The organism is Haloplanus salinarum, assembly GCF_009762275.1.
Taxonomy (GTDB): Archaea; Halobacteriota; Halobacteria; order Halobacteriales; family Haloferacaceae; genus Haloplanus; species Haloplanus salinarum.
Map to the genome: position 1 here is coordinate 1,174,193 of NZ_CP034345.1, position 108,878 is coordinate 1,283,070.

Annotated in this window: 117 protein-coding genes, 1 tRNA gene and 1 pseudogene (2 of these 119 running past the window's edge); 59 read left to right on the top strand and 60 right to left on the bottom strand. The window is 70.1% G+C overall.

Annotated features, from left to right (window positions below):
* The 11 genes from pdhA to EI982_RS07395 all read right to left on the bottom strand — a co-directional run.
* Positions 1 to 474, bottom strand: the start of a protein-coding gene (gene pdhA, locus EI982_RS07345; protein ID WP_394352063.1) for a pyruvate dehydrogenase (acetyl-transferring) E1 component subunit alpha. 627 nt of this gene lie to the left of the window's left edge; the window shows 474 of its 1,101 coding nt (coding positions 1-474); it begins with the start codon at positions 472 to 474; its stop codon lies off the left edge, out of view.
* Positions 475 to 597: 123 nt separating this feature from the next.
* On the bottom strand, positions 598 to 1,293 hold the full coding sequence (locus EI982_RS07350) for a metallophosphoesterase (protein ID WP_157688936.1): 696 nt from the start codon (positions 1,291 to 1,293) through the stop codon (positions 598 to 600).
* Positions 1,294 to 1,330: 37 nt separating this feature from the next.
* Positions 1,331 to 1,876 (bottom strand): J domain-containing protein, encoded by a 546-nt coding sequence (locus tag EI982_RS07355; protein ID WP_394352071.1) that lies wholly within the window; start codon positions 1,874 to 1,876, stop codon positions 1,331 to 1,333.
* 106 nt (positions 1,877 to 1,982) lie between these two features.
* Positions 1,983 to 2,741, bottom strand: a complete 759-nt coding sequence (locus EI982_RS07360; RefSeq protein ID WP_157688939.1) for a proteasome assembly chaperone family protein — start codon at positions 2,739 to 2,741, stop codon at positions 1,983 to 1,985.
* A gap of 5 nt (positions 2,742 to 2,746) precedes the next feature.
* On the bottom strand, positions 2,747 to 2,929 hold the full coding sequence (locus EI982_RS07365; RefSeq protein WP_157688942.1) for an RNA-protein complex protein Nop10: 183 nt from the start codon (positions 2,927 to 2,929) through the stop codon (positions 2,747 to 2,749).
* 67 nt (positions 2,930 to 2,996) lie between these two features.
* Complete coding sequence (locus EI982_RS07370; protein WP_157688944.1) at positions 2,997 to 3,797, bottom strand: translation initiation factor IF-2 subunit alpha; 801 nt, start codon at positions 3,795 to 3,797, stop codon at positions 2,997 to 2,999.
* A gap of 4 nt (positions 3,798 to 3,801) precedes the next feature.
* Positions 3,802 to 3,975 carry a 30S ribosomal protein S27e gene (locus tag EI982_RS07375; protein WP_157688946.1) on the bottom strand — a complete coding sequence of 58 codons (174 nt, stop codon included), beginning with the start codon at positions 3,973 to 3,975 and terminating at the stop codon, positions 3,802 to 3,804.
* On the bottom strand, positions 3,972 to 4,253 hold the full coding sequence (locus EI982_RS07380; RefSeq protein ID WP_092631957.1) for a 50S ribosomal protein L44e: 282 nt from the start codon (positions 4,251 to 4,253) through the stop codon (positions 3,972 to 3,974). Before EI982_RS07380 ends, EI982_RS07375 begins: the two co-directional genes overlap by 4 nt.
* A gap of 123 nt (positions 4,254 to 4,376) precedes the next feature.
* A complete protein-coding gene (locus EI982_RS07385; protein WP_157688948.1) occupies positions 4,377 to 5,162 on the bottom strand; it encodes a VOC family protein in 786 nt (261 codons plus the stop codon).
* A gap of 54 nt (positions 5,163 to 5,216) precedes the next feature.
* Positions 5,217 to 5,663 carry a TIGR04206 family protein gene (locus tag EI982_RS07390; protein WP_157688950.1) on the bottom strand — a complete coding sequence of 149 codons (447 nt, stop codon included), beginning with the start codon at positions 5,661 to 5,663 and terminating at the stop codon, positions 5,217 to 5,219.
* Entirely contained in the window at positions 5,663 to 6,775 is a 1,113-nt protein-coding gene (locus EI982_RS07395) for an OBG GTPase family GTP-binding protein (RefSeq protein WP_157688952.1), read from the bottom strand. The genes EI982_RS07390 and EI982_RS07395 overlap by 1 nt, the downstream gene beginning before the upstream one ends.
* 115 nt (positions 6,776 to 6,890) lie before the next feature.
* Here EI982_RS07395 and EI982_RS07400 point away from each other — a divergent pair, with 115 nt between their 5' ends.
* The 6 genes from EI982_RS07400 (at position 6,891) to EI982_RS07425 (ending at position 10,625) form a co-directional block, all read left to right on the top strand.
* Entirely contained in the window at positions 6,891 to 7,094 is a 204-nt protein-coding gene (locus EI982_RS07400; RefSeq protein ID WP_157688954.1) for a VNG_1110C family protein, read from the top strand.
* Positions 7,095 to 7,174: 80 nt separating this feature from the next.
* Positions 7,175 to 7,537 carry a DUF7541 family protein gene (locus EI982_RS07405; RefSeq protein ID WP_157688956.1) on the top strand — a complete coding sequence of 121 codons (363 nt, stop codon included), beginning with the start codon at positions 7,175 to 7,177 and terminating at the stop codon, positions 7,535 to 7,537.
* A gap of 77 nt (positions 7,538 to 7,614) precedes the next feature.
* Positions 7,615 to 7,911, top strand: a complete 297-nt coding sequence (locus tag EI982_RS07410) for a DUF6684 family protein (protein WP_157688958.1) — start codon at positions 7,615 to 7,617, stop codon at positions 7,909 to 7,911.
* A gap of 121 nt (positions 7,912 to 8,032) precedes the next feature.
* Positions 8,033 to 9,748, top strand: coding sequence for a cbb3-type cytochrome c oxidase subunit I (locus EI982_RS07415; protein WP_157691089.1), 1,716 nt, complete (start codon positions 8,033 to 8,035; stop codon positions 9,746 to 9,748).
* A gap of 184 nt (positions 9,749 to 9,932) precedes the next feature.
* Positions 9,933 to 10,202 carry a DUF7520 family protein gene (locus EI982_RS07420; RefSeq protein WP_157688960.1) on the top strand — a complete coding sequence of 90 codons (270 nt, stop codon included), beginning with the start codon at positions 9,933 to 9,935 and terminating at the stop codon, positions 10,200 to 10,202.
* A gap of 24 nt (positions 10,203 to 10,226) precedes the next feature.
* Entirely contained in the window at positions 10,227 to 10,625 is a 399-nt protein-coding gene (locus tag EI982_RS07425; RefSeq protein ID WP_157688962.1) for a universal stress protein, read from the top strand.
* Between the two features lie 159 nt (positions 10,626 to 10,784).
* Here EI982_RS07425 and EI982_RS18675 read toward each other — a convergent pair whose 3' ends face one another.
* Together EI982_RS18675 and EI982_RS18680 are read right to left on the bottom strand one after the other, a co-directional pair.
* Positions 10,785 to 12,104: a substrate-binding protein gene (locus EI982_RS18675; RefSeq protein WP_233255345.1), complete on the bottom strand. Its 1,320-nt coding sequence runs from the start codon at positions 12,102 to 12,104 to the stop codon at positions 10,785 to 10,787.
* A gap of 390 nt (positions 12,105 to 12,494) precedes the next feature.
* Positions 12,495 to 13,259, bottom strand: a pseudogene (locus EI982_RS18680) (serine/threonine-protein kinase); the annotation flags it as partial.
* A gap of 186 nt (positions 13,260 to 13,445) precedes the next feature.
* Here EI982_RS18680 and EI982_RS07435 point away from each other — a divergent pair.
* From EI982_RS07435 to EI982_RS07445, 3 genes are all read left to right on the top strand, one after another.
* Complete coding sequence (locus EI982_RS07435) at positions 13,446 to 14,123, top strand: haloacid dehalogenase type II (protein ID WP_157688966.1); 678 nt, start codon at positions 13,446 to 13,448, stop codon at positions 14,121 to 14,123.
* Between the two features lie 114 nt (positions 14,124 to 14,237).
* Positions 14,238 to 14,993, top strand: a complete 756-nt coding sequence (locus tag EI982_RS07440; RefSeq protein ID WP_157688968.1) for a GNAT family N-acetyltransferase — start codon at positions 14,238 to 14,240, stop codon at positions 14,991 to 14,993.
* Between the two features lie 89 nt (positions 14,994 to 15,082).
* Complete coding sequence (locus tag EI982_RS07445; protein WP_157688970.1) at positions 15,083 to 16,582, top strand: sodium:solute symporter family transporter; 1,500 nt, start codon at positions 15,083 to 15,085, stop codon at positions 16,580 to 16,582.
* A gap of 157 nt (positions 16,583 to 16,739) precedes the next feature.
* On the opposite strand, the gene acs is transcribed toward EI982_RS07445, so the two are convergent.
* The gene (gene acs / locus EI982_RS07450; protein ID WP_157688972.1) at positions 16,740 to 18,734 is read right to left on the bottom strand and encodes an acetate--CoA ligase; all 1,995 of its coding nucleotides are present in this window, start codon (positions 18,732 to 18,734) and stop codon (positions 16,740 to 16,742) included.
* 191 nt (positions 18,735 to 18,925) lie between these two features.
* On the opposite strand from acs, the gene EI982_RS07455 reads away from it, so the two are divergent.
* The 4 genes from EI982_RS07455 to EI982_RS07470 all read left to right on the top strand — a co-directional run bounded on the left by EI982_RS07455 (position 18,926) and on the right by EI982_RS07470 (position 23,968).
* Positions 18,926 to 20,698 carry a 2-oxoacid:acceptor oxidoreductase subunit alpha gene (locus EI982_RS07455; RefSeq protein WP_157688974.1) on the top strand — a complete coding sequence of 591 codons (1,773 nt, stop codon included), beginning with the start codon at positions 18,926 to 18,928 and terminating at the stop codon, positions 20,696 to 20,698.
* Positions 20,695 to 21,558, top strand: coding sequence for a 2-oxoacid:ferredoxin oxidoreductase subunit beta (locus EI982_RS07460; RefSeq protein WP_157688976.1), 864 nt, complete (start codon positions 20,695 to 20,697; stop codon positions 21,556 to 21,558). Before EI982_RS07455 ends, EI982_RS07460 begins: the two co-directional genes overlap by 4 nt.
* A 237-nt stretch (positions 21,559 to 21,795) precedes the next feature.
* Positions 21,796 to 23,034, top strand: coding sequence for a digeranylgeranylglycerophospholipid reductase (locus tag EI982_RS07465; protein ID WP_157688977.1), 1,239 nt, complete (start codon positions 21,796 to 21,798; stop codon positions 23,032 to 23,034).
* Between the two features lie 112 nt (positions 23,035 to 23,146).
* Positions 23,147 to 23,968 (top strand): aldo/keto reductase, encoded by an 822-nt coding sequence (locus tag EI982_RS07470; RefSeq protein ID WP_157688979.1) that lies wholly within the window; start codon positions 23,147 to 23,149, stop codon positions 23,966 to 23,968.
* Between the two features lie 15 nt (positions 23,969 to 23,983).
* Here the strand turns inward: EI982_RS07470 and EI982_RS07475 are convergent, their stop codons facing one another.
* The 3 genes from EI982_RS07475 to EI982_RS07485 all read right to left on the bottom strand — a co-directional run bounded on the left by EI982_RS07475 (position 23,984) and on the right by EI982_RS07485 (position 27,140).
* Positions 23,984 to 25,102 carry a DUF373 family protein gene (locus EI982_RS07475; protein ID WP_157688981.1) on the bottom strand — a complete coding sequence of 373 codons (1,119 nt, stop codon included), beginning with the start codon at positions 25,100 to 25,102 and terminating at the stop codon, positions 23,984 to 23,986.
* Positions 25,103 to 25,150: 48 nt separating this feature from the next.
* Entirely contained in the window at positions 25,151 to 26,149 is a 999-nt protein-coding gene (gene sppA, locus EI982_RS07480) for a signal peptide peptidase SppA (RefSeq protein ID WP_157688983.1), read from the bottom strand.
* 67 nt (positions 26,150 to 26,216) lie between these two features.
* On the bottom strand, positions 26,217 to 27,140 hold the full coding sequence (locus EI982_RS07485; protein ID WP_157688985.1) for a coiled-coil protein: 924 nt from the start codon (positions 27,138 to 27,140) through the stop codon (positions 26,217 to 26,219).
* A 328-nt stretch (positions 27,141 to 27,468) separates the two neighbouring features.
* Between EI982_RS07485 and EI982_RS18320 the strand changes: the two genes are divergently transcribed.
* Genes EI982_RS18320 through EI982_RS07495 form a run of 3 tightly spaced genes read left to right on the top strand, consistent with a single transcriptional unit; the run spans position 27,469 to position 28,914 of the window.
* A complete protein-coding gene (locus EI982_RS18320; protein WP_199243759.1) occupies positions 27,469 to 27,624 on the top strand; it encodes a hypothetical protein in 156 nt (51 codons plus the stop codon).
* Between the two features lie 38 nt (positions 27,625 to 27,662).
* Complete coding sequence (locus EI982_RS07490; RefSeq protein WP_157688987.1) at positions 27,663 to 28,076, top strand: DUF371 domain-containing protein; 414 nt, start codon at positions 27,663 to 27,665, stop codon at positions 28,074 to 28,076.
* Between the two features lie 37 nt (positions 28,077 to 28,113).
* Entirely contained in the window at positions 28,114 to 28,914 is an 801-nt protein-coding gene (locus EI982_RS07495) for an endonuclease III domain-containing protein (RefSeq protein WP_157688989.1), read from the top strand.
* A gap of 3 nt (positions 28,915 to 28,917) precedes the next feature.
* On the opposite strand, the gene EI982_RS07500 is transcribed toward EI982_RS07495, so the two are convergent.
* Positions 28,918 to 29,328 carry a dual specificity protein phosphatase family protein gene (locus EI982_RS07500; RefSeq protein ID WP_157688991.1) on the bottom strand — a complete coding sequence of 137 codons (411 nt, stop codon included), beginning with the start codon at positions 29,326 to 29,328 and terminating at the stop codon, positions 28,918 to 28,920.
* A 12-nt stretch (positions 29,329 to 29,340) separates the two neighbouring features.
* Positions 29,341 to 31,260 (bottom strand): beta-CASP ribonuclease aCPSF1, encoded by a 1,920-nt coding sequence (locus EI982_RS07505; RefSeq protein WP_157688993.1) that lies wholly within the window; start codon positions 31,258 to 31,260, stop codon positions 29,341 to 29,343.
* A 238-nt stretch (positions 31,261 to 31,498) separates the two neighbouring features.
* On the opposite strand from EI982_RS07505, the gene EI982_RS07510 reads away from it, so the two are divergent.
* Together EI982_RS07510 and EI982_RS07515 are read left to right on the top strand one after the other, a co-directional pair.
* Positions 31,499 to 31,978 carry a DUF7984 family protein gene (locus tag EI982_RS07510; protein WP_157688995.1) on the top strand — a complete coding sequence of 160 codons (480 nt, stop codon included), beginning with the start codon at positions 31,499 to 31,501 and terminating at the stop codon, positions 31,976 to 31,978.
* Between the two features lie 30 nt (positions 31,979 to 32,008).
* The gene (locus tag EI982_RS07515; protein ID WP_157688997.1) at positions 32,009 to 32,833 is read left to right on the top strand and encodes an SDR family oxidoreductase; all 825 of its coding nucleotides are present in this window, start codon (positions 32,009 to 32,011) and stop codon (positions 32,831 to 32,833) included.
* Here EI982_RS07515 and EI982_RS07520 read toward each other — a convergent pair.
* Positions 32,825 to 33,940, bottom strand: a complete 1,116-nt coding sequence (locus EI982_RS07520; RefSeq protein WP_157688999.1) for an ArsA family ATPase — start codon at positions 33,938 to 33,940, stop codon at positions 32,825 to 32,827. The genes EI982_RS07515 and EI982_RS07520 overlap by 9 nt on opposite strands.
* A gap of 80 nt (positions 33,941 to 34,020) precedes the next feature.
* Between EI982_RS07520 and EI982_RS07525 the strand changes: the two genes are divergently transcribed.
* Entirely contained in the window at positions 34,021 to 34,386 is a 366-nt protein-coding gene (locus EI982_RS07525; protein ID WP_157689001.1) for a DUF7979 domain-containing protein, read from the top strand.
* A gap of 8 nt (positions 34,387 to 34,394) precedes the next feature.
* On the opposite strand, the gene EI982_RS07530 is transcribed toward EI982_RS07525, so the two are convergent.
* Positions 34,395 to 35,495, bottom strand: coding sequence for a pyridoxal phosphate-dependent aminotransferase (locus EI982_RS07530; RefSeq protein WP_157689003.1), 1,101 nt, complete (start codon positions 35,493 to 35,495; stop codon positions 34,395 to 34,397).
* An 84-nt stretch (positions 35,496 to 35,579) separates the two neighbouring features.
* Here EI982_RS07530 and EI982_RS07535 point away from each other — a divergent pair, with 84 nt between their 5' ends.
* Positions 35,580 to 36,086: a metal-dependent hydrolase gene (locus tag EI982_RS07535; RefSeq protein ID WP_157689005.1), complete on the top strand. Its 507-nt coding sequence runs from the start codon at positions 35,580 to 35,582 to the stop codon at positions 36,084 to 36,086.
* Positions 36,087 to 36,090: 4 nt separating this feature from the next.
* On the opposite strand, the gene EI982_RS07540 is transcribed toward EI982_RS07535, so the two are convergent.
* The 8 genes from EI982_RS07540 to EI982_RS07575 all read right to left on the bottom strand — a co-directional run bounded on the left by EI982_RS07540 (position 36,091) and on the right by EI982_RS07575 (position 43,018).
* Positions 36,091 to 36,825: a PHP-associated domain-containing protein gene (locus EI982_RS07540; RefSeq protein ID WP_157691091.1), complete on the bottom strand. Its 735-nt coding sequence runs from the start codon at positions 36,823 to 36,825 to the stop codon at positions 36,091 to 36,093.
* A gap of 106 nt (positions 36,826 to 36,931) precedes the next feature.
* The gene (locus EI982_RS07545) at positions 36,932 to 37,369 is read right to left on the bottom strand and encodes a transcription elongation factor Spt5 (RefSeq protein WP_049936914.1); all 438 of its coding nucleotides are present in this window, start codon (positions 37,367 to 37,369) and stop codon (positions 36,932 to 36,934) included.
* Position 37,370: 1 nt separating this feature from the next.
* On the bottom strand, positions 37,371 to 37,544 hold the full coding sequence (locus EI982_RS07550; RefSeq protein WP_157689007.1) for a protein translocase SEC61 complex subunit gamma: 174 nt from the start codon (positions 37,542 to 37,544) through the stop codon (positions 37,371 to 37,373).
* Positions 37,545 to 37,603: 59 nt separating this feature from the next.
* Positions 37,604 to 38,773, bottom strand: a complete 1,170-nt coding sequence (gene ftsZ / locus EI982_RS07555) for a cell division protein FtsZ (RefSeq protein WP_157689010.1) — start codon at positions 38,771 to 38,773, stop codon at positions 37,604 to 37,606.
* Positions 38,774 to 38,901: 128 nt separating this feature from the next.
* A complete protein-coding gene (locus tag EI982_RS07560; RefSeq protein WP_157689012.1) occupies positions 38,902 to 40,263 on the bottom strand; it encodes a D-aminoacyl-tRNA deacylase in 1,362 nt (453 codons plus the stop codon).
* A 112-nt stretch (positions 40,264 to 40,375) separates the two neighbouring features.
* Entirely contained in the window at positions 40,376 to 41,209 is an 834-nt protein-coding gene (locus EI982_RS07565; RefSeq protein ID WP_157689015.1) for a universal stress protein, read from the bottom strand.
* Position 41,210: 1 nt separating this feature from the next.
* A complete protein-coding gene (locus EI982_RS07570; protein WP_157689017.1) occupies positions 41,211 to 42,539 on the bottom strand; it encodes a calcium:cation antiporter family protein in 1,329 nt (442 codons plus the stop codon).
* A 284-nt stretch (positions 42,540 to 42,823) separates the two neighbouring features.
* Entirely contained in the window at positions 42,824 to 43,018 is a 195-nt protein-coding gene (locus EI982_RS07575) for an HVO_2922 family protein (RefSeq protein ID WP_157689019.1), read from the bottom strand.
* A 98-nt stretch (positions 43,019 to 43,116) separates the two neighbouring features.
* On the opposite strand from EI982_RS07575, the gene EI982_RS07580 reads away from it, so the two are divergent.
* The 6 genes from EI982_RS07580 to EI982_RS07605 all read left to right on the top strand — a co-directional run bounded on the left by EI982_RS07580 (position 43,117) and on the right by EI982_RS07605 (position 47,693).
* Positions 43,117 to 43,935, top strand: coding sequence for a shikimate dehydrogenase (locus EI982_RS07580; RefSeq protein ID WP_157689021.1), 819 nt, complete (start codon positions 43,117 to 43,119; stop codon positions 43,933 to 43,935).
* A gap of 45 nt (positions 43,936 to 43,980) precedes the next feature.
* The gene (locus EI982_RS18900) at positions 43,981 to 44,490 is read left to right on the top strand and encodes a helix-hairpin-helix domain-containing protein (protein ID WP_157689023.1); all 510 of its coding nucleotides are present in this window, start codon (positions 43,981 to 43,983) and stop codon (positions 44,488 to 44,490) included.
* A gap of 6 nt (positions 44,491 to 44,496) precedes the next feature.
* Positions 44,497 to 45,438, top strand: coding sequence for an aminotransferase class IV (locus EI982_RS07590; protein ID WP_157689025.1), 942 nt, complete (start codon positions 44,497 to 44,499; stop codon positions 45,436 to 45,438).
* A gap of 52 nt (positions 45,439 to 45,490) precedes the next feature.
* Positions 45,491 to 45,907: a Rieske (2Fe-2S) protein gene (locus tag EI982_RS07595; protein WP_157689027.1), complete on the top strand. Its 417-nt coding sequence runs from the start codon at positions 45,491 to 45,493 to the stop codon at positions 45,905 to 45,907.
* Positions 45,908 to 45,956: 49 nt separating this feature from the next.
* Positions 45,957 to 46,403, top strand: coding sequence for a hypothetical protein (locus tag EI982_RS07600; RefSeq protein ID WP_157689029.1), 447 nt, complete (start codon positions 45,957 to 45,959; stop codon positions 46,401 to 46,403).
* A 63-nt stretch (positions 46,404 to 46,466) separates the two neighbouring features.
* Positions 46,467 to 47,693 carry a BamB-related PQQ repeat family beta-propellar protein gene (locus tag EI982_RS07605; RefSeq protein ID WP_157689032.1) on the top strand — a complete coding sequence of 409 codons (1,227 nt, stop codon included), beginning with the start codon at positions 46,467 to 46,469 and terminating at the stop codon, positions 47,691 to 47,693.
* A gap of 387 nt (positions 47,694 to 48,080) precedes the next feature.
* Here EI982_RS07605 and EI982_RS07610 read toward each other — a convergent pair.
* The 3 genes from EI982_RS07610 to EI982_RS07620 form a co-directional block, all read right to left on the bottom strand.
* Positions 48,081 to 48,155: transfer RNA gene (locus EI982_RS07610), tRNA-Met, on the bottom strand.
* 145 nt (positions 48,156 to 48,300) lie between these two features.
* Positions 48,301 to 48,759 carry a GtrA family protein gene (locus EI982_RS07615; protein WP_157689034.1) on the bottom strand — a complete coding sequence of 153 codons (459 nt, stop codon included), beginning with the start codon at positions 48,757 to 48,759 and terminating at the stop codon, positions 48,301 to 48,303.
* Positions 48,756 to 49,526, bottom strand: coding sequence for a glycosyltransferase (locus EI982_RS07620; RefSeq protein ID WP_157689036.1), 771 nt, complete (start codon positions 49,524 to 49,526; stop codon positions 48,756 to 48,758). The genes EI982_RS07615 and EI982_RS07620 overlap by 4 nt, the downstream gene beginning before the upstream one ends.
* A 96-nt stretch (positions 49,527 to 49,622) precedes the next feature.
* On the opposite strand from EI982_RS07620, the gene EI982_RS07625 reads away from it, so the two are divergent.
* A complete protein-coding gene (locus tag EI982_RS07625) occupies positions 49,623 to 51,938 on the top strand; it encodes a DUF2298 domain-containing protein (protein ID WP_157689038.1) in 2,316 nt (771 codons plus the stop codon).
* Here EI982_RS07625 and EI982_RS07630 read toward each other — a convergent pair whose 3' ends face one another.
* Positions 51,939 to 52,196 (bottom strand): HAH_0734 family protein, encoded by a 258-nt coding sequence (locus tag EI982_RS07630; protein ID WP_157689040.1) that lies wholly within the window; start codon positions 52,194 to 52,196, stop codon positions 51,939 to 51,941.
* 95 nt (positions 52,197 to 52,291) lie between these two features.
* On the opposite strand from EI982_RS07630, the gene EI982_RS07635 reads away from it, so the two are divergent.
* Complete coding sequence (locus EI982_RS07635; protein WP_157689042.1) at positions 52,292 to 53,437, top strand: SPFH domain-containing protein; 1,146 nt, start codon at positions 52,292 to 52,294, stop codon at positions 53,435 to 53,437.
* A gap of 56 nt (positions 53,438 to 53,493) precedes the next feature.
* On the top strand, positions 53,494 to 54,153 hold the full coding sequence (locus tag EI982_RS07640) for a winged helix-turn-helix transcriptional regulator (protein WP_157689044.1): 660 nt from the start codon (positions 53,494 to 53,496) through the stop codon (positions 54,151 to 54,153).
* On the opposite strand, the gene EI982_RS07645 is transcribed toward EI982_RS07640, so the two are convergent.
* The gene (locus tag EI982_RS07645) at positions 54,150 to 54,386 is read right to left on the bottom strand and encodes a DUF7123 family protein (RefSeq protein ID WP_157689046.1); all 237 of its coding nucleotides are present in this window, start codon (positions 54,384 to 54,386) and stop codon (positions 54,150 to 54,152) included. The two genes, EI982_RS07640 and EI982_RS07645, sit on opposite strands and share 4 nt — an antisense overlap.
* 230 nt (positions 54,387 to 54,616) lie before the next feature.
* Here EI982_RS07645 and EI982_RS07650 point away from each other — a divergent pair, with 230 nt between their 5' ends.
* Positions 54,617 to 55,969, top strand: a complete 1,353-nt coding sequence (locus EI982_RS07650; RefSeq protein ID WP_157689048.1) for an alkaline phosphatase family protein — start codon at positions 54,617 to 54,619, stop codon at positions 55,967 to 55,969.
* Position 55,970: 1 nt separating this feature from the next.
* Here the strand turns inward: EI982_RS07650 and EI982_RS07655 are convergent, their stop codons facing one another.
* Positions 55,971 to 57,053, bottom strand: a complete 1,083-nt coding sequence (locus tag EI982_RS07655) for a tubulin/FtsZ family protein (protein WP_157689050.1) — start codon at positions 57,051 to 57,053, stop codon at positions 55,971 to 55,973.
* Between the two features lie 158 nt (positions 57,054 to 57,211).
* On the opposite strand from EI982_RS07655, the gene EI982_RS07660 reads away from it, so the two are divergent.
* The 12 genes from EI982_RS07660 (at position 57,212) to EI982_RS07715 (ending at position 70,515) form a co-directional block, all read left to right on the top strand.
* Positions 57,212 to 57,913, top strand: a complete 702-nt coding sequence (locus EI982_RS07660; RefSeq protein ID WP_157689053.1) for a DUF7310 family coiled-coil domain-containing protein — start codon at positions 57,212 to 57,214, stop codon at positions 57,911 to 57,913.
* The gene (locus EI982_RS07665; protein ID WP_157689055.1) at positions 57,910 to 58,344 is read left to right on the top strand and encodes a DUF7311 family protein; all 435 of its coding nucleotides are present in this window, start codon (positions 57,910 to 57,912) and stop codon (positions 58,342 to 58,344) included. Before EI982_RS07660 ends, EI982_RS07665 begins: the two co-directional genes overlap by 4 nt.
* A 39-nt stretch (positions 58,345 to 58,383) precedes the next feature.
* Positions 58,384 to 60,291 carry an ATPase, T2SS/T4P/T4SS family gene (locus EI982_RS07670; RefSeq protein ID WP_157689057.1) on the top strand — a complete coding sequence of 636 codons (1,908 nt, stop codon included), beginning with the start codon at positions 58,384 to 58,386 and terminating at the stop codon, positions 60,289 to 60,291.
* Positions 60,288 to 62,015: a type II secretion system protein gene (locus tag EI982_RS07675; RefSeq protein ID WP_157689059.1), complete on the top strand. Its 1,728-nt coding sequence runs from the start codon at positions 60,288 to 60,290 to the stop codon at positions 62,013 to 62,015. Before EI982_RS07670 ends, EI982_RS07675 begins: the two co-directional genes overlap by 4 nt.
* A 34-nt stretch (positions 62,016 to 62,049) precedes the next feature.
* Positions 62,050 to 62,517 carry a DUF7283 family protein gene (locus EI982_RS07680; RefSeq protein ID WP_157689061.1) on the top strand — a complete coding sequence of 156 codons (468 nt, stop codon included), beginning with the start codon at positions 62,050 to 62,052 and terminating at the stop codon, positions 62,515 to 62,517.
* A complete protein-coding gene (locus tag EI982_RS07685; RefSeq protein ID WP_157689063.1) occupies positions 62,498 to 62,896 on the top strand; it encodes a DUF7285 family protein in 399 nt (132 codons plus the stop codon). Before EI982_RS07680 ends, EI982_RS07685 begins: the two co-directional genes overlap by 20 nt.
* Positions 62,887 to 63,744 carry a DUF7284 family protein gene (locus tag EI982_RS07690; protein WP_157689065.1) on the top strand — a complete coding sequence of 286 codons (858 nt, stop codon included), beginning with the start codon at positions 62,887 to 62,889 and terminating at the stop codon, positions 63,742 to 63,744. Before EI982_RS07685 ends, EI982_RS07690 begins: the two co-directional genes overlap by 10 nt.
* A complete protein-coding gene (locus EI982_RS07695; protein ID WP_157689067.1) occupies positions 63,741 to 66,800 on the top strand; it encodes a DUF7286 family protein in 3,060 nt (1,019 codons plus the stop codon). The genes EI982_RS07690 and EI982_RS07695 overlap by 4 nt, the downstream gene beginning before the upstream one ends.
* 32 nt (positions 66,801 to 66,832) lie before the next feature.
* Positions 66,833 to 67,264, top strand: a complete 432-nt coding sequence (locus EI982_RS07700; RefSeq protein ID WP_157689069.1) for a DUF5791 family protein — start codon at positions 66,833 to 66,835, stop codon at positions 67,262 to 67,264.
* Positions 67,265 to 67,269: 5 nt separating this feature from the next.
* A complete protein-coding gene (locus EI982_RS07705; RefSeq protein ID WP_157689071.1) occupies positions 67,270 to 68,151 on the top strand; it encodes an SDR family oxidoreductase in 882 nt (293 codons plus the stop codon).
* Positions 68,152 to 68,229: 78 nt separating this feature from the next.
* Positions 68,230 to 69,387 (top strand): DHH family phosphoesterase, encoded by a 1,158-nt coding sequence (locus EI982_RS07710; protein WP_157689073.1) that lies wholly within the window; start codon positions 68,230 to 68,232, stop codon positions 69,385 to 69,387.
* A 39-nt stretch (positions 69,388 to 69,426) separates the two neighbouring features.
* Complete coding sequence (locus EI982_RS07715; RefSeq protein WP_157689075.1) at positions 69,427 to 70,515, top strand: aldo/keto reductase; 1,089 nt, start codon at positions 69,427 to 69,429, stop codon at positions 70,513 to 70,515.
* Positions 70,516 to 70,563: 48 nt separating this feature from the next.
* On the opposite strand, the gene EI982_RS18325 is transcribed toward EI982_RS07715, so the two are convergent.
* Entirely contained in the window at positions 70,564 to 70,734 is a 171-nt protein-coding gene (locus tag EI982_RS18325; protein WP_199243761.1) for an HVO_0758 family zinc finger protein, read from the bottom strand.
* 100 nt (positions 70,735 to 70,834) lie between these two features.
* Here EI982_RS18325 and EI982_RS07720 point away from each other — a divergent pair, with 100 nt between their 5' ends.
* From EI982_RS07720 to EI982_RS07730, 3 genes are all read left to right on the top strand, one after another.
* Complete coding sequence (locus EI982_RS07720) at positions 70,835 to 71,923, top strand: glycosyltransferase family protein (RefSeq protein WP_157689078.1); 1,089 nt, start codon at positions 70,835 to 70,837, stop codon at positions 71,921 to 71,923.
* Between the two features lie 2 nt (positions 71,924 to 71,925).
* A complete protein-coding gene (locus tag EI982_RS07725; protein ID WP_199243800.1) occupies positions 71,926 to 72,408 on the top strand; it encodes a DUF7109 family protein in 483 nt (160 codons plus the stop codon).
* Between the two features lie 80 nt (positions 72,409 to 72,488).
* Positions 72,489 to 73,088 (top strand): NUDIX hydrolase, encoded by a 600-nt coding sequence (locus EI982_RS07730; protein ID WP_157689082.1) that lies wholly within the window; start codon positions 72,489 to 72,491, stop codon positions 73,086 to 73,088.
* 10 nt (positions 73,089 to 73,098) lie between these two features.
* Here EI982_RS07730 and EI982_RS07735 read toward each other — a convergent pair whose 3' ends face one another.
* The 3 genes from EI982_RS07735 to EI982_RS07740 are packed head-to-tail and all read right to left on the bottom strand — an operon-like array spanning position 73,099 to position 75,669.
* On the bottom strand, positions 73,099 to 73,581 hold the full coding sequence (locus EI982_RS07735) for an Hsp20/alpha crystallin family protein (protein ID WP_157689084.1): 483 nt from the start codon (positions 73,579 to 73,581) through the stop codon (positions 73,099 to 73,101).
* Positions 73,578 to 73,736 (bottom strand): DUF7559 family protein, encoded by a 159-nt coding sequence (locus EI982_RS18330; protein ID WP_199243762.1) that lies wholly within the window; start codon positions 73,734 to 73,736, stop codon positions 73,578 to 73,580. The genes EI982_RS07735 and EI982_RS18330 overlap by 4 nt, the downstream gene beginning before the upstream one ends.
* A gap of 58 nt (positions 73,737 to 73,794) precedes the next feature.
* Positions 73,795 to 75,669, bottom strand: a complete 1,875-nt coding sequence (locus EI982_RS07740; RefSeq protein WP_157689086.1) for a protein kinase domain-containing protein — start codon at positions 75,667 to 75,669, stop codon at positions 73,795 to 73,797.
* Between the two features lie 83 nt (positions 75,670 to 75,752).
* Here EI982_RS07740 and EI982_RS07745 point away from each other — a divergent pair, with 83 nt between their 5' ends.
* Positions 75,753 to 77,474: a radical SAM protein gene (locus EI982_RS07745; RefSeq protein WP_157689088.1), complete on the top strand. Its 1,722-nt coding sequence runs from the start codon at positions 75,753 to 75,755 to the stop codon at positions 77,472 to 77,474.
* Here the strand turns inward: EI982_RS07745 and EI982_RS07750 are convergent.
* Genes EI982_RS07750 through trpC form a run of 9 tightly spaced genes read right to left on the bottom strand, consistent with a single transcriptional unit; the run spans position 77,471 to position 85,282 of the window.
* Positions 77,471 to 78,439, bottom strand: coding sequence for a hypothetical protein (locus EI982_RS07750; protein WP_157689090.1), 969 nt, complete (start codon positions 78,437 to 78,439; stop codon positions 77,471 to 77,473). The two genes, EI982_RS07745 and EI982_RS07750, sit on opposite strands and share 4 nt — an antisense overlap.
* A gap of 42 nt (positions 78,440 to 78,481) precedes the next feature.
* On the bottom strand, positions 78,482 to 78,886 hold the full coding sequence (locus EI982_RS07755) for a TRAM domain-containing protein (protein ID WP_157689092.1): 405 nt from the start codon (positions 78,884 to 78,886) through the stop codon (positions 78,482 to 78,484).
* Between the two features lie 52 nt (positions 78,887 to 78,938).
* Positions 78,939 to 79,589: a YkgJ family cysteine cluster protein gene (locus EI982_RS07760; RefSeq protein WP_157689094.1), complete on the bottom strand. Its 651-nt coding sequence runs from the start codon at positions 79,587 to 79,589 to the stop codon at positions 78,939 to 78,941.
* 36 nt (positions 79,590 to 79,625) lie between these two features.
* Complete coding sequence (locus EI982_RS07765) at positions 79,626 to 80,399, bottom strand: MBL fold metallo-hydrolase (protein ID WP_157689096.1); 774 nt, start codon at positions 80,397 to 80,399, stop codon at positions 79,626 to 79,628.
* 4 nt (positions 80,400 to 80,403) lie between these two features.
* Complete coding sequence (locus EI982_RS07770) at positions 80,404 to 81,579, bottom strand: 3-dehydroquinate synthase II (protein WP_157689098.1); 1,176 nt, start codon at positions 81,577 to 81,579, stop codon at positions 80,404 to 80,406.
* 45 nt (positions 81,580 to 81,624) lie between these two features.
* Positions 81,625 to 82,416: a 2-amino-3,7-dideoxy-D-threo-hept-6-ulosonate synthase gene (locus EI982_RS07775; protein ID WP_157689100.1), complete on the bottom strand. Its 792-nt coding sequence runs from the start codon at positions 82,414 to 82,416 to the stop codon at positions 81,625 to 81,627.
* Positions 82,417 to 82,443: 27 nt separating this feature from the next.
* Positions 82,444 to 83,283 (bottom strand): tryptophan synthase subunit alpha, encoded by an 840-nt coding sequence (gene trpA, locus EI982_RS07780; RefSeq protein WP_157689102.1) that lies wholly within the window; start codon positions 83,281 to 83,283, stop codon positions 82,444 to 82,446.
* Complete coding sequence (trpB, locus tag EI982_RS07785) at positions 83,283 to 84,530, bottom strand: tryptophan synthase subunit beta (protein ID WP_157689104.1); 1,248 nt, start codon at positions 84,528 to 84,530, stop codon at positions 83,283 to 83,285. The genes trpA and trpB overlap by 1 nt, the downstream gene beginning before the upstream one ends.
* Complete coding sequence (gene trpC, locus EI982_RS07790; RefSeq protein WP_157691093.1) at positions 84,527 to 85,282, bottom strand: indole-3-glycerol phosphate synthase; 756 nt, start codon at positions 85,280 to 85,282, stop codon at positions 84,527 to 84,529. Before trpC ends, trpB begins: the two co-directional genes overlap by 4 nt.
* A gap of 105 nt (positions 85,283 to 85,387) precedes the next feature.
* On the opposite strand from trpC, the gene EI982_RS07795 reads away from it, so the two are divergent.
* Positions 85,388 to 85,831: an MGMT family protein gene (locus EI982_RS07795; protein WP_157689106.1), complete on the top strand. Its 444-nt coding sequence runs from the start codon at positions 85,388 to 85,390 to the stop codon at positions 85,829 to 85,831.
* 15 nt (positions 85,832 to 85,846) lie between these two features.
* On the opposite strand, the gene EI982_RS07800 is transcribed toward EI982_RS07795, so the two are convergent.
* Both EI982_RS07800 and lonB read right to left on the bottom strand, forming a co-directional pair.
* Positions 85,847 to 86,596 carry a CPBP family intramembrane glutamic endopeptidase gene (locus EI982_RS07800; protein ID WP_157689108.1) on the bottom strand — a complete coding sequence of 250 codons (750 nt, stop codon included), beginning with the start codon at positions 86,594 to 86,596 and terminating at the stop codon, positions 85,847 to 85,849.
* Between the two features lie 2 nt (positions 86,597 to 86,598).
* The gene (lonB, locus tag EI982_RS07805) at positions 86,599 to 88,866 is read right to left on the bottom strand and encodes an ATP-dependent protease LonB (RefSeq protein ID WP_157689110.1); all 2,268 of its coding nucleotides are present in this window, start codon (positions 88,864 to 88,866) and stop codon (positions 86,599 to 86,601) included.
* A gap of 166 nt (positions 88,867 to 89,032) precedes the next feature.
* Here lonB and EI982_RS07810 point away from each other — a divergent pair, with 166 nt between their 5' ends.
* Together EI982_RS07810 and EI982_RS07815 are read left to right on the top strand one after the other, a co-directional pair.
* Positions 89,033 to 89,548: a nicotinamide-nucleotide adenylyltransferase gene (locus EI982_RS07810; protein WP_157689112.1), complete on the top strand. Its 516-nt coding sequence runs from the start codon at positions 89,033 to 89,035 to the stop codon at positions 89,546 to 89,548.
* Positions 89,545 to 90,306 (top strand): SAM hydrolase/SAM-dependent halogenase family protein, encoded by a 762-nt coding sequence (locus tag EI982_RS07815; RefSeq protein ID WP_157689114.1) that lies wholly within the window; start codon positions 89,545 to 89,547, stop codon positions 90,304 to 90,306. Before EI982_RS07810 ends, EI982_RS07815 begins: the two co-directional genes overlap by 4 nt.
* A gap of 16 nt (positions 90,307 to 90,322) precedes the next feature.
* Here the strand turns inward: EI982_RS07815 and EI982_RS07820 are convergent, their stop codons facing one another.
* On the bottom strand, positions 90,323 to 91,225 hold the full coding sequence (locus tag EI982_RS07820; protein WP_157689116.1) for a glycosyltransferase family 2 protein: 903 nt from the start codon (positions 91,223 to 91,225) through the stop codon (positions 90,323 to 90,325).
* Positions 91,226 to 91,352: 127 nt separating this feature from the next.
* Entirely contained in the window at positions 91,353 to 92,057 is a 705-nt protein-coding gene (locus tag EI982_RS07825) for a class I SAM-dependent methyltransferase (protein ID WP_157689118.1), read from the bottom strand.
* 146 nt (positions 92,058 to 92,203) lie between these two features.
* Here EI982_RS07825 and EI982_RS07830 point away from each other — a divergent pair, with 146 nt between their 5' ends.
* Complete coding sequence (locus tag EI982_RS07830) at positions 92,204 to 92,476, top strand: winged helix-turn-helix domain-containing protein (protein ID WP_121920910.1); 273 nt, start codon at positions 92,204 to 92,206, stop codon at positions 92,474 to 92,476.
* Here EI982_RS07830 and EI982_RS07835 read toward each other — a convergent pair whose 3' ends face one another.
* The 3 genes from EI982_RS07835 to EI982_RS07845 are packed head-to-tail and all read right to left on the bottom strand — an operon-like array spanning position 92,477 to position 94,670.
* Complete coding sequence (locus EI982_RS07835; protein WP_157689120.1) at positions 92,477 to 92,875, bottom strand: DUF7575 domain-containing protein; 399 nt, start codon at positions 92,873 to 92,875, stop codon at positions 92,477 to 92,479.
* 46 nt (positions 92,876 to 92,921) lie between these two features.
* Positions 92,922 to 93,602 (bottom strand): type I 3-dehydroquinate dehydratase, encoded by a 681-nt coding sequence (locus EI982_RS07840; protein WP_157689122.1) that lies wholly within the window; start codon positions 93,600 to 93,602, stop codon positions 92,922 to 92,924.
* A 3-nt stretch (positions 93,603 to 93,605) separates the two neighbouring features.
* Entirely contained in the window at positions 93,606 to 94,670 is a 1,065-nt protein-coding gene (locus EI982_RS07845; protein WP_157691095.1) for a DNA-methyltransferase, read from the bottom strand.
* Positions 94,671 to 94,727: 57 nt separating this feature from the next.
* Between EI982_RS07845 and EI982_RS07850 the strand changes: the two genes are divergently transcribed.
* The gene (locus tag EI982_RS07850; protein WP_157689124.1) at positions 94,728 to 95,495 is read left to right on the top strand and encodes a helical backbone metal receptor; all 768 of its coding nucleotides are present in this window, start codon (positions 94,728 to 94,730) and stop codon (positions 95,493 to 95,495) included.
* A gap of 4 nt (positions 95,496 to 95,499) precedes the next feature.
* On the opposite strand, the gene EI982_RS07855 is transcribed toward EI982_RS07850, so the two are convergent.
* Positions 95,500 to 97,335 (bottom strand): flippase-like domain-containing protein, encoded by a 1,836-nt coding sequence (locus EI982_RS07855; protein WP_157689126.1) that lies wholly within the window; start codon positions 97,333 to 97,335, stop codon positions 95,500 to 95,502.
* Positions 97,336 to 97,418: 83 nt separating this feature from the next.
* On the opposite strand from EI982_RS07855, the gene EI982_RS07860 reads away from it, so the two are divergent.
* From EI982_RS07860 to EI982_RS07875, 4 genes are read left to right on the top strand one after another with little or no spacing between them, the layout of a single operon-like run.
* Positions 97,419 to 97,949, top strand: a complete 531-nt coding sequence (locus EI982_RS07860; RefSeq protein ID WP_157689128.1) for a CNNM domain-containing protein — start codon at positions 97,419 to 97,421, stop codon at positions 97,947 to 97,949.
* 21 nt (positions 97,950 to 97,970) lie between these two features.
* Complete coding sequence (locus tag EI982_RS07865; RefSeq protein WP_157689130.1) at positions 97,971 to 98,414, top strand: DUF5788 family protein; 444 nt, start codon at positions 97,971 to 97,973, stop codon at positions 98,412 to 98,414.
* On the top strand, positions 98,411 to 100,162 hold the full coding sequence (polX, locus tag EI982_RS07870; RefSeq protein ID WP_157689132.1) for a DNA polymerase/3'-5' exonuclease PolX: 1,752 nt from the start codon (positions 98,411 to 98,413) through the stop codon (positions 100,160 to 100,162). The genes EI982_RS07865 and polX overlap by 4 nt, the downstream gene beginning before the upstream one ends.
* 2 nt (positions 100,163 to 100,164) lie before the next feature.
* Positions 100,165 to 100,614 (top strand): Mut7-C RNAse domain-containing protein, encoded by a 450-nt coding sequence (locus tag EI982_RS07875; protein ID WP_157689134.1) that lies wholly within the window; start codon positions 100,165 to 100,167, stop codon positions 100,612 to 100,614.
* A 10-nt stretch (positions 100,615 to 100,624) separates the two neighbouring features.
* Here EI982_RS07875 and EI982_RS07880 read toward each other — a convergent pair whose 3' ends face one another.
* A complete protein-coding gene (locus EI982_RS07880) occupies positions 100,625 to 101,530 on the bottom strand; it encodes a cell division protein CdpA domain-containing protein (protein ID WP_157689136.1) in 906 nt (301 codons plus the stop codon).
* Positions 101,531 to 101,654: 124 nt separating this feature from the next.
* Between EI982_RS07880 and EI982_RS07885 the strand changes: the two genes are divergently transcribed.
* Together EI982_RS07885 and EI982_RS07890 are read left to right on the top strand one after the other, a co-directional pair.
* Positions 101,655 to 101,942 carry a DUF5789 family protein gene (locus tag EI982_RS07885; RefSeq protein ID WP_157689138.1) on the top strand — a complete coding sequence of 96 codons (288 nt, stop codon included), beginning with the start codon at positions 101,655 to 101,657 and terminating at the stop codon, positions 101,940 to 101,942.
* Between the two features lies 1 nt (position 101,943).
* Positions 101,944 to 102,606, top strand: a complete 663-nt coding sequence (locus tag EI982_RS07890) for a CPBP family intramembrane glutamic endopeptidase (protein ID WP_157689140.1) — start codon at positions 101,944 to 101,946, stop codon at positions 102,604 to 102,606.
* Here EI982_RS07890 and EI982_RS07895 read toward each other — a convergent pair whose 3' ends face one another.
* On the bottom strand, positions 102,607 to 104,364 hold the full coding sequence (locus EI982_RS07895) for a PAS domain-containing protein (protein WP_199243763.1): 1,758 nt from the start codon (positions 104,362 to 104,364) through the stop codon (positions 102,607 to 102,609). It lies immediately after the preceding gene.
* A gap of 139 nt (positions 104,365 to 104,503) precedes the next feature.
* Between EI982_RS07895 and EI982_RS07900 the strand changes: the two genes are divergently transcribed.
* Both EI982_RS07900 and EI982_RS07905 read left to right on the top strand, forming a co-directional pair.
* The gene (locus EI982_RS07900) at positions 104,504 to 104,944 is read left to right on the top strand and encodes a DUF302 domain-containing protein (protein WP_157689144.1); all 441 of its coding nucleotides are present in this window, start codon (positions 104,504 to 104,506) and stop codon (positions 104,942 to 104,944) included.
* A gap of 123 nt (positions 104,945 to 105,067) precedes the next feature.
* The gene (locus tag EI982_RS07905; protein WP_157689146.1) at positions 105,068 to 106,615 is read left to right on the top strand and encodes a TrkH family potassium uptake protein; all 1,548 of its coding nucleotides are present in this window, start codon (positions 105,068 to 105,070) and stop codon (positions 106,613 to 106,615) included.
* A 7-nt stretch (positions 106,616 to 106,622) separates the two neighbouring features.
* Here EI982_RS07905 and nreA read toward each other — a convergent pair whose 3' ends face one another.
* Together nreA and EI982_RS07915 are read right to left on the bottom strand one after the other, a co-directional pair.
* Positions 106,623 to 107,873, bottom strand: coding sequence for a DNA repair protein NreA (gene nreA, locus EI982_RS07910; RefSeq protein WP_157689148.1), 1,251 nt, complete (start codon positions 107,871 to 107,873; stop codon positions 106,623 to 106,625).
* 81 nt (positions 107,874 to 107,954) lie between these two features.
* On the bottom strand, positions 107,955 to 108,878 hold the 3' portion of the coding sequence (locus tag EI982_RS07915; RefSeq protein ID WP_157689150.1) for a transcription initiation factor IIB. 45 nt of this gene lie beyond the right edge of the window; only the last 924 of its 969 coding nucleotides appear in the window; its start codon lies off the right edge, out of view; it ends in the stop codon at positions 107,955 to 107,957.

Below are 108,878 nucleotides of genomic sequence, written 5' to 3' on the forward strand. Positions count from 1 at the left end.
GAAGTGGACGACCGCCGCACGGTCGTCGCCTTTCAGCTTCGACGCCCACGACATCCCGACCGCGTGGGGCAGGTGGTCGGCGATGGTGATGTTCAGCGGGAAGACGTGTTTGTCCGCGAGGGTCGCGTTGCCCGACTCGTGGCCCATCCAGTACGACAGGTAGCCGGCGTCCAGGTCGCGGACGACCACCGCGCCGTGTTCGCGGTACTGATAGAGGATCCAGTCGTCGTCGGCGAGGGCGTACGTCGAGCCCACCTGCGCGCCCTCCTGCCCCGCACACGAGGCGAAGGTGCCGAGTCGGCCCTGCCGCTGGATGTTGATCGCCCGCTCGTCGAAGTGACGGGTCAGGCGCATGTCGCGGTACATGTCGAGGAGCGTCCCGTCGTCCAGATCCGGAATCGCGTCCTCGTCGACCGGGACGCCGTCCTCGTCCAGCACCCGGACGAAGTCGGCGTCCTCGTAGTCCACGGTCAATCACCCCACCCCCGCCCACGTCCTCGTTCCCCGGGGCGCCGTCGGGCGACGCGGGGGGCGGCTCTTCGCCGTGGCCGTGACCGTCCTTGCATACCTCGGCCGAGAACCTCCGCCGAGTAAATCCTATCGCCGCCGGAGGTGGGGGCGCAGGTCGGAAAGTGGGGGAAACCACAGCGTCTCCCCGTCGGCGACCACGCCGGGACGGGCCGCGTCGAGGGTCGACACCAGCGGCGAGTCGACGTCGTCACGTCGCTCGACCCGGACGCCGGCGGCGACCGCCGAGAACGCCGGGAGCACGAGCGTCGGCCGGTCGCGGTACCCCGACTCGGTCCAGAGAAAGCAGTCGCGCTTGTCGCCCTCGACCGTCAGCGCCGGGTGGACGTGCCCGCAGACGTACCGCGCGGCGTCGGTCGCGGGCGCCTCGTGACCGTGACAGACGACGGTCCCGTCGGCGAGTCGGTAGGCGTCGTGGACCGGCCCCGGCCACGCGTCGTCGAGGCCGCCGTCGTGGTTGCCCGCGACGGCGACGGGGCGGGCACCGGCCGCCCGGATCCGCCCCGCGAGCGTCCGGAGCGTCCCGACCGCCCGCGCCCGCGGCGTCCCGAACCGGTGGAGCAGGTCGCCCGCGAGAACGACCGTCTCCGGATCGGTCGCCGCGACGACCGCGGCGAGGCGCTCCCGGAGGTCCGCGCGCTCGTCGAGCAGGGGACCGGCGTTCGACGCCGCGGCCCGGCCGACGTGGAGGTCGGCAACGACGAGCGCCGCGGCCGACGGGAGGTGGACCGCACGGCCCTGCGTCGGCGGAGTCGAGGGGGGCACGCTCGCCCGGTGGGACCCGACGGCCAAAGCGGTGACGCTAGTCAGCGTGCTCTTTGGCCGTCGCGTAGGCCTCGCGGAGGCGACGGAAGGACTCGCTGTCCCCGCCCTGATCGGGGTGGACGTCCTTCACGCGCCGTCGATACGCCGCTCGGACCTCCTCGGCGTCGGCCGTCGGCTGGAGGCCGAGCCGCGAGAACGCGGCGCCGACCGACTCGCCTCCCGCCGTCGACCGCCGGCGTCCGGCCTCGGGCACGTCGAAGGGGAGTCGCCGACCGAGCGCCGACGCGGGCATCTCGTGCTCACAGAGGACGGCGTGTGTGTCCGTCCCGTCGATGGCGAAGTACGCCTGCGGATCGAAGGTGATGGCGACCGCCCGTTCGGGCAGGTAGAAAGCGACCGTCTCCGCGTGGACCGACGCATCCTCGACGTACCGCTCGCCGACGGTCTCGAGGTAGGTCCGGATCTCCGCGCGACGGCGGTCGGTCCCGTCGATCCGGCGGCGCCGATCCGGCGACGGGGTGGGGAAGAGCCGATCCCCGGCGACGAAGATGCCCGCGATCAGGAGGGCGACGGCGACGCCCATGGCGACCCCGGCGACCAGCCACGTCGGCAGCAGGGACACCCACTCCAGAGGCACGCCCCCCTGTTGGAGTCGCGCGGTAAAGAGTTTCCCGACGGCGGCGACCCGCTCAGCCGATATACCGGAGGTCGTCGTCGGTCGGCACCTGGGCGCTCTGGTTTTGCATCTCCTGGATCTTGCCGACGACCTCCTCCATCTCCTCGGCCCGGTCCTCCAGGGACTCGTAGTCGAGTTCGAACCCGAGGACCGACTCCAGCACTTCGAGGACGGCCCGGGCACTCTTGGGATCGACCAAGTAGCCGCTGGTCTCGCCCATCAGGCAGGCGGCGTCGAGGCCGCGACGGCGGCCGAGCCCCAGCAACAGGCCGCTGACGCCGACGATGCCGCCGGCGGGCTCGTCGTCGCGGAACTCGACGCCCGCGTCCGTCAGGTCCCCCTTCAGGTCGGCGTCGGTCACCGCGCCGAGGACGTGGTACTCCTCGATGAGTTCGCCGGTGGGGACGCCGCCGAGGGCGAAGAGCCGGTCGGTCCCGAGCTCCGTGGCGACGTCGAGGAACGCCTCGGTGAGGTGGTAGTGGCCGGCGTTGCTCCCGGCCTGGTGGTCGCCGGTGAGGACGAGCAGGTCGCGGCCCTCGGTCTCGACGGCGTGGAACTCGGCACAGACCAGTTCGGCGACACCCTCGTCGTCGATGCTCACCTGCGGCGGGAACTCGTCGGCGTAGACGCGGCGGACGAGTTCGCTCTCGAACTCCTCCAGCAGGTACTCCGCGGCGAGTTTGCCAACGTGGCCGACGCCGGGGAGCCCCTCGATCAACACCGGGTCCGACGGCGTCGCCTCCGCGACCGTCTCGATCTCGATGGCGTCCATACCGCCTATTCGCGTTCGCGGCGCTTAAGAGCGCGTCGGTACTCCCCGTACGGGTCCGCAGGATCGAACGGCGCGGGCGCGCTGTTGACCGCCTCGGCGCCGCACTCCGGACAGGTCTCGTCGAGCGTGTACACCGGGCGGTCGTGGGCACGCTCCCACGAGCCACACACCCGGATGTCCGCCTTCATGCTCCCGTTCGCGTCCGGGCACCGGCATCGGTGAGCGTGTGCCGGCTCCGGCACGCGATCGGAGCGGTCATTCGTCGTCGGTCTCGCGCTCGCGGTGGTACCGTGCCGTGCCGCCCGCCGTCGTGATTGCCTCGCGGGCGCGCTCGGCGCTGGCTTCGAGTTCCGACTCCGCCCGCTTGTAGTCGGGGGCCTGCACCTGGATACGGTACTCCGGCGACCCGACGTAGGAGACCGACAGTTCGATCTCGTCGCTCACGTCGCCGTTGCCTTCCGCGGCCTGCAGCGCCTCCTTGATGTGGTCGACGCCGTCCCCGTTCGGACACTCCAGGTCGACGTAGCCCGTGACGTTGACGTAGGGGACCGAGACGTTCTCGCGGGCCGTGGAGACGACCGTCTCGACGTCGTCGTCGTCGAGGTCGACGTCGTCGAGGGCCTCGGTGCCGTGGATGGCCGCCGACTCGAAGGCGTCGTAGAGGCTCTCGAACTCCGCGAGGAGCGCGTCGGCGACCCGCCGGTACTCCTCGTCGGCGACGTCCTCGCCGAGGGCGAGTGTCATCCACTTGTCGGCCTTCTGCTCGTTTTTCCACTCCTGAATCTTCTCCTTGTGCTGGTGCTCGTTGACGTCCTTGATCGAGAGGTCGATCTGCTGGGACCCCTCGTCGACGTCGAGCACCTTCGCGACGACCGTCTGTCCCTCGCGGACGTGGTCGCGGACGTTCTTGATCCAGCCGCTGGCGACCTCGCTGATGTGTGCGAGCCCGCGCTTGTCCTCGTACTCCTCGAGGTCGACGAACACGCCGAAGTCGGTTATCTCGTCGACCTTGCCGACGACGAGTTCACCCGGTTCGGGCCAGCCACTGTACTTCATGGTGTCAGCGTGCCTCGACGGTGCCGGTGACCTCGCCCTCGAAGGCGGCGTGGCCGCCCGTCGGGCGGGCGAGCGTGCTCCCGCAGACCGCGCAGTTCACCGTCGTCGACACCTTGTCGAAGACGGTCTGTTCGTTGCCACAGTCGGCGCACTCGACGGTGACGAAGTTCCCCGTCATTCCTGGAACTCCAGTCGACCCGCGCGCCATCCCTCGCGCATGTGAGCCTTGCCACACTCGGAACAGCGGTACTTCAGGTTGGTCTTCTTGGTGGGCTTGTCGCCACCCGGCACCTTCGAGAACTTCCCGGCGTTGCCGATGGTGGACGTGTTGCGCTCGCGCTGGCGGTCGATCCACTTCATCCCCGTCTCGCGACCGCGACGCACTTTCTCGACCTCGTGCTCGAAGTGCCCGTTGCAGTGCGGGCAGTACGTGTTGAATCGGCGTGGCATCTGCATAGATAATCTACCTTACCGAGGATTTCGCGTCGGGCGTTAAAACCCGTTCGGTGTCCGCTCGCCGCGACGGCGGGCAGCCGGCCCCTGGGGGCCCTCGGCCCGGGTTCCGGGACCGGCCGCCGATCACTCGGGGAACAGCGGCGGCGACAGGCTCTCGCGCTCGATGAGTTCGATCTCGTGACCGTCCTGGTCCGTCGTGAACGCGTACATGTCGTCACAGGAGGCGGGGTCGCGATAGTCAGCCGCCTCGCGTTCCATCAGTTGCTCCCAGTCCTCGTGCAGGTCGTCGACGCGGACACAGAGATGTCCCCAGGCGTCGCCCATGTCGTAGCTCCGCCCGTCGTAGTTGTAGGTGAGCTCGACCGCCATCGCCTCCGGCGCCGCGCCCGCGGGCTTGGTGAAGTAGTTGGCGAAGGTACCGGCCTCCCAGCGACCCGTCGGGACGTGTTCGAACTTCCGGGTCCAGAAGCCCAGAGCCTCGTCGGCGTCCTCGACGCGGATCATGGTGTGATCCAGGCTCCACCGGGCGCCCTGGTCCCGTTCGACCAGCTCCACCTCGTGGCCGTCGGGATCCGTCACGAACGCGTAACTCCCGCCACAGGAGTCGGGGTCGCGGTAATCCTCGACGCCGGCGTCCATCAGTTCCTCGTAGGCGTCGTAGACGTCCTCGACGCGAACGGCGATGTGCCCCCACGCGTCGCCCATCTCCGCGGGCCCGCCGTCGTGGTTGTGCGTGAGCTCCAGCATCGCCCCCTCCTCGTGCATGTCCTCGGGACCGAGGTAGACGATGGTGAAGTCATCGGCCTCCCAGCGGTCCTTCTCCTCGTAGTCGAGGGTGGACTGATACCACTCCAGCGAGTCGTCGAGATCCGCGACTCGCATCATGACGTGATCGAGCGTTCCGTCCATATCCGACGGGTGGACCGGCGGGGCGAAAAGCGTACCGCAACCGGCGGGTCGCGATCAGCCGTTCCCGCCGGACGCGAGGAACGGCCGTGCGTAGTACCACCAGGCGACCGCCCAGCAGGCGACGGTTCCGAGCGGCCAGGCGACCCGTCCGGGCTGGACCGAGAAGCCGCGGGCGAGGGTCAACTGCGCCACGCCGGCGGCGACGAGGAGGCCGGCAGTCACCCGGCGATCCTCGCGGCCGCGGCAGCCCGCGGCGGCGCTCGTGAGCGCGAGGAGGTAACACGCGACCGAGAGCGGCCAGGCGGTGATGTACGGTGGCAGACCGCGCGTGTAACGGAGGAGGAAGTCCCAGAGGAAAGTGACGCCGACGGGATCGACGTTGGCCAGTCCCCACGGGAACACGAACGTCGGCGGACGCCCGCCGGCGAAGGTCTGGACCGACCACGGCACCGCGAGGAGCGCGAGGATGGCGCCGAGTCGGCGGGTCGGGGACGCGGGCACTATCGTCGGGCGACGACGCGCATCACGTCCTCGTCCTGAAGTTCGTGGTCGCGGCCGACCTGCTGTTCGTCGTGTTGCGCGCTGGGGCCGGTGACGCGGGCGAAGCGGAACCGCTCGTCGAGGGTCCCGCCGAGTTTCGAGAGCGCGTCGTCGACGGTGTGTTCCCCGTCGCGCAGGACGAGCGGTTCCTCGTAGTCGACGCCGCGGCCCGGCTTGTCCATGTACACGCGGATCAGGCCCAGCGCGTCCCAGATCTCCTCTTTGAGCGCGTCGAGACCGCGTCCGTCCTCGGCGCTGATGAAGACCACGTCGTCGGGGTCGAGGCCGTGGTCGCGGAGTGCTTCCTCCACGGTCGGGAGGTAGTCCTTGTCGATCAGGTCGGCCTTGTTGACCGCGACGATGGAGGGGAGGTAGACCCGGTTGTCCTGGATGCCGTCGATGAGTTCGTCGATGGAGCAGTCACCCCGGATCGTCACGTCGGCGTTGACGTAGCCGTGTTCCCGCAGGACGCTCTTGATCGTCCCCTCGTCGAGGCTCACGTCGTCCGTAGTGGTGACCCGGAGGCCACCCTTGCCGGTCTTGTTGATCGAGAGGTTCGGCGGCGACGTGTCGAGGCGGACCTTGTTGGCGTACAGTTCCTCGCGGAGGCGGTCGTAGTGCTGAATCTCGAACACCGAGAGGAGGAAGACGACGAGGTCGGTCGTCCGCACGACCGACAACACCTCCTGTCCGCCACCGCGGCCGCCGGCGGCTCCCTCGATCAGCCCCGGCACGTCGAGGATCTGGATGTTGGCGCCGTTGTGTTTGAGCATCCCCGGGTTCACGTCGAGGGTGGTGAACTCGTACTCGCCGACCTCGCTTTCGGCGTTGGTGAGGGCGTTGAGCAGGGTGGACTTGCCGACGCTGGGGAAACCGACGAGGCCGACGGTGGCGTCGCCGGTCTTCTCGACGGCGTAGCCGCCGCCGCCACCCGAGGAGGCCTGCCGTTCGAGTTTCTCCTTTTTCTCCGCCAGTTTCGCCTTCAGCCGACCGATGTGCTGCTCGGTGGATTTGTTGTACGGCGTCTCGGCGATCTCCTCGCGGAGGTCCTCGATCTCCTCCTCCAGACCCATTACCCGCCACTCGGCCGGCGGCGTCGAAAAACCTGTTCCTTCGACGTCCCCACGCCAAGTGATAGAACTTCGACACGGTTATACTGGGGTACGGAGACGTGTCGGGTAGCTACCGATGCCGGATCCCGAGCGGCTGCGAGACAGCACACAGATCGTCCTCCCCTGCGAGGAGCTCTCCGGACTCAGGGAGACGCTAGAGTCCGAGTTCGCCGTCACCGTCTTCGCGACGGACGACGCCGTGTGTCGGATCGTCGGCAGTCCGGTCGAGATCAAGGCTGTCGGGCGATTTCTCGCCCGGCACGGGATCAACCTCGCGTGACGCGGGCGAACGCCGACGTCCGAGATAGCGGACGGCGACGGGTCGAAGCGTTTTCTACGCTCGACCGCAAACGGGCGGGCATGGACGAGCAACCGGGGCTGAGTGACCAGTACCGGATGGCGAGCCCCTGGCCGCCCTTCGTCGCGCTCGGCATCCCCATCGCGGAACTCGGCATCCTGTTCGACGTGTTCGTCGTCGCCGTGGCGGGACTGCTCCTGTTCTGTGGGAGCCTCACCGGAATGATCCGCGAGGCGGGCTACGCCGAGACGGCCTGGCGGCCGCTTGCGGTCTTCGCCGTCCTCCTGTTCGCCGTGGGCGGGGTCCTCGCCTTCACCGACGTCGCACTCGTGACCCGCGGCTACGCCGTCATCGCCGCGGGCGCCATCCTCGCCGCCGCCGGCGTGGCCGGGGAACTGTTCGTCCCCGAGCGGGAACCGATCTGAGCGACCGTCGGCCACCGCGTCGACGCCGTTCCCAGCGGATGGAAACCTATTTGTTCGGCCGGTATTTTTGATGAGCCATGTCGACGAAAGTGTTCGATCGGGACACGATGCTCGATCTGACGGTGAATTTCATCCCACTGTTCATCCTCTTCTTTTTCATCGTCGGCTACAGCCTATACAACCCATTCACCCTGGGGTCGACCGAGCGCATTCTCCAGTACGTGCTACTGGGCGCACCCTTCGCCCTGCTCGCGATTCTGACCTACCTCTCGGGGAAGGCGATCGCGTCGACGGAGAAGACCAGCCCGGTGTACATGCCCGGGGCGGCGACGGTCGACGGGGCGGAGCCGATCGAGGACGAACACGAGGAGTAGGCGGGCCGGAATCATACCCACGGCGGCGGATCCGTCGAGAACCGCACCCGAATATTTCTTAACCCTGCGTTCCTGAGCAACTTCCATGCAGATCACCGGACAGTTAACGTTGACGGTGCTCATGGGGTTCTTCCTCGTGATCATCGCCGCGTGGCTCGCGCGGATCGAAGACTGGCGGTCGTACACGCCGCTCGGGAGCGGCGGTGCGGCCGGCGAGTCGGGATACGTCTCACGGGAGAAACCGACGGGACTCAGTCGCTGGCTGACAACCGTCGACCACAAGGACATCGGGCTCCTCTACGGCGCCTACGGCGTCCTCGCCTTCGTCGTCGGCGGCCTGATGATCATGGTCATGCGGATCGAGTTGCTCGACCCCGGGATGACGCTCATCTCGAACTCGTTTTACAACTCCCTGCTGACCAGTCACGGCATCACCATGCTGTTCCTGTTCGGAACGCCCATCATCGCGGCGTTCGCGAACTACCTCGTGCCGCTCCTGATCGGGGCGGACGACATGGCGTTCCCGCGGATCAACGCCATCGCGTTCTGGCTGCTCCCGCCGGGCGCCCTGCTCATCTGGGCCGGGTTCTTCCCGCTCGGTGACGTGATCCCCGCCCAGACCGCCTGGACGCTCTACACGCCGCTTTCGGCCGGCGTCGGCGGCGGGAATCAGGCCAACGCGGGCGTCGACCTGATGATCCTCGGCCTCCACCTCACCGGCGTCTCGGCGACGATGGGGTCGATCAACTTCATCGCGACCATCATCACCGAACGCGCCGAGGAGGTGACCTGGGCCAACCTCGACATCTTCTCGTGGACCATCCTCACCCAATCGGGGCTCATCCTCTTTGCCTTCCCGCTGCTCGGGAGCGCGCTCGTGATGCTCCTGCTGGATCGTAACCTCGGCACGAGCTTCTTCGCCATCGAGGCCGGCGGCACGATGCTCTGGCAACACCTGTTCTGGTTCTTCGGACACCCCGAAGTCTACATCCTCGTCCTCCCGCCCATGGGCATCGTCAGCTACGTCCTCCCGCGCTTCGCGGGGCGGCGGCTGTTCGGGTTCAAGTTCGTCGTCTACTCCACGCTCGCCATCGGCGTGCTCTCGTTCGGTGTCTGGGCACACCACATGTTCGCGACGGGGATGGACCCCCGCCTGCGTGCCTCGTTCATGGCGGTGTCGATGGCTATCGCCATCCCCTCGGCGGTCAAGACGTTCAACTGGATCACCACGATGTGGAACGGGAAGGTCCGGCTGACGACTCCGATGCTGTTCTGTGTCGGGTTCGTCTCGAACTTCATCCTCGGGGGCGTCACGGGCGTCTTCCTCGCTTCCATCCCCGTCGACCTGGTGCTTCACGACACCTACTACGTCGTCGGTCACTTCCACTACGTCGTCATGGGCGCCATCGCCTTCGCCGGCTTCGCCGGGCTCTACTACTGGTTCCCGATGTTCACCGGTCGGATGTACCAGCGCCGGCTCGGGAAGATCCACTTCTGGACGTGGATGATCGGCTCGAACATCACCTTCCTCGCCATGATCGTGCTGGGCTACGGCGGAATGCCGCGCCGGTACGCCACGTACCTCCCCCAGTTCGCCACCTTCCACCAACTCGCCACGCTCGGGGCGGTGCTGATGTTCGTCGGCGGCCTCGTCTGGACGTACAACTTCGTCGTCTCGTGGCTCGAGGGTCCCAAGGTGCAGGACGGCGACCCGTGGAACCTCCGCGACGACGGCATGTACACCAACGAGTGGCAGTGGTTCGAGGACAAACAGGAGACGGCCATCGCGGACGGCGGCGACGAGGAGGTCGTCGCCGACGGCGGCACCGAGGAGTAAGGACGGCGCCGTTCTCCGTCAGGTCGCAAGCAGGATTCCGGTGACGAACATCAGGAGTGCGACCGAACCGAGGACGATCCCGAGGAGGTCCGTGTTGCTCATACGGGGTCCAACGGTGCGTGCGGGCAAATGACCATCGGTCCGAAGGGAAAGCGCTAATCGGCCGGTTCCCTTAGCCTGGATCGTGTCCGCGACGCAGACGCCCCTGAACGGCCGCCGGTTCGTGTTGTACCTCTATGTCGTCATCGTGGCGATAGCCGGCGCCCTCGGGGTCGTCCTCGGCGAGGTCGTCGACATGGGCGAACCGCCCCGACTCTTCTTTCTCGTTCCGCTCCCGCCGAACGGCGCCGGCTTCGCGGTGTACGGCGTCGTGACCGTGGCGGTCGCACTCGGCCTCCCGCTCGCGCTCGTCGCCTACGTTTCCCGGCAGGCGGATTCGAGGGAAGACACTTAGGGCCTGGCCGCTCCAAGGCCGAATATGTACCACGCCGTTATGGGTGTCGACGACAACGAGGAGCGGGCCATCGCGTGTGCGCAGGCCGTCGCCGACCTGCCGGGTGCCGGCTCGGACGCCCGGGTCACCATCATCCACAGCTTCACGGACAATCCGACCGGGGCCTCGGCCCCCCAGATCGGGTCCGTCCGCGAGGCGACCGAGTATCTCGAAGGGGAAGGAGTCGAGGTGACGGTGACCGAGTCCAGCGGCGACCCCGCCGAGCAGATCCTCGACGTGGCGGAAAGCGAGGACGCGAACCTGATCGTCGTCGCCGGACGGAAGCGGTCGCCGACGGGCAAGGCGCTGTTCGGGAGCGTCACGCAGTCGGTGATTCTGAACGCCGACCGGCCGGTGATGGTGGCCGGCGACACCGACGACTAGACGCATCTGGCGGCGACTCCCCGCCGGTCACGACCGTCACGCGGCGTCCTAGATTCGATGTGAAACTCCAGGATTCCCCGGCGTCGGGCCCGACCCGTCTAGTGACCGGCGTTGTGTTGCGTATCGGTCGGTCGTGTTCGACGGGGGACAGCGCGACGACTACTCGTCGCCGTACTCGCCGAGTTCGCACTCCGCGGCCGGGCCTTCGTCACAGCCGTAGCCGAGTTCGTCGCGGCTGGTCAGGTCGATGAGCTCGTAGTACTGCCCCGTCCGCTGTTCGGACTCCGGGAGGCCGCGGACGACCGGTACGGCACGCTGGGCCTGGTGGTCGCACGCACGCATCGTCTCGGAGCCCATGCCGATGTTGTCGTACTCGTAGTCCTCGAGTTGGCGGATGACCTCGGGCGGGTAGAAGGTGCCGGCGCGCTCGACGGCCGCCGCGTACTGGAGCGTCTGGGCGTAGGCGAGGTGTGCCACGCCGGAGGGGACGCGGTCGTACTCGTCCTGGAACGCTTGGAGGAACTCCTGGGACGGCGTGTTGTCGATCTGGGCGTCCCACGCGACGGTGCCGAAGACGCCCTCGATGGCGGCACCCGCGGCCTCGGCCATCGGCCGGTTGTATAACGGGACGACGAGTTCCATGTCCTCGGCGAGACCGGCGTCGACCGCCTGACTGACCGACGTCGCGCCGTCCAGTCCGTAGTGGTTGAGCACGAGGACGTCCGCCCCGGAGTTCGCTGCCTCCGAGAGGTACGAGGAGTAGTCGCTGGTGCCGAGCGGCGTCGCCACCGAGTCGACCTGCTTCCACCCGGCCGTCTCGGAGAGGAACTGGTTCATCGACTCCTGCTGGGTCCGTCCCCAGCTGTAGTCGGCGTAGAGCTGGTAGAACTGCAGCCCCTCGCCGTACTCGTCACGGAGGACCGGCGCCAGCGCCTGTCCCGTCATGTGCACGTTGAACATCTCGCGGAAGCCGTAACGCAAGCAGTCCCGTCCAGTCGTGTAGTTCGAGTGGGTCAGACACCCCATGAACACGGTCCGTTCCTGCTGGCACAGGTCCTGGACCGCGATGGTCACCGCCGAGGACGAGCCACCGCTCACCATGATCGCGTCGTCACGCCGGATCATCCGCGCCGCCCACTGGCGCGCGGTGTCGGCGTCCGTCTCCGTGTCTCCGCTCACCGAATCGATCCGATAGTCGAGGACGCCGTCACCGGAGAGGTCGTCGAACCGGGAGTCGACCCAGCCGCCGCCGTTGTTGAGGTGATCGACCGCGAGCTCGTACCCCCGGAGTTCGTCCTCCCCCTCAGCGGCGTAGGGGCCGGACTGGGGCACGGTGAACCCGAACGTCGCTGTGTCGCCTTCGATGGGGTAGTTGCCGAGTTCGGAATACTCCGATCCGCCGCCACCGTCACCGCTACCCCCGAGTGGGGCCGACCCCGACGAAGAGGGTTCGTCGTCGCCGGTGATTCGGGTGACCATCACGCCACCCCCTCCCAGCACGCCCACACTCAGGAGGCCGAGTACGGATCGGCGCGACACCAGCGGAGCGCCGTCCGACCCCGTCCCGTGTCGTGTAGCGGAGGCCGGCGAACCCTCGTCCTGGTCGACTGCTGACCGCGACCCAGTCCGGGAGCCGGTGGCAACCGTTCCGGTGCTGTCTGCCACCGTTTCGGCGTCCCTCTCGGTCGTCCGATCCGTCGGTTCGGGTGCCGGGGACGCTGTCGGGGGGTTCCCGCCGACCACGTCGTCCGAGACGTGTTCCGCAAAGAGCCGATCCAGTTCCTTCCTGAAAGTGAGGACCCCGTCGTACCGATCGGCTTTGTCCTTTGCCAGCGCCTTCAGCACGGCCTCGTCGACGGCCGCCGGTACCTCGGGATTGACCGTCGACGGCGGGTCCGGGTCCTCCCGTAGAACACCCTGCATGACGGCCGTCGACGATCCGGAAAACGGCGGCTCACCCGCCACCAACGCGTACACTAGCGTCCCCAGTTGGTAGATGTCGGTGATATCGTCGGGGCTTCCGTACTCCTCGGCGTCGAACTGTTCCGGCGCGGCATACGTCGGTGAGATTCCCTCGATGCTATTGGAGTGGTCCAGTAGCATCTTGGCCAGCCCCCAATCGCTGACCTTCGGATAGTCCCACTTGCCCTCCGGCGTATCCCGCAACAGCACGTTCGTGGGTTTGATGTCGAGGTGGGCGACACCGTGACGATGGCCGTATCGAATCCCCTCGGCGATACGGCCGGAGAGCCACAGTGCCTCGGCGACGTCGATCGATCCGAGCTGTGCTTCGAGCGTCCCACCGTCCATGAACTCCAGGGCGAGCCACGGGAGTGGTTCCGCACCCCACGTGTAGACGGAGACGACGTTTTCGTGGTGGTTTAGGCTTTCCCACGTCTCTGCTTCCGTTTCGAACCTCTGGAAGACGCGCTTCCGAATCGTACCTTCGAATCGCGGTTCCTTGACTGCGATCGGGTACGTATAGCCGTCCTGGTCGAGGGTCGCACGGTACGCGTCCGCGTCGCCCCCCGTGCCAATCCGCTTCCCTTTCTCCAGGTCGCCATACCCGAAGTCCGACAACGTGTGCGGGGCGACCGCCTCCGGGATCCGGTCGTCGTCGGCTGGCCCTGGCATCACTGTCCGATACAATCATACAATCGTCATAAAATGTCGGGCTCGGGGACGGTATGGATTCGAATCGGCCACGAAGAGGCAACTACCGTCGTCGACGACGCGGCACTGATCGACGCCGATCCGTTCGTCTTCGTGCACCATCGAGCGGGGGAACGAATACAAGGGAATCGCCCCTATCCACCGGACATGGCCGGCATCTGCTTCGACATGTACGGAACCCTGTGTGATACGAGTAGCGTGCGCGCCCGCCTGGGCGAGGAACTCGACGTCGCGGACCGGCTGGTGGCGGCGGTCGACGAGGTGTGGCGCCGCAAACAGCTCCAGTACTCCTACCAGAGCGCACAGATGGACGACTACGAGCCGTTCTGGGAGATCACCGGCCACGCGCTCGAGTACGCGCTGGCCCAGTTCGACCTCGATCCCGACGCGTCGACCCGCGAACGCATCCGCGAGACGTACGACCATCTGGAGCCGTTCCCGGGAGCGGCGGAGACCCTCGACCGCCTGTCGACGGCCGGCCACGAGGTGGTGGTTCTCTCGAACGGCAACCCCGCGATGCTGGAACGGCTCGCGGAGAACGCTGGGCTTCGGTCTCACCTCGACGGAATCGTCAGCGCCCACGGGGTACGGACCTTCAAGCCCGACCCTTCGGTGTACGAACACGCCGCCGAGACCCTCGACCGACCGCTCGACGACTGTCGACTCGTCTCCTCGAACGCCTGGGACGTCGCCGGCGCCGGCAACGCGGGCATGGCGACGACGTGGGTGAACCGTCGGCGCAACCCGCCGGAGGCCATCGGCGCACACCCCGACCGCGAGGTGACGACGCTGCCGGACGTCGCCGACGACCCGTGCTCGAACTGAGCGTGATCGTTCCGAGCCATCATCAAAAGGGCGACAGGACGGGCCGGCGTTCCTCGACACTCCCGTCACGCTCACCGAGACACTTTAAGGAGCGTCACCGTACACAGTTTCAACATGGACATTCGCGAGGCACGGGCTGAGGACATCGAAGGGATCAGAACCGTCGCACACCACTCCCTCGCCGCGTCGTACGGCCACGCACTGGAGGACGAAATCATCGCACAGGCCGTCGAGCGGTGGTACGACGAGGGGACGCTCACCGACGACCTCGACGATCCGGACACCGAGTTCCTCGTCGCGGACGACGACGGTCGGCTCGTCGGGTTCGCCCAGAGTTACGTCGTCGAACGGCGCGAGACCGTCGGCGAGATCGACTGGCTCCACGTCGAACCCGACAGCCGCGGCGTCGGGATCGGCGACCGGCTGCTGGAGACGCTCGAACAGCGCCTGCTCGAACACGGCGTCGGCCGCATCGAGGGGCGCGTGCTGTCCGCCAACGAGGCGGGGACCGACTTCTACGAGAACGAGGACTTCGAGCGGATCGGCGAACGGACCGTCGAGATCGGCGGCGAGCCGTTCGTCGAGATGCTCTACTCCAAGTTCCCGGGTGCCGGCGGCCGACAGGTACTCTCCGAGGCGGCGACGCTCCCCGACGGCCGGCAGGTGTACGTCGCCCTCGAGGAGAGCGTCCGCGGTGCCGACGGCCCGTTCTACTCGGTGTACCTCGACCGGGACCGCTCGGAGCGGTACGGCTACCTCTGTGGCAACTGCGATAGCTTCGCCGTCTCGATGGACACGATGGGCCGTGTCGTCTGTAACGACTGCGAGAACCGACGCAAGCCGACCCGGTGGGACGCCAGCTACCTCTAGCGGCGATTACCCGGTTATATCACAAAGTATTATTTCGTCGGCCGTCCAGCCGGGAGTATGGCACGACCGACGCGAACGGAGGAATCACCGTGGTGACCACGACGGCGCTGCTCGGACTGCTGACCGTCGTCCTGCTCGCCTTCGCGGCGTTCGGCGCGTGGTACGCCCGGGGGCGCATCGAGACCGTCGAGGACTACCTCACCGCCCGGAACTCGGCCGGCGGCGGGACGCTGACCGCGACGCTCGTCGCCTCGAGCATGGGGGCGTGGATCCTGTTCAGTCCCGCGGAGGCCGGCGCGGCCTTCGGCGGAATCACGGCCGTCGCCGGCTACGCGGCCGGGTCGGCGCTCGCGCTCGCCGCCTTCGCCGTCGTCGGCCCCCGCATCCGGCAACTCCTCCCCCGCGGCCACAGCCTCACCGAGTACGCCTACGCCCGCTACGGGACGGCGATGTACGCGTACGTCCTCGTCGTCAGCGTCGCCTACATGTTCGTCTTCCTCGCCGCGGAGTTCACCGGCATCGCGAGCGCGCTCTCGCTCGTCGCGGGGGTGCCCGGCTGGCAGACCGCGACCGTCGTCGGCGTCACCGTCCTCGCGTACACCGGCTACGGCGGCCTCCGTGCGAGCATCGTCACCGACACCGTCCAGACCGTGCTCATCCTCCCGCTCCTGATGGTGAGCGTCGTCGTCACGGTGCTCGCGCTGGGTGGGACCGACGCCGCCCACGCCGCCGTCGTCGATAGCGCGCCCGAACTCCTGACCGTCGGATCGGCCACCGGCCTGGAGTTCGGGGCCTACGTCGTCGTCGCCGTCGTCGGCGCCGAGATGCTGAACCAGGCGTGGTGGCAGCGGGTCTACGCCGCGAGCGACGAGGGGACGCTCCGTCGGTCCTTCCTCGTCGCCGCCGTCGCCGTCGTCCCGATGGTCCTCCTGGCGGGCGTGTTCGGCCCCATCGCCGTCGGCCTCGGCCTCGTCGAGGCGCCAGGGGACGCCAGCGTCTCCTTTTTCCTCGTCGTGACCGAGGTGCTCCCCGACGCGGCCGTCGTCGCCGTCGCCGTCCTGGCCGTCCTGCTCGTGGTCTCCAGCGCCGACACGCTGTTCAACGCCATCGCGAGCGTCGTCACCGCGGATCTTCCGCGGCTCCTCGACCTCTCGGGGGACCGCCTCACCGCGACCGCCCGCGGCGTGACCGTCGTCGTCGCCGCGGCCGCGACGGTCGTCGGCGCGCAGGGCTACTCCGTGCTCACGCTCTTTCTCCTCGCCGACCTGCTCGCGGCGGCCACCTTCATCCCGCTCCTGCACGGCCTCTTCTCGCGGCGTGCAACGTCCGCCGGCGCCCTGACGGCGAGTCTGGTTGCCCTCGTCGTCGGACTGGCCCTCTTCCCGCCCGCCCGCGGTGTCCTGCCGCTCTCCGGGCTGCCGGCGGCCACCTACTTCCGCTCCTTTATCGGCGCCGCCGCCCTTTCGACGGCCCTGACCGTCGTGGCCGCTCGCGTCGGCGACGAGCGGTTCGACCTCGACCGGCTCGACCGGACGATCCGACGCCTCGACGACGAGGCGACCGACGGCTCGGGGGGTGAGCGACGGTGACCCTCTCCGCGCTCGGCTTCGCGGTCCTGATCTGGGGATCGCTGGCGCTGGTCGCCGGGGTCTTCGTGTACGAACTGGCGACGATCTGGCGGGAGTCGCGACGAAACGCGGGGTAAGCGGGGGCCTCGGAGCGGGATCGACCGGTCGCGACGACCGATCAGTCGCCGCTGATCTTGCCTTGGATGTCCTCGACGATGTCGGGGTTACGGAGCGTCGAGGTGTCGCCCAGTTCGGCCTCGTTGGCGATATCCTCCAGCAGACGGCGCATGATCTTGCCCGACCGGGTTTTGGGCAGGTCCGGCGAGAAGACCACGCGCTCGGGGCGGGCGATGGGGCCGATGGCGTCCTCGACGGCCTGGACGATGCGGTCGCGGAGCGCGTCGTCCTCCTCGTACCCGTCCTCGGTGATGACGTAGGCGTAGACGGCCTCGCCTTTCACCTCGTGGTCGCCGCCGACGACCGCGGCCTCGGCGACGCCCTCGACGCCGACGATGGCGGACTCGATCTCCATGGTCCCGAGGCGATGGCCCGAGACGTTGAGCACGTCGTCGACGCGACCGAGGACGGTGATGTAGCCGTCCTCGTCGAGTTTGGCGCCGTCCTCCGGGAAGTACACCCAGTCCTCGGGGTCCGAGCTGTCGGTGTCGGAGTACTCGGCCCAGTACTCCTCGATGTACCGCTCGTCGTTCTTGTACAGCGTTCGGAGCATCCCGGGCCACGGCTTCCGAACGGTGAGGTAGCCGGCGCGCCCGGCTTCGACCGGATCGCCGTTCGTGTCGACGACCTGGGCGTCGACGCCCGGGAGGGGCGGCCCGGCGGAGCCGGGCTTCATCGTCTTGACGCCCGGGAGGGTGGTGACCATCATGCCGCCCGTCTCGGTCTGCCACCAGGTGTCCACGATGGGACACTCCTCGTTCCCGATGTGTTTGTAGTACCACTTCCAGGCCCGCGGGTTGATGGGCTCGCCGACGGTGCCCAGCAGCCGGAGGCTGGAGAGGTCGTGTCGGTCGGGGTACTCCCCGCCCCACTTCATGAACGCGCGGATGGCGGTGGGTGCGGTGTAGAGCTGGGTGGCCTCGTACTCCTCGACGATCTCCCAGAGGCGGTCCCGATCGGGGTGGTCCGGCGTCCCCTCGTACATCATCGTCGTCGTCCCGAGCGCGAGCGGGCCGTAGACGATGTAGGAGTGGCCGGTGATCCAGCCGATGTCGGCCGAACAGAAGTAGGTGTCCTCGGGCTTGATGTCGAGCACCGCCTGCGAAGTCCAGGCGGTCCACGCGAGGTAGCCACCGGTGGTGTGTTTGACCCCCTTCGGCTGGCCCGTCGTCCCCGAAGTGTACATCAGGAACAGCATGTCCTCGGCGTCCCGCTTGACGGGGTCGACGGTCGCCCCCTCGTGGTCGGCGACGAGGCCGTCGTAGGTGTGCTGGTTGGCCGCCAGGCCGTGGCCGAAGCCGTCGCCGTCGCGGAGCCGCTCGGCCACGACCACGTCGGACACTTCGTGGTCGACGCCCGCGAGGCCCTCGTTGGCCTTCGAGAGGTGATCGAGGGGGTCGCCACGGCGATAGTACCCGTCGCAGGTGATCAAGTACTCCGAGTCCGCGGCGTTCATCCGGGTCGCCAGCGCATCCGCCGAGAAGCCCGCGAACACCACACTGTGGGGCGCGCCGATCCGCGCACACGCCAGCATGGCGATGGGGAGCTCGGGGATCATCGGCATGTACATCGTCACGACGTCGTCCTCGCCGACGCCGAGGTCCCGAAGCGCCGCCGCACACTCGTTGACCTCGCGGTGGAGCTCCGCGTAGGTGAACGTCCGGTCGTCCTCGTCGACGGGTTCGCCGACCCACTCGATGGCCGGTTCGTCGCCGCGCTCGTCGAGGTGGCGGTCGAGACAGTTGGCCGACGCGTTCAGCGTGCCGTCGGTGAACCACTCGTAGAAGGGCGGGTTCGAGTCGTCGAGCACCTGATCGTACTCCTCGTCCCAGTCGAGGAGTTCGGCCGCCGCCTGCCAACAGTTCGGCCAGTTCTCGTCGAACTCCTCGTATACACTGGGATCCGATACGTTCGCCTGCTCGACGAACGAATCCGAGGGCTCGAACGTCGCCTGCTCTTCGAGCCTCGCCTCCAGTTCGATGTCTTCCTCGGACATATGTCAGAATAGACTTTCCAATCATTCGTGATAAACCTACGCCATAGCGTCCGGCGTCAGTGTGGACGCCGGCCCCGGCGGTCGGTTCGGCGCCGAGAACGCGGACGCATCGGCCCGCGCGCGGCTGGTATTGCGGGAACCCGAACCATTCAGAAGGCTTTTGACCGATCCGGGGATACGTCCCACACAGCATGCCTGCGGACTTCAACTGGGCGATCGGTGGAGAAGCGGGTGACGGCATCGACTCCACCGGGAAAATCTTCGCCCAGGCGCTCTCGAGGGCCGGTCGGCACGTGTTCACCTCCAAGGACTTCGCGTCCCGCATCCGGGGCGGGTACACGGCGTACAAGGTCCGCACGTCCGTAGACCAGGTTCAGAGCGTCGTCGACCGTCTGGACGTACTCATCGCGCTCACCCAGCGGACGATCGACGAGAACCTCGACGAACTCCACGAGGGCAGCGTCATCATCTACGACGGGGACCGGACGACGATGGAGGACGTCGAGATCCCCGAGGGGATGATCGGCCTGGACGTGCCGCTGCAGGCCCTCGCCGAGGAGGCCGGCGGCGCGATCATGCGGAACGTCGTCGCGCTCGGGGCCGCGTGCGCAGTGAGTGAGTTCCCGATCGAGAACCTCGACAGCGCCCTCGAGAAGCGGTTCGGCGACAAGGGAGCCGCCATCGTCGAGAACAACAAGGCCGCCGCCCGAAAGGGCCGGGAGTACGTCCTCGAGAACTACGACGAGGCGTTCGGGTTCGAACTGGAGTGCACCGACGAGAACTACGTCCTCCTGAACGGCGACGAGGCCATCGGGATGGGTGCCATCGCCGCCGGCTGTCGGTTCTACGCCGGCTATCCGATCACCCCCGCGACGGACGTGATGGAGTACCTCACCGGACGGATCGAACAGTACGGCGGCCACGTCGTCCAGGCCGAGGACGAACTCTCGGCCATCAACATGGCCCTCGGCGCCGCGCGCGCCGGCGCCCGTTCGATGACTGCCACCTCCGGGCCCGGAATCGACCTCATGGCCGAGACGTTCGGCCTGGTCGCCACCAGCGAGACGCCGCTGGTCATCTGTAACGTGATGCGCTCGGGACCCTCGACCGGGATGCCGACCAAACAGGAGCAGGGCGACCTGAACGCGATGCTCTACGGCGGCCACGGCGAAGTGCCGCGGTTCGTCCTCGCGCCGACGACCATCGCCGAGTGTTTCCACAAGACCGTCGAGGCGTTCAACCTCGCGGAGAAGTACCAGCTTCCCGTCTACCTGACCGCCGACCTCTCGCTTGCGGTCACCGAACAGACCTACCCGCCCGAGGAGTTCGACATGGACGCCGTCGAAATCGAGCGCGGCAAGGTCGTCGACGAGGGGACGGTCGGCGAGTGGCAAGACGAGTCGGGACGGTTCAAACCCCACGCCCTCACCGAGGACGGGATCAGTCCTCGCGCCTTCCCGGGGACCGAGGGCGGCGTCCACATGTCCACCGGCCTCGAACACGACGAACTCGGTCGCCGGACCGAGGACACCGACATGCGCGTCCGCCAGGTCGACAAGCGGACCCGGAAAGTCGAGACGGCCCGGGAGCGCGAACCGTTCGAGCCACGCGAGTTCGGCGACCCCGACGCCGACACGCTCGTGCTCTCGTGGGGATCGAACGAGGGGGCGCTGATCGAGGCCAAGTCCTTCCTCGACGAGGAGGGGATCGAGGCCCGCTATCTCTCGGTGCCCTACGTCTTCCCGCGGCCGGACCTGACGGACGCCGTCGACGCCGCCGAGGAGACCATCGTCGTCGAGTGTAACGCGACCGGGCAGTTCGCGGACCTGATCGAACACGACACGCTGACGCGGGTCACCCGCATCAACAAGTACGACGGCGTCCGATTCAAGGCGGACGAACTCGCCGAGCGGATCGCGGACGTGTTAGCGACCGACGAAGGAGCCGAGGAGGCCACCGCATGAGTTCCAACGTTCGATTCACCGACTTCAAGTCCGACGCACAGCCGACCTGGTGTCCCGGATGCGGCGACTTCGGGACGATGAACGGGATGATGAAAGCGCTCGCCGAAACCGGCAACAGCCCCGACGAGACGTTCGTCGTCGCCGGCATCGGCTGTTCCGGCAAGATCGGGACGTACATGCGTTCCTACGCCCTCCACGGCGTCCACGGCCGGGCGCTCCCGGTCGGCGCCGGGGTCAAACTCGCCAACCCCGACGTCGAGGTGATGGTCGCGGGCGGCGACGGCGACGGCTACTCCATCGGCGCCGGGCACTTCATCCACGCCGTCCGCCGCAACATCGACATGACCTACGTGGTCATGGACAACCGCATCTACGGGCTCACCAAGGGGCAGGCCTCGCCGACCAGTCGCGAGGACTTCGAGACGTCGACCACGCCCGAGGGGCCCCAGCAACCGCCGGTCAACCCGCTGGCGCTCGCGCTCGCCGCCAGCGGTACCTTCATCGCGCAGTCGTTCTCGACGGACGCCCAGCGCCACGCCGAAATCGTCAAACAGGCCGTCGAACACGACGGCTTCGGCTTCGTCAACGTGTTCTCCCCCTGCGTGACGTTCAACGACGTGGACACCTACGACTACTTCCGCGATCACATCGTCGACCTCGCGGACACCGACCACGATCCGACGAGCTACGACGACGCCCGCTCGCGCATCCTCGATCCGGGCAAGGAGTACCAGGGCGTCCTCTACCGGGACGAGGAGTCGGTGCCCTACGAGCGGAGCCACGGCGTCGATGCGGACATGTCCGACATCCCCGACGGCGCGCCCGAGGACGCGATGGACCTCGTCCGCGAGTTCTACTGAGGCGGCCGGCGCCACACAAGAGTTAACACGACCGACCCCCCTTCTGACCGTGCCACCGTCCCTGCAGGGCAGTGTCGTCGGACTCGATTTCGGCACGACGACGACCCGCTGTGCCGTCTACGGCGGCGGCGTCCGACCGACCGGCACCGGGAAGCGAGAACGGTCGGCGAGAGCACCCGACGTATCGCTCTCGTCCGGTTCAGCAAGACTGATTACGCTCTCCCGGTAGGGAAACATATGTCCGACCGTTTCGACGTGATCGTCGCCGGCGCGGGGCCTGCCGGGGCCCAGTGTGCGCGCGACCTCGCTCAGCGGGACTACGACGTTCTCGTCCTCGAAGCCGAACCCGAGGACACCTTCCCCCGCCAGAGCAACAAGTCGACCGCCGGGACCTTCCCCTCGATGATGGCCTCCTTCGGCGTGCCCGACGAGGTGGTGATGAACTACACCGACGACGTGGTGTTGGAGTCGCCGAACCACCACTACGTCCAGCACCAGCCCGGTGCAGTCCTGGAGTTCGCGGAGTTCAAGCAGTGGCTGGTCCGGGAGGGCCGATCGGAGGGGGCGACCTACCGGTTCGACGCCCGCGCGAACGGAGCGATCATGGAGGACGGCGACATCGCCGGGGTCCGGTACGCGGGCGGCGAGGTGGCGTACGCCGACATCGTCGTCGACGCGACGGGGCCGGCCGCGCCCCTCGCCAAGGAACTCGGGGTGAGCGACCTGCGGCGGGAACAGCAGGCCATCGGGATCGAGTGGGAGATGTCCGGCGTGGACGTCGACCACCCGAACTACGCCGACCTGACCGACACGATGATGCTCCGCCTGGACCACGAGTACGCCCCCGGTGGCTACTCCTGGATCTTCCACACCGGCGGCGACACCGCGAAGGTCGGCCTCTGTTACATCCAAAACGAGAGCCACGAGCGCTACGGCCGCGACGGGGCGAGCATCGACGACTACTTCAACCACTGGCTCGATACCGACCCGCGCTTTGCCGACGCCGAACGCATCTCCGAGAAACAGCAACACCGCGGCTCGGCTCACATCCAGATGCCCGGACAGCTCTGTACGGACGGCTTCATGGCCATCGGCGACGCCGTGCCGACGATCGATCCGCTCTGGGGCGAGGGCATCCACAAGGGGATGAAGTCGGGGCGGATGGCCGCCATCACCGCCGACCGCTGTTTCACCGAGGCCGACCCCGACACCTCGGCGGAGGCGATGTCCGTCTACAGCAAGCTGTGGCACAGCGAGGTCGCCCCCCGGATGCGCGAACGGCTGCTGATGACCGAACTCCTCTATCTCGCGTCCAACGAACGGTACGACACGCTGATGACGGACCTCAAGGGCACCGGGAGCGACACGCTGGCGAAGGCCAACGCGGGCAACGTCCGCGCGATGCTGAAGCTCCTCCATCTCGGCGACATCCCCCTGCTCGGCAAGTTCGCCCGCGAACGTCTGGCCGGACCGTAGCCTCCGACACCCGAACGGCCACACGGGAAGCGTTCGACGACGCGGGACGACGGTACCGGCACGAACCGGCCCTTCCACAACTCCTTTCGGCGTCTCCACCCTCCGTTCGCGTATGTCTCGATCCTCCAGCGACGTGCAACGGTCGAACGGAATGCCAGTCCTCGGCCTCGGAACGTGGCAGAACACCGATCCCGAGGAGTGTGCGGGGACGGTGGCGACGGCCCTGGAGATGGGCTACCGCCACGTCGACACCGCACAGGCCTACGACAACGAGGCGGAGGTCGGGGACGGAATCGCACGGGCGTCGGTCCCCCGCGAGGACGTGTTCCTGGCGACGAAAGTGTGGATCGACAACCTCGCGCCGGCGGACGTCCGGGAGACGACCGAACGGAGTTTGGAGAAACTCGGCGTGGACGCCGTCGACCTGCTCTACGTCCACTGGCCGGCCCGGGCGTACGACCCCGCCGAGACCCTCGGCGCCTTCGACGACCTGTACGACGACGGCCTGATCGACCGGATCGGGATCAGCAACTTCGAGCCGGCGCAGGTGACCGAGGCCGTCGAGACTGCCGACGCCCCCATCTTCGCCAACCAGATCGAGTGTCACCCGCTGCTCCCACAGGAGGAACTGCGCGCCCACTGTGCCGACCACGGGATCGAGGTGGTCGCCTACTCGCCGCTGGCCCGCGGCGAGGTGTTCGACGTCCCGGAGATCCAGGCGGTCGCGGAGAAACACGGCGTCAGCGAGGCGCAGGTGTCGCTCGCCTGGCTCCGCGAGAAGGACGTGACCGCCATCCCGAAGGCGACCGGCGAGGAGCACGTCCGCGACAACTGGGCGTCGCGGACGCTCGACCTCGACGACGAGGACGTGGCGCGGATCGACGGCATCGACCGCCGGGAGCGGATGGTCGATCCCGACTTCGCCCCCTGGTAGACGCGACGACCGCCGTTACGAGCGCTCGGCCGCGTCGACGTCGGCCTCCTCCTCGGGATGATCGGCGACGTTCGCGGCCACCCGCACGCCGACGAGCGAGACGACGATGGCCGAGACGACGAAGAGCGCGAGCCGTTCGGTGGCCGGGACCGTGAGTCCGAACAGCCGCAGGTTCCCGAGGACGCCCTCGCGTTCGAGGAAGTACCCCGCGAATCCACGGACGACGAGGCCGAGGGCGACGACGCCGAAGGGGAGGTTCAGATACGGTCGCGGCACGCGGTCCGAGTCGATGAGTTCGTCGAGGAGACGGCCGGCGCTGGCCGTGAGCGCCGCCAGCGCCAGCCACGGGATGGCGCTGTACGCGAACTGCATGACTGGAACGACGACGCCCTCCGCCGTCGTCTCGACGGCCAGCGCGCCGAGGAAGGCGCCGACGAGAGCGAGGCCGCCGGCGACGGCGTAGGTGACGACCGACACCTGTCCGGAGTAGAGCGCGTCCCGGGTCCGATCCGGGAGCCGCGCGATGTACGTGTCGATGGCGAGCCCCTTGTACAGCACCGCGGCGCCGAGCAGGGAGGCGAGCCCCGCGAGCGCCACGGGCAACGAGAACCGCACGAGCAACACCGGCAGGAGGAGCAAGCCGACGCCGAGCGGGACCAACACGGTCGATCGGAGTTCCTCGTCGGCGAGGAACTGCTTGAGGAGGTAGTACGTGGATTCGATGTCGCGGGCCTGCCTGACGACGACCCGGTCGACGGAGTCGACCGGCAGGCGGCTCTCCACGATGGGAACGAGACGTTCGTCGTCGGCGCTGTCGGTGACGATGATCGCCGAGTCCGGGTCGTGGCGGTCGAGGAGTTCGTCGACCTGTGCGGCCACCGAGCGGTCGGCACCGACCGCGGTGTCGCCGGATCCCGAGACGACGGCGACGAGGGCGTCCTCGCCGTCGCTCCGGAGGTCACGCGTGACACGTAGCGCCTCCAGCAGGCAGTTGACCGTCGAGTCCTCGGGGTCCGCGAGGCCCACCTCCGTCACCAGCGACTGCACCGCGTCCCACCCGTCGACGGGCATCGACACGCCGACCGTCCGCCCGATGTCGTCGGCGCGGTCGACACACAGGACGAGCGTCGTCACGGTCGTGAGAACTATCCACGGGGATAAATATCTCCCGTCCCCGACCGGTCAGAAGCGGAGCCGGAAGCCCCGTTCGTCGTCGGCCACGGTGCCAGCCACGCCGGCGCCGAAGGCGTAGGCGACGGCCGTCGCGCCGCCACGGAGCCGGTCCGCCAACCCCCGCTCGGGTTCGAACTCGCGGACCGACACCTCCGTATCGATCAGATCCGCGACGTGCTCCTCGATATCGTCCCGGTCGCCGAGTTCGTCGACCAGACCCAACTCGTGGGCGTCGTCGCCGAGGTAGATGCGGGCCTCGGTGTCCCGGATCGCCTCGGGGTCCATCCCTCGGCCCTCGGCGACGCGCTCGACGAAGTCCTCGTAGAAGCCGTCGATGATGCCCTGGAGGTACTCGCGTTCGTCCGCCGAGAGTTCCTTCAGGGGCATCCCCGCGTCCTTGTACTCGCCCGCCGCGAAGCGCTCGTAGGAAACGCCCAACTCGTCGGCCAACTCGGAGACGTTCACCCGGGAGCCGATGACGCCGATGCTCCCGACGATGCTCGCCCGCCGCGCCCAGAGTTCGTCACAGCCGCTGGCGATCCAGTAGCCGCCGCTGGCACAGACGTCGGTCGCGTAGGCGACGGTCGGCCCGTCGAAGTCGGCGGCCGCCCGCCGGATGTCGTCGCTCGGCACCACCTCCCCGCCCGGCGTGTCGAGTTTCACCAGCAACGCCTCGGCGGCGTCGTCCTCGTCGGCACGTTCGATCTGTTCGACCACGTCGTCGGCCGTGGTGCCCACGGCCCCGCCGGGAATCGGCCCGGGCGTCCCACCGTCGCGGGTGATCGGTCCCTCGACTGCGACCTCCGCGGCGTTGTAATCCGGGAAGACCGAGTCGGCCAGATCCCCGGCGGCACGCGTCCCGAGGATCACGACGCCGACGGTCACCAGCAGGCCGAGGAGATCCGCGAGCGATCCCGGGAGGACCACGAAGATCAGGAACCCGAGGACCGCCGCGACGATCCCACCGACGATCACGATCGCGCCCCGACCGACGTCGTCCTCACTCACGTTCTGTCACCATACGCACTGCTGGGGAACGGATCGGCATAAAAACACCTGCGTCGGCGTATCCGGTCTACAGGAGACCCGTCTTCTGCAGCTTCATCAGGTCCTCGGTGTCGAGGGTCTCGCCTTCCTTGAACTTCTGGTAGATCTCCTCGGCCTCCTCCTTGGCGGCCTCGCGCTCGGCCTCGCGCTCGTCCTGCTGTTCCTGCTCCTCTTCCTTGTCGAGTTCGCGCAGGCGCTTCTGGACGCGGACGAAGTCCTCGTGGTGGCGGTCAGCTGCCTCCTGGGCCTCGACGAAGAGCTCGTGCATCTCGTCGGCCTTGTCGCGGATCTCGTCGGCCTCGCGGTAGGCCTCGATCATCTGGTTGTGGTGTTCCTGGGCCTTGTCCGCGAGCTCGGTCACCTTCTGGTGGTGCTGGGACGCCTCGGAGCGGACCTCCTCGGCCTCCGCGACGAGCTCGTCGAGCTCGCTCGCGTCGTCGAGTTTCTCCTTTCGCTGCTGGTACTCCTCGCGCTTGTCCTCGATCTTCTCGATGAGTTCGCGCTCGTCCTCGGCACTGAGGACCTCGGTCTGCTGGCGGAACTCGAGTTGCTCGATCTCCTCTTCGAGCTCCTCGAGGTCCTTGCCGTCGCCGAGTTCGAGGTCCTGTTTCATCTCCTCGACCTCGTCGAAGAGCTCGTTGGCCTTGGCGTTGAGCTCGTTGCGGCTCTCCTTGTGTTCCTGGACCTGCTCGTTGAGCTCGTCGCGCTTCTCGCGATGTTCCTGAGCCTCGTCGACCTTCTCGCGGGTCTTGGCGTTCAGGTCGTCGCGCTTCGAGGCCCGCTCCGAGGCCATCTGGTTGAGTTCGTTACGCCGGTCGCGAAGCTGGCCGGCGAGTTTGATGAGCTGTCCCTTCGAGTCGTTTTCGAGCTGGTCGTCGGTGAGTTCGACGTTGCTCTCTTCTTCGAGCGCCGCAACGTCGAATTCGTCGAGTACTTCTTCTGTTGTTACCATTGTTGAAACCTCGATACCACCGCTCCGGGCGGACTGACGGCTGGTCGTCCCGCAATCAACCGTGGATAAGAGTTCCCGATCATTCTGCGAGCGATACCGCCACGCGCCGGAGACGCGTTGGTAACAACGTATACAGCCGACATATACATAAATACTTCGGTGGCTGAAGGGGTGCGAAACGGTACCACAAGCCGCTGTACCGGCCGTGTGAACCGTTCACAACGTCCTCGGCGGAGTATATAAAGAACCCCCCATCAATACCGCTCCAGTTTCAGTTTCACCGTGGGGACGGCGCGGATTCATGTCGGTCGCCCGACTACCACCGGATATGCTCGAGAAGCTCACGAGTACCTGCGAGGCGGCCGGCTGTGATCGACCCCTTGACGACGACGCCCTGATGGTGGCGATGCGGACCGAGGGGGGCGAGCGCCGGGCCTACGAGTGTGCCTGTGGCGCGGTGACGGTGACCGTCGTCAGGGAGTGACCGTCACCGCTAAACGGGCTCGCCGGCGACGACCCGCCATGCGAGAGGTCGTACACGCCCGCGGCCACGAACACGTCGCCGCGACCCACGACACCACCTTCGAGGTGACGACCGACGACTGGTTGACCCCCGCCGGCGACTGCATCGTCGGTATCGAGGCCGACCGGGCGCCCGCCGACTTCGATACCGACTTCGCCGAAGCCTGCCGGGACCCCGCGGCGACGATCACCCTGACCCTCGACGTCGACGGGGCGACCCAGGAGGTGCGCGCCCGCGGGCACCCCGACCTCACCTTCGACAGCGACCGGAGCGCCGTCGTCCGGACGAGCACCTACGTCGACGACCGCACCGTCGCCGTCGCCGCCGACGCCGCCGCGGCCGACCTGGACCGGGGGATGGTCGCCGCCCTCGCGGACGGCGCCGACCCCACCCTGACGCTGACCGTCGAGTGACGCCGCGCTTTTTCCGATCGGCCGCCAACGGACGCCCATGCCCGACGAACCCGTCGAGAACATCAGCGGCGGCACCGACGGCGGGAGCGAGGCCCGCTTCGCCACCGGGGATCCGGAGACGCGGGCCGAGGCGGTCGTCGACGCGCTCGGCGACATCTACTGGCAGAAGGCCTACGGTGGCCGCGACGCCTTCCCCTGTCTCGTCCGCACGATCCTGAGCCAGAACACGAGCGACGTCGCCAGCCAACCGGCCTTCGACGCCCTGATCGAACGGTACGGCGGCGAGGGCGACCTCGCGGCGACGCTCGCGGCCGCCGACCGCGACGTCGTCGCCGAGGTCATCCAGCCGGCCGGGCTCTACAACCAGAAATCGCGGGTCATCCAGGAGGCCGCCGAGGCGATCCTCGCCGACTTCGGCGACGCCGCTGCGTTCGATTCCTTCGTCCGCGAGGGCGACCCCGAGGCGGTGCGCGAGCGACTGCTGGAGCTGCGCGGGGTGGGGCCGAAGACCGCCGACTGCGTCCTTCTCTTCTCGGGCGGGCGGGGCGGCGTCTTCCCCGTCGACACCCACGTCCACCGCATTGCCCGCCGGATGGGCCTGGCGCCGCCCGACGCGGATCACGAGGGAGTGCGGGCGGCCCTGGAGGCGGCGGTGCCGACCGAGAAGTGCGGCTTCGGTCACACCGCCATGATCCAGTTCGGGCGGGAGTACTGTTCGGCCAGAAACCCGTCGTGTCTCGACGGTCCGGAGGCGTGCCCGCTCGCCGACCGCTGTGACCGTGTCGGCGTCGATTCCGGAGCGGGGACGGTGGTCGATCCGGCCGACTCCGACGGCTGAGGCTCACTCCACGACACGGCGGGCGTTGTCCACCAGCGCAGGGTGTGGCTCGGCATCGGGGTGTACCGAGCGCAGACGCTCGAGCGCCGTCTCGACGTCGGTCCCGTTCAGTCGGGCGAGCGCGGCCGCGGCCACGGCCACGCTCCGGGAACTCCCCGCCGAGCAGTGGACGAGAACGGTCTCGTCGGCGTCGAGCAACGTCGTCAGCCGATCGACGGCGTCCCGAACGTTCGAGGGATCGTTTTGGGGGCCGTCGACGAGTGGGCGCTCGACGAGGGTCACCGAATCGGGGTACGCTGGAGGTGCGCCGTGTGTCAGTCGCAGAACGGCGGTGACGCCCGCGTCGAGCATCGACTCGACGTCCCGAGCGTCCGCCCGGTCGCCGACGTGGAGGTGGGGGGTGATCGCGTGCATCGCGGTCCGCGGCTACTTGAAGCGGAACGTCTCCAGGTTCTTCGGCGCGAACGTCCGCATGTTGTAGTCGTGGTAGAGCGCGGAGGAGAGGTCCTGCACGGAGCGTTCGTCGCCGTGGACACAGAGCACCTTCTCCGGGCGCGGGTTCATCGTCTTGACGAAGTTCTCCAAGCCCTGCCGGTCGGCGTGGCCGGAGAAGCCGTCGACCGTCTCGACGCCCATGTTCAGCGAGAGGGTGTTGCCGCGGCCGCCGCGTTCGCGGTCGTTCATCGGAATCTCGTCCCAGCCGTTCTGGATGCGCCGGCCGAGGGTTCCCTGTGCCTGGTAGCCGACGAACACGAGCGTGGAGTCCGGATCCGGACCGAGGTGGCGAAGCCAGGACATGATCGGGCCGCCGGTGACCATCCCCGAGGTGGAGAGGATGATCGCCGGGTCGCCGTCGGATACCTCCTGGCGTTCGTCCTCGCCGGCGTCGATGTGGTTGAACTCCTCGGCGAGGAAGGGGTTCTCGTCCTCGTGGAAAATTCTGTCTCTGAGGTCGTCCCGGAGGTACTCGGGGTAGGTGGTGTGGATGGCCGTCGCCTCCCAGATCATCCCGTCGAGGTGGACGGGCATCTCGGGGATCTTTCCGCTCCGCATGGCCTCCTCCAACACGAGCATGATCTCCTGTGATCGACCGACTGCGAACGCCGGGATGACGACCTTGCCGCCTTTCTCGTGGGTCTCGTTGATGATCCGGAGCAGGTTGCGCTCGGAGTCCTCCTGGTCGGTCTGGTAGTCGTTGCGGCCGCCGTAGGTGGATTCGAGGACGAGCGTCTCGACCCGCGGGAAGTCGTTGACGGCGCCGTTGAACAGGCGCGTATCCTCGTAGTGGATGTCGCCCGAGAAGGCGACGTTGTAGAGGCCGTCGCCGATGTGGAAGTGGGAGACGGCCGAGCCGAGGATGTGTCCGGCGTTGTGGAAGGTGAGCTTCACGTCCGGCGCGATGTCGGTCACGTCGCCGTACTCGAGGGGGACGGTGTGTTTGATCGCCTCACGGACCATCTCGCTCTCGTAGGGCGGGGTGCGGCCCTCCTTGACGGCCACGTCGAGGTAGTCGAGCGTGAGCAAACCCATCAGGTCCCGGGTGGGTTCGGTGCAGTAGATGGGGCCGTCGTAGCCGTATTTGAACAGGAGGGGGATCAGCGCGGAGTGATCGAGGTGGGCGTGGGTGAGCACGACCGCGTCGATGGAGTTGAGGGGGGCCGCTTCTGGCACCTGGAGGTAGGGCACCTCGCCCTCGGCGCCGGGCTTGTCGCCGCAGTCGATCAGGACGCGCGTCTCGGCGGTCGAGAGGATGAAACTCGCGCGGCCGACCTCCCGACAGCAGCCGAGGGTGGTGATACGCACCCACTGGTCGTCGGCCATCTCCTCGCGGTGGATCTGCCGGCCGACGCGTTCGAGGATGTCGCGGCGCTCCTCGCGTTCCTGCTTGAGGAAGTTCCGGACGTTCGAGACCGTCGAGGACTCGATGGGAGGGGTACGGACCACCTCGGGCGTCCAGCCGATCTCCTTCGTGATCTCACGGAGCGTCGAGCCGTGACGCCCGATCACCATCCCGGGTTTCTCGGCCTCGATGACGACCTCGCCGGTGTCGGCGTGGAAGTCGAGGTCGGTCACGCCGGCGTCCTCGGGGATCACGTCCCGGATCCGCTCGCGGGCCTCGCGGACCTCCATCAGCACGTCGGGGTCCGGGCGCACCGTGATTCGCTTCCGGAGTTTGCTCGCCAGTTTGCGGATGAGATCGCCGTTGCTGGCGAAATCCTTCGGGTCGCGCGTGTAGACGACCAGTTCCGGCCCCTCGTATTTGACGTCGGAGACGGAGATTCCGGGCGGTAGTTCGTCCTCGATCTCTGCTTTCAGTTCCTCGAGTTGCTTGTCTACGGAGCTCATATGTACCGGGTGAGAGCCCTCCGCACGGTCGTTCCCGTTCGATCCTCGGCCCGCGACGGCGTCCGCGTGGACGGTCGGCGTCGGACGATGGTGGTCGTGCCGAATCGCATAGGTACGTTCCGTACGGGAGGTGCTCGGCTGCGGGAAGAGGCAGCGAAAACCCGCTTGGGTCACCCTATCAGCCGGGCATTATAAAAGCCTTCGCAAAATCGAAGGCGTTCGGCGCCGGAGTGGCGGTATGGAACTCACCCCGGCCGCCGTGGAACGCGAGTACGAGTGGGTGCGAGAGCGCGGGGCGGTGGTCCCGCTGATCAACGAGACGCGGGACCGCCTCGGCGACTGCTTCGGCGTCGACGTCGGCCACGTCGGCCGGGACGAGTACCGCGAGGAGGTGGCCGTCGTCTTCGGGGACGGCGCCCGCGCGGTCAACGTCGCGGCCTACGTCGCCCTCCTCCGTGACCTCGACGTGACCGGCGACTATCCGGGCTTCGTCGTCGACGAAGTGCTCGGGCGGGAACTCGCCGCGGCCGTCGCCGGCGGACAGCCTTTCTCCCTGCTCGCCCAGGCCACGTTCCACTTCGCGGACGTGACGACCCACACCGAGGGGGTCGCGGGGGCCGACGACTTGGACGCCGCCCTCGCCGCGGGGTTCCAGACCCGGCTCCCGGGGTGGGAGTGGACCGAGGGGGCCAGTCCGTTCGCGGTGGCGCGGGAATGAGTTAACTGCCGTCGGGCCGAGGGATGGCGTGTGCAACCGAAGACCGTCCTCATCACGGGCTGTTCGTCCGGTATCGGCCGTGCGACCGCCGAGGCCTTCCTCGACGCGGACTGGGAGGTGTACGCCACGGCGCGCAACCCCGCCGACGTCGAGCGACTCGGCGACCGCGGCTGTACCGTCGCGACGCTCGACGTGACCGAGGACGACGACGTGGATCGGGTCGTCGACCGGATCCTCGACGACCACGGACGGATCGACTGCCTCGTCAACAACGCCGGCTACGCCCAGTTCGGGCCCATCGAGGACGTGCCCGTCGAGGCCGTCCACCGACAGTTCGACGTGAACGTCTACGGCGCCCACCGGCTGACACGGGCGGTCCTCCCACACATGCGGCGGCGCCGCGAGGGGACCGTCGTCAACGTCTCCAGCGTCGCCGGCCGCCTCTCCTTTCCCGGCGGCGGCGTCTACGCCGGATCGAAGTTCGCCCTCGAAGCCATGACCGACGCCCTCCGGGCGGAGGTCGACGAGTACGGCGTCGACGCCGTCCTGATCGAACCCGGGCCCGTCGACACGGACTTTACCGACCGGGCCGAGGCGGAAATCGAGGGCGTCGAGCGCTCCGGCGCCTACGAGGACTTCTACGACGTCTTCGAGGACACGCAGGCCATCGGCGGCGGGGGGCCGGGCGCCGTCCAGCCGGAACGCGTCGCCGAGGAGGTGCTGAACGCCGCGAGCGCGACCAAGCCCGCCAGCCGCGTCCCGGTCGGCACGCTCGCCCGGGTGAGCGTCCTCGGGCGGTTCGTCCCCGACCGCCTTCGCGACCGGGCCTTCTCGCTTCTGGACCGGCTAGCGTAGACACGCCGCGACGACGCGGAGCGCCCGCTCGCCGCGCACCTCGTCGGCGAGCAGGGGGACGCGCTTCACGTCGTGGTCGCGAAAGAGGTCGCTCGCCCGGCGGAGCGCCCGCTGTTGGACGTCCCACCGGCGCTGACAGAACTCGCAGTCCTCCAGGTTCGGCGAGACGACCCACTCGGGGTCGACGTCGGCCACGTCCGCCAAGTCCTCCATCACCCGGTTGACCACGACGGTCCGCACGGGGATGGAGAACTCGTCGAGTCGGCGGACGAGGCGCTCGGACTCGACGACGCTCATCTCCTCGGGCACCATCACGACCCGGAAGTCGGTCCGGGCGGGGTCCTGCAGGACGGCCCGGAGGCGTTCGATCCGGTCGCCGAGTTCGTCCAGGTCCGGCGCGTCGGGGTCGTCGCCGCCGACGCCGAACATCCCCTTGAACCCCTCCATCATCCCCGAGAACTTCTCGCGCATCGAGAGCAGGCGCCCGACCATCGAGTCGAGCACCTCGGGCAGTTCGAGCAGTCGCAGGGTGTGGCCCGTCGGCGCCGTGTCGATCACCACCCGGTCGAACCGGGGGTCGTCCAGATACTCCAGCAACTGGCGCATCGCCGCCGCCTCGTCCGCGCCGGGCATCGAGCCGCCCATCAGCGGGTCGACGGCGTCGTCGCCCAGCGCCTCGCCGAGTTCGCCGAGGCCGCCGAGCGGCGCGCCGGCGCCGACGTCGTCGTCCCCGTCCTCGCCGACGCCGATGCCGCCCGCGCCGAACAGCCCCTCCTCCATGGCCGCCTCGGGGTCGATCTCCGCGGCCCACAGCGGATCCTCGTCACGGATGCGCGTCGGCGTCGCGGGGATGTCGACGTCGAGAGTGTCCGACAGGGAGTGGGCGGGGTCGGTCGAGACGACGAGCGTCGCCGTCCCCGTGGCGGCCGAGGCGAGCGCCGTCGCCGCCGCCATCGTCGTCTTGCCGACGCCGCCTTTCCCGCCGTAGAGGACGTACTCCGGTGCGTCCACGGTCTCGGGGAGGTCGGTCGCCGCCTCGACGCCGATCCGCGCGGGACCGTCGTCCTCGTCGACCTCGTCGACCGGCTCCACGTCGAGTTCGCTCATGTCCGGCCCGAGACGGTCCGGACACCTGTACCCGTCGATACGGGGAAGACAGTTCCCGGTGGGCGGCGCACCGATCGCGCATGTCCGACCGTCCCCCCGGGCGAACCGTCCTCGCCGCCGTGGCGGTGGTCTCGCTCGCGACCGCCGGCTGTCTCGGTGCGGGGCCGACCGCGCCCTCGATGCCGACGCCGACGCCGACACCGACACCGACGCCGAGTCCCACCGCCAACACGGACTGTCCGCCGGCGCTGACCGTCTACGAACTCGACGCGGAGCCCGCGGATCGCGGCTCGGCCGTCGCCTACGGGAACCTCACGGCCGCACAGCGCGAGACGTTCGACCGCGCGCGAAACGGGAGCGTGGAGGGCTTCGACTACGCGTGGCACGACGTCGACGTCGTCGTCCACGAGGGAACCTACTATCGTGCGAGCGTCGTCGTCTGTTAGGCCACCGCCTAGAACCCGTCGTAGTCGGCCAGGCGTTCGGCGGCCTCCTCGGCCCGCGGGCTGACGAGCGCGAAGCGGACCCACTCGTCGTAGCTCCCGAACGTGTCGCCGGGCATGCAGGCGACGCCCGCCTCGTCGACGAGGCGTTCGACGTTCTCCAAGGTGCCGGGGAACCCCTCGAAGCGAGCGAAGACGTAGAACGCACCCTCCGGGACGACGTACTCCGCGCCCGCGGCGTCTAGTGCGTCGGTGAAGGCGTCGATGCGCTCGCACAACAGGTCACGCGAGGCCTCGTAATACTCGGGGCCGGTCTCCCGGAGCGCCCGGAGGACGGCGGCCTGCGAGGGGCGGGCGCCCGTCACGTTCACGAGCATGTGTCGCGTGCGGGCGGCGTCGGCGAGTTCCGGGGGGAAGATCCCGTACCCCACCCGGAGGCCGGTCACTGCCATCGACTTCGAGAAGGAGTTGGTGACGACCGCGCGGTCGCCGTCGACCGACAGGGCGCTCTCGAAGCGTCCGGAGAAGTCGTAGTGGTCGTACACCTCGTCGGAGATCAGGACGGCGTCGTGCTCGGCCGCGAGGTCGGCGACCGCGGCCATCGTGTCGGCGTCGTAGACCGCCCCGGTCGGGTTGTTGGGCGTGTTGACGAGGACGGCGGCGGTGTCGGCACTCGCCGCCTCGCGCATCGCCGCCACGTCGAGGCCGCCGTCCTCGGCGACGGGGACGAGACGCACGTCCGCCCCGAGCATCCGCGCCTTGCCCGGGTAGTAGGGGTAGACGGGATCGGTCAGCAGTATCTCGTTGCCGGCGTCGCGTTCGAGCGCGCCCGCCATCGCGAGGTAGTTCGCCTCGCCCGCACCGTTCGTGACGACCACGCGGTCGACGTCGACGCCACGGCGGGCGGCGATCTCCTCCCGGAGGGCGCGCAGGCCGTCGCTCGGCGGATACTGAAACTCCGCGGGGTCGGCGTCGGCGAACTCCCGGAGGCCCTCACGGAGGGGGGCCGGCGGCTCCCAGTCCGGCCCCCCGCTCACCAGGTCGATCACGTCGCGGTCGGCGGCGGCCGCGTACTGCATGACGTGAAAGAACAGCGGCGTGTCGTAGTCCATGCCCGCCCTCCGGACGGGCGTCAAATCCTTCTTTCGCTCTCCCGTGCCGACACGCTTGAGTCGGGGGGCGCCAAAGTCGCCGACGTGAACAAGAAAGGACACGTGCTCAACGCCGCGCTGTTGAGCGTCGGCTTGGGGGTCGTCCTCGCGGCGCCGACGGCGCTCACGGCGGCCGACGCACTCGCCGTCGCCGAAACGATCGCCGAACTCTCCGTGCCCGTGGTCCTCGGGGCGCTCTTCCCCGACGTCGACACCGCTTTCGGCAAGCACCGCAAGACGCTCCACAACCTGTTCGTCCTGGGGGTCGTCGCCGCCTTCCCCGTCGTCTTCGGGAACCTCCAGTTCGTCTGGATCGGCATCGCGACCCACTACCTCCTCGACGTGGTCGGGAGCCGTCGAGGGATCGCCCTCTTCTACCCGCTGACGAGCCAGGAGTGGGGACTCCCCAGCGGCGTGACGACCAGCAGCAAGTACGCGGACCTCGTGACGGTCGTCGTCACGGGGCTCGAGATCGCTGTCCTCGCGGCCGTGCACGTCTACGTGGTGCCCCTGGGGGAGACGGCGGCCACGATGAACGCCCTCCTGACGTGACCGGTCAGTAGACGGCCACGTCGTCGAACCGACCGTCGTACGCGATGTGTCGGGGGTGGGTCGGCTCGGTGCCCGAGAGGAAGAGTCGATCCAGCTTCCCCCACGTGTTCTCGACGCCGAGGTGAGCGAACTCCGCGAGGCCGCGAAGGTGGTGGTCGGCGCCGCCCCGGTGGACGACGCGCCGCGGCGCCCCCGTCCGCAGCGCCTCGACGAGGGCCGCCTCCGAGTCGAGGGGATCCTCGAACCTCGTCCACACCTCGCCGACGGTCCGCCGGAGGTGGGCGTACGACGATCCGAACCCCGGGAGGCCGGTCTCGCGGGCGACCGCCCGACACCGCCGGTTCTGTGGCGGCAGACATTTCGCGTTGTACGTCTCGACGGCGTGGACGGCGTCGGCGTGGGCGGCCACCTCCGCCCGGGAGCAACTGACGTTCAGCATCTCGGGGTGAGGCACGAGGACGGCGGCGTCCTGTCGGTCGAAGGCCGCCAGCGCCCCCTCGAAACTGACGAAATCGGGGACCGGATCCTCGAGGCCGATGGCGAGGAGGTGGCGGCGGGCGTACCACGGTCCGGTGAACACCTCCCGTGCGGGCACGACCAGGAGTTCGTCGTCCGAAAACCGCGCGGCCCGCTCGCGGATGGTCGGGAGGCGCGTGAAATGTGGCGCGTAGACGAGTGCGTCGATGTCGCGGGCTTTCGCCCGCTCGACGACGTCCTCGTCGAGCACCTTCACGTGCATGTCGATCCGGGTCTGCCCTGCCGACGTCACGGGAACACCTGAACGGACGGCGCAGTTAGGGGTTGCTATTCGGAAGACGGAGTGTCGACTCGATGAAAGGAGTGCGTTACCGTTCGTCCGAGTCGAGGACGCGGATCTGGTCGCCGCGGACGGTGACGGGGATGGGCACCGTCGCCTCGTACAGTTCGACGGTCACCTGGTCCTTGCCCTCGTCGATCCGCTGGACGCGGGCCTTCTCGCCTTTGAACGGGCCGGCGATGAGTTCGACGATGTCGCCCTCGGCGATGCCCTCGACGTCCGGGGTGGGCGAGAGGAAATGTTCCACCTCGGTGAGCGAGGAGGTGCCGGGAACGATCGATCGGGCGTGGGGAATCTCGTCCATGACGCGTTCGAGGACGGCGCTGTTGTCCGCCTCGACCATCACGTAACTCGTCAGGGAGTCGGGTGCCAACACCGCGTGCACCTCGTCCTCCTCGCGGCTGGCGATCATGTCCGCGACCGTGCGCTCCTGGCTCGCGGTGGTCTTGACGGCGAAGATACCCATGCTACCCGCCTCCGGGAATGAAGGTCATGACCGCGAAGATGACGAATCCGAGGAGGCCGACGAGAAAGATTCCCGCCCCCGCGACCTTGGCGATCTGCGAGAATTCGTTCCACGACGGCGTGCTCGCCATCTTGAGCACGCGGACGTAGCTTGAGAGATCGTATTTGACGTCCATACCGGGCGATATGCGAGCCGGCTTTTTCTATCTATTGATAAGCCGAGCGCGGTCGGCGGCTACTCCACGTAGTCGATGTCGTCGCCACCGCCGCTCGTCGGCTCCGGCGCGGGCGCGTCGTCGCCGCGGCCGTAGATCTGTGGCGACTCGACGCCCGTGACGACGATCATCGTCCGCATCTTCCCGTCGAGTTCCTCGTCGATGGAGGTGCCCCAGATGATGCGGGCGTCGGGGTCGATCCGGTCGTAGATCTCCTCGACGACGCCCTCGGCCTCCTCGATGGCCATGTCGGTGCCGCCGGTGACGTTGACGAGCGCCGAGTTGGCCCCGGAGATGTCGACGTCGAGCAGGGGCGATCGCAGGGCGGAGCGCACCGAGTCCTGAGCCTTCTGCTCGGAGTCGCTCTCGCCGAGGCCGATCATGGCGACGCCGCCTTTCTCCATGACCGTCTTCACGTCGGCGAAGTCCAGGTTGACCAGCCCGGGTTTGGTGATGAGTTCGGTGATCCCCTTCACCGAGCGCATGAGCACCTCGTCGGATACCTTGAACGCCTGCCGGACCGGAAGCTTCCCGACGGAGTCGAGCAGGCGGTCGTTGGGCACGACGATGACGGTGTCGGCCACGTCGCGCAGTCGTTCCAGGCCCGCCTCGGCGTTGGTCCGCCGGACCTCGCCCTCGGCGGTGAAGGGCGTGGTCACGATGGCGATGGTGAGCGCACCGGACTCGCGGGCCGCCTCCGCGACGACGGGCGCCGACCCGGTGCCGGTACCCCCGCCCAGCCCGGCGGTGACGAACACCATATCGGAACCCTCGATGGCGCCGTAGATGTCCTCCTGGCTCTCGATGGCGGCCTCCTCGCCGACCTGCGGGAGCGACCCCGCCCCCCGCCCGCCGGTCTTCTCCTCACCCATCAGGATCTTCGTGTCGGCCTCCACGTCGACGAGGTGTTGGACGTCGGTGTTGGCGGCGACGAGGTTCGCGCCCTTGATCCCCTCCTCGGCCATCCGGTTGACCGTGTTGCCGCCGGCGCCCCCACAGCCGACGACGGTGATGTCCGTCTGGAGGTCCTTCAGGACGTCTTCCAGTTCCTCGTCGGTCATCTTCCCGGTTCGGTTCTCCGTGTCGGCGGACGTGTCGGTCGCGGGCTCCCGGTCGGCACTGACGTCGGCCGCGGCCCCATCCCCCGGCTCCTCGGCTTCCTCGATTGCATCCTCCACGATGGAGTCCATAGTACGCCAACGCGTTTCGAAGGCAGCCACATTATCTTTCCGCCCGTTGTCACGCACGCGTCTGACGCTCCGCGGAATCGACGTGTTGAACGCGTCACGCGTGCGTCAGACAATGATCAGATTAGAAACTATTCCGGCGGCGCGACGACGGGGAAACGGTCCACCTGCTCGGTGCGGACGACGTCGGGATCGATCCACTCGCCGTCCACCTCGACGGCCTCGCCGTCGGCGAGGCGCCCGAACGCCGGCCCCTCGGGGACGCCGAGGGTGCGCGCGGCCGCCGGGTCGAACGTCTCCGTCCGGGCGACCACCTCGCCGTCCCGCCGGCTCACGTCGTCGTAGTCCGTCCGCAGGATCGCCGCCAACGCGTCGGTCAGCGCCTCGGCGGCCGCCGCGGGGTCGTCGGCCGACAGGGCGACCTGTCCCCGGGGCCGCGTCCCACCCTCGGTCGTCTCGAAGGCGACGGCGACGTCGGCGACGGCGGCCCGCGTCGCCTCGATGTCGACGGCGCTCGCGGCGTCGACCAGTTCCGTCGGCAGGGCCGCGACGACGACGGCGTCGGCCGCGTCGCCCTCGACCCGCGGCACCACCTCGCCGAACCGGAGTCCCTCGGCCACGGGGTCGAGTCGCTCCTCGACGGCGGCGACGACCGGGAGGGGATGGGCGCTCGTCTCCCGGAGCCACGTCTCGGTCACGACCCGGTAGCCCAGGTCGGCGAGGACGTCCGCGAGTCCCGAGCGCCCGCCCTCGACGAGGACGTGGTCGGCGCCGCTTTCCTCGACCGCTCGGCGGAGGACCTCGCGGTTCGCCGCGGGGTTGCCCATCGCCTCCAGGCCCCAGTCGGCGGCGACGTGACCCACCGCCCACGCCGTCTCGCGGACGATTCGGCCGAACCGCGGCGCGTAGTGGCCGCCGCCGAAGCCCGCGATCTGTTTCTCGCGGTCGGCGTCGACACCGCGCAGGTCGAGGACGGCCCGCGCGACGGCGCGGGCCCCCGCCGGATCGGACCACTGGGCCTCGTCGCTCCCGAGTTCGACGAACATCGAGGGGACGCCCACGGCCGTCGGGCCGTGGTGGGTGCATTCGGTGCCCACCTCGTACGCCGGCGGGGCGTGTGCTTCGAGCGCCGAGACGGCGACGGCCGCCGCGTTGGGGCAGGCCCGGGCGAACGCCCCGGCCGTCCCGCCGTACTCCGCCTCGCCGAAGTTGCCGGTGAAGTGGGCGGTCAGGAGCGGCCCCGTCTCCCCCGAGTGCCGGGAGACGACGACCAGGAGGTCGGGGTCGTCGAAGGCGGCGTCCGGGCGGTCGAGGTGGATGTGCAGGTCGTCGAAGGTCCGCAGTTCGAAGCCCTCGGTGTGGTAGTAGGTGCCGCCCCCCTCGCCGTCGGGGCGGCGCTCGTCGCGTCGTTCGGTCCAGTCGGCGAGATCAAGCAAGGCTTCGCCGATGCGTTCGGAGGCGCTGTCGGCGCGGCTGACGACGATGGCGATCACGGCGGAACCTCGCCGTCGATCCCCAAAACCGGATCGGTCCCGGCCGGTCCCCCGGCCGGACCGTCGGTCGTCGCCACCGGCGCAGTCGCCGGCGACAGTCCCCTGGCGCGAATCAGTTCGCGGTGACGACCAGAACCGGCCGGTCGACCGTCCGCAGGACGCGCCCCGCGACGGTCCCCAGTTGCTGGCCGGCGAGGTTCGACTGCCCCTCGGAGGACATGACGACCAGGTCGACGTCGTCCTCGCGGACGTACTCGTCGATGGCCTCGTGTGGCCGCCCGCGGACGACCGACCGTCGGACGTCGAGATCCGAGACGTCGACCGCCGCGACGAGTTCGTCGACCGCCTGATGCCCCCGCGTTTCGAGGCGCTCGATGTACTCGCTGTCGACCCCGCCGGCGTCGAAGACGCCGGCCTCGGCCTGGACGTCCACCACGTTGAGCGCGTGGAACGCCGCGCCGAAGCGACGGGCCAGATCGGCACCGTAGGGGGCCGCCTCCGCGGCCACCTCGCTGCCGTCGGTGGTCACGAGGACGTCCCCGTAGGCGGCTCCCGTCCCGTCGTCGACGTCGCCGGGTGGGACGGTCAGCACGGGCGCGGGACTCCGGCGCAGGACGCGTTCGGTGACGCTCCCGAGCAGTCGCGCCCGGACGCCCGAGCGCCCACGGCGCCCGACGACGACGAGGTCCGCTCCCCGTTCCGCCGCGTACTCGGCGATGGCCCCGGCCGGCTTGCCCGAGAGCAGGTCCGTCTCGACGGTCACGCCCACGTCGGCCGCCAGGTCGGTGACCTCGTCGAGGGTCGCGTTCCCCCGCTCCGTCTCGCCGCCGTAGACGGTGACGACGTCGACCGCGGCGTCGTACCGGGCCGCGAGTTCGAGGCCGTGTTTGGCCGCTCTGTGCGCACAGTCGCTGCCGTCGACCGCGATCAGGATCGTATCGAACATGTCAGTCTGCCCCCCGTGGTCTGTCGTCGCCGACCGAAAAGGCATTTCTCACCGTCCCGGCGGTCTGTGTGAGGATCCCCTTGAGCGCCCGCCGCCGGGCGACGAACAGCCCCGTCCCGAGGACGAGGTAGATACCCGTGAACACGAGTAGGAGTTCGTAATCGGAGATGGGAATCACGAGGACCCCCCGGATGAGCAGGAACTCGGAGAGCACCTGCGAGAGGAAGAGGACGAGCAACACGACGGCCTCGCGGACCGATATCTCGAAGTTGATCAGGAGGGAGATGGCGAAGAAGGACTGCGCGGCGGTCAGCCAGATCTCGCCGGACTGCTTCTGGTCGAACGGGAGCGCGCCGTACTGGCCGAGTGCGAGGGAGTAGACCAGAACGAGCGTCCCGATCAGGAGTGTCCACTGGTTGAGCTTCGAGGAGATGAGCGCGTTGAATCCCGCGGTCGACCGCGCCTTGTTCACCAGATAGACGACGACGATGAGTTCCGGCGACTCGGAGGCCAGGGGGGCGATCCACTGGATCATGAAGAAGGAGGGGACGCCGATGCTCTGCCCCAGTTGTTCGAGCCCGTGAGCGAACGGCTCGACGGCGGTGAAGATCATCAACCCTGAGTAGGCAAAGAGGCCGAGGACCGTCGCCGCGCGGTAGGGTTTCGGGAACGTCTGGAGGTAGGCCGGCACGCCCACGTGTGCCTCGTCGGCCTCGACGTCGCCCTTGAGGACGATGGCGATGTACGCGACGTAGAGTCCCACGAGAACCGCCATGTCGAGGATGTCGATCCCGCCGCCGAGGGGGACGAGGAAGGCCCACAGCGTGGCGAGAAAGAGGAAGACGATTTCGAGGCCGATGTCGCGGTCCAGCGAGACGGCGTCGGCGAGAAAGCCGTCCCGGCTTCTCACCGCGGGGTCCTCCGCCGATCCGTGGCGGAAGACGGTAAAGAGGGCGACGCCGGCCCAGCCGATGCCGATGAGGATGCGGTTCGCACCGGTCATGTTGGCGACGGCGAGGTTGCCCGCCTCGACCCCGCGTTCCGTCCCCGCGAACACGCCGGCGTTCCAGGCGTACAGCGCGTCGACCGCGTACTCCGGGGCGACCGCCAGCACCGCGAGGACGGCGATGGCGAAGGCCCGGGGGACGTCCTTCTCCGCGGTTTCGGCTCCCCACGCGAGCAGGAAGGACGCGCCGAGTACCGAGAGCCCGCTCACGAGGACCGTCACCCCGGTCGAGAACCCGTGGGCCGTCCCAGTCAGGTAACTGACGATCCACGGGAGCGTCAGTGCGAACGCGCCGCCGAGCGCACCGAAAGCCTGTCGGTTCATGGTTCGCCTCCGCCATCCCGGGACGCGACGGGACGTCCCGTGTCGGGTGTCCGAATCATGGAGTCGTGTCTGTCGATACCACGCCCCCGGCTAATAAAACACAAGTTGTCCGCGACACGCCCGATATCCGGAGGTAGAAGCGCCCTCGACGGCCGATGCGGCGAGAAGCGGGGAACCGTGTGAACGTTCGGTAGGGATCCGCTCGGCGCCGAATTCAGCCGTTTCAGGCCGAGAGAGCCGGGTTCGGGGCGGCGAATCGGTCGAACCGGAGCCAGTCGACGGTATCACTCCGCGTCCGTCGCCACGACCGCTGCCTCGGGGGCGCTCGATTTTACGCTCTCGATGCCCCGTTTTGCCCCCTGTTTCGACGCGTACCCCTCGCCGCTGTCGGCGATGATGTTCCCGTTGGCGACGACGAGTCGCCACCGCCACTCGCCGGCCTTGTCCTGATACAGTTCGAACCGCGGTGCGGTTGACATACCGGGCGGACGTACGCGGGGGTGACCCAATAAATCGGCGGCCGTGCTGGCGCGTCGGACGCGGGGGCTTTTCTCCCCCCGCGACGAAGCCGTCGCCGATGCACGTCTACGGACTGATCGGCAACCCGGTCGGCCACTCGCTCTCGCCGCCGATGCACGAGGCGGCCTACCGCGAACTCGACATGGACGCCCGCTACGTCACGTTCGAACCCGCCCCCGACGACGTCGCCCGCGCCCTCGCCGGGGCGGCGGCACTCGGCATCGACGGCCTCAACGTCACCATCCCGTTCAAGCAGGACGTCCTCGAACACGTCGACCCGGACGACCTCGCGGCACGGATCGGCGCGGTCAACACCGTCGACTTCTCCACGTCGCCGCCCCGCGGATACAACACCGACGCCGCGGGCGTCCGCCGCGCCTTCGAACACCACGGCGTCCCGCTCGCCGGCGCCGAAGCCGTCGTCGTGGGCGCCGGCGGCGCCGGCCGCGCCGTCGCCATCACCCTCGCCGAGGCCTGCGAGGCGGTCCACGTCGCGAACCGGACCGTCGAGCGAGCGGCGGAACTCGCGGCCGACGTCCGGGCGGGCGACCCGGACGCCACCGTGACGGCGGGCGGACTGGACACCCTCGGGGACCGAGTACCCGCGGCCGATCTGCTGGTCAACGCGACGAGCGTCGGGATGGAGGAGGACGCCACCCCGGTGCCGGCGGCCCTGCTCCACGCCGACCTGGCCGTCCTCGACGCGGTGTACTCGCCGATCGAGACGCGCCTGCTCCGGACGGCTGCCGAGGCGGGTGCGACGACCATCGACGGCGCGTGGATGCTCCTGTTCCAGGGCGTCGCCGCCTTCGAGCGCTGGACCGGTCGGGACGCGCCCGTCGGCGCGATGAACGACGCGCTCAGATCACGCCTCTGACCGCCTCGCCGGTTTTTAAATATCGGGCGGCCATACGTGTCTTCAATGGGAATTCTGGACACGCTGCTGTCGCTGCTCGGACTGGACGGGTCGTCGTCGAACGACGAGCCACGGGAGACGACCGTCAGCGTCGAACGCGACCGGGTAGAGACCGATTCCGAAGCGGCCGTCAAGGGCACGGACTCCGCCGACGAGGCCGCCGCCGGGACGGAGGCCGCGGCGTCGACGGACTCGCTGGTCGACGAGGACGCCGACGCCGCCGAACCCGCCGAGGCGGCAGGGCCCGACGCGAGCGACACCGAGACGGAACTCGACACGGCGGCGGCCGAATCCGCCGGCGAGACGACCGGCGAACACGACGGGGAGCCGGCGACGACCGGGGAATCGGTCGAGGTCATCAAGGGCATCGGTCCCGCCTACGCCGAACGGCTCTCGGCGGCCGGCGTGGAGTCGGTGGCCGACCTCGCGGCCGCGGACGCCGAGGAACTCGCGCCGAAGGTCGACCTCTCGGCGAAGCGGGTCGGCCGCTGGATCGACCGCGCGAAGGACCGCTGACCGGCGATGTACCACGTCGACGGCCGCCTCGTCGACCCCGACGACGCGACGCTCCCGCTCGACGACCGCGGGGTCGCTCTCGGCGACGCCGTGACCGACACCCTGCGGGTCTACGACGGGACGCCCTTCGCGTGGCGACCCCACGTCGACCGCCTGTTCGGCGCCTGCGAGCGCCACGGGTTCGACCCCGGCGTCGACGCCGCCACCCTCCGTGCGCGCGTCGAGGAGACGCTCGCCGCCGCCGGGCTCGACGACGCGCTGGTTCGGGTCTCGATCACGCGTGGTCGCGGGGGCGCAGGACGCGAAATCGGGGACTGGAACACGGCGGACGGCGACGGCCGGACGGCCGGCTCCGTGTTGCCGGACGCCGACCGCCTGCGCCCCCCGGCCGACCCCGACCCGACCGTGGTCGTGACGGCGACGCCGGCCCCGTCGGCGGACGCGGGGACCGAGGCGGCGCCGCTGACTCTCCAGACCGTCCGCACCCGCGCCATCGCGCCCGACGCGGTGCCGGCGGCGCCGCTCACGCACAACCGACTCGACGCGGTCCGCGCACAGGCCGAACTCCGGCGGGCGGCGCCCCCCGACGGCGGCCCGGCGGACGAAGCCCTCCTGCTCGACGCAGAGGGACACGTCGTGGGCGGGACGGCGAGCGACCCCCTTTTCGTCGACGGCGACGCCGTCCGACTGCCGGCGCTCGGCGACCGACCGGCCCGGACCGGCACCCGGTCGGTCGTCCGCGAACTCGCCGCGGCGGAGGACCTCCCCGTCGTGACCGGCAGCTACACGCCCGCCGACGTCCGCGAGGCCGAGGAGGCCTTCGTCGCGGAACCCAGCGCGGGCGTCCGTCCGGTCGCCCGACTCGACGGCGTCGCCGTCGGCGGCGGCCCCGTCACCGACCTGCTCTCCCGACTGTTCGCGGAGCGTGTCGCGGCGACCCGTGGCTGACGCCGTCCCGGCGACGTGAGGTATAAATTCCGGCGGTCGATATCCGGAGTCGATGGACGCCGACCGACGGATGACGTCGCTCGATTCGGTCCCCGACGACACCACCTTCCTCGTCACCCTCCGTCGTCTCGACACCGGCGAGGAGCGCGAGGCGGTGCTGGTCCGCGTCGCCGACGGGGAGGTGCGCGGCTGGCTGAACTACTGTCGACACCTGTTGGACGTGCGCCTGGACAAGGGCTCCGGCGCCCCGATGCGCGACGGCGAACTCGTCTGTGCGAACCACGGCGCCTACTTCGAGGCCGACTCCGGCTACTGCACGTTCGGTCCCTGTGAGGGCGCCACCCTCGAAGCCGTCGACGTGACCGTCGACGACGGGGCCGTCTACCTGACCGACGACGACTACGCCTTCGTCACGACCGGATCGCTCGACGACGGCGGCCCAGCCTCGTCGTCGAACGTGGAGTTCTGACCGACGACGCCGGCAAGGACTTTTGTCGCTACCGGTCGCACCCCTATCCATGTCCGCCCGGTCCCCCCTCCCCTCCACGGTCCCCGCCACCGTCAGGCGTATCGCCCCCCTCGTCGACGCCCTCGCCGTCCTCGCGGGCGTTGTCGGCTCGCTGACGCTCCTCGGCGACCGGGGGGCGCTCCCCGCCGCCGTCGACCGCCTGCACGCAGTCGTCGCCGTCGGACGGGCTGTCCCGCCGTACGCCCCGCTGGCGCGTCCCCTCGCGTGGGCGGTGCTCGTCCTCGGCTGTTCGCTGCTCGCGGGCTACGCGCTCTGGAGCCGCCGCCGGTGGCTGGTGTGGTCGCTCGCCGGAACGGCCGCCGTCGTCGCCGTGCTCACGCCCACGGCCGGCGGGGTAGCGGTCGCCCCGTTCGCGCTCCTGCTCTCCGTCGCCGCCGGCCTCCGTAGCTTCCGGGCGGGACGGACGACGGCCGAGCAGCCGGACGTGACGCTCTGACTCGGCTCCCGGCACGCGACGACTGTCCCACCTTTTTTGTCCCCGAGTGGGACGTACGGTCCGATGCCCTCCATCACGCGCCGCCGACTCCTCGGGGGAAGCGTCGCCCTCGCGGTCGGCGGCTACGGCGCTTACCGCCTGCACCGCGGTGCGGCCGCGGCGACGTTCGACACTTGGACGCCAGCCCCCGGAACGTGGCCGCTCCGCCGGTACGACCCCGCGAACACCGCGCACAACCCGAGCGCGACGCCGCCGCGGGAGCGACCCGCGCGCCGCGAGTTCACCGCGCTCCCGACGGCTGCCGGACGCCCCTCGCTCTCGCCGCTCGTCGGCCCCGACCACGTCGTCGTCTACGGGTCGGGGCTCGCGGCCTACGCCCGCGAGGACGGCACGGCGGCCCGCACCGTCGAGGCCGCGACGCCCCGCGCCGGGTTCGGCCCCGACGGCCGCCTCCACGCGGTCAGCCTCGACTCGGGCACCGCCACCGATCCCGTAGCCGTCGTCGGCTACGACGGCGCCGACCTGCAAGAGACCTCTCGCAGCCCGGTCGACACCGACGACCCCCGTGGCCTGACGGTCGGTGCGGACGAGGTGTACCTCGGCACCGGGAGCGGGACGCTCCACGGCATCGACGCCGGCGGTGGCCGACGCTGGCAGGTCGACGGTGCGATGCCCGCCCTCGTCGACGGCCGGCTGTACGCCGCGGACGCGCCCCTCGACGGAACCGTCGCCTACGCGGAGCGCACGGGCCGCGACCGGTACCTCCGGCCGGGGCCGCAACGGGCCTGGAGCGCCGGCCCCGTATCCGGCTTCGTCCACGCCCCCGCCGTCGCCGACGGGCGCCTCGTCGTCGGCACCTACGCGGAGGGCGGTGGCGTGGTCGCCGCCCTGGACGCCGACTCCGGCGAGTCCCTGTGGGAACCCCGGCCGCTCGGCGTCGACGTCGCCACGCCGGCCGTCGTCGGCGCTCGCGGCTACGTCGCCGCCGGCACCGACGACCGACGGGCCGGACTCGTCGCGGCGCTCGACCTGCGGACCGGCGAGGCCGACTGGCGCGACGCGGTCGGGTGGCACGCCGTCGCCCCCGCCGTCGGCGGCGACACGCTCGTCGTCGCGGGCGAGGACCGGGAGGACGGCGACGTCGTCGCCGGCGTGGTGCGGGCCTACGACCGCGCCGGGGGCGAGCGGCTGTGGACCCACCGGTTCGAGACGCCGGGCGTCGGCGGCCTGGCGCTCGTCGAGGACCGCGTGTTCGTCGCCGCGGGGTCGTCGGTGTACGAACTCCGGTGACGCGATTCGGTCGACGCCCCGACCCGCGATGGTCTTCGGAGGGGGGGGAGGAAAGACTCGACCGGGGCGGGAGGGGACCGTCCAAATAAAGCCTACACCCGCACCGAAGCCGGTAAACACGTCATAACGATCAGAGTTCTGTCTGTTGGATCAGCCCGAATGTCGTCGAGAACTCCCTCCGGGTACGGCTTCGCACTGTGTCCGTCCCACGACGTGGATCGGATCTACGAGACGTACCAGTACCTCTGAAACGCCGTTTAGAGACGGGCTCCGCGGGAGTTGGCGGGAACCCTGTCGGCGAAGAACCCGTACTGGGCCTTCGAGCGGACGATGGGGATGGAATCGGCGCGCGGCGTCCGTTCCTCGGTCGCAGGTGCCGGCCAAAAATAGCGGGAGGTAGATTTGAACTACCGATCTCCGGGTTATGAGCCCGGCGGAATCTCCTGGCTATCCCATCCCGCTATCGAATTCGAGTCCGGTCGCGGCATTAAGGGTTGTGATTCGCGTGCCGGACGGGGATTCTCGGCGCCCCATACGCACCATCGGAAGTCGGGTCCGCCGGTCGACGGCACGCCGGTCGGCGACCGCCGGGGGACGGTGACGGCGATCAGTCGGCACCGACACGCCACGTGAACAGCCCCTCGGTGAGGTAGTTGAGTAGCATCCCACAGCCGATGCCGATGGCGTTGGCCACCGTCGGCCAGAGGTCCGCGCCGGCGACGACGAGCGTGACGTCCGTCCACGACGTCAGCGCCGTCAGGACGGCGAACCCGACGAACAGGCCGCCCGCTCGCACCAGGTGGGATTTCAGGTAGCGGCGGCCGCGGGGGAGCCACCCGGCCGCCCCGGCCTCCGCGAAGGTCCACCGGTCGTTGATCAGGAACATCAGCGTGATCGACACCTCGGCCCCGACGGCCTTGGCCAGCTGCGGGAGGACGCCGTATCCGGCCGTCAGGACCGCGACGACGACCGTCTCGGCGGTGGCGCCCACCGCGCCCACGGAGGCGAACTGTCCGAACCGGATCCCGGAGTAGAGCTCCTCCAGTTTGCCCAAGCCGCCGTTCATCGGTGATCCCGGTCGACGAGTGCGGGCGCCGAGTCCCGTGACCGGTCGAGCATCTCGTGCAGGCGGTCGTTCCGGAGGAGGCGCGCCCGGTGGCGGGCGACGAGGAGTCCCCGCGCCAGCCGGAGCGTCGTGCCGACGGGGGAGACGGTCGACTCCGGGCGATCCTCCCAGACGACCGGCACCTCGGCGATCCGGCAATCGACCGCGTCGGCGACGGCCAGTAGTTCGATATCCCACGCGAAGCCGGGTTCGTGGAGGTGGGGCCGGATCCGCGTCCAGGCCTCCCGCGTCAGCGCCTTCGCGCCACACTGGTAGTCGTAGAGGTGGACGTCGAGGAGCCGGCGGGCCAGCCACGCGAAGCCGTCGCCGAGGTACCGGCGCGCAACCGTCTGGTGGGACTCGACGGTCGCGTCGGGGTGTCGGCGCGACCCGGCGGCGAGGTCGGTCTCGCCCGTCGCGACCGGCCGGATCACGTCGGCGACGGACGTCGCGGGCGTACTGCCGTCGGCGTCGGCGAAGGCCACCACGTCCGTCGAGAGCGCCTCGAACCCGGCGGTGATCGCCGCACCCTTGCCCCGGCGGGAGGGCGACTCGCCGACGGTGACCGGAAGGGCGTCGATCCGGTCCAGCACGCCGGGGCCGGGGGCGTCGAGTTCGACGCGAATCGTTTCGGGAGCGACCGTCTCTCGGAGGGCGTCGACGTAGCGTTCGAGACGGTCGACGTCCGGGTGGTAGGCGGGGATCACCACCCCGACGGATCGGGACATGGGGAGCCCTTTCGCGACGGGCGTAAAAAAGCGAACGACTTCGACTCCCGGCCCACACCACAAACGGTTTATCGTCGCTGACTCGACTCCGGGTAGATGGAGTACGGGCTCGTCCTCCGCTGGCTGGTCCTCTACGGCGTCCTCGCGGCGCTCGGCCGCCCGCTCGCCGCCCGCCTGTTCTCGACGCTCCCCGGCCGCGGGGTCGGGCTGAGCCTCCCGACGGCGCTTGCCGTCCTCGGAATCACCGTCTACTGGCTCGGCCACCTCGCGTTCACCCCTCTGACCCTCGCCGCCGCCGTCGCCGTCCTCGCCGGTCTCGCCCTACTCGCGGGGCTGGACCGCGACGCGTTCGCCGACCGCCGACTCGAACTCGCCGACGGCGTCCGTCCCGGACGCGAGTGGCGGGCGGCAGCGGCCGTCTTCGTGGTCGCCTTCGCCCTCCTGCTCGCCGTCCGGGCGGTCGACCCGGCGGTCTACCCCGTCGGCGGCGAGAAGTTCCTCGATTTCGGCCTGCTGAAGTCGCTCGACCGCACGACTCGGCTCCCGCCCCAGGATATGTGGTTCGCGGGCGAACCGGTCGCCTACTACTACGGCGGCCACCTCCTGACGGCGACGCTCGCCGACCTCACGGGCACCGCCCCCCGCTACGCCTACAACCTCTCGCTCGCGGGCTTCTACGCCACGCTGGTCACCGCGGCGTACGGCCTCGCCGGCGCCATCGCCCGCGAACGGGCCGAATCGTGGCGGCTCGCGGGTCTCGCCGCTGCCTTCTTCGTCGGCCTCGCGAGCAACCTCGTCACGGCGTCCCGCCTCCTCGTCGGCGCACTCCCCGCCCCCCTGCGGGCCGACGTCGCTGGCGTCGTCGCCGCCCGGACTCGCTACTCGACCGACGCCGTCCTCGCCGGGCTGGACTCCTTCTCCTACTGGACCGCCAGCCGTGTCATCCCGGGGACGATCAACGAGTTTCCCCTCTTCGGCTGGCTGAACGGCGACCTCCACGCCCACATGATGGGCACGCCCTTCCTCCTGTTGGGTGCCGCACTCGCGTTCGCGCTCTACCGGACGCCGGCCGCCGACCTGCGGCGGCGTCGCGTCCTCGCGTTCGTCGCCGTGCCGATCCTGGCGGGGTTCCAGGCCGTCGTCGACACCTGGAGTTTTCCCTCCCTCTTCGGCCTGCTCTTCCTCGCGCTCGCGCTCGGACGCGCCGAGCCGTGGAGCGTCCTCTCGGCGCGGGTGGCCCGGTGGCGTGCCGCCCGCGACGCCGACCCGGCGACTGCCGAACTCGAGCACCTCGCGGGCGCCCTCGCCGTCGCCGGGGTCGCCGGCGCCCTCGGCGGCCTCCTCGCGCTCCCCTTCCTGCTCGGGGCTGCCGGCGGCCGGTCGGTGGCGCTCCTGCCGGCCGCGGAGCGCTCCAGCCTCCCGGCGCTCCTCCTGGTCCACGGCGCCTTCGTCGTCGTCTTCTTCGCGTACCTGCTGGATCGGCTGTCCGTCGACCGGGTGCTGGCGCCGCTGGTCGGCCTCGTCGCCCTCGGCGTCCTCGCGCTGACCGCCGACCTCGCCGTCGCCCTGGTCGTCGGCCCCCTCCTGATCTTCGGCTGGGCCGCCTGCCGCACCGACCGTCCGGTCGGGTTCGAGACGGTGTTGATCGTCGCCGGCGCGGGGCTGGTCGGCCTCGTCGAACTCGTGTACGTCCGCGAACTCGCCGGCCCCCTCCGGATGAACACGGTGTTCAAGACGTACGCGCAGGTGTGGGTGCTGTGGGGGGTCGCCGCCGGCGTCGCCCTGCCGGCGTTCGTCCGGTGGCCCGGCGGCGTCTCGGTGCCCGGGACCCGCAGCCGCTGGCTGCGCGCGGGGCTCGCCGTCGTCGTCGTCCTCGCGACGGTGCCCTACGCGGGGCTGGCGCTCTCCGCGCACTTCGACGGGGCGGCCGAGCCGACGCTCGAGGCCACCCGATTCGTCGAGCGGGAACGCCCCGAGGAGGCCCGCGCCATCGCCTACGTCGACGGCCTGTCGGGACAGCCGACCCTGCTGTCGGCGCCGGCGACGAGCCGGTACCCCGGGCCGGAGCGCGACTCGCCGGCGCCGCCCGGGATGTACGGCTGGCAGTCGAGCCCGGCGGCCAGCCTCACCGGCGTCCCGACCGTCGCGGGCTGGCACCACGAGGTCGGCTATCGCGGCCGGGAGCCGTACCTCACGCGGGTCCGGGCCGTCGACGACGCCTACACCGGGCCGCCCGAGCGGACGGTCGCCGTGCTCGAACGCTACGGCGTCGACTACGTCTGGGTCGGGCCGGCCGAGCGAGAGCGCTACGGCGAGGTGTCCTTCACCGACGTCTCGGGGGTGACGCCGGTGTTCGAGAACGAGGCGGTGACGATCTACCGGGTCGACTCGGCGGAACTGGGCGTCGCCTGATCAGTCGCGACCCCGAGAGACCACGTCGAGGGCGTCGGCGTCGACGGAGTCGACGTCGAGCCAGTGGGGGACATACTGGCGCTTCGCGAAAGCCTCCCGCTCGTCGGGCGTGCCGATGGTACACCAGAGCTGTACCTCGTCGGGGCCGTGGTAGTCGCCCTGCCGCTGGATCGAGAAACAGACCTGCTCCTCGCCGTCGTACTCGATGACGGCGTCCTTGCGGATGCCGGGGTCGCCCCTGACGATGAGCTGTTGCATGGGCGTCGCTTCGGACAGTCCGGATTTAATCGCTTCGATGGGTGTCGAGGGGTACCGTGCGAACCCTTTTGCCGACGTCACCCCAACTCGATGCCATGGCCCCCGTCGCACTGCAGTTGATCCCAGGCCTCGGACCGCTCCTCGTCGGCGTGCTCGTCCTGTTGCTCGCCATCGTCACGGTCTACCAGATGGTCGAGATCGTGGACGCCTACGAAAAGAAAGCACTCACCGTGTTCGGCGAGTACCGCCGACTGCTCGAACCGGGGATCACGTTCATCCCTCCGTTCGTCTCACGGACCTACGCCTTCGACATGCGGACCCAGACCCTCGACGTGCCGCGCCAGGAGGCGATCACCCGCGACAACTCGCCGGTGACCGCCGACGCCGTCGTCTACATCAAGGTGATGGACGCCAAGAAGGCGTTCCTCGAGGTCGACGACTACAAGATGGCGGTGTCGAACCTCGCCCAGACGACCCTGCGCGCGGTGCTCGGCGACATGGAACTCGACGACACGCTGAACAAACGTCAGGAGATCAACGCCCGCATCCGGAAGGAACTCGACGAGCCGACCGACGAGTGGGGCGTCCGGGTCGAGTCCGTCGAAGTGCGGGAAGTGAACCCCTCGAAGGACGTCCAGCAGGCGATGGAACAGCAGACCTCCGCGGAGCGTCGCCGCCGGGCGATGATCCTCGAAGCCCAGGGGGAACGGCGGAGCGCCGTCGAGACCGCCCAGGGTGAGAAGCAGTCGAACATCATCCGCGCCCAAGGTGAGAAACAGAGCCAGATCCTCGAAGCGCAGGGTGACGCCATCTCGACCGTGCTGCGCGCGAAATCCGCCGAGTCGATGGGCGAGCGCGCCATCATCGAGAAGGGGATGGAGACGCTGGAGGGCATCGGTCAGGGCGAGTCGACGACGTTCGTCCTCCCGCAGGAACTCACGTCGCTGGTCGGCCGGTACGGCAAGCAGTTGACCGGCAGCGACGTTCAGGACACCGAGGGCCTCGACTCGCTCGACTTCGACGCGGAGACCCGCGAGCTGATCGGCCTCGACGACATCGAGGAGATCCTCGGCCAGATCGACGAGGCCGCGGAGATGGACATCGAGGAGCTGGAGCAGGAGGCCGAAGCGATCAAGTCGGGCGCGGGGACCGACATCAAGAGCCCGGACGAGGTGGTCGAGGACGCCGAGGACGCGGAGGTCGCCGGCTCGGGGGCGGAGCCCGAACCCGAGACGGAATGACCCGCTGACCGCCGGGGCGGTACCCTTTAGTCGCCAGCAGCCGAGTGTGCGAGTGGATGCCCAACGGGGACCGGGGAGTCGACGAGGACAAACGCTCCACGTTGCGGCGGTTCGCCGCGCTGGGAGCGGCGACGCCGCTCGCTGGACTGGGGAGCGGCGAGGCGGCCGCGCGGTCGTCGGCCGACGGCTCCGACGTTCGCGACGCCATCCTCGGCTACGTGAGCACGACTCCCGGAGCGCACTTCTCGAAACTCCGCGACGACCTACAGTTGGGGACGGGGGAGACACAACACCACCTGCGCCGACTGCTGGACGACGGCGACGCGGCCGGCCGGCGGTCCGAGGACCCCGCCATCGTCTCGCGGCGCGACGGCGACTACCGTCGCTTCTTCGTCGCCGACCGGTTCTCGACGTTCGAGCAGGTGGCGCTCGGCTACCTGCGCCGGGAGACTCCCCGGGGGATGTTGCTGACGCTACTTCGTCACCCCGACGCGACCGGAAGCGCGGTGGCCGACGCCATCGGGGTGTCGCGGGCGACGGTGAGCACGTACGCCTCGGAGCTCGTGGACGCCGGACTGCTCGCCCGTGACGACGGCTACGTCGTCGCGCGCCCGGAGACGATCATCACGCTCCTGGTGCGGTACGCGGACTCCTTCGACGCCGAGGTACGCGCGTTCGCGGCCGAGGCCGACGACCTGGTCCGGTACGATCCCTAAACGTCGACCTTCCAGGTCGTCCCCGAGGAGTACCCCCACTTCTCGACGGTCACGTCGAACTCGCCGGTTCGGATAGCGGTCATGTTCGCCCCGACCTCCTTGGCAGTCATGCCGAGTTCCGACGCGATGAGTCGGGACTTGAAGTACGTCTCGTCCGTGGCGTGTTCACGCAGGTACGCGAGGATGCGACGCTGTTTGTCGGTGAGGTCGTTGCCGGCGGCACTCGTGCTCATACCCGTACGGTGGGGACCGTCGATAATAGGGGGTTTGGTACGGACGGTTAACACCGTCCCGTCTGCCGATTATCCGACCACCACGGGGGTCGAAGTGGCCCCTGAGCGGACGGGGAGGTACGGTTACCTAACAGGCGTCGGACGTCGACGGGACACAGCACCGTGTCGCAGAAACCGCCCGTACCCGCCGGAAACGAAGGTTCTTATTGCCGTCCCGGATATGCGGTGGTATGGGTCTGTTCGATAGACTGCGCGGAGAGGACCACCCGCGTGTCGCGTTCATCGGCATCGACGGGGTGCCGTTTAGCCTTCTCGACGACCATCCCGAGGAGTTCCCCAACTTCGCGGCGCTGGCGTCGGAGGGGAGCGCGGGCGCCATCGACAGCATCGTGCCGCCGGAGTCGAGTGCCTGTTGGCCGGCGCTCACGACCGGCGTCAACCCCGGCGAGACGGGGGTTTACGGCTTTCAGGACCGCGAAGCCGGCTCCTACGACACCTACGTCCCGATGGGACAGGACGTGCAGGCACCGCGCATCTGGGACCGGCTGGAGGAACAGGATCGCACCGCGACGGTGTTGAACGTCCCCGTCACGTTCCCGCCACAGCGGAACGTCACGCGGATGGTGTCGGGCTTCCTCTCGCCCGGCGTCGACAAGGCGGCCCACCCCGACGAACTCCGGGACTACCTGCAGTCTATCGACTACGCCATCGACGTGAACGCCAAACTCGGACACAAGGAGGACAAAAGCGATTTCGTGGAGGACGCCCACGACACCATCGACACGCGCTTCGAGGCCTTCTCTCACTACCTCGAACGCGACGACTGGGACCTGTTTTTCGGCGTCTTCATGACCACCGACCGGGTCAACCACTTCCTGTTCAAGGATTACGAGCGCGACGGCCCGAACGAGGAGGCGTTCATGCAGTTCTACCGGAAGGTCGACGACTACATCGGGCAGATCCGCGAGGGACTCGACGACGACGTGACGCTCGTCGTCGCCAGCGACCACGGGTTCACCTCCCTCGATTACGAGGTGCACTGCAACGCGTGGCTCCAGGAGGAGGGCTGGCTCTCCTTCGAGGACGACGACCACGACGACCTGACCGACATCGCCGAGGAGTCCCGCGCGTACTCGCTCATCCCCGGGCGCTTCTACATCAACCTCGAGGGGCGGGAACCGCGCGGTTCGGTACCCCAGGAGGAGTACGAGTCGACCCGCGACGAACTGAAGACGGCACTGGAGGACCTGGAGGGGCCGGACGGGAACCCGGTCTGCGAACGCGTCGTCGAGAAGGAGGACGCCTTCCGGGGGGACCACGACGACATCGCGCCGGACCTCGTGGCCATCCCCAACCACGGGTTCGACCTCAAGTCCGGGTTCAAGCGCCACGACGAGGTGTTCGGCGTCGGCCCCCGGAACGGCATGCACAGCTTCGACAACGCGACGCTCTTCGTCGACGACCCCTCGGCGTCGGTGACGGACGCGGACCTGTTCGACATCGCGCCGACCATCCTCGACCTGATGGACGTCGACTACGGACGCACCGACTTCGACGGCGGCAGCCTCGTCACGTCGAAATAGCCTAGAGGAGCCCGTCGATCCGTTCGTCTTCGAGCGCCGACGCGGCGTCCTCGTCGTCCCGCTCGTTTTCCTCCTCGACGGCCCGCCGTGCCCGTTCGAGGAAGTCGTCGAGGCGGTCGGAGTCCGCCACCCCGCCGAGCAGGACGAGCGCCGCGAGGCGGTCGTCCGAGAGCGGGAAGTCGCCGCCGCGAACCTCCATCGTGTCGAGTTCGGTCTCCAGCCAGGAGCGGGCGCGCTCCACGCCCTTCCGGGAGATGGTCTCGGGACGGCCGGCGACGACCAGCAGTCCGCGTTCGGCGCTGGTCGTATCGGGGAGGCTCAGCCCCGACCGGATCGCCCGACGTGTGGTGCTCGTGACGACGTTCACGTTCGCTGCCGCGTCCGACGACGACTCGGCGGCGGCGTAGCCGAGCGTCGCGACGCCCGTTTCACGGAGGGTGTTGATGACCTCGGAGCTGTCGACGACGGACTCGCCGACGCCGTCGACGGACTCGCCGGCCGCGAGCAACAGGCCGACCCGACGGGCGATGCGTTCGTTGATCGCCTCGTAGCCCGATTCGAGGCTCTCGCCGGCTGATCGCCAGGCGTCGTTGTCGACCAGCAGGGTCGCGTCGGCCTCCCGGGTCAGCGTCTTCAGCGACCGCCCGGCGTTCACCTGGTAGAGCGCCCCCTCGTCACGGCCCGGGAGGATCCCGAGGCCGTAGACCGGCACGTCGTAGATCCGTTGGAGCTCCTTGACGAGGTAGGGGGCGCCGCCGCTCCCGGTGCCGCCGCCGAGGCCGGCGACGACGAAGATGGCCTCGGCGCGGGCGGTCACCCGGCCGTCGATGGCGCCGAGCACCTCCTGTACGTCGTCTCGCATCACTTTCGTGCCGAGTTCGTTGTCACCGCCGACCCCGTGGCCGTTCACCTCGGCCCCGCCGATCAGGACCGTATCGAGAGGGAGGGACTGCAGGTCGGAGCGGGCGCTGTTGACCGCGAGGGAACCGGTGACCGCACCGAACCCGTTCCGTGCGTCGAAATCGGACAGGGCGTCGACGACCTTGCCGCCGGCCTGTCCGACACCGATCAGGACGGACTTCATGCGTCCGACGTGCGTCTTGCGGACCTTCAATTCATCGACGAGTCTCGGAGCGTGCAGGCCGCCGGTCCGCCGACACGACACGACACGGGCACGGGCCCGACGGCGTCCCGTCCCCAACGGCCGAGACTTTAGGAAGGATGCCGCGCCCACCGCGGGCCATGAGCGACACCCTGGAGCAACGTGTCGACGCGCTGGAACGGGCGCTCACCGACGGACGGACCACCGACTGGGACGGCCTCCCCCAGGCGGCGGAACTGGAGGAACGCCTCGACGACGTCGAGGCCACCGTCGAAGCCGTGGACGACCGGGTGACGGAACTGGAGGCGGCGGTCCAAGCCCTCCGGGGCTTTGCCGGCGGCGTCGACGCCGTCGACGAGGCGGTCGAGCGTCGGGCGAACGCCGCAATCGCCCGGGTCGAACGGCTCGAAGCCGAACTCCGGGAGACGACGGACGGTGGACGGACGACAGGGACCGATTCGGGACGGGGCGGCGGCGACACCGCCGCTCGGGTGTCGGGACGAGACAGCGCGAGCGGGCGGGGGGTGGCCCGTCCACGGCGTGACGGCGAACGGCCGGCCGACGGCGTCGCGAACGGCGCGTCCGCCACGAACGCCGACGGCGAACGGGGCCGTCGCGCCGGCGGATCCGGCCCGGACGCCGACGCGGGTCGGAACGACGAAGGACGCTGCCGTTCGGCCGCAGGAAGACGTGCGGAGGCGGGCAATCGGTCCGCCTCGACGCTCGCCGCGGCGGCGGCCGACACCGCCCGGACGGAACTGGCGACGGGACCGGACGCGTCGGCGGAAGAGGACGAAACGACGGACGCGACGCTCGCCGACCGGATCCGCCGACTGCTGTGATCCGCGCGGTCCTCGCGGTCCTGCTGTCGGTCGCCCTGTTCGCCGCCGTCGTCCCGGGTATCGACGAGGCTCGCCGGTCGCGGACGGCGACACACCTCGACGGCGTCACCGACCGGATCGAACGGACGGTCCACTCGCTGCGCGCCCACGAGGATCCCACCCGCCCGTCGGTATCGGGCGCACGACGCATCGTCCGTGTTTCCCTCCCGGCCCGTTCCTGGAGCGCCGCGGGGGCGAGCCTGCGAATCGAGGGGGATGAGGACCGCGTCGGCTACCGACTCGACGGCCGGCCGCCACGCTGGACGACACTCCGAGGAATCGACCTCCGGACGCCAGCGGGACCGGTCGTCCTCGAACGACCGGGGCGACACCGGCTCGTCGTCTCGCTCGTCCGGGACCGGGGCGTCGGAGTCGTGATCGCCCGACGGTGAGGCCGAGGTTCAAGAGTGATCGGGGGGCCACGGCGTCCCATGCGTCTACTGGACCGACTGCGGGAGGGGGACGACGAGACTGACGACGGCTGTGGCTGCGACCCGGCGGTTCGGTCGCCCCGCGGAAACGACCCCGACCGGTCCGGCACGCTCGTCGTGGCGGCCGACGGCTGTCCAGCGAGGGGTGACCTGGTCGCGAGCCCCGACTGTCGAGCGACGGTCGTCGACGCGCTCGCGGGCAGTGGGGTCGACGCCGTCCACGTCAGGGCGGGTGGCCGCGAACGGGTGTACGACGACGGAGCGGTCGGGTTGTTGGTCGCGGCGGGTCGGTTCGCCGCCCGGGTGGCCGTCCACGACGAACGACTGGCCGAGCGGGCACGTCGCGACCCGCTGGGGGCGGCCCGAGCCGCGACCGGCCGCGCGGGTCCCGCGTCGACGCTGGCCGCGAGTACGGGGTTGGCCGCCGGCGCCGACCGGGTCGACGGCTACGAGGCGGCGTTCGGGGCGCGGACGGGACCGACGGTCGCCGACACGCGCCTGGATCGGTGCCCGCCACGCGACGCGACGCTGGTCGCTCGCCGCGAACTCGGCACGGGCGCGACGGTGCGGCGGTACCGCACGGAGGCGAGCGACCGCTACCTGCTCGATCCGCCGGGGTGGAGGCTGGACGCGGCGGAACTGACGACGCTCGCCGACGCGTACGACCGGCTCGCCGACACGACGACCGGGGACGACGCGGCGGCGGTTTCGCGTGCCGTCCGGACGGTGGCGCCGGCCGACGGATCGATGTCGGTGGCGACGGTGGAGCGCGTTCTCCGGCGCCACACCCGCGGGCACGGCGTCTTGGAGGACCTGTTCGCCGATCCGCGAGTGTCTGAGGTGCTGGTGACGGCGCCGGTCACCGACAACCCGGTTCGCGTCGCCGTCGACGGCGAGCGGGTGCCGACGAACGTCCACCTGACCCGTCGCGGGGCCGAAGCGCTGGCCTCCCGGTTCCGACGGGAGAGCGGACGTGCCTTCTCGCGGGCGGCGCCGACCCTCGACGCGACGACACGAACCCGTAACGGGCGGGTCCGCGTGGCCGGCGTCGCCGACCCGGCGAGCGACGGTTACGCGTTCGTCTTTCGCACCGGCGGACGGGAGGCGTGGACGCTCCCGGCGCTCGTCGCCAACGGGACGCTCCCGGTCGACGCCGCGGCGCTCTGCTCGGTCGCCGTCGAGCGCGCCGGCGCGGGGCTGATCGCCGGACCGCGTGGTGCCGGGAAGACGACGCTCCTCTCGGCGCTCCTGTGGGAACTCCCGCCGTCGACGCGCGCCGTCGTCGTCGAGGACACGCCCGAACTTCCGGCGGCGAGACTCCAAGAGGCCGGCCGGGACGTCCAGACCGTCCGCGTCGAGTCCGGCGACGGTCCGGCGCTCTCGCCGACTGAGGCGCTTCGGACCGCGCTCCGCCTCGGCGAGGGGGCGCTGGTCGTCGGCGAGGTTCGGGGCGAGGAGGCGGCGACGCTCTACGAGGCGATGCGCGTCGGGGCCGCGAGCAGTGCCGTCCTCGGTACGATCCACGGCGACGGCGCCGACGCGGTGTTCGAACGGGTGGTGTCCGACCTCGAGGTCCCCGCGTCCTCCTTTGGGGCGACGGACTTCCTCGTCACGCTCTCGGCCGGCGAGCGACGCACCGTTTCGAGCGTCGAGGAAGTGCGCGACACCGGGGACGGCGTCGCGTTCGAATCGCTGTTCGAACCCGTCGGGGACGGCACCGAGGCGACCGGCGTCGTCGACCGTGGAAACAGCCGTCTCGTCGCGTCGCTGGCGCGGCCGGGCGAGTCCTACGCCGACGTGCTCGGCGTCATCGACGAACGGGCCTCGCTGCTCGCCAACCTCGCGGGGACGGAGCGAACCGATCCGGCGGCGGTCGACGCGGTCCACCGGGAACGGGTGGCCGAATGATCGAAGGCACGGTGGTCGTCGAGACCCTCGCCCAGCGATGGCCGTGGCCCACGCCCGCCGATCCGGCCCTCGAGGGGGCGCTCGCGTACCTCCGTGCGCCCGTCGACGCCCCGGCGCTCGAACGGGCAGCGCGGGTCGCGGGGACGCTCGTCGGTGTCGTCGTCGCGGTCCTCGGAGTGGTGGTGGGCGTCGCGACGACGCCACGATGGGGGGTCGTGGCCGCGGCTACGGGCGTCGCCGTCGGCGCCGGCGTCCCCCTCGCCGCGAACCGCGGCCCCCGACTGGCGGCGCGTCTGGCACGGACGCGGGCGCTCGGGTCGGCCGCGGCGCTCGTCGGCCGGGCGGCGATGTGCCTGCGGATCGATCCGACGGTCGAACGGGCGGCCGCGTTCGCCGCACGGACCGGACGCGGCGTGCTCGCCCGCAGCCTCGACGGCCACGTGGCACGGGCCGCGGGCACGCCCCGGAACGGGTTCGACGGCTTCGACGAGGAATGGAGCGAGTCCTTCCCGGCGCTCTCGCGTGCGGTCTCGCGCTTAGAGGCCGCGGCGGCGGCGCCCCCCGACGAACGGGAGCGCCACCTCGACCGAGCCGTTTCGGCGGCGCTCGACGGCGCCCGGGAGGAGCTGGCGGCGTTCGCGAGCGAGATCCGCGGCCCCGTCACGGGGCTGTACGCCTTCGGCGTCCTGCTCCCGCTGGCCCTCGTAGGTGTGCTTCCCGCGGCGCGGGCGACGGGCGCACGCATCCCGTTGGCCGTGATCGTCGCCCTCTACGACGTCGTCCTCCCGGTCGTCATGGTCGGGGCCGGGGCGTGGCTGCTTGCCCGCCGCCCGGTCGCCTTCCCGCCGCCGCGGATCGACGCGTCCCATCCCGAGACGCCCGACGGTCCCGTGCCCGCACTCGCGGCGGGCGTCGTGGCCGGCGCGGGCGGCGGCGTCGTCGCCACGCGGGTGGTGGCACCGTGGGCGGCCCCGATAGCCGGGGTCGGGCTCGGCGTCGGCACTGTGCTCGTGGTCCGCTTTCACGCCGCCAACGAGGTCAGAAAGCGGGTGCGCGCGGTCGAGTCGGAGCTCGACGACGCGTTGTATCTGATCGGCCGACGGGTAGCAGCCGGAGAGGCCGTCGAGTCGGCGCTCGACGGGGCGGCACGACGGATCGAGGGTTCGACCGGCGACCTGCTCGACGAGGCGGTACGCCGACAGCGGCGGCTGGGCCTCACGGTGACGGCCGCCTTTCGTGGCGACGGAGGACCCTCGAACGACCTGCCGAGCCGTCGAACCGAGGAGATGGTGACCCTCGTCGGCCTCGCGGCGACCGAGGGGGAGCCGGCCGGCGAGGCGTTGGTCGCGACGGCGGAACACGTCGAGGAACTCGACCGGGTGGAGCGCACGGCCCGGCGGCAGCTTTCGAAGGTGACCGACACGCTCGCCAACACCGCAGCCGTCTTCGGTCCACTGGTCGGCGGCGCGACGGTGGCCCTCTCGGCCCGCGTCGCACACACCGGGACGAGCGCCGGGTTCGGTGCCGCGCCCCTCCCGACCGGCTCCCTGGGCGTCGCGGTGGGTGCGTACGTGCTCTGGCTCGCGGCCGCGCTCACGACCCTCTCGACGGGAGTGACACACGGACTCGACCGGACGCTCGTCGGCTACCGCGTCGGCGCCGCGCTCTGGCTCGCGACCGTCGCTTACCTCGCGGCGTACGTCGGGGCCGGCGTCTTCCTGTGAAGGTTCAAGTGCGGTGACGCGGCCACCGCGTGCCATGTTCGACGTTCCGGTCGACGCGTGGTACACCTGGCTCGGGCTATCGCTCGCGAGCGTCGCGCTGTTCGGCGTCGGCGCATCGTTGCCGACCGCTCCGCCGCCGGCCGCGGCCGACGCCGCCGACACGGTCGACCGGGCGGCGAGCGCCTCGGCCCCCGTAACGGCCGAACACCCGCTCGACGCGCGGACGGTTCGAATCGCGCCGAACCGACTCGGCCTCCGGAACGACGCCGGCACCACTCACGCGACGTTCGCGTTCGGTCCGGTGACGCCAGCGGCGCGAGCGGCGGCGCTGACCGACGTCCTCCGGGGGGCGCCGCCGTCGTCGCGTTTCGACTCGCCCGAGGCGCTCTGTGACGCCGCGGCGAGCGCACGCGACCACGCCGCGCGGTGGCGGCCGGTCGACGGCCCACTGCTCGTCCGACGCGTCGTCTGGGAGGGGTGTGATGTCACGCTCGTCGGCTAGGGGGCAGGTCGAACCGGTCGCCGCCCTCGCGGTCCTGCTGGCGGTGTCGAGCGCCGTCTCGGCGTACGCCGTCGCACTCGACGACGTCGGCGCCGAGCGCCGCGACGAACGGGAACTCGCCGGACCGACCCTCGACCGGGTCACCGACGCCCTCGTGACCGGCGGGGTCGCCGACCCGACACGGACGGCGCGGGCCCACCGCGCCGGCCCGGACGGCTACCGGGTGAACGTGACCGTCGCCGCGGCGGGCCGGCGGTGGCACGCGGGGGCGACCCCGTCGCCGGGCGCGACGACCGACGCGGCGAGTCGGTCCGTGGGCGTCCGTCTGGGCCCGGGACGGGTGCGACCCGGGCGCGTCCGCGTGGAGGTGTGGTCGTGACGAGTACCGTCCTCGACGGCGTGTTCTGCCTGCTGTTGATCAGCGCCGCGGTGGTGACGGTGACGACGGCGACGCCGCGGGAGCCGGTGGGCGAGGGACGCGCGGCCGACGTCGCGTCGACGTTGGCGACGTCGACGGCGACCGTGAACTACACGCTCACGCCGCGGACCGAACTAACCGACGTCGAGGAGACGGAGGACGACGACGCGTTCGGCCGGACGGCCCACGGGACGCTGGCGGAACTCCTGGCGCGGGCGGCGGTGGGGGAACTGACGGTCGGCGGCCGGCCGTTGTCACACGAGCGGGCGGGCCTCTCTCGAGCCGTCGTCCGGGCCGTCGAAGCGGCCGTTCGGACCAACAACACGCGGATCACTGCGGTCTGGCGACCGTACCCGAACGCGTCGGTGACCGGACGGATCGCCGTCGGGAGTCGGCCACCGCCGGACGTGTCGGTCCACGCGGCGACACTCACGGTGCCGAGTGGCCTCCCCGCGACGCGGACCGACGCGCGGACGGCCGCGGCGACGAACGGCATGGCGGGCGTCGCCGACGCCGTCGCGGCCGGAGTCGTCGATGGACTGTTCCCGCCGACGCGGACCCGTCAGGCGGCCGGCGGACGGGCGTCCTCGCTCGTCCGCCACCGGTATCGGCTCGCCGAGCGTCGATTCGGCGCCGACGGACGCGCGACCCCGGCCGACGGCGACGTCGACGACGCGAACGACCGCCTCGCCGCCGCGCTCTCCGAGCGGGTGGCCCGGGACCTGCGTGGCTCGAACGCGTCCGCGTCGGCGGCCGCCGAACGCGTCGGCGTCGGCCGCGTACGAATCGTCGTGAGGACGTGGCCGTGACCCGGTTGGCCGAGGATCGGCGGGCGCGCGTCCCCTTTGCCCTGCTCGGCGTCCTGTTGCTGGTCGGGGCGTCGACGTACGCGGCGGCGGTGACCACGCAGGGACCGAGCCGGGTGGACCGCGGGGCCGCAGCGGCGATGGACCGCGCGTCGGCCGGGTCGACGGCGGCCCTGCGATCGGCCGTCGGCGAGGCGGCGCGGGCGGCCGCCGCCGAGCCCGTCACCGACCCCGCCGCGACGCCGTACGGGCGGCTGCTTTCCGACCGGCGTCCGTTCCGTGACGCGCTCCGGCTCCGGATCTACCTCCGTCTGCGCGAGCGCTTGGACGCGACCCGCTACCGGCGGGGGTCGGTGACGGCCGTCGCGTCGGTTCCCGCGGCCACGACGCCGGCGGAACTCCGCCGCGCCATGGATCAAGTGACGGTGACCCGCGTCGAGAACGGAACGGCGCTCCGGGTGACGGTGCGGAACCTGACGCTGACGGTTCGTGACGGGGAGCGTCTCGTCGCCCGGGAGAATCGAACCCGGACCGTGACCGTCTCGACACCCGTCCTCGCGCTCCACGACCGTGCGTCGGCCTTCGAGACGCGGCTGAACCGGCGTCCGCTGGAGGGCCCGGGGCTGGGCCGACGGCTGACCGCACGGCTCTACCCGGTCGCCTGGGCACGGGGGTACGCCCAGTACGGGGGTCTCCCCATCGCCAACGTCGTCGGCACCCGACACGTGGAGACGACGACCAACGGGGCGTTGCTCGAAACCCAGCGGGCGGTGTTCGGGCGGAGCGACCCCGCCGGACGCCGGGCGATGCGACGGGCGACGCTGGAACTCGGCGTCGAGGACGTGACGGCGGCGTCGTCGGTCGACGGGCAGCGGGCGAAACGCGTCCTCCCGCGGCCGAACCGGCGGGCGAACATGTCGGGGGAACTTCCCGGCCGCCGTGGAGCGTCGGCCCCCTCGCCGGACCGCCGGCTCGACGTCGACGTGGGGCCGCTGGCCGGACGTGCGTTGGCGGGGCTACGGATCGAGTCGGTGCCTTCGAACCGGTCGCTCGACGCCGCGCTCCGTGCCGCCTACCGCGTCGAGGCGGCGCTCCGGACGAGCCGCGATCGAACCTACCACGAACCGCGGCCGGAGCCGGACCCACCCGGCCCGGAGTGGCGCCTGACCGACACGAGCGTCTCGACCGACCCGGAGGTGCAGTCGAGCGTCGGGATGGCGCCGACGGCCGGGGACGGCGAACGACAGTTCGACTCGTTCTCCCGGCACGTGGTCCTCGACCGGCGGATCAGGTGGACCTGGGAGCGCGGCAACGACACGCTAACGACGGGCGGGACGTGGACCGAGCGCTACCGGGTCGGCGTGGCCGTCGTGGGGTCCTACGCGCCGAACGGCTCGGCGCCCGACCGCCCGACTGCGCCGCGCTTCGAGCGCGGCGGAGCACTCGACGGGCCGAACCTCGCGGACGTACCCGAGAAGGTGGAGACGCGGCTGGTGGAGCGACAGGGCGGACGGGACGCCGTGGCGGCGGCCGTCGCCAACGCGAGCCTCGGCACGACCGAGGCGGCGGTGTACGGTGATCGGCCGTCCGACCTCCGGTCGTGGACGTACGACGACCTGACGCGGCTTCGGGAGCAGCTCGCGGACCGCTCGGTCGAGGTTCGTGCGGGCCGAGTGGCGACCTACACGGTCAACCCGCCGGCGAAACTGGCGGCCACGCTCCGCGAGCGGCGGGCGGCGTTGGTCGACCCACCGGAGCAGTATCGGGGAGCGGCGGACCGGGCCCGCGTCAACGCGCGGGTGGCGTTGCTCGATGCGACGATCGACCGACTGGAACGGCGTGCGCGGACGCACGAACGGACACGGGAGACGTTCGGCGACGTCCTCGGGCGCGTGGGCGTCGAATCGCCGCGGACGCTCCGGCGGATCGTCGAAACGCGGCGGACGGCGGTCGTGAGTCCACGGAATCGGATCGCCGGCAGTCCGCCCGGCGGTCCCGTCGGCGTCGTCCCCGACGGTTCGCCCGCGTACCTCACCGTCGAGTCGGTGAGTCACGAACGGGCGCGGGGCGTGCCGCCGTCGCGTCCGTACCGTCCCCTCGCGACGAGGAACGTCAACCTGTTCGCGGCGCCGTACGGCGACGCCGCGGACGCGGTGTCGGCGTCGGTGACGGCCGATCCGTCGCGGGTCAGGCTTCGGACCGCCGCACGGGTTCTCGTCGCGTCCGAACCGGTCGCGAACGGCTCCGTTCGCGACCGACGGCGGGCGCTCTCGCGGGCCGTCGCGGCGTCGCTCGACGGATTGCGGGGGCGGGCGCGCCGCGCCGTCCGGAACGGCACGCGGCTCACCCGGCCCGAGGCCGAGGCGGCGGTCGCGGCCGCCTTCGATCGGTGGCCGGATCCCGGGCGACGGGCGCTCGCCGCGGCCAACGGCTCGCTCGCCGGGGCGATAGCCGTCGCCGCGGACCGCAGGGCTGCGTCCCCGCAACCGGAGCGTGTGGATCGACTGGAGCGGCGACTCGACACGGCGGTCGCCGACAGCCTGCGAACCGACACGACGACCGTCGCGGAGGACCTGGTGTCGGAGACGCTGACTCGGATGCGAGACCGGTCGCTGGAGCGGGCGAGCGAGGCGGCGACGGAGCGGCTGGCCCGCGGGCGCTTGAACGAGACGCTCGGCGCGGTACCCGCCGGGATCCCGGTCGCCCCCGTTCCGGGGTACTGGTACGCGACGGTCAACGTCTGGGAGGTGCAGGTGCGGGGCGCCTACGCGCGGTTCACGCTTCGAACCCGGCGTGGTGCGCCGACGCCCGGGGGAGCGAGCCGGTACGTCCGCGACGGCTCGACCGTCCGACTGGACGTGGACGGCGACGGACGGGACGAACGGCTCGGCCGCGACGAGCGGATCGACTTCCGGACGCGGACGGTCGTCGCCGTCGCGGTTCCCCCGTACCGGAACGGCGTGGGCGACGTCGACGGCGACGCCGACGAGCGAGGGGGAAGCTGGCCGGATCCCGGTTGTACGTCCTGGGCGGCCGACGCCTGTCCCGCCTCGGAGTGAAGCCTTTTGATCACGGGGCGCCCATCGAACGTATGCTCCACGAAGCGGTCGACGAACCCGAGACGCTGTCACCACAACAACTCCGCGAGGCCTACGACGCCGAACTCCGTGCCGTAATCGATGCCCAGGGGATCGAACGGGTCGCCACGGCGGCCGACCTCCCGACCGAGTCGGTCGCCGCGCTCGCGAGCGGGGAGTCGCCGTCGATGACGCTGTCGGAAGCGGCGGCCATCCTCGCAGTCGACTCCGAGGGCCGGGACGCGGACGTGATCGTCCAAGAGGTCCGCGACTACCTGCTGATGGGGATGACGACGGGTGTCCTCGACGTCGACACCATCGCCTCGAACGTCGACCTCGACCTCTCGGGTCAGGAGATCCAACAAGCGATCGAGGGTCGGATCCGGATGACGCTCGACGAACTCGCATCGATCCACGGCTACGTGGCGGGGCGGTCGGCCCCCTGATCGCCGTGCGAGTCGCCATCCTCGGATGTGGATACGTCGGGCTCCGCCTCGGCCGCCGGCTGACCGACGCGGGTCACGACGTGGTCGGTGTCCGCCGCTCGGACGACGGCCTCGCTGCCATCGAGGACGCGGGATTCGAGGCAGTCCGTGCCGACCTGACGGACGCGGCGTCGCTCGCGTCGGTCCCCGACGCCGACTGGCTGGTGTACGCCGCGAGCGCGGGCGGTCGCGGCGTCGACGCCGCACGGACGGCGTACGTCGACGGGCTACGAACGGTCGTCGAGACCTTCGGGGACCGTGCGTCGCCACCGGATCGACTGGTGTACACGTCGAGCACCGGCGTGTACGGCGATCACGACGGCGACTGGGTCGACGAGTCGACGACGCCCGACCCGGCCACGGAGCGACAGCGCGTCCTGCTGGAGGCCGAGCGGATCGCCCTATCGGAGGCGGCCGACCGGGGAATCGACGGGACGGTCGTCAGATTCGGTGGGCTCTACGGTCCGGATCGGTACCGGATGGACCGCTACCTCGACGGACCGGTGACCGACGGCTACCTCAACTCGATCCACGGCGACGACGCGGCGGGCGCCGTGGCCCACCTCCTGACGGCGGATGTGGCCCGCGGCGAGGTGGTGCTCGCCGTCGACGACGAGCCGGTCTCGAAGTGGGAGTTCGCCGACTGGCTGGCCGAGGAGTGTGGCGTCTCGCCGCCCGAGAAGTGGACCGTCGCGGAGCGGGCGGCGGCGGAAGGGTCGGTGAGCCGTCGCGCCCGGGCCAACAAGCGGTGTGCCAACGACCGACTCCACGAACTCGGCTACGATTTCCGCTATCCGACCGTTCGGGACGGCTTCCGGCCGGCGATTCGGGCGTTCCGCGGGGAGTGAACGGTCCCCCGGATCGAGTCGGGAGCGATCCGACACAATAGGAGAATACTCTTGTCATTCGACTCTGTCGGAGAGGGTATGTCGGTCGCACCCGCGGAGGTCGTCGAGCGAGCGGTGGCGTTCGCGCGGTCCCACCCGGAGTTGCTGGCCACACTACTGGTCGTCGTCGCCGTGCTAGTCGGCGGGGGATACCTCCTCCATCGCCTCACCCGGTCCGCCGGCGTCCGGTTCGCATCCCTGCTGTCCGACCGCGACGACGTGGTGGTGCTCACGCATCCGAACCCGGACCCGGACGCGATGGCGGCGGCGATGGGCGTCGCCTCGCTCGCCGAACAGGTGGACACGGAAGCGACCATCCGGTTCCCGGGGCAGATCCGCCACCAGGAGAACCGCACGTTCCGGAACGTGCTGGACGTTGATCTCGAACCGATCGAGCGGGTGGAGGATCTCGACTCGAGGACGGTGATCCTCGTCGATCACAACCGCCCGCGGGGGTTCACGGGCGCGGAGGGAGTTCGACCGCTCGCGGTCATCGACCACCACCCCGGCGACGGCCGCGGCGAGTCGTTCACCGACGTCCGGACCGAGTACGGCGCCTGTTCGAGCGTGATCGCGGAGTACTTCCGGGACCTCGACGCGACGCCGATACCGCCGGATACCCACGAGAGCGAGGTGGACGGGTCGTACGTGGTGCCCTCGCGGGTGGCGACCGGCCTCTTTTTCGGCATCCTCACCGACACGGGACGACTCACGCACGGGACCATTCCGGCCGACTTCGACGCGAGTTCCTACCTCTCGCCGGGCGTCGACGAGAACCTGCTCGACCGCATCGCGAACCCCCAGGTGAGCGCGGAGGTGCTGGAGATCAAGGCGACCGCCATCGAGGAGCGCGAGGTGAGCGGTGCCTTCGCGATCAGCGACGTCGGGACCGTCTCGAACGTGGACGCGATCCCACAGGCGGCCGACGAACTCATCCGCCTCGAAGGGGTCACCGCCGCCATCGTCTGTGGCATCCGCAACGGCACGCTCTATCTCTCCGGACGGTCCCGGGACGACCGGGTCCACATGGGCCGGGCCATCAAAGCCGCACTGAACGACGTCCCCGGTGCGACGGGCGGCGGCCACGCCCGCATGGGCGGGGGGCAGGTACCCATCGACGACGGCGACTTCGTCTGGCCGGCGCGACGGGCGACGCTCACCGACCGCCTGCGGCGGGCGCTCGAAGGCGACGTGTGATGGCCCGCCCCTTTTGTTCCGGTCGCGCGTAGCGGGCGCATGGCGACTGCACGCGGCACCTGGGGGTATCGGGACCGCTTCGGCGACGACTTCGGCCGGACCTACTTCCGCCGGTTCGGCCCCGGTGTCGTCTCGAGCGTCGGTCTCGGCACCTATCTCGGCGATCCGACCGAGACCGTCGACGGGGAGTACGAGCGGGCGCTGGTCGCCGGCCTGGAGGGCGGGTGCAACGTCGTCGACACCGCGTCGAACTACCGGTGCGGGCGGAGCGAGCGCGTGGTCGGGCAGGCGCTGGAGCGGGCCGACGTCGACCGATCGACCGTCGTCGTCGCGACCAAGGGGGGGTTCCTCCCCTTCGACGGCGCCCGACCCGACGACCCGGCCGGCTACCTCAGGGAGCGGTTCGTGGACGACGGCCCGGTCGACCCCGCGGACCTCGCGGCCGGCCAGCACTGCATCGCCCCCGAGTTCGTCGACACGATGGTCGACCGTTCGCTCGACCGACTCGGCGTCGAGACGGTCGACTGCTACTACGTCCACGACCCCGAGACACAGCTCCGGATCCGCTCGCGCGAAGGGGTGTACGACCAGCTCGAAGCGACGTTCGAACGGCTGGAACGACGGGTCGATGACGGCGACATCGGGGGGTACGGCGTGGCGACCTGGGAGGCGTTCCGCCGACCGCCGGACCACGACAGCCACCTGTCGCTCCCGACGGTGATCGAACGCGCTCGCCGCGCCGCGGAGACGGTCGGGCGGGAGGAGTGTGGGTTCGTGGCGATCCAACTGCCCTTCAGCGCCGTCATGGCGGACGCGTTCACGACGCCGGCCCACGAGTTCGAGGGGGAGCGACGGTCGGCCCTGTCGGTGGCACACGCACTCGACGTCGACGTCTTCACCAGCGCCAGCCTCGCACAGGGCGACCTGGTGCGCGGACTGCCGGCGGGCGTCGACGCCGAACTGGGCGGCGACACGCCCGCCCAGCGGGCGATCAACTTCGCACGGAGCGCTCCCGGCGTGACCTGTGCGCTCGTCGGGACGAGCGATCGGGACCACGTCGCCGAGAACGTCGCCGCGGGTACGTTCGATCCGCTCGGTGCGCGAGCGTTCGACGCCGTCTTCGAGTGAGGGAGTCGGCAGGGGATCGATCCGGAACGGGGGGCGAGGACCGCGTGACTACCGCAGGTCCTTCCACTCCCGCCCACACTCGGGACAGGACCGGACGGCGAACACCTCGTCCGGATCGTCCCGCTTTTTCAACACCTTCTCGCACTCCGCGCAGGTGAGCCGCTCGTAGGTGTCCTTGACGAGTTCGCCGTCACGGAGCCCCTTCCGGGTCGATTTCATGTCCCAACCTTGGAGTCCCCTGTTTAAAAAACGATCCGGCCACCCCGTGGGTGTCACGACACCCGCGGGCTTTTGTCCACGCCGTTCCGAGACGCGGGTGATGGAGTACGTCCAGGAACGCGTGACGACGCTCCACGACCTGACCGACCCGACGCCGGCGGCGCCGACGGACCGGGCGACGGTGGTCGTCCCGATGACCGAACGCGAGTACGCCGGGCTGGCACCTGATCGCGTCCTCTCGGAGCTGGAGCGGGTCGATCCGGCGCGGGTCGTCGTCCCGCTCCGAGCGCCGGGCGACCGGGTCAGCCCCTTTGCGGACTGGCTCGCCGACTACGACCTCACGCTGTCGGTCCTCTGGTGCAACGGGCCGCGACTGGAGGGGCTGCTCGACGACCACGGCCTCGACGGCGAGGCCGGGAAGGGCCGGGACGTCTGGCTTGGACTGGGACAGGCCCTCGACGGGGAGTACGTCGTCGTCCACGACGCCGACACGAAGAGCTACTCCCGGGCGGACGTGGCTCGCCTCCTCTACCCGCTCGCCGAGGGCTACGACTTCTCGAAGGGATACTACGCGCGGGTCGAGAACGGCCGGCTCTACGGCCGCCTGTTCCGGCTCTTTTTCGTCCCGCTGGTGCGTGCGCTCCAGGGGAGACGGGACGCGGCCGTGTTGCGGTACCTGGCGTCGTTTCGGTACGCGCTGGCCGGGGAATTCGCGGCGACGACGGCGCTGGCGGAGCGCCTGCGCACCCAGCGGTCGTGGGGGCTCGAAGTCGGGACCCTCGGTGACGCCTTCGAACACGCCGGCTTCGCGGGGAGCGCACAGGTCGACCTCGGGACGTACGAACACGACCACCGTGCGGTGAGCGGCCCGACCGGCCTCTCGGATATGAGCCGCCACGTCGGCGCGGCGCTCTTCCGAGCGGTCGCCGACCACGGCGTCGACCCCGACTACGGGTCGCTGCCCGACCGCTACTGCGAGGCCGCCCGCTCGCTCGTCCGGAGCTACGAACTCGACGCAGGGTTCAACGGGCTCGGGTACGACCGGGGGGACGAACTCGAACAGGTGGAGACCTACGCGGCGGCCATCGAACCACCGGGACCGGACCGCCGGCTCCCGGCGTGGGCCGACGCGCCGATATCGCCGGCGGCCGTGGCGGAAGCCGCCGAGGCCGACCTGGAGGCGGCCTGATGATCCCGACCGACACCGGCGACGAACTCGCCGGCGTCGCGGACCTCTTCGGGGCGGTGACCCGCGCGGAACTCGAGTGCGCGCTCGGCGAACTCGCTTTCAAGCGTGGGGAGACGGTCGACGACGACGCGGCGACCGACGCCGTCGACGCCGCCGTCGAGAACTACTACCTCGTCGCCCTCGAACGCGAAGGGGACGAGCCGCCGCTGCTCGCGCCGGGGCCCGCGGCGTTCCCCGCGCTCCCCGAGGGGGCCGAGGATCTGCCACACATCCTCGATATCCCCGACCGGGAGCCGGACCGGGAGTCGCTCGTCGAGGCCGCGGAGCGTCGGTTGCGTGCCGACGCCGCCGGTGCGGTCGACGACGGCGACGCCGAGCGGATCGAACGGCTCCTCGACGTGAGCTACGATCTGGAGACGTGGGGCGGGGTGGACGTCGGCGACGTCCGCGCTCGTCTCGACGACGCGGCGGCGAACCACAACTGAAACCACCCCTCCGGGCGTAGGTGGGGGTGAGCAGCCGGAACCCACGATAGAGACACACCACACGACCCATCACCATGCGCATGGACCTGTCAGCCGTCGCCGACCACGCCCCGCAGACCATCGACGGCGCCGGGCGCGAGGCCGCGGTCGTCGCGCCCGTCGTCGACCGGAGCGACGGCGACGCCCTCCTGTTCACCAAGCGCGCCGACCACCTCGGCGAGCACGCGGGACAGATGAGTTTCCCCGGCGGCGGTCGCGAACCGAGCGACGCCGACCTCGAGGCGACCGCCCGTCGCGAGGCCAACGAGGAGATCGGTCTCGAACCCGGCGAGATCGACGTCGTCGGCCGTCTCGACGACATCCCGACCGTCAGCGAGTACGCCGTCCGCCCGTTCGTCTCGCGGGTGCCGGATCGCACGTACGTCCCCGACGAACGGGAGGTCGCCGAAATCGCGATCCTACCGGTCGCGGAGCTCACCGATCTCGACAACTACGCATCCGAACGCCGGGATCATCCCCACTACGGGGAGATCCGTCTCCACTTCTTCCGGGTCGACGACTACACCGTCTGGGGCGCGACCGGCCGGATGCTCGTCCAGTTGCTGGAACTCGCGACCGACTGGGAGATGCCACCCGACGTCGACCGGGTCGTCGGCCCCGACGCCGACTTTCCGGTCTGACCGCCGACCCTCACTCGTCCTCTGCGTCGTCCGTTTCGTCGGCGGCGTCCGCTCCGTCGGCTTCGTCCGTTTCCTCCGCCTCCGCCTCCGACCGGACCGCCACGTCCGTCCCGTGTGCCCGCTTCGGCACCTCGACGCGGAGCGTTCCGCTGTCGCTCAGCGTCGCCGACGCCTCGCCGGCGTCGACGTCGGCGTCCGGCGGCAGGCGCGCGCGACCGTCGAGCGAGAGGCCCCGGCCCGGGAACCGCATCTCGAAGCCCTCGTGGAAGTCGCGGAACCGGTCGAGACGAACCTGCACCTCGCCCTCGACGTAGCGCACCTGCACGTCGCTCCGGGTGACGCCCGGCGCGTCGAAGACGACGAGGTAGGCGTCCTCGGATTCGAGCACGTCGTAGGAGAGGGGTCGGCGCTCCTGGACCTTCCCGACGCCACGTCCCACCCGTTCGAGGACGGCGTTCGCCGCCGACTTGCCGAACTCCTTGAACCCGGTCATAGTTCGATCTCTTCCAGACAGTCGGTCCCCCCACAGAGCGGACAGGAGAGGTCGGCAACGGTGTGGTCGTCGGCGATGTCGTAGGTGTAGTGGTTCTCGAACATGTCGAGTTCACAGTCGTCGCTGGTACATTCGAGCTCCTTCGTGGCGGGCATGGCCGGAGGTAGTGCCGCGACCGGCATAAGTGGCGTGGAGGCGGGGGCGGGCCGGCGATCAGCGGTCGGACAGGTCCCGGAACGCGTCGCGCAGGTAGAGCACGGAGTCGTACCGATCGACCTTCGCCGTCGCCAGCGCCGTCAACAACACGTCGTCCAGCGCCGGCGGCACGTCGGCCACCTCGCTCGGCGGCGTCGGCTCCTCGTTGAGCACCCGGTGCATCACGCCCGTCGGGTCGCCCTCGAACGGCGGCCGGCCCGTGAACAGTTCGTAGAGGACCGCACCCAGTTGGTAGACGTCCGTGATGTCGTCGGCGGCCCCACGATCCGTGTCGAACTGCTCGGGGGCGGCATATTGGGGCGACAGCCCCTCGACGCTCTTCGAGTGTTCGAGCAGGTGTTTCGAGAGTCCCCAATCCGCCACCTTCGGCACGTCCCAGGCGCCCTCGACCGACCGGAAGAGGACGTTCGCGGGCTTCAGATCGAGGTGGGCGACCCCGCGGCGGTGGGCGTGGCGCACGCCCTCGGTGATCGCCTCGGCCGTCCAGAGCGCCTGCGCGAGGTCCAACTCGCCCGCCCGTGCCGAGAGGTCGCCGGCGTCCATGTACTCCATGGCGATCCAGGGGAGCGGTTCGGCGCCGTAGTCGACGACGCCGACGACGTGGTCGTGGTCGTCCAGTTTGTCCCAGGTTTCGGCCTCCGCGAGCATCCGGTCGACCGCCTCGCTGTGGAGCGTTCCCGACATCCGGGGTTCCTTGACCGCCACCGGCTCGCCACCGCGGACCGTCGCGCGGTAGACGTCGGCGTTGCCGCCGCGACCCAGCGGTTCCTGCTCGGTCAGGTCGGCGTAGTCGACGTCGAGGTTGAGGGTGCGAGGGATGCGGTCGGGTGGGCCGAGGGGGCGGGCGGTCGTCACGTCGGCCGTCCCTTCGTCGGTCGCCGTTCCGGAGGGCGTGGGATCGGCCCGCGAGGCGGTGGCGGGGTCGTCCGGCGACGACGCTTCGGTGGACCCGCCGGACGACGACGCGGCGGCGAACGGGTCGTCGGTCGGAGCGTCGGTTCCGCCGTTCGTCGGCATCGGGTCGGGAGAGGGAGCGGACGGCTCGTCGGTGACTCCGTGGGGAGGTTCCGACGCAGGTCCGGCGTCGGTGGCGGGTGTCTCCGACGAGACGCCGGGACGGCGAACCCACTCCGGATAGCGGGCATGGACGAGGGCGCCGGAGACGAAGAGGACAGCGAGGGGGACGGAGAATAGTGCGATCGGATCGGGCATGTAGTGCAGGAGTCTTACCAGCCCGAGTGCCGTGAGGCCGAGCAGAACCGACCCACCGACGACCAGAACTCGCGAGCCGAGCCACCGAAAGTGACGCCATGCGAGGGCGAACAGTATCAGCGGAGCAGTCAGCCGAAGCCAAGCGACGATGAGATTCGATTCGAAGTTCGCCCCCATGAGAAACAGGGGTAACACGCCGATGAACAGTACGAACCCGAAGACGCCGAACAGCCGAATCACGTCGCCGATGGGCAGTCCCCCGGTGTCGGCTGTCTCGACGGGATCCGATCGGGGCGGCGAGACGAGCATCACGGAGACTGCAGCTACGAGCGAGACGAGCGTGACGGGGAGCCAGTAGGCCAAGGGCGGATCCGTCCACAGAAAGATCACGAGGACAGCGAGGACACCCAACAGACCGCAGGCGAGGGTGACGTACCGACGGGGAGGGCGACGCCAGTCGAACGCGACCCAGCCGAGCACGAACGAACCGCCGGCGACGGCCATGGCCAGACTCGGGACGCGGGCGGCCAGCAAGCGATCTCCCAAACCAATCGGGGCTTCGATCTCCGGTGACGGGGACGTGAGCATCACCGCGAACCATCCGACCACCGCCACGACCGTCGCCACCCCGAACTGCACCCGATCCGACACGAGTCGCATGAGGAATATCACCCGCGAGTGACGCCTTAAATCCGGCGCCGGACACGAACACGGTTTTACGCGTCGGCCGCCAACTCGCCCCTATGACCGACCCCGCGGACCTCACCGTCACCGTCGTCGACGGCTACGTCGACGAACCCGCACACTTCGGGGTCCCGCCGTACGTCTCGACGTACCCCCGCTTCACCGCGGGGGCGCTGGTCGACGCCGGCGTGCCCGCCGGATCGATCACGTACCACACCATCGACGAACTCCGCGACGAGCGGCGGAAGTGGGCCGACGTCGCCGACGCCGACCTGGTGATCTACCTCGGCGGCATGACCGTCCCCGGGAAGTACGTCGGCGGGACGCCCGCCGAACCCGACGAGGTGCGGGAACTGGCCTGGACCGCCGACGGGACGACGCTGATGGGCGGGCCCGTCCGCTTCGGCGTCGGCGAGGAGAACGCCGGCGCCCAGGAGATGGAGCGCAAGGATCTCGACTACGACTTCGTCGCCAAGGGCGATGTCGAGGCGGCGGCCCACGACCTCGTCGAAAGCGGATTGGAGGGCTTCGGCGACCGCATGCGCGACAACGAGGAACTGGACCGCTGGGCCGCGAAGGGGGCGTTCGTCGTCGAGGACCACCCCAATCATCCGGACTACCTGATCGCCGAACTCGAAACCTCCCGCGGCTGCGCGTACCGCTGTTCCTTCTGCACCGAACCGCTGTACGGCGATCCGGGCTTCCGGTCGGCCGAGTCGGTCGTCCGCGAGGTCGAGGCGCTGTACGAGCGCGGCGTGCGGCACTTCCGCCTGGGCCGCCAGGCCGACATCCTCGCGTTCGGCGGCGACGGCGAGGCGCCGAACCCCGACGCGCTCCGCCGGCTCTACGCGGGCATCCGGGATGTCGCCCCCGACCTGGAGACGCTCCACCTCGACAACATGAACCCGGTCACCATCGTCGACTATCCCGAGAAGTCACGGGAGGCGATCCGGATCATCGCCGAACACAACACGGCGGGCGACACCGCGGCCTTCGGCCTCGAATCGGCCGATCCCGTCGTCCGCGAGGAGAACAACCTGCTCGTCTCGGCCGACGAGTGTCTGGAGGCGGTTCGCGTCGTCAACGAGGAGGCGGGCTGGCGGCCGGGCGACGACCCCGACGACGCACCCACCGTCGGCGAGTCGGCGGCGGATCGCCTGCCGAAGCTCCTCCCGGGGATCAACCTCGTCCACGGCCTCCAAGGCGAGCGCCGGGAGACCTTCGAGCACAACAAGCGGTTCCTCCAGCGCGTCTACGACGAGGGGCTGATGCTCCGCCGGATCAACATCCGGCAGGTGATGGCCTTCGCGGGGACGGAGATGAGCGACACGGGGGCGGACATCGCCCGCGACCACAAGGAACTGTTCACGGAGTACAAACGCGAGGTGCGCGAGGAGATCGACCGCCCGATGCTCCGCCGGGTCGTGCCCGCGGGGACGGTCCTGCCCGACGTCCACCTAGAGTACCACCAGGACGGCAAGACCTTCGGCCGACAGCTCGGCACCTACCCACTGCTCGTGGCCGTCCCCGGCGAACGCGAACTGGGGACGACCCTCGACGTCGCCGTGGTGGATCACGGCTACCGGTCGGTGACCGGCGTCCCCCACCCGCTCGACCCCAACGCGGCGTCGATGGACGAACTCGAACTGCTGCCGGGGGTCGGTCAGTCGACCGCGGGCGACATCGTCGTCAACCGACCCTACGGCTCGATTGCGGATCTGGACCGCGAACTCGGGGTCGACCTCTCGGCGTTCGCCTCGGTCGCGGAGTCGGCCGACTAGACGACGTACTCCCCGAGGTCGACGGCGTACCACCGGGCCTCGTAGTTGGCGTAGTCGACCCGCTCCGGGGTGTCGACGTCGGGCGTCGTCGCGACGCCGTCGCCGTCGCCCGTCACCCGGGTCGGCGGCCGACCGAGCGCCCGCTGGACGCCGGCGTAGGCCTCGGAGTAGGGCGCACACTCTTCGTACTCGTCGTCGATGGCCGTCTCGACGATCTCACGCTGTTCGGGCGAGAGGCCGTCGAGGTCGGTTCCGTACCGATCGAGGACGACGGACGCGAACCCCTCGGGGCCGTCCGCGAGTTCGCGCACCTCGATCCGCCGGGTTTCGACGGTGACCGACTCCCGGCCCTCCAGACCGAACCGGAACGCGCGACCACCGATCCGGAGGACGTCGTACGCGGGGTCGGGGACGAGTTCGGACCGCGCCTCGGCCTCGTCGTCCGGGTACGTGAGGACGCCGCCGAGGCCGACGGCGCGGGCGCGGTCGAAGCGCTCGATCTCCTGGGTGCGCGGGAAGCCCAGTCCCGCGTAGAGCGCGGCCCGGTCGACGGCGGGCAGGTCGTCGAACGCCGCGATCCGGCGTTCCGCGCCGTCGGCCGTCGCACCGTCGGTGTCGAGCGTGAAGCGGTAGCCGGTGCGTTCGGTCGTGGCGACGACGGGCGTCTCGACGGCGACGTACGCGCCGTCCACGACGACGTACTCGACGCCGGAGCCGGAGAAGGGAGTGCCTTCGGCGGTGATCGTCGGCGATTCGTCGCGCCGGGCGGCTCGAACGGCGGTCCGTTCGGGCGGCGAGAAGGTGTCGAGTGGCTCGCTCGCCCGCTCCGCGATCTCGGCGTCGGTCACGGGTCGCAGTCGGAGGCTGGCACCGCGGGAACAGTCGGTGCCGAAGCCGAAGCCGAAGCCGGAACAGCCGGCCGTCGCGAGCGCCGGACCGGTAGAGAGGAGGGCACGTCGGTACACACGGGACTCTCGACCGTGCGGCGACAAGGGCCTTGTGTCGGCCTAGAAGTCCTCGTCGATGATCTCGCCGACCGCGAAGTTCGACTTGACCTCGGTGATCTCGATCTTGACGCGTTCGCCGATCTCGGCCCCGGGGACGATGATGACGTAGCCGCGCTCGACCCGTGCGATGCCGTCGCCCTGTTTGCCGATGTCCTCGATCTCGACGTACCGGATCTCGCCACTCTCGACGGGTGGCTGGGGTTCCGACGACGGCGCGTCGGTCGACGAGTCCTCGTCTTCGGCCGACTCCGTTCGCTCCCGAGAGATGAGTGCGACACGGTAGGTCTCGTCGGGGTCGATCGACCCCGTCTCGATCTCGCGTTGCGGTACCTCGATCACGTACGTGTCGTCCTCCGCCCGTACGCGCTCGCTGAACAGACACAGCAGTTTATCTGAGATCTCCACAATCTAAACCTCCATGCGGTTCTGTGGCGGAATCGTTAAAGGTGTATCGCCGTCATCGAGACCGTCCGTCGGGCGTTTTCGCCCCTTCGGAGTCGTGGACGACGACCTCGCCCGGCCCGGTCTCGACCGGGGTGTAGGCGTCGCGGACGTCGATGGCTTCCGTCAGTTCGCGGATCGCCCGTTCCTTGAGCGCCGCGGCCAGATCCTCGGCGTCCGCACGCGAGACGTCGCGGCCGAGACCCTCGCACTCGTGGGCGCGGACCATCCCCGCCTCGTCGACGGCCTCGCCCATCGGTTGGCTCGTCCCGCCGAGCGCGACGCTGAACGGGTAGGTCTCGCAGATCAGCGGCCGGTCCCCGTGGACGGTACACCGCCCCTCGCCCTCGCGCTCCTCGTAGAACGTACAGTCCCCGCAGGCGTCGGTCGCCAGAGCCCACTCGAAGGTCTCGCCCTCGGGGCCGTCCGGCCCCTCGGAGAGCCCGTAGGGCATCGGCCGCGCCACGTCGCGCCAGTCGTAGTCGGTCGCCGCCTGCAGATCCCGCACCTCGTCGGGGAACACCGTCGCGGTGTGTGGGTCGTCGTCGTCCGCCTTACAGCACGCGCCACACCGGGTACACTCGAAGCCGATGGACTCGATGGCGTCGGCGAGGTCGCTCACGTCGAGGGCCCGCGCCCGTTCGAGTTCGGTTTCGAGCGGGTTCATACCCCCGCTGGGGGATGGAGGGGAAAAACGTCGTCGCTACCGGGGGGCGACCCGGTCGGTCCCGGCGTCGAACCGAACCCGGCCCTCGACGGCGAGTTTGTCGAGGTGGGCACGGGCGGTGGCGGCCGCGAGGTCCCGGTAGTCGCCGAGTTCGCGGTCGTAGGCCGCGCTCACCACCGCGTCGACCGACTCGGCGCCGGCGCGGACGGCGCGTTCGATCCGTCGCTCGCGGTCGAGGCGATGGAAGTAAAGTCGGGTCAGGGTCGCTCGCGGATCGTCGATCACCGGGCCGTGTCCCGGGTAGAGGCGGGGCAGGTCGCGGGCGAGGAGTCGACGGAGGGCAACGAGGTACGCCCGCAGGTCGCCCTCGGGGGCGGCGACGGCGACGCTCCCGGTGGCGACGGCGAGGTCGCCGGAGACGACGCCGGCGCCGGTCGCGAAGGCGACGTGGTCGGGGGCGTGCCCCGGCGTGTCGAGGACGGTCGCGTCGCCGACGCGGTCACCCTCGGCGAACGTGCGGTCGGGGGCGCGGCCCGTCGCGGCCTCGAACCGCGCCTCGCGCCCGCGGCGGGCCCAGACGGTCGCGCCCGTCTCGGCGGCGTACGCGGCGACGCCGCCGACGTGGTCGGGGTGGGCGTGCGTGACCGCGACGTGAGTCACCTCGCGGTCGGCGACGGCGGCGTCGAGGTCGTCGGTGCGCCCGGCCGGGTCGACGAGGACCGCGCCGGCCGGCCCGTCGAGGAGGTAGGCGTTCGTCCGACCGCCGGGGGCCGAGGTGTCCGTCGGAACCGGGACCCGCGTGACCGTCACGGCGTCACTTCTCGATGATGCTCTCCTCGACGGTCTCGCCGAAGTGGCGCGCCCCGTCGCCGTAGTGGAGGAGGATCTCGTCGCCGGCGTCGAGGTCGGTGACGGCGGTCCGCCCCTCGCGGGTGTGGACCTTGATCGTCTCGGCGTTCTGGAGCAGCGTCTCGACGCGGTCGACGCCCTCCTCGGTCTCGACTTCGGCCTCCACGCGGAACATGGGCCGCTTTTCGATCTTGACGCGCCCGACGACGGCCTCGCGGGTGTCGCCCTCGACGTCGACCACCTGCACCTCGTCGCCGCTCGCCAGCTCGGAGAGGTACTGCGTCCCGCCGCCGGGCGTACGGACGTACGCGTGGACGGCGCCGGCGTTCACCCGGAAGGGCCGCGAGGCGACGTAGGGCGACTCGGCGGTCTCCGCGTGGACGAAAAAGAGCCCGCGGGACATCGACCCGACCAGCATCCCCTCGGATCCCTCCATGAGCGAGCCGGTATCGACACAGACGCGGTCGGCCATGCCCGTCCGCTCGACGTCGGTCACTTCGGCGTACTCCAGGTCGAGGTGTTCGCGGTCGGCGGCGTCGCGGACCTCGCAGGTCTCGCGGATCTCGTCCGGGTCGCCCGAGTCCAGCAGGACGCCGTCGGCACCGATCTCTAGCGTCTCGAAGGCCGTCTGGGCCTCCTCGGCGGTCGTGACGCCGGCGATCAGTTCCGTCTCCTCGCCGATGCGGGCGATGAGGTTCTCGAGGGGGATGATCGTCCAGTCCTCGCCGACGACGAAGGTGTAGTCGGCGTCCTCGGCGGCCGCCTCCGCGAACGTCTCGTACTCCTTGCCGAGGATGCGGACGTAGGCGCCCCGCGTCGACCCGTCGTCGCGGCGAAGCGTCGAGAGGTCGGCCGAACCCGAGAGGTCCGGCGGGAGGTCGACCGTGCCGTCGCCCTCGCCGTTCTTGCCCACGACGTAGGCGTCGGCGACGGCGCCCTCGTCCTCGGCGTCCTCGACGAGGTCCGCGTCCGAGCGGAAGGCCGCCACGTTCACGTCGCCGAGTTCGCGGACCCGCGCCACGTCCGTCTCGTCGACGAGCACCCAGTCGACGCCGGCCTCGAGGCCGGCGGTGATGCGTTCCGTTCGTGACTCCCAGTCGCCGACCGTCCCATCGGCTTTCAACCACACGCTGCGTGTCATTACCCCCACCAGAACGGGACCGGGCTTCAACGTGGCGACTGGGGGCTAGGCTTCGAGCAGACCGCCGCGCCGGAGCGCCTCGTCGACGTTCGCGTCGTCGTGGATGACCGCGGCGATGGCGCGCGTGATGGCGCCGGGGTCGTCGTGCTGGAAGATGGAGCGACCCATCGAGACGCCGGCGGCGCCGCCGTCCATCGCGCCCCGGACCATCTCGACGGTCTGACGGTCGGTGCCGCGGCTCCCGCCGGCGATGACCACCGGCAGGCGCGACCCCGCACAGACGGGGGCGAAGCTGTCGCCGTCGCCGCTGTAGCCGGTCTTGACCACGTCAGCCCCGAGTTCCTCCGCGAGACGGACGGCGTGGGCCAGCGCCTCGGGGTCGTCCTCCTCGATATCGGGGCCGCGGGCGTAGGCCATCGCGAGCGTCGGCACGCCGAGTTCGTCGGCGCGTTCGGTCACCCGTGCGAGGTCAGTCATCTGCTCCGGTTCGTACTCGGAGCCGACGTTGATGTGGAAGGAGACGGCGTCGGCGCCGGCCCGGAGTGCCGCCTCGACCGTACCGGTGCGGCGCTTGTCGGACTCGTCCGGGCCGATGTTCGTCGAGCCGTTGAGGTGGACGATGTAGCCCGATCCGTTCTTGCTGTCGTGGACGCGGGGGGCGATGCCCTTCTGCGTGAGGACGGCGTCAGCCCCGCCGTCCGTGACCGCGTCGATGGTCGATTCGATGTCGACCAGTCCCTTGACCGGCCCCATCGTGACGCCGTGGTCCATGGGGACGATCAGGTAGCGGTCGTCCGTCGAGATACGCCGGAGGCGCGCTCGTGTTCCCGTGTTCATCGATATGTTACCCTGTACCAGTGGCGCTTATGTACGTTCCGGATGCGGACGTTCGTTCCCCGACGCCCCGCGGAGCGCACCCGCCTTGAGTTCGCGGGCCTTGCCCTCCAGGCGGCTCGCGACGGTCACCGCCGGATCGCCGCGCTCGACGCCCTGGGCGACGATATCGACGAGCGCGGAGCCGACGATGACGCCGTCGGCACCCGCCTCGACGACACGCTGGGCGTGCTCGCCCGTCGAGATGCCGAAGCCGACGGCCTTCGGGACGTCCCACTCGGCGACCCGTTCCAGGCTCTCCGCGGCCCGATCCGAGAGGTCCGTGCGGGCGCCGGTCGTCCCGAGTCGCGCCTGCACGTAGACGTAGCCCGACACCTGGGACATGATGCGCTCCAGACGTTCGCCCCGGGTCGTCGGCGCGACGATGAAGACGAGTTCACAGCCGTGTTCGTCGCAGGCCTCGCGGAGCGGTTCGGCCTCCTCGGCCGGCAGGTCGGGGACGACGAAGCCGTCGATGCCCGCCTCGGCGGCCCGGCGGACGAAGTCGTCGGGGCCGCCGCCCTCGCCGAACTGGTAGATCAGGTTGTAGTAGGTCATACAGACCAGCGGCACGTCGACGGCGAGGTCCTCGACGAACTCGAAGTAGCGGGTGGGCGTCATACCGGCCTCCAGGGCGCGGACGATGGCGCTCTGGATTGTCGGCCCCTCGGCGATGGGTTCGGAGAAGGGAAGCCCGAGTTCGATGACGTCGGCGCCGCCGCGTTCCAGCGCCTCGACGTAGGCGAGCGAGGACTCGTAGTCGGGGTCGCCGGCCGCGAGGTAGGGGACGAACGCGGGGCCGTCAGCGAACGCCTCGGCGATGCGGCTCATCAGAACCCCCCCGTCGACTCGAAGGTGTCCATGTCCGGGGCGCCCTCGATGTCGCGGTCGTGGGTCTCCTCGAGGACGGTTTCGAGGTCCTTGTCGCCGCGACCCGAGACGTTGACGAGGATCACCTCGCCCAACTCCTCGTGGTGGTCCTCGACGTAGCCGAGGGCGTGAGCGGATTCGAGCGCGGGGATGATCCCCTCGAGTTGCGAGAGGCGATGGAAGCCCGCGAGCGCGCCGTCGTCGCCGACGTTGACGGCGGTGACCCGGTCCCGATCGACGAGGGCGGCGAGTTCGGGGCCGACGCCGGCGTAGTCGAGGCCGGCCGAGACGCTGTGGGACTCCATGATCTGTCCGTCCCCGTCCTGCAGGATGCGGGTGCGGGAGCCGTGGAGGATGCCCTCCGTGCCCGTCGAGAGCGTCGCCGAGTTGGGGGCGACGCCCTCCGCTTCGTCGACCTCCAGACTGCTGCCGCCGGCCTCGACGGCGTAGAGGTCGACCGACTCGTCGTCGACGAACTCGGCGAACAGGCCCATGGTGTTCGACCCGCCGCCCGCGCAGGTGAGCACCGAGTCGGGGAGGCGACCCGCCTTCTCCCGGGTCTGCTCGCGTGCCTCCTCGGAGATCACGCGCTGGAAATCACGGACCATCGCCGGGAAGGGGTGGGGACCGACGACCGAGCCGATGACGTAGTGGGTGTCCTCGACGTTCTCCGCCCAGTCGCGCATCGTCTCGCTGATGGCCTCCTTCAGCGTGCCGCGGCCGACGGTCACCGGGGTCACCTCGGCGCCGTTGAGGCGCATCCGGAAGACGTTGGGGCGCTGGCGGTTGATGTCCCGGCGGCCCATGTACACCTCGCAGGGCATCCCCAAGTGGGCACACGCCATCGCCGTGGCGGTGCCGTGTTGCCCGGCGCCCGTCTCCGCGATGATCCGGTCTTTCCCCATGTACTTCGCGAGGAGGACCTGCCCGAGCGCGTTGTTGAGTTTGTGGGCGCCGCCGTGGAGCAGGTCCTCGCGTTTGAGGTACACCTCGGCGTCGTAGCGCTCCGAGAGCCGATCCGCGCGCTGAAGCGGCGTGGGCCGGCCGCCGAAGTCGGCCAGCCGCTGCCGGAACTCGTCCATGAATCCGTCCTCGTTGTCGAGGACGTACCGCTCGTACGCGTCTTCCAGTTCCTCGATGGCGGGCATCAACGCCTCGGGAACGTACTGTCCACCGTACTCGTCGAACTTGCCTGTGTGAGAACTCATGCTGAAGTCAATCGCCGCACGTTCGCTGTCACGTCACCGTCCATGATCGCACTCCCGATCAGCAGGGCGTCGGCACCCGCCTCGCGCATCCGCCGGACGTCCGCGACCGACGCGATACCGCTCTCGGCGATCAGCGTCACGTCGTCGGGAACCGAGGGCGCCAGGGACTCGAAGGTGTCGAGGTCGACTTCGAGTCGCGCCAGGTCGCGGTTGTTGATCCCGATCAGGTCCGCACCCGCCGAGGTCGCCCGGTCGAGTTCCGCCCGCGTGTGGACCTCGACCAGCGGCTGGAAGCCACGCTCCCGTGCCGCCGCGACGAGGGCGGGCAGGTCGTCGACGAACCGCGCGATCAGCAGGACGACGTCCGACTCCACGACGTCGAGTTGGGCCTCGGTCAGGATAAAGTCCTTGCGAAGCACTGGCACGTCGACCGCCGCCCGGATCCGCTCCAGTGACGCCGGCGACCCGCCGAAATGCTCGGGTTCGGTCAACACCGACAGCGCCGCCGCGCCGCCGTCGACCATCGCTCGCGCGAGGTCGACCGGGTCGTCGTCCCGCCGACCGTCGGTCGTCGGACTGGTCGGTTTCACCTCCGCGATCACCGGCACCCGGCCGTCGGCCTCGGCGGCCGCGAAGGCCGCCGGGACGGATCGGGCCTCGACCGACACGCGCTCCTCGCCGCCGGTCCGGTCGCGGGCGGCCGACAGGATCGACCGCACCGCGGGCGCCAGTTCTTCACCATTAGCGTCCATCATTGTACACTAACGGACGTATTTGCACATAAGGCTTGCGTCCCACGGCGGCGGCGGCGCCCGCCGACGGCAACCCATATGGGCCGCGCTGCCCTCCGATCGACCATGGAAGGACTCTACGCACGCGACGCGCCGACGCTCGGGCGGGCGATCCAGGTGGGGCTGGCCGGCGACCGCGTGATCAGCGTCTCGTTCCCCGAGACGGTGCCGGCGGACGCCGATCCGGACCACCCGCTGCTCGACCGCGTGTTCGCCTACCTCGATGGGGCCGAGGACCACTTCGACGACGTCGAGGTGGCGCTCACCGTCCCGACCGAGCAACGGACGGTGCTCGAGGCGGCGCGCAACGTCCCCTACGGGGAGACGGTCAGTGTGTCGCGGCTGGCGCGACTGGCCGGCCTCGACGACGACGAGGCGGACGATCTCGAGGCCGTCCGCGCCGCGCTTCGGGAGAACCCGGTACCCCTCTTCATCCCCGACCACCGGATCGAGGGACCGGGCGCGACGCCGCCGGCGGTCGCGGAGCGCCTCCGCGACGTCGAGGCCTGACCGCGCGACCGACGGCTACCGACCGCCGACGACGAACTCCAGCGTGTTCACCAAGTAGTGGGCGATCACGACGGTCACCAGGCTGTCGGTCAGCACGAAGGCGACGGCGAGGACGAACCCGAGCGCGCCGGAGACGACGATACCGAGTCGGCCCTGGGCGCCGTGGCCGAGGGCGAACGCGACCGAGGAGAGGCCAGCGAGCAGCCACGGGGAGAGTTCGAATCCCGTCGCGAAGGCGCCGATCAGGACGCCCCGGAAGAGGAGTTCCTCGAACCCGGCGACGAGCGGCAGGACGACTCCCAGGAGCCCCACCCAGCCCACGGTCGTCTCGGGGGTCATCGCCCGCCTGAGTCGCTCGGGATCGCCGAGTTCGAACCGGTCGGTCAGCCGCGAGCCGACGGCGTTGACGACGTGGAGCGCGACGCCGAGGGCGATGCCGCCCAGTATGTCGGACCGCGCGAACGCGTCGGCCGCGAGGCCGACGGCCGCGGCCGGGACCCCCGTCAGCCACGCGCCGACCACCAGAAGCGACGCGAAGGCGCCCTGCGAGAGGACGACGTTCGCGAGCAACGTCGGCGTCGAGGGCGCGGTGGGTCTGCGGAGGGTCGCGCCGGGCGGCGGGTCGGTCGGCGTCTCGACGACGCGGTCGGTGAGGGTCGCGGGAAACTCGGGCGCACCGAGCGTGTCGGCGGAGGCGCGAGCGAGAACGAGCAGGCCCACGAGGACGACGCCGACGAAGCCGGCGAACGCCGCCCACTCGGGCACGTCTACTGCGGGCTAGGGCTGCTCGGGCCCTGACTGACGCTCTGCTTGTCGAGCGCGGAGCCCGTGATCGTCTTGAGACGGTCGACCAGCGAGTCCTTCTCGGGTTCGCCTTCGAGCGCGACGTCGAGGACCTCGCTGATGTGGCTGACCGGGATGATCTCGATCATCTCCTCGTACTCGTCTTCGATCATCACGTCCTGCATGTTCGCCTCGGGGATGATGACCCGGTCACAGCCGGTCTTGGCGGCGGCCTCGATCTTGTGGGTGACGCCGCCGACGGGGAGCACGTCGCCCCGGACCGAGAGCGATCCGGTCATCGCCAGCGACTGGTCGACACCCACGCCTTCGAGGGCGCTGATGACCGCGGTGGCGACGGTGATGGAGGCGGAGTCGCCGTCGACGCCGCCCTCGCCCGCCTGCACGAACTGGATGTGGATGTCCTTCTGGGTGATGTCCTCGTCGGAGAACTTCTTGATGATGGCCGAGACGTTCGACACCGCCTCCTGGGCCATCTCCTTCAGTTGGCCGGTGGCGATGACCTCGCCCGGCCCCTGGGAGGGCGTCACCTCGGCCATCACCGGGAGGACGATACCGGAGTCCTCGCCCATGACGGCCAGGCCGTTGACGCGACCCGTGACGTAGCCGTCGCTGACCTGGAGTTCGTAGTCCTTGCGCCGCTGGATGTAGTCGTCCGCGAGCTGCTGTTCGATGCTCCGGGAACGACCCTTCGCCTGCAGGATATGCTCCCGGGTCGTGTACTCGGCGTCCTCGGCACGGGCGATGTCACCCGCGACACGGACCAGTCCGCCGAGGTTCCGGAGTTTGAGCGTGAGGTGGCCCTTCCGGCCCGCACGGCGACGCGCCTCGAGGATGACCTCGCCGATGGCGTCGTCGGTGAAGTGGGGCAGGCGGCCGTCCTTCTCCACTTCCTGAGCGATGAAGCGGGCGTACTTCCGACGCATCTCCGGGGTGTCCTCGATGGTGTCGTCCATGTACACCTCGTAGCCGTACCCCTTGATCCGCGAGCGGAGCGCGGGGTGCATGTTCTCCATGGCGTCGAGGTTCCCCGCGGCGATCATGACGAAATCACAGGGGACGGGCTCGGTCTGGACCATCGCGCCCGAGGAGCGCTCGGACTGGCCGGTGATGCCGAACTCGCCCTCCTGGATCGCCGTCATGAGGTGCTGTTGACTCCTGACGTCGAGCGTGTTGATCTCGTCGATGAACAGCACGCCCTTGTTGGCCTTGTGGATGGCACCGGGTTCGACGCGGTCGTGGGACGGCGTCTCCATGCCGCCGGACTGGAACGGGTCGTGGCGGACGTCGCCCAGGAGCGCGCCGGCGTGGGCACCGGTGGCGTCCTCGAAGGGCGCCGTCTGCTGGTCCGCGGTGTTCACGATGAGGTTCGGGATCATCGCGTCCGAGCCACGGGAGCCGTAGCGGAAGGCGAGGTAGATGATCCCCGCCGCGAGAATGCCGAGCAGGATGTTGCCGGCGATGATGAGGGAGTACCCCAGCACGATGGCGATGATGATCCACATCAGGAAGGAGCGCATCTGGTTGCGCTTGCGGGCCTCCTCCTTGTGGGCCTCGACGATCTGATCGCCCTTCCCCGAGGGAACCGTTCGCACCTTCGGTTCGTTGCCGTCGTCGGGGTTGTGGTAGACGAGAACGTCCTGCAGTTCCTCCTTCGGAAGCAGTTCGCTCATCGCCTTCGCGAGCATCGACTTGCCCGTCCCGGGCGAGCCGATCATCATGACGTGGCGGCGCTGTTTGGCCGCCTTCATGACGACGTCGCGGGCGTGTTCCTGCCCGATCACCTGATCGACGAGGCGATCGGGGACCTTGATCTCGGCGGTCGAATCGATCTGAAGGCCACCGAGGAGGCCCTCCTCGGCATCCTCGTCGATTTCGGCGTCGATCTCGACGTCGCTGCCGAGGTCGTCGATGGACCGCTCGTCCGACTCGTCGGTCGGCGCGTCGGCCTGACCGTTGCCGGACCCCGGTCCATCGGTCGGGACAGGGACGTCGTCTTCCCAGTCGTCGGCCCCGCCGGACTCGTTACGGGAGGGATCCGGATCGACCCGGTCCTCGCTGTCACCGGACTGCGTCCGGTTGCCCGAGGAGCGTTGCTCCTCGCCGTCGCCGGCTTTGCCGGCTTCCCGAGGGATCTCCGATCCCTCGCCGTCGTCGGACGCAGTCCGACCGTCCGAGGAACCGCGCTCCTCGTCGTCGGGGGGGCGCTCGTCCGTGTTCGTGTCGTCGTTCATAGAACGGTGTCGTTGATAGATTTGAAGGGTGCGCAACTGATATACTTTCTCCCCCCAATCTCAGCGACGAAGTACGGGGATCCGGCGCAACAATCCGTCTGCGGACGAAATACGGCCCGTTCGCCGACTCGTCGATTTTATAAACGCGCGTGTACACGTCGCCACCATGCGGGGGTTCTACATCGGCCGGTTCCAGCCGTACCACGACGGCCACCATCGAATGGTCCGAGAGATCGTCGCGGAGGTGGACGAAGTCGTCCTCGGGATCGGCTCCGCCGGCCACTCCCACTCGCGTCGCAACCCCTTCACCGCCGGCGAACGCGTGATGATGGTCACGAAGTCCGTCGCGGAGTTCGACTGTACGAGCTACGTCGTCCCCATCGAGGACCTCGACCGGAACTCCGTCTGGGTGAGTCACGTCCAGAGCATGTCCCCCTCTTTCGACGTGGCGTACTCCAACAACCCGCTGGTCATCCAGCTGTTCGGCGAAGCCGGCGTCGAGGTCCGCCAGTCGCCCATGTTCAACCGCGACGTGCTGGAGGGCGCGGAGCTCCGGGAACGGATGGTCGAGGATGGCGAGTGGCGCCACCTGGTCCCCGATCCGGTGGTCGAGGTGATCGAGGAGGTCGACGGCATCGAGCGGATCCAGCGCCTGAGCGAGACCGACGCCAACGGCGCATGATCACGCTCGCCTCCGATTTCGGCTCGCCGTACCCCGCCGCGATGCGGGGGGTCATCTGCCGGCGGAGCGGCGCCCGCCTCGTCGACGTGACCCACGACCTGCCCCGGGGTGCCGTCCGGGAGTCGGCGTTCTGGCTCCGGGAGACCCTGCCGACCTTCCCGCCGGCGACCCACCTCGCGGTGGTCGATCCCGGCGTCGGCACCGACCGGGGCGTCCTGGTCGGACGGGCGAACGGCCACGCGTTCGTCGGCCCGGACAACGGCCTCCTGGTCCCCGCCGCGCGGCGGATCGCCGACGACGACGGGGTCGACTGGTTCCACGCCGACCCCGGCGACCCGGCCTCCAGTACGTTCCACGGCCGGGACGTGTTCGCGCCGCTCGCGGCGACCGTCCACGACGTCGTCAGGTCGCGAGGGATCGGTGCACTCGACGCCCACGAGCGCCTGTCGCCGGCCGACCCGACGACCGTGGACCTGCCCGAGGCGACCGTCGAGGCCGGCGACGCGTCGGGGGAGGTCCTCGCTGTCGACGACTTCGGGAACGTCGTCACGAACGTCCCCGGAACGTTCCTCGACGGCCGGGAGACGGTGACGGTGAACGGCGACCGAGTGCCCGTCGTGGAGACGTTCGCGTCGGTCGCCCCGGGCGATCCGCTCGTCACCGTCGGCAGCCACGGCTACGTGGAGTGTGACGTGAACCGGGGACGGGGGGACGAACGGTTCGGCCTCGGGGCCGGCGACGCGGTCCGTATCGCCTGATCGAGCGCCCGAGGACTCAGCGCCAGTCGTATCGCGCGACGGCGCGGTCGGAGCGATCCGAGACGCCGTGGGGGTTGCGGGCGGGTGACCGATCCTTGACGCGGGCGATCAGCCCGTCCGCGGCGCCGCGGGCGACGCCGCCGACGACGGCGCGGCCGGTGGCGAACCACTCGGTCGGGTCGAGGTCACCGCGGAGGACGTCCCGGCCCGCCGAGACGGCGTCCCGGACGGCGCGGCGGGTCGTGCCGGTCGCCACGGCCGGCCGGACCCCGTAGTTCTTCACGAGGCGGTAGGCCAGCGCCCGGAACTCGGCGCCGCGGTCGTCGGTGGCGACGCCGCCGTCGGCGGAGTACTCCCGCCGGACGCCCATCCCGGGACGCCAGGCGACGTCGTAGTCGAGGGCTGCCAGTCGGTGGGCGGCGTCGCGGTCGCCGCCGGTTTCGAGGTACTCGTCGAAGCCGTCGAGCGCGTCGACGACCCGTCGCCGGAACGCGACGTTGCCGCCGTTGAAGTACGTCACCTCGCGGGAACCGACCGTTCGGCGCTCGGACTCCTCGGTCGTCATCCCGCCGCCGAGGGTCCGGTGGGTGGGGCCGGTGACGACCGGCGCGTCGGCCAGGCCGTCGCGCAGGCCGTCGAGCCACGACGACTCGACCACGAGGTCGTAACGGAGAAAGGCGACGACGTCGCCGGTGGCGGCCTCCAGACCGGCGTTGCGGGCGACGTTCTCGGTGCGGGTCGACACCTCGACGAGGACGTCGACGTCGTCGCGGTCGCGAACCATCCCGGTAGTGCCGTCCGTCGACGGCCCGTTGACGACGACGATCTCCGCGTCCGGGACGAGGGCCGCGAGGGTGTCGAGGCCCGCCGCGAGGTGGTCCCGGCCGTTGAGTGTCGGTATCACTACCGAGAGCTCCATATCCGGTCACACCGCCTCCGAGACCATAACGATTCCCACTCGGCTCATACTGTTTATCGTAAGTCAGTACCGGTGGTTCACCAGGACGGTCCGGCGAACCACCGGTGAACAGTTACAATAATCGGTATCAGACGTGGGCGTTCCAGTAGGAGACCGAGGCGAGGTGGTCGCCGATCGGCGTGTCGCCGACGGCGGTGTCCGCGGACCGGAAGGCGCCGGCCAACTGGTTGGGGATCTTCCGGTAGAACCCGTAGGGAAGGACGAAGTCGTGGTTCGCGTCGGCGAGTTCCAGTCCCGCCCCGTCGATGAGTCGTTCGACCTCCTCGCGGCCGTAGAGCCGCGAACCCATCGGGAGCAGCCAGTTGTAGAGGACCCGCGTACTGCGGTCGTTGAACGTATCGAAGAACACTTGCTCTTTCGAGACGCGACACATCTCCGCGAGGAACTTCGCCGGCGTGTCGGCGAGGTGGAAAAAGCGCATCGCGAAGACGGTGTCGAAGTGATCGTCCGGGAAGGGGAGTCGCGCCGCGTCGCCGCGCAGGAACTCGATGTGATCGGCGACGTCCGCCGCCCGGGCCTTCTCCCGCCCCTGTGCCAGCATCGCCGAGGAGATGTCCAGACCGACGATGTCCGCCCCGCGCTCGGCCAGCATGACGGTGAACCGCCCCGTCCCGCAGGCGATCTCGAGCACCCGCCGATCCTCGATGGGGCTCAGCGCCTCGAGGACGGCCCGTTTCTCCCGGCGGTCGATCAGTCGCCCGCCGCGCGAGAAGCGCTTGGCTTCGTACGCCTGGGCGACTTCGTCCGTCTGGTACCACTCCTCTCCTTTCACGTCCCGCGTCTCTTTGCCCGAAGATTAAAACCGTACTGGATGCGGGCGCGACCGTCGTCCGTGATAAACAATGTCATATAAGGTATCTCCGGAATATGCACGCATATAGAGATAACCTTTACCACTACCGACGGGGAGGAACGGGTATGAGCACCACTGCGGCAGACTCCGTCGGCGACGACCGGCTGACCACCAGCGAATACCGCGAGCGGCTTCGGGAACTCCCCCCGAGTGCGAAACTCGTCGCCAAGGTGCTAGAGAGCGACTCGCCGCTGTCGCAGGGCCAACTCGCCGAGGAGTCGCTGCTCCCCGACCGGACGGTTCGGTACGCGCTGAACCGGCTGGAGGAGTCCGACATCGTCGGCTCCCGGTACAGCTTCAAGGACGCCCGCAAGCAGGTCTACTTCCTGCGGACGTAGTCACTCCTCCTCGGTTCGCGACCCGGCACACCACGGACAGAAGGAGAGATCCGGGTCCAGTTCCCGACCACAGGACGGACACGGGACGGTCGGCCCGTCGGCGTCGACGGCCGTCGGTCCCCGCTCCCGGCGCGCGACGGCGTACGTATCGGCCGTGTTCATCGCGAGGAGCGCGACGATCGGTCCGGTCACCCGGAGCGGCAGCGTCGAAAGCGTCGCCGTCTCCGGGTCCGCGAAGGCCGCGACGAGGATCAACCCCGTCCCGAGGACGAAGGAGAACCACGCGAACGCACGTCCCCACTCCCGGAGATAGGCGTGGCCCGCCCCGGCGACGCCGACGGCGGCGCCACAGACGCTGATCGCGACGGCGACGAGGGTCCGCCGTTCCACGTCGATCATCTCCTTCCGCACTCGGCGCGCCACTCGTTTATACTCTCGGCCGGCATCACCGGCCGCCGAGTCGTTCGATCAGCGTCGAAAGCGTCGCCAGGTCGTACTGCCCCGGCGCGGTGGCCTCGGCGGGGTCGACCGGTGCGTATCCGATCTTCGAGCCGTAGAGGGGGGCGACCGCACGGGTGTGCCGTCCGGCCTCGCCCATCGCCATCGTCGCCACCCGGTCGCCGCGGGCCGTCGCCGCGTGGGTGGCCGACAGGACCGTCAGGGCGTCGTTCCGGTCGGTGGCCGTCACCGCCGCCTTCCCCACGTCGCCCAACTCAGCCGCCGTCGCGAGCAGGTCGTCCAGCCGCGACTCCGAGGGCGTCCCCTCGAAGTCGTGGACCGAGGCGACGACCGCGACCCCGCGGTCGCGTGCCGTCGCCGCCACGGTCGAACCGGGCGAGCCCCGGAGGCTCGACACCTCGACGTCGATCGCTTCCACCGCGTCGTAGCCGCTCGCCGTCTCCAGGACGTCGAGACGCTCCCGTTCCGAGCCCTCGGCCTCGCCGCCCTCGGCCGGATCGCGGTTCGTCGCGATGATCGGCAGGTCCCCGTCGTAGGCGTCCAGAGCGGCCAGTGGGTCCGTCGCGAGGTCCATCCGGAACTCCACGGCGTCGGCGTGGGGGCGGGCCGCGGGTTCGTCGTCGAGGTCGGCCGTCGCCGCCGCGAGGATCAGCGAGTCGAACTCCATGGACTACCCTTCGTGACCCGGAACAAAGTCGTTCCCGTCGACGGGGTCGTGGTCCACCCGGTAGCGCCGGCCGTCGGTCCGTGTCCCCGCTTCCACCGCGGAGACGGCGTACAGCCGAATCCGCCGCTCGGCCTTCGTGACGACGCGGAAGTCGTAATGTTCGGCCTCGTACCCGCCCTCCCTGTCGGCCATCGCCGCCCGGTGGCGCGTCAGGCGCTCGTCGACGCGCCGTCGCGAACGTTCGGGCAGGCCGTCCACCCGGTCGTCGAGCGCGGTGAAGAGGTCGCCGTCGAGGTCGTAGCCGACCGAGTCGCGGGCGGCGAGCATGGCCGCGAGCGCCGTCGTCCCCGTCCCCGCGAAGGGATCGAGCACCCGATCACCCCGCACCGAGAACATCCGGATCAGGCGGAGCGGTATCTCGACTGGGAACGCCGCCGAGCGCTCCCGCCGCTCGGTCGCCCCGTTCGCGCCCTGTTCCTCGCCGCGCACCTCCCACAGGTCCGAGAACCACCGGTTGCGCTCCTCCCAGAAGAAGGCACTCTCGTACCGGGTGTCGTCGCCGGGCGGGAACGAGCGGGTCCCACCCTTCCGGAAGAGGAGGACGTACTCGTGTTCGAGGGTGACGTAGGCGTTCGGCGGGAGGGTTCCCGATCCCATGAACTTCGCGAGGCTGTTGGTCGGCTTGCGCCAGAGTACGTCGGGAAGCGGGGTCAGTCCCCGGGAACGCAGGGCGTCGACGATCCGTGCGTGGTTCGGGAACTGCTGGAACTCCCCGCCGATGGATCGGGTCGCGTCGCCGACGTTGATGCAGGCGATGCCCCCGGGCGCCAGGACGCGGTCGAGTTCGTCCCAGATGGCGTCGAGTTGGGCGTGCATGAGTTCGAAGGCGGCGTCGCCGTCGCCCGCGGCGAGCGCCGCGTCCACGTCGGGATCCCGCGCCGCGAAGAGGTCGTCCCAGAGTTCGATCATGGGGTAGGGTGGCGAGGTGACGACCAGCGGGATCGACCCGTCGGCAACCGCGTCCATCGCGGCCGCGTCGCCGACGTGGAGTTCGTGTGTGGTCCGCATCGCCTCCACGTCGCCGCCCCCGGCAGGTATCGGTGTCGGTCGCGGCGCGGCGTTCATATGCGTCGCTCCCGTGGATCGACCGTGTCCCGCCGCATCGTCTCGCTCGCGCCGGCCGCCACGGCGACGCTCCGCGAACTCGGCGTCGCCGACCGCCTCGTCGGCGTCACGAGCCACTGCCCGCGGGAACTGGCCGGCGTCGACGCCGATCCGGCGGTCCTCGGCGGCTGGCTGAACCCCGACCTCGACCGTCTGGACGCCCTCGATCCGGACCTCGTCTGCACCGGCGACGCCCTGCAAGCCGACGTCCGGGACGCGATCCGGGACCGCGGGCTGGCGGTCCACCACGCCGACGCCACGACGCTCGACGGCGTCGTCGAGGGGTTCGCCGAACTCGGCCGGGCCGTCGGCCGCCCCGACGCGGGCGCGACACTCGCCGCCGACAGCCGCGAGCGACTGGCCCGCCTCCGCGACCGGGCGCCCGCGACGCGGCCGACCGTCTACTGCGAGGAGTGGGCGGAGCCGCCGATGGCCGCCGGCAACTGGGTGCCCGAGGCCGTCGCCGCCGCCGGCGGTCGCTACCCCTTCGTCGACCCGGGCGAGCGCTCCCGGCCCGTCGCCCGTGCGGAGGTGGAGGCGGCCGACCCCGACCACGCCGTTCTCCACCTCTGTGGCCGGGGGACGGACGTCGACCCCGCGACGATCACCGACCGCGACTGGGACGTCGACCCCGCGGTCCACGTCGTCGACGACGCGCTCTTGAACCAGCCGAGCCCGAACCTGCTCGACGGGATCGACCGCCTGGCCGACCTGTTTCACGAGGGGTGAGGCGTCACTCCACCTCCGGCTCCGGATCGGGATCCCCGGCGCCCGTCTCGTCGACGGCCGTCGTCAAGGAGACGTTGAGCGCGAGCATCGAGACGACGCCCCCGGCGACGGTGACGAGGTTCTTGACGGCGTGGTCCAGGATCGCCGCGCCGAAGGCGGTCGGCCCGGTCACGGGTGTCAGCCCCGCGACGAGGAGGGTGAAGGCCGCCTCGTAGAGCCCGATGCCGCCGGGCGAGAGCGGCAGCACCTTCGCGAGGTTGCCGACGCTGACCGCGAAGAAGCCGACGGCGACGAGCGTCGGCGTCGCCAGCGCGACGTCGAAGGCCGCGAGGACGAGGATGGCGGTCACCACGTCCAGCCCCCAGATTGCGAGGCTGCTCGCGCCGACCCGGGCGAAGGCGCCGCGGTCGGCGGCGACGGTCTGCACGCCGCCGACGAACGATTCGAGGACGCCCGCCACGTAGTCGGCGTAGGAGTCGGAGCTGACGCGGGAGAGCAGCCGCCGGATCAGGTTGCCGTCGCGGCGGGCGGAGACGACGATGGTCGCGGTAGCGAGGACGGCCGCCGCGGCGACCCCCGCCGCCACCGTCAGGGCCGTCCGGGCGCTCCGCGGGTCGATGCCGGGGACGCTCCCGGAGAGCGTCGCCACCACCGACTCGGTCGCGCCGGTGAGGACGTAGCCGACGAGGACCGCGCCGCCCAGGACCGTGATGGTCAGCAGGTCGAACACCCGTTCGACGGCCAGCGAGGCGAACCCGGTCGGGTACGGGATGTCCCGCCGGGCCTTCATCACGTACGCACGCACGCCGTCGCCCGCGCGGAGGGGAAAGACTAGGTTGCCGGTCTGGCTGATGAACACCGCACCGGTCAGGAAGCCGAGGCGCTCGTGGTAGCCGAGTTCGGCGAGGATGTCGCGGTAGCGGCCGCCGCGGAGCGGCCAGGAGAGGAGGTAGACGACGCCGGCGAGCGCGACCAGTCCGAGGTCCGCGTCCTCCAGTTCCGCCAACACGGCCCCCGGATCGAGGTACAGCGTCATGAGCGCGAGCGCGAGGACGGTCAGGAGTGCGCCGGCGCCGACGCTCACCCGACGGGTGATGCGGGGACTCACCGACACCTGCCACCAGAGCCGGAGGATCTGACTCCCCATCCCGAAGACGTCACGCACGAGGTCGACTTTCGTGTCGCCTTTCGGCTCCCACTCGACGGGGAACTCCGCCACCTCCAGGCCGGCCCGCTGGGCGCGGACCAGCAGTTCCGTGTCCCAGAACCAGTGTTCGTCCTCGACGCGGTCGTGGAGGCGCTCGAAGGCCTCGCGGCTGAGCGCCTTGAACCCACACTGGTGGTCGCGGAGCGGCGAGCGGAGGAACAGGCGAACCAGCCCGTTGTACACCCGGGAGGGGACGCCGCGTTTGGCCGGGCGGTCGGCGACCTGGCCGGGCATCCACCGTGAACCGGTCGCCACGTCCGCCTCGCCGGAGCGGACCCGCTCGACCAGTTCGGACAGATGCCCCATGTCCGTCGCGAGGTCGGTGTCGAAGTAGACGAGCGTCTCGCCGGCGGCGGCGGCGAAGGCGCGTTCGAGCGCGCCGCCGCGGCCGAGCCGTTCGTCGCTGTGGACGTGGCGGACGCGGTCGTCGGCGGCGGCGAGTCGGTCCGCGATCTCCGGCGTGCGGTCGTCACAGCCGTCCTCGGCGACGAGCACCTCGAAGGAGCCGGGCGGGAGGAAGGAGGCGAGCGTCGAGAGGGTCGTCTCGACGGTGTCCTCGATGGTCCGCTCCTCGTTGTAGGCGGGGAGGACGACGCTGACCTCGACGCCGGCGGCGTCGCGGGGCCGATCCATTTGCCGGGGATGGTCGGGCCGTGCTCAAGAACTTTCTGTCTGCCGGCCCCGGCCTTTTTGCCGACACCGACACGACGGGGGGCATGACCGCGCTCGACTCGACGGTGCTGAGCGTCGTCGCGCTGATCGGCCTGCTCGCGGCGAGTGCCTTCTTCTCCAGTACCGAAATCGCCGTCTTCTCGCTGTCGGGGTCGTGGCTCGACGAACGCGCCGCCACCGACCGCCGGGCGTCGCTGCTCGCCCGGCTCCGGGGCGATCCACACCGCCTCCTCGTGACGCTGCTCGTGGGCAACAACGTCGTCAACGTCGCCATCTCCAGCATCCTGGCCGTCCTCCTCGCTGGACGGTTCTCCGGCGGCGTCGCCGTCGCCCTGACGACGGTCGTCGCCAGCAGCGTCGTCCTCGTGTTCGGTGAGATCATCCCGAAGGCGTACGGGCTGGGGAACGCGGAGGAGTGGTCGCTCAGGACGGCACGGCCGGTGTGGATCGTCGGCCGCCTCCTCCTGCCGGTCGTCCTCGTGTTCGACCTGGTCACCCGGCGGGTGGGGGTCGCCCTCGGCGGCGACCCGGACATCGAGGACCCCTACACCGACGCGGGCGAAGGAGCGAAGTGAGCGGCCCACGAACGTTCCGGCGTGAAAGAGTTCGAGCGCAAGCAACTCCTCGAACGCGTCAACCGCGAGGCCGCGACGGTGGGCGCGGCCATCCCCGAGACCATCGAGGTGCAGGGCGAGGAGGTGGACCTCCAGGAGTTCGTCTTCGAGATCAAGCGCCGCGAGACGGTGCCGACGGGCGAACGCGAGCGGGTCGAGCGAGCGAAGCGGAACCTCCGTCGCGAACGACTCGAACGACTCCAGCGCATCGAGGACGGCGAGGTGAGCTACGCCGAGGGCGAGCGGCTGGCCGAGAGCATCGTCGGCATCGACCGCGCACTCAACGCCCTCGAAGCGCTCGGCCCGGCGGACCTCGAACGCGAGGCCGAGGCCCAGGAGGCCGCGGACCGCAAGCGGTGGATGAAGTTCCTGCGGAAGGCGCTCGGGAACGAGGACACGAGCCACAACACCCGGGGGCGCCCGTGAGCCTGAACGCGGAGGTGGCGACCCGGTTCGAGGAGATGGCCGACCTGCTCGAAGCCGAGGGCGTCGAGTACAAACCCCGGAGCTACCGTCGCGCCGCCGAGAACGTCCGCGAGCACCCGACCCCGATCGAGGACCTCGTGGCGGAGGGCCGGGACGCCGTCGAGCGGATCGACGGCGTCGGCGAGGCGCTGGCCGATAAGATCGTCGAGTACGTCGAAACCGGCGACATCGAGGAACTGGCCGAACTCCGCGAGGAACTCCCCGTCGACATGGCGGCGTTGACGAGCGTCGAGGGCGTCGGCCCGAAGACGGTCGGCACGCTCCACGAGGCGCTCGGGATCACGACCCTCGACGAACTGGAGGCCGCGGCGGAGGCAGGCGAGATCCGCGAGGTGTCGGGGTTCGGCGCCAAGACCGAGGCGAACATCCTCGAGAACGTCCCCTTCGCCCGCCAAGCCCAGGAGCGGGAACTCCTCGGCGACGCCCGCCCGGTCGCGGAGACGGTCCTCGACCGCCTCCGCCGAGCGGCACCGATCGAGCGCGCCGATGTCGCGGGGTCGCTCCGCCGGTGGCGCGAGACTATCGGCGACGTCGACGTGTTGGTGGCGAGCGAGGACGCCCCCGCGGCCGTCGACGCCTTCCTCGACTGGGCGGCCGTCGACGACGTGATCGAGTCGGGGACGACGAAAGCGAGCGTCCGGGCCCGGGGCCTCCGCGTGGACTGTCGGGTGGTCGTCCCCGACGAGTTCGGTTCGGCGCTCCAGTATTTCACCGGGAGCAAGGACCACAACGTCCACCTCCGGAACCTCGCCATCGAGCGCGACCTGAAAATAAACGAGTACGGCGTCTTCGACGTCGGGGACGTCGCCGGCGAGGGGGAGGAGGGCCAGCGCACCGGCCGGCGGATCGGCGGCGCGACCGAGGCCGAGATGTACGAGGCGCTCGACCTCCCGCCCATCCCGCCGGAACTCCGCGAGGATCGGGGAGAGATCGAGGCCGCCCGGGAGGGCCGCCTCCCGACCCTGATCGAACCCGGCGACGTCCGGGGTGACCTCCACGTCCACACCGACTGGTCCGACGGGACCGAGTCGATCGGGACGATGATCGCGGCCGCGGCCGAACGCGGCGACGACTACGTCGCCATCACGGACCACGCGACCGGCCCGGGGATGGTCGGGGGCGTCGGCCTCGACGACGACGACCTGCGCGAGCAGACCGCGGCCGTCGCGGACGCGGCCGCCGACGCCGACGTCGAGGTGTTCCACGGCGTCGAGGCCAACGTCGACGCCGACGGCGACCTCTCGGTCGGCGATGACGTCCTCGCCGAACTCGACTTGGTGATCGCCTCGCCCCACAGCGGGCTCGGCCAGGATCGGGAGACGGCGACGGATCGGCTCGTCGCCGCGGTCGAACACCCCGAGACGGACGTCCTCGGCCACCCGACCGGCCGCCTCATCAACGACCGACCGGGGCTCGATCCGGACCTCGACCGACTGGCCGCGGCGGCCGCCGACGCCGACACGGCCCTGGAGGTGAACGCCAACCCCCATCGCCTCGACCTGAACGACGCGGCGGTCAGGACCGCCGTCGAGGCCGGGGCACCGATCGTCGTCGACACCGACGCCCACGGGGTCGGCGAACTGGACTATCGACGGTACGGCGTCCACACCGTTCGCCGGGGGTGGGCCGAGGCCGACGACGTGGTGAACGCCGCCCCGGTCGGGACGCTGTCGGCGTTCCTCGACTGAGGATGCGGTTCCTCTGTGACGCGATGCTCGGCAAACTGGCGACGTACCTCCGGATGTGTGGGTACGACACCGCCTACGCCCTCGATCGGGGGGTCGAGGCCGACGACGCCGTCCGGAAACTCGCCGAGCGCGAGGACCGGCGGCTGCTCACCCGCGACGCCGACCTCGCCGCGCGGACCGAGGGGGCGATCCGACTCACGGCACGGGACGTCGAGAAGCAGCTGCGGGAACTCCGCGAGGCGGGGGTGTCGCTCTCGCTCCCCGAGCGGCCGCGACGGTGCGGGCGGTGTAACGGCCCGCTCGACCCCGTCGCCGCGTCGGCGACGGCGCCGGCGGACGCGCCCGACCCCGCCGAGACCGACGTCTGGCGGTGCGAGCGGTGTGGCGGCCACTTCTGGAAGGGCAGCCACTGGGCGGACGTGCGGCGACGGCTGGAGGATCGGAGCGGGTGAGACCCCCGAGCTAGCGACTGCGCCAGTCCTCGCAGGCGTCCATATCGGCCATGACACCGTCGTGGTAGCCACAGTAGGGCTGGATGCCGCGCTCGGTGCGGACGTACTCGAAGTGTTCGCAGTTGCCACAGTAGCGGTCGGCGGCGTCGGTGGTCGCGTCGGTCGCGGCCGTCGACTTCCAAGTCTCGTCGGTGGTGTCGGTCGGACCGGACGGCGACGGCGGCGACTGGGGACTCGACGTCCCCGTCGACTCAGAACCGGAGGAGACGGTGGCGACTTCGCGGATGTCGTCCTCGTCGGCGCCGCCGTCGCTCACCTCGGCGCCGACGGTGGCCGTCGGGCCGGAGGCGCTCCCGCCGAGGCCGACCCCGCCACGCGACGTCGAGCGGTCCACCTCGATCACCTTCGTCTCTCCCTGTCGGGTCACCTCCATGGTGACGGTGCCGCCGGGGTCGTTGCGCGTCTTGAAGTTGGCGATGCCGACGAACAGACACCAGAAGGTGGTGAGCGCGCCGAGGAAGTAGACGCCGGCTGTCGGGAGCGTCAGGTCGACCATGCCGGGGGCGCAGTTGGCGCCGGACCACCGGCAGGGGTAGGCGTGGGAGAACAGCGCGACGCCGAGGACGGCGACGCTGGCCCCGATGCCCGCGGCGGCACGCGTCGAGCGCTCTGCGGGGAGGACCGCCGAGATGCCGAGGAAGACGGCGGGCACGCCGAGGCCAGCGAGGATGCCGCCGTACTCGCGCACGTCGAGGAGGGTGGTTCCGCCGCCCAGTAACACGTCGGTCGTAGCGACGATGATTCCAGCCACGACGAGGACGATGCCAACGAGAAAGAGGCTCGCCCCCGCGTAGATCTGCCGGAGACTCGGACCGCTCCGGTCATCCCCGTGGTAGACCTCCCCGAGACTGGTCATGGGCTGAGCTACGCCGCCCACCCACAAAACCCTACGTCAGACGGGCGTGTGACGGCGTGTCGCTGGTGCGAACGGTTCCGGGCGGTTCGAAGGGATTAACTCCCGGGCGGGAGTACCGTGGTCCATGGCAGAGGACGAGGACGACACGGAGCCGGCGGTCGAACTCGGCGAGGGCGAGCCGGTCGAGGGGGCGCCGCTGGCACGGGTGGCCTCCCGGCTCACCTGGCCACAGGAGGCGAGCAACGTGCGACGGAAGGAGGGGTCGGCGACGATCCGGACCCCCGACGGGCCACGGACGCTCGATTCGGTGCTCGACGACGTCGACGAAACCTACTTCGATACGCGACAGACGTTCCTGTCCGCGGTCCGCTCGGTGATCGGGACGGGGCCGGTCGCCACGGCCGAGAAGTGAGGTGAACCGCCCCCGGCTCTCCTGGGTGCGGACGTCGCTGCTCGCCGGTCTCTGTCTCTCGGTTCTCTGGTCGCTCTGGAGCGTGCCGTCCACCAGCCTGCCCGCCAGGCTGGTTCGGGACGTGACGCTGTTCGTCTGTCTGCCCTGCGCGCTGGCGGTCGGCCGCAGTCGCGACATCGGATGGCACGTCGACCGGCGCGTGCTCCGCAACACCGTGGCGCTCGCCCTCGTCGTCATCCCCTTCTACGTCGTGGGGTCGTCGCTGCCGACGATCCGAGCGTACTATCCGATGTGGGCGACCGACACCGCGCTCGCGACGTTCCTGCCCCACGCCGCCGCCCAGTTCGTCGTCGCCGCCGCCGCGGAGACGTACTACCGGGGGTTGCTCTGTGTCGGCGTCCGCGAACTCGGGATCAAGAGCGTCTTCATCAGCCCCGTCGTCTACGCCTTCCATCACGTCCACAAGCCGCCGATAGAACTCCTGCTGTCCGCGCCGGCGGACGTGCTCTTCGGCGCCGTCGACTACCGGAGCGAGTCGATCCTCCCCTCCGTCGTGGCCCACGGGGGCGGGCTCGCCCTGCTCGATTGGCTGGTGCTCAACCCACCCATCGTCCCGACGGCGACGGTCGTGCGCCTGCTGTCGTGGCTCCCCGTCCCGCTGTAGTTACGGGGTCTCTGGCGGCAGGTCGATGGTGACGACCGTTCCCCCGTTCCGGCCGTCGTGAACGTCGAGGGAGCCGCCCGCGTTGCCGACGATCCAGCGTGTGATCCACAGGCCGAGGCCGCTCGAGTGAGCCACCTGCGTGGGTTCGCGGTCGCCGACGAGCAATTCCCGTTCCACGGCCGGCAGTCCGGGGCCGTCGTCGACGACGCGGACCTCGACCCGGTCGTCGTCCCGTTCCGAGACGACGACGGCCACGCGCCGGGGGTCCCCCTCGTTGTGTTCGACGGCGTTCTCGAAGACGTTCATGATCGCGACGGCGAGCGCGGGCGTCGCCCGCACCGGAAGCGAGTCGGGGATGGCGGTGTACCACTCGACGGTCGGATCTTCCCCCGCGAACTCGGCGGCCAGGTCGCGGGCCAGCGACGCCACGTCGATCGGCTCGCGGTCGGCGTCGGAGGCGACGACCCGGTCGGCGTCCCGGAGCTGTGTGCTGATGTCGAGGAGTTCACGGGCCGCCTCCTCGATGCGGTCGAGCATCCGCGACGTCGCCGGGTCGGCGTCGAGGACGTACCGAAGCTCCGACGCACAGCCCAGGACGACGTTCATCCGGTTGCGGATGTCGTGACGCGCGACGCGATGGAGCACGTCCAGGCGTTCGTTCGTCGTCTCCAGTCGTCGCTCGTACTCCTTGCGGTCGGTGATGTCGTGGACGACGCCGAGGGCATCGACCGGGTCGCCGTCGTCGGAAAAGGAGAGCTCGGCCCGCTCGCGGACCCAGCGTGTCTCCCCGTCGACGAGGATCCGGTGTTCGATGTCGTAGGGCTCACCCGCCAGCGCGGCGTTCCAGCGGTCCTCGACGTGGTCCCGGTCGTCCGGGTGGACCGAGGACAGGACCGTCTCGTGGGTCGGCGTCTCCTCGCGGGACCGGCCGAAGATGTCGTAGACGATGTCCGACCACCAGAGCTCCTCGGACGGGAAATGTCGGTACCAGCTTCCGATCCGGGCCACCTCCTGTGCCTGCGAGAGGTGTGCCTGCTTGCGGCGGAGTTCGTCCAGTTCACGCTTTCGCTCGGTGATCGGGCGGGCGGCGACGGCGGCGCGCGTCCCGTCGGCCGTGGCGACGCGCGCCTCGACCCACTCGTCGCCGGACGACGTGGGCAGGCGGTACTCGACGGTGCGCACCTCGCCCGTCTGCAGGACACACGTCGTCGCCGCGTCGAGCGTCTCGGCGGCCGATGCCGGAAAGACGTCCGCGAGGGCCCGGCCACACATCGCCGTCGGGTCGTCGGGGAGGACGGCCGCCGCGTCGTGGCCGGCCCGCGCGTCCGATACCCGCCCCGCCGCGTCGACGACGAACCACGCGTCGGGGAACGCCCGGAGTGCACCCGGCCGGCGGGTCGCCCGCTCGGGGGCGTCCCGGACGGCCGCGGCGATGCGGGCGCCGAGGTCGGCGTCCGCCGACCGCGGGACGTAGTCGGTCACGCCGGCGGCGATGGCGTCGCTCGCGGCCGCCTCGCTCCCCGTGTCGGCGACCACGACGACGGGAAGCGACGGGTCCCGTTCGCGGACGGCGCGGGTCAGCGCCACCCCGTCGCCGTCCGGGAGGTCGAGGGCGGTCACGACGCCGTCGACGTCGGCGCCGGCGCCGACTCCGTCGAGGGCGGCCGTTAGCGTGGCGACGGGGACGGCGTCGACCCAGCGATCCGAGACGGCGTCCGCGACGCCGACGCCGACGTCGAGGACGCGGACCGTCTCCATGCGAGGGGATAATCCCATCTCCAAAATAAACGTGTCCGTCACGGCGGCGTTCGTCGACACCGTAACGGCGACCGCCCGGTCCGCAGCCCACGGGAGGGCAACGGGCGCATTTATTCCGACGGCGCCCGTTGCTACGGGCATGTCCCTTCCGATCGATCCCTCGACGCTCGACGCGTCGGACGTCGGGGAGAAGCGAGCGACCCTGGAGATGGAGCACGAGGCGGCCGTCGAACACGTCCGGGAGACGTTCGAGGCGGCGGGGTTCGGCGTCCCCGTCGAGTTCTCGCCGTCGGACCTCCTCAACGAGAAGGTGGACGCCGACCGGGACCCATACTACGTGCTCGGGGCGTGCAACCCCGCGATGGCGGACCGCGTCCTCGACGCCAGCGACGGCCGGATGGGCGCGCTGTTCCCGTGCAACGTCGTCGTCTGGGAGCGGGAACCGGGCGTCCAGGTCGTCTACCACGTCAGCATCATGCGGATCGGGCGGCTGGCTGGCCTCGCGCCGGACGACGAGGAGATGGCGGACATCGTCGCCGGGACGGGCGAGATGGTCGACGCCGCGTTCGCCGCGCTGTAAACCCGCGGCTCCCACCGCGCCCTAAACCCGCGGCGCTCGCCGCGCCGTTACCGCCCCGGTCACCGCCGGCGACGCGACCACGCGCCGAAACGGTCATCCGTGCCACGCGATAGTTGGGGACGAATGGCTCGTTCGCGGCGTACGTACATCGACTACCGGGCGACCGTTGCCTACGTCGGAACGGTCCTCAAGTACATCGGCGTCGCGCCGACGTTCCCGTTCGCGGCGGCGCTCTACTACGGCGAGGACCCGCTCCCCTTCGTCGCGACGAGCGTCGTCATGGTGGGCGGTGGGTCGCTCCTGGAACGGGTACGCAGCGACGGCGAGTTGGGCAACCGCGAGGCGTTCCTGCTCGTGAGCCTGGCGTGGCTGGCCGTCCCGTTGGTCGGGACGGTCCCCTACCTCGTCGCCGGGACCGGAACGGTCGCGAACCCGGTCAACGCACTCTTCGAGAGCATGAGCGGGTTCACGACGACCGGAGCGACCGTGCTCGGCGAAATCTCCGTCGAGCGACACGGACACGCGATGTTGCTGTGGCGCCAACTCACCCAGTGGCTCGGCGGGATGGGCATCCTCGTCCTGATGATCGCCATCCTGCCGAAGCTGTCGGTCGGCGGGGCCCAGATCATCGACAACGAGGCGCCGGGGCTCGAACTGGAGAAGCTGACGCCACGGATTCAGGAGACCGCACGCGCGTTGTGGGGCATCTACGCCGGGGTGACCCTCGTCGCCGCGGCGGTCTACTACGGCCTGTCTCTGGGCGGCGTCGCGCCGAACATGGACCTCTTCAACGCCGTCGCGCACGCGCTGACGACGCTGCCGACCGGTGGCTTCTCGCCCGAGGCCCGGAGCGCCGAGGCGTTCGCCCCCGCCGTCCAGTGGGCGATGATGCCCTTCATGATCGTCGCGGGGACCAACTTCGCCCTGTTCTGGTACGTCCTGAAAGGGGAACCCCGCCGGCTGCTCGACAACACGGAGTTCCGATCGTACCTGCTCGCCATGGCCGGTTTCGGGGCGGTCGTCTCGGCCGTCCTCTACCTGGGCGTCGGGCTCGCGGAGACGCCGTCCGCGGTCGGCGTGATCCCGGGGAACGTCGAGGGCGCCCTCCGCCAGGGGCTCTTCCAGGTGATCGCCATCGTCACGACCACCGGGTACGCGAGTATGGACGTCAACACGTGGGACGCCTCCGCCCAGACGATCCTGCTTTTCGCGTACTTCCTCGGCGGCTCCGCGGGGTCGGCCGCCGGCTCGATCAAGATCGTTCGGTGGGTGCTCGTCAAGCGGTCGATCGGCCGATCGCTGTTCACGTCCGTCCACCCCGAGGCCGTCAGACCCCTGCGGCTGGAGGGGGAGGCCGTCGACGAGGGGACGATCCGCGACGTCTTCGTGTTCGTTCTCCTCTTTCTCCTGTTGTTCGGCCTCTCGACCGTCGTCATCTATCTCGACAGCTTCCGGACGCCCGCGGTGTCGTTGTCGGGACTGGACGCGATGAGCGTCGCCATCGCCACGCTGGGGAACGTCGGCCCGGGATTCGGCGTCGTCGGGCCGATGAACAGCTTCCTGCCGTTCTCCGACGCCGCCAAACTCTACATGGTCTTCCTGATGTGGATCGGCCGTCTGGAGGTGCTCTCGGTGCTCGTCGTCTTCACGCCGTCGTTCTGGCGGTGGTGAACGGAGGTCAGAACCGATCGAGCGTCGTCTGGAGGCCCGCGACCATCGCCGACTTGCGCCGGAGGTCGGCGAGCGACGCGGGGAGGTAGTCGACGACGCCCCGCACCGCGTCCGCGAGGGTCTCGGCGGTGGCGTGTTCGCCCTCGAAGGCGTGGCGGACCCCCTCGCGGACCTGCCAGACGCCGGCGGGACCCCAGTAGTCGTCGGAGACGTGCCGGAGGACGAGACATTTCGCGGTCCGGCCCCGCTCGTCCAGGTGTTCGAGGGCCGCCAGCCGCGCCGCGTGGTACGCCCCCGCCGTCTCCTCGACGTAGCCGGTCCGTCCCTCGTAGCCCTCGCGGTCGGCCGCGAGCCACATCCCCGCCTCGGGGTCGGGGTTCCAGACGCTCCCCGGCGCCTTCAGCTCGACGAGTTCGTACTCCCACTGTCCGGGCGCGAGGATCACCCAGTAGGCGTTGCCGAGGAACTCGTTGCGGTGGATCTCCACCCCGTCGACGCTCGGCGCGTCCCGGAGCGAGCCGCGAAGGAACCCCCCGACGGTGTCGTCGACGGCGGTGATCGACCAGCGGGTCGGGACGAGCCGGCGGTTCTCCGCCCGCCCCAGCGCCCCCGCCGAGAGAATGGTGTTCACCTCGTAGACGTCGAACCCGCGGCGGTAGAGGTAGTTGATCGCCCCCTCGGCGCGCCAGTCGTCGTCCTCCAGGGTCTTCTCGACCGCGCGGGGAACGTGGGGGTTCTCGCCGAGCGACGCCGAGCGGGCCGGGGCGCTGGGCCCGGTCGGGGGCGAGGCGCCGTCGGCGTCGAAGTCGACGGTGGGATCGGCGTCGAGACCGATCTCCACGTCGACCGGCCGGTCGGCGATGGCGACTTCGCGGCCGACGCCGACGAACCCCTCCCAGGTGTCCGCGACGTCGACCGACGCGGACCGGCGGGAGTTCAGGAGGCTCGTCCGCCGGCGGAACACCTCCGTCAGGTCGACGTCCTCGTCGTACCACGCGCCGCTGGTGACGAAGCGGCCGGCGTCGCCCTCGTTGCCGACGGGCGAGAGGATGCCGGTCGACACCTCGGGGTAGTTCGACCGGCCGACGAAGATGGAAGGGGAGACGCTGCCGACGACCGAGTCACCCGAGACGGTGCGTTCGACCCGGTCGGCGACGCTCTCGACGTGATCCAGGATCTCGTAGGACTTCTCCTTGGCGAGGCGCCGTCGCTCGGCGCGTTCGTTCGCCTCGATGTCGATGAAGTCGTCGAGGCGCATGGGGTCGATAGCGGCGACGGAGGTTTGACACTGTCGGCTGTCGGTCGGCCGGGTCGGCGTCCGGGAACGGCCGACGGGAGCCTAACTGTGGATGCCCATCGCTTCGATCTGTTCCTGGTAGCGGTTGCGGATGGTGACCTCGGTGACCTGGGCGACGTCGGCGACTTCGCGCTGGGTCTTCTTCTCGTTGCAGAGCAGGGAGGCGGCGTAGATGGCCGCGGCGGCGTAACCGGTCGGCGACTTGCCCGACAGCAGGCCCTTCTCGGCGGTCGTCTCGATGATCTCGTTGGCCTTCGACTGGACCTCCTCGCTGAGTTCGAGCTCCGAACAGAACCGCGGAACGTACTTCTTGGGGTCGACGGGTTTCATCTCCAGGCCGAGCTCCTGGGAGATGTAGCGGTAGGTCCGACCGATCTCCTTGCGTTCGACCCGCGAGACCTCGGAGATCTCCTCCAGCGACCGGGGGATCCCCTCCTTCCGGCAGGCGGCATAGAGGGCGGCGGTGGCGACGCCCTCGATCGAACGCCCGCGGATGAGGTCCTCGTTGAGCGCGCGCCGGTAGATCACCGAGGCCACCTCGCGTACCGAGCGGGGGACGCCCAGCGCCGAGGCCATCCGGTCGATCTCGCTCAGCGCGAACTGCAGATTGCGCTCGCCCGCGTCCTTCGTCCGGATGCGCTCCTGCCACTTCCGCAGCCGGTGCATCTGCGAGCGCTTCCGCGAGGAGATCGAACGCCCGTAGGCGTCCTTGTCCTTCCAGTCGATGGTCGTCGTCAGCCCCTTGTCGTGCATCGTCTGGGTGGTTGGGGCTCCCACCCGCGATTTCTCCTGGCGTTCCTGGTGGTTGAACGCCCGCCACTCCGGCCCGGGATCGATCTGCTCTTCCTCAATGATGAGGCCGGTCTCCTCGTGAATCAGTTCGCCATCCGCCGTCCTGACGAGGTCTTCGGGATCGAGATCGTCGAGATCGACGTCCGCGTCGTCGGTTTCCTCCTCTTTCTCGCC

Excerpts from the sequence above, each read along its gene's own strand:
- EI982_RS07570 (WP_157689017.1), bottom strand. The coding sequence starts at position 42,539 with ATGAACCGACAGGCTTTCGGTGCGCTCGGCGGCGCGTTCGCACTGACG.
- EI982_RS18675 (WP_233255345.1), bottom strand. The coding sequence starts at position 12,104 with ATGGTCACCCGAATCACCGGCGACGACGAACCCTCTTCGTCGGGGTCG.
- EI982_RS07850 (WP_157689124.1), top strand. The coding sequence starts at position 94,728 with ATGCGTCGCTCCCGTGGATCGACCGTGTCCCGCCGCATCGTCTCGCTC.
- EI982_RS07835 (WP_157689120.1), bottom strand. The coding sequence starts at position 92,875 with ATGATCGACGTGGAACGGCGGACCCTCGTCGCCGTCGCGATCAGCGTC.
- EI982_RS07710 (WP_157689073.1), top strand. The coding sequence starts at position 68,230 with ATGTCGGTCGCACCCGCGGAGGTCGTCGAGCGAGCGGTGGCGTTCGCG.
- EI982_RS07470 (WP_157688979.1), top strand. The coding sequence starts at position 23,147 with ATGTCTCGATCCTCCAGCGACGTGCAACGGTCGAACGGAATGCCAGTC.
- EI982_RS07715 (WP_157689075.1), top strand. The coding sequence starts at position 69,427 with ATGGCGACTGCACGCGGCACCTGGGGGTATCGGGACCGCTTCGGCGAC.
- trpB (WP_157689104.1), bottom strand. The coding sequence starts at position 84,530 with ATGAGTTCTCACACAGGCAAGTTCGACGAGTACGGTGGACAGTACGTT.
- EI982_RS07630 (WP_157689040.1), bottom strand. The coding sequence starts at position 52,196 with ATGCAACAGCTCATCGTCAGGGGCGACCCCGGCATCCGCAAGGACGCC.
- EI982_RS07500 (WP_157688991.1), bottom strand. The coding sequence starts at position 29,328 with ATGCACGCGATCACCCCCCACCTCCACGTCGGCGACCGGGCGGACGCT.
- EI982_RS07425 (WP_157688962.1), top strand. The coding sequence starts at position 10,227 with ATGTACCACGCCGTTATGGGTGTCGACGACAACGAGGAGCGGGCCATC.
- EI982_RS07590 (WP_157689025.1), top strand. The coding sequence starts at position 44,497 with ATGTACCACGTCGACGGCCGCCTCGTCGACCCCGACGACGCGACGCTC.
- EI982_RS07495 (WP_157688989.1), top strand. The coding sequence starts at position 28,114 with ATGCCCGACGAACCCGTCGAGAACATCAGCGGCGGCACCGACGGCGGG.
- EI982_RS07595 (WP_157689027.1), top strand. The coding sequence starts at position 45,491 with ATGGACGCCGACCGACGGATGACGTCGCTCGATTCGGTCCCCGACGAC.
- EI982_RS07675 (WP_157689059.1), top strand. The coding sequence starts at position 60,288 with ATGATCGAAGGCACGGTGGTCGTCGAGACCCTCGCCCAGCGATGGCCG.
- EI982_RS07625 (WP_157689038.1), top strand. The coding sequence starts at position 49,623 with ATGGAGTACGGGCTCGTCCTCCGCTGGCTGGTCCTCTACGGCGTCCTC.
- EI982_RS07505 (WP_157688993.1), bottom strand. The coding sequence starts at position 31,260 with ATGAGCTCCGTAGACAAGCAACTCGAGGAACTGAAAGCAGAGATCGAG.
- EI982_RS07410 (WP_157688958.1), top strand. The coding sequence starts at position 7,615 with ATGTCGACGAAAGTGTTCGATCGGGACACGATGCTCGATCTGACGGTG.
- EI982_RS07605 (WP_157689032.1), top strand. The coding sequence starts at position 46,467 with ATGCCCTCCATCACGCGCCGCCGACTCCTCGGGGGAAGCGTCGCCCTC.
- EI982_RS07840 (WP_157689122.1), bottom strand. The coding sequence starts at position 93,602 with ATGGAGTTCGACTCGCTGATCCTCGCGGCGGCGACGGCCGACCTCGAC.
- EI982_RS07810 (WP_157689112.1), top strand. The coding sequence starts at position 89,033 with ATGCGGGGGTTCTACATCGGCCGGTTCCAGCCGTACCACGACGGCCAC.
- EI982_RS07880 (WP_157689136.1), bottom strand. The coding sequence starts at position 101,530 with ATGACCAGTCTCGGGGAGGTCTACCACGGGGATGACCGGAGCGGTCCG.
- EI982_RS07775 (WP_157689100.1), bottom strand. The coding sequence starts at position 82,416 with ATGAACACGGGAACACGAGCGCGCCTCCGGCGTATCTCGACGGACGAC.
- EI982_RS07700 (WP_157689069.1), top strand. The coding sequence starts at position 66,833 with ATGCTCCACGAAGCGGTCGACGAACCCGAGACGCTGTCACCACAACAA.
- EI982_RS18330 (WP_199243762.1), bottom strand. The coding sequence starts at position 73,736 with ATGCCCGCCACGAAGGAGCTCGAATGTACCAGCGACGACTGTGAACTC.
- EI982_RS07640 (WP_157689044.1), top strand. The coding sequence starts at position 53,494 with ATGCCCAACGGGGACCGGGGAGTCGACGAGGACAAACGCTCCACGTTG.
- lonB (WP_157689110.1), bottom strand. The coding sequence starts at position 88,866 with ATGAACGACGACACGAACACGGACGAGCGCCCCCCCGACGACGAGGAG.
- EI982_RS07670 (WP_157689057.1), top strand. The coding sequence starts at position 58,384 with ATGCGTCTACTGGACCGACTGCGGGAGGGGGACGACGAGACTGACGAC.
- EI982_RS07360 (WP_157688939.1), bottom strand. The coding sequence starts at position 2,741 with ATGGACGCCATCGAGATCGAGACGGTCGCGGAGGCGACGCCGTCGGAC.
- EI982_RS07650 (WP_157689048.1), top strand. The coding sequence starts at position 54,617 with ATGGGTCTGTTCGATAGACTGCGCGGAGAGGACCACCCGCGTGTCGCG.
- EI982_RS07465 (WP_157688977.1), top strand. The coding sequence starts at position 21,796 with ATGTCCGACCGTTTCGACGTGATCGTCGCCGGCGCGGGGCCTGCCGGG.
- EI982_RS07845 (WP_157691095.1), bottom strand. The coding sequence starts at position 94,670 with ATGCGGACCACACACGAACTCCACGTCGGCGACGCGGCCGCGATGGAC.
- EI982_RS07900 (WP_157689144.1), top strand. The coding sequence starts at position 104,504 with ATGTCCCTTCCGATCGATCCCTCGACGCTCGACGCGTCGGACGTCGGG.
- EI982_RS07540 (WP_157691091.1), bottom strand. The coding sequence starts at position 36,825 with ATGCACGTGAAGGTGCTCGACGAGGACGTCGTCGAGCGGGCGAAAGCC.
- EI982_RS18320 (WP_199243759.1), top strand. The coding sequence starts at position 27,469 with ATGCTCGAGAAGCTCACGAGTACCTGCGAGGCGGCCGGCTGTGATCGA.
- EI982_RS07405 (WP_157688956.1), top strand. The coding sequence starts at position 7,175 with ATGGACGAGCAACCGGGGCTGAGTGACCAGTACCGGATGGCGAGCCCC.
- EI982_RS07645 (WP_157689046.1), bottom strand. The coding sequence starts at position 54,386 with ATGAGCACGAGTGCCGCCGGCAACGACCTCACCGACAAACAGCGTCGC.
- EI982_RS07600 (WP_157689029.1), top strand. The coding sequence starts at position 45,957 with ATGTCCGCCCGGTCCCCCCTCCCCTCCACGGTCCCCGCCACCGTCAGG.
- EI982_RS07415 (WP_157691089.1), top strand. The coding sequence starts at position 8,033 with ATGGGGTTCTTCCTCGTGATCATCGCCGCGTGGCTCGCGCGGATCGAA.
- EI982_RS07620 (WP_157689036.1), bottom strand. The coding sequence starts at position 49,526 with ATGTCCCGATCCGTCGGGGTGGTGATCCCCGCCTACCACCCGGACGTC.
- EI982_RS07435 (WP_157688966.1), top strand. The coding sequence starts at position 13,446 with ATGGCCGGCATCTGCTTCGACATGTACGGAACCCTGTGTGATACGAGT.
- EI982_RS07455 (WP_157688974.1), top strand. The coding sequence starts at position 18,926 with ATGCCTGCGGACTTCAACTGGGCGATCGGTGGAGAAGCGGGTGACGGC.
- EI982_RS07855 (WP_157689126.1), bottom strand. The coding sequence starts at position 97,335 with ATGGATCGGCCCCGCGACGCCGCCGGCGTCGAGGTCAGCGTCGTCCTC.
- EI982_RS07400 (WP_157688954.1), top strand. The coding sequence starts at position 6,891 with ATGCCGGATCCCGAGCGGCTGCGAGACAGCACACAGATCGTCCTCCCC.
- EI982_RS07685 (WP_157689063.1), top strand. The coding sequence starts at position 62,498 with ATGTCACGCTCGTCGGCTAGGGGGCAGGTCGAACCGGTCGCCGCCCTC.
- EI982_RS07660 (WP_157689053.1), top strand. The coding sequence starts at position 57,212 with ATGAGCGACACCCTGGAGCAACGTGTCGACGCGCTGGAACGGGCGCTC.
- EI982_RS07615 (WP_157689034.1), bottom strand. The coding sequence starts at position 48,759 with ATGAACGGCGGCTTGGGCAAACTGGAGGAGCTCTACTCCGGGATCCGG.
- EI982_RS07720 (WP_157689078.1), top strand. The coding sequence starts at position 70,835 with ATGGAGTACGTCCAGGAACGCGTGACGACGCTCCACGACCTGACCGAC.
- EI982_RS07525 (WP_157689001.1), top strand. The coding sequence starts at position 34,021 with ATGTCCGACCGTCCCCCCGGGCGAACCGTCCTCGCCGCCGTGGCGGTG.
- EI982_RS07730 (WP_157689082.1), top strand. The coding sequence starts at position 72,489 with ATGGACCTGTCAGCCGTCGCCGACCACGCCCCGCAGACCATCGACGGC.
- EI982_RS07485 (WP_157688985.1), bottom strand. The coding sequence starts at position 27,140 with ATGGTAACAACAGAAGAAGTACTCGACGAATTCGACGTTGCGGCGCTC.
- EI982_RS07735 (WP_157689084.1), bottom strand. The coding sequence starts at position 73,581 with ATGACCGGGTTCAAGGAGTTCGGCAAGTCGGCGGCGAACGCCGTCCTC.
- EI982_RS07770 (WP_157689098.1), bottom strand. The coding sequence starts at position 81,579 with ATGACACGCAGCGTGTGGTTGAAAGCCGATGGGACGGTCGGCGACTGG.
- EI982_RS07875 (WP_157689134.1), top strand. The coding sequence starts at position 100,165 with ATGCGGTTCCTCTGTGACGCGATGCTCGGCAAACTGGCGACGTACCTC.
- EI982_RS07530 (WP_157689003.1), bottom strand. The coding sequence starts at position 35,495 with ATGGACTACGACACGCCGCTGTTCTTTCACGTCATGCAGTACGCGGCC.
- trpC (WP_157691093.1), bottom strand. The coding sequence starts at position 85,282 with ATGGACGCTAATGGTGAAGAACTGGCGCCCGCGGTGCGGTCGATCCTG.
- EI982_RS07550 (WP_157689007.1), bottom strand. The coding sequence starts at position 37,544 with ATGGACGTCAAATACGATCTCTCAAGCTACGTCCGCGTGCTCAAGATG.
- ftsZ (WP_157689010.1), bottom strand. The coding sequence starts at position 38,773 with ATGGACTCCATCGTGGAGGATGCAATCGAGGAAGCCGAGGAGCCGGGG.
- trpA (WP_157689102.1), bottom strand. The coding sequence starts at position 83,283 with ATGAGCCGCATCGCCGAGGCGTTCGCTGACGGCCCCGCGTTCGTCCCC.
- EI982_RS07830 (WP_121920910.1), top strand. The coding sequence starts at position 92,204 with ATGAGCACCACTGCGGCAGACTCCGTCGGCGACGACCGGCTGACCACC.
- EI982_RS07355 (WP_394352071.1), bottom strand. The coding sequence starts at position 1,876 with ATGGGCGTCGCCGTCGCCCTCCTGATCGCGGGCATCTTCGTCGCCGGG.
- EI982_RS07895 (WP_199243763.1), bottom strand. The coding sequence starts at position 104,364 with ATGGAGACGGTCCGCGTCCTCGACGTCGGCGTCGGCGTCGCGGACGCC.
- EI982_RS07545 (WP_049936914.1), bottom strand. The coding sequence starts at position 37,369 with ATGGGTATCTTCGCCGTCAAGACCACCGCGAGCCAGGAGCGCACGGTC.
- EI982_RS07460 (WP_157688976.1), top strand. The coding sequence starts at position 20,695 with ATGAGTTCCAACGTTCGATTCACCGACTTCAAGTCCGACGCACAGCCG.
- EI982_RS07385 (WP_157688948.1), bottom strand. The coding sequence starts at position 5,162 with ATGGACGGAACGCTCGATCACGTCATGATGCGAGTCGCGGATCTCGAC.
- EI982_RS07370 (WP_157688944.1), bottom strand. The coding sequence starts at position 3,797 with ATGAAGTACAGTGGCTGGCCCGAACCGGGTGAACTCGTCGTCGGCAAG.
- EI982_RS07815 (WP_157689114.1), top strand. The coding sequence starts at position 89,545 with ATGATCACGCTCGCCTCCGATTTCGGCTCGCCGTACCCCGCCGCGATG.
- EI982_RS07375 (WP_157688946.1), bottom strand. The coding sequence starts at position 3,975 with ATGACGGGGAACTTCGTCACCGTCGAGTGCGCCGACTGTGGCAACGAA.
- EI982_RS07745 (WP_157689088.1), top strand. The coding sequence starts at position 75,753 with ATGACCGACCCCGCGGACCTCACCGTCACCGTCGTCGACGGCTACGTC.
- EI982_RS07520 (WP_157688999.1), bottom strand. The coding sequence starts at position 33,940 with ATGAGCGAACTCGACGTGGAGCCGGTCGACGAGGTCGACGAGGACGAC.
- EI982_RS07655 (WP_157689050.1), bottom strand. The coding sequence starts at position 57,053 with ATGAAGTCCGTCCTGATCGGTGTCGGACAGGCCGGCGGCAAGGTCGTC.
- EI982_RS07380 (WP_092631957.1), bottom strand. The coding sequence starts at position 4,253 with ATGCAGATGCCACGCCGATTCAACACGTACTGCCCGCACTGCAACGGG.
- EI982_RS07510 (WP_157688995.1), top strand. The coding sequence starts at position 31,499 with ATGGAACTCACCCCGGCCGCCGTGGAACGCGAGTACGAGTGGGTGCGA.
- EI982_RS07580 (WP_157689021.1), top strand. The coding sequence starts at position 43,117 with ATGCACGTCTACGGACTGATCGGCAACCCGGTCGGCCACTCGCTCTCG.
- nreA (WP_157689148.1), bottom strand. The coding sequence starts at position 107,873 with ATGCGCCTCGACGACTTCATCGACATCGAGGCGAACGAACGCGCCGAG.
- EI982_RS07885 (WP_157689138.1), top strand. The coding sequence starts at position 101,655 with ATGGCAGAGGACGAGGACGACACGGAGCCGGCGGTCGAACTCGGCGAG.
- EI982_RS07795 (WP_157689106.1), top strand. The coding sequence starts at position 85,388 with ATGGAAGGACTCTACGCACGCGACGCGCCGACGCTCGGGCGGGCGATC.
- EI982_RS07680 (WP_157689061.1), top strand. The coding sequence starts at position 62,050 with ATGTTCGACGTTCCGGTCGACGCGTGGTACACCTGGCTCGGGCTATCG.
- EI982_RS07860 (WP_157689128.1), top strand. The coding sequence starts at position 97,419 with ATGACCGCGCTCGACTCGACGGTGCTGAGCGTCGTCGCGCTGATCGGC.
- EI982_RS18325 (WP_199243761.1), bottom strand. The coding sequence starts at position 70,734 with ATGAAATCGACCCGGAAGGGGCTCCGTGACGGCGAACTCGTCAAGGAC.
- EI982_RS07575 (WP_157689019.1), bottom strand. The coding sequence starts at position 43,018 with ATGTCAACCGCACCGCGGTTCGAACTGTATCAGGACAAGGCCGGCGAG.
- EI982_RS07490 (WP_157688987.1), top strand. The coding sequence starts at position 27,663 with ATGCGAGAGGTCGTACACGCCCGCGGCCACGAACACGTCGCCGCGACC.
- EI982_RS07365 (WP_157688942.1), bottom strand. The coding sequence starts at position 2,929 with ATGAAGGCGGACATCCGGGTGTGTGGCTCGTGGGAGCGTGCCCACGAC.
- EI982_RS07395 (WP_157688952.1), bottom strand. The coding sequence starts at position 6,775 with ATGGGTCTGGAGGAGGAGATCGAGGACCTCCGCGAGGAGATCGCCGAG.
- acs (WP_157688972.1), bottom strand. The coding sequence starts at position 18,734 with ATGTCCGAGGAAGACATCGAACTGGAGGCGAGGCTCGAAGAGCAGGCG.
- EI982_RS07820 (WP_157689116.1), bottom strand. The coding sequence starts at position 91,225 with ATGGAGCTCTCGGTAGTGATACCGACACTCAACGGCCGGGACCACCTC.
- EI982_RS07440 (WP_157688968.1), top strand. The coding sequence starts at position 14,238 with ATGGACATTCGCGAGGCACGGGCTGAGGACATCGAAGGGATCAGAACC.
- EI982_RS07635 (WP_157689042.1), top strand. The coding sequence starts at position 52,292 with ATGGCCCCCGTCGCACTGCAGTTGATCCCAGGCCTCGGACCGCTCCTC.
- EI982_RS18900 (WP_157689023.1), top strand. The coding sequence starts at position 43,981 with ATGGGAATTCTGGACACGCTGCTGTCGCTGCTCGGACTGGACGGGTCG.
- EI982_RS07905 (WP_157689146.1), top strand. The coding sequence starts at position 105,068 with ATGGCTCGTTCGCGGCGTACGTACATCGACTACCGGGCGACCGTTGCC.
- EI982_RS07565 (WP_157689015.1), bottom strand. The coding sequence starts at position 41,209 with ATGTTCGATACGATCCTGATCGCGGTCGACGGCAGCGACTGTGCGCAC.
- EI982_RS07740 (WP_157689086.1), bottom strand. The coding sequence starts at position 75,669 with ATGCGACTCGTGTCGGATCGGGTGCAGTTCGGGGTGGCGACGGTCGTG.
- EI982_RS07760 (WP_157689094.1), bottom strand. The coding sequence starts at position 79,589 with ATGAACCCGCTCGAAACCGAACTCGAACGGGCGCGGGCCCTCGACGTG.